The sequence below is a fragment of the Paenibacillus ihbetae genome (assembly GCF_002741055.1).
GTDB classification, from domain to species: domain Bacteria; phylum Bacillota; class Bacilli; order Paenibacillales; family Paenibacillaceae; genus Paenibacillus_AQ; species Paenibacillus_AQ ihbetae.
The window spans coordinates 2,033,874-2,149,216 of the sequence record NZ_CP016809.1 but is presented as its reverse complement, the minus strand read 5'-3'; the positions used below and the strand labels follow the sequence as shown (position 1 = coordinate 2,149,216).

Annotated in this window: 103 protein-coding genes, 1 pseudogene and 1 riboswitch (2 of these 105 cut by a window edge); of the genes and pseudogenes, 76 read left to right on the top strand and 28 right to left on the bottom strand. The window is 49.0% G+C overall.

Going from position 1 to position 115,343, the window contains the following annotated elements; genetic code table 11:
- The 18 genes from BBD41_RS09745 to BBD41_RS09655 all read left to right on the top strand — a co-directional run.
- Positions 1-1,971 carry the 3' portion of a restriction endonuclease-like protein gene (locus BBD41_RS09745; RefSeq protein WP_099477447.1) on the top strand. The gene continues 453 nt to the left of window position 1, outside the view, so the window shows 1,971 of its 2,424 coding nt (coding positions 454-2,424); its start codon lies beyond the left edge, outside the window; it ends in the stop codon at positions 1,969-1,971.
- Between the two features lie 347 nt (positions 1,972-2,318).
- Complete coding sequence (locus BBD41_RS09740) at positions 2,319-8,189, top strand: DUF3320 domain-containing protein (protein ID WP_162292784.1); 5,871 nt, start codon at positions 2,319-2,321, stop codon at positions 8,187-8,189.
- Positions 8,190-8,359: 170 nt separating this feature from the next.
- The gene (locus BBD41_RS29775) at positions 8,360-8,530 is read left to right on the top strand and encodes a hypothetical protein (RefSeq protein WP_157929285.1); all 171 of its coding nucleotides are present in this window, start codon (positions 8,360-8,362) and stop codon (positions 8,528-8,530) included.
- Between the two features lie 259 nt (positions 8,531-8,789).
- Complete coding sequence (locus BBD41_RS09735; protein ID WP_237087050.1) at positions 8,790-9,317, top strand: nuclease-related domain-containing protein; 528 nt, start codon at positions 8,790-8,792, stop codon at positions 9,315-9,317.
- Positions 9,318-10,046: 729 nt separating this feature from the next.
- Positions 10,047-10,394, top strand: a complete 348-nt coding sequence (locus BBD41_RS09720; protein ID WP_099477444.1) for a DUF3221 domain-containing protein — start codon at positions 10,047-10,049, stop codon at positions 10,392-10,394.
- Positions 10,395-11,030: 636 nt separating this feature from the next.
- Positions 11,031-12,521, top strand: coding sequence for a WXG100 family type VII secretion target (locus tag BBD41_RS09715; protein WP_237087049.1), 1,491 nt, complete (start codon positions 11,031-11,033; stop codon positions 12,519-12,521).
- Positions 12,518-13,003, top strand: coding sequence for a hypothetical protein (locus BBD41_RS09710; RefSeq protein WP_099477443.1), 486 nt, complete (start codon positions 12,518-12,520; stop codon positions 13,001-13,003). The genes BBD41_RS09715 and BBD41_RS09710 overlap by 4 nt, the downstream gene beginning before the upstream one ends.
- Positions 13,004-13,036: 33 nt before the next feature.
- On the top strand, positions 13,037-13,402 hold the full coding sequence (locus tag BBD41_RS09705) for a hypothetical protein (protein WP_099477442.1): 366 nt from the start codon (positions 13,037-13,039) through the stop codon (positions 13,400-13,402).
- Positions 13,403-13,558: 156 nt separating this feature from the next.
- Positions 13,559-14,047 (top strand): SitI3 family protein, encoded by a 489-nt coding sequence (locus tag BBD41_RS09700; RefSeq protein ID WP_099477441.1) that lies wholly within the window; start codon positions 13,559-13,561, stop codon positions 14,045-14,047.
- Positions 14,048-14,198: 151 nt separating this feature from the next.
- Positions 14,199-14,525, top strand: coding sequence for a ribonuclease toxin immunity protein CdiI (gene cdiI / locus BBD41_RS09695; protein ID WP_099477440.1), 327 nt, complete (start codon positions 14,199-14,201; stop codon positions 14,523-14,525).
- A gap of 486 nt (positions 14,526-15,011) precedes the next feature.
- Positions 15,012-15,494, top strand: coding sequence for a hypothetical protein (locus BBD41_RS09690; protein WP_099477439.1), 483 nt, complete (start codon positions 15,012-15,014; stop codon positions 15,492-15,494).
- Between the two features lie 133 nt (positions 15,495-15,627).
- Positions 15,628-15,972: a hypothetical protein gene (locus tag BBD41_RS09685; RefSeq protein WP_099477438.1), complete on the top strand. Its 345-nt coding sequence runs from the start codon at positions 15,628-15,630 to the stop codon at positions 15,970-15,972.
- 143 nt (positions 15,973-16,115) lie between these two features.
- Positions 16,116-16,331: a hypothetical protein gene (locus BBD41_RS09680; RefSeq protein ID WP_099477437.1), complete on the top strand. Its 216-nt coding sequence runs from the start codon at positions 16,116-16,118 to the stop codon at positions 16,329-16,331.
- Positions 16,332-16,505: 174 nt separating this feature from the next.
- Positions 16,506-17,213, top strand: a complete 708-nt coding sequence (locus BBD41_RS30255) for a hypothetical protein (protein ID WP_237087048.1) — start codon at positions 16,506-16,508, stop codon at positions 17,211-17,213.
- A gap of 107 nt (positions 17,214-17,320) precedes the next feature.
- Positions 17,321-17,863, top strand: a complete 543-nt coding sequence (locus tag BBD41_RS09670) for a type 1 periplasmic-binding domain-containing protein (protein WP_099477436.1) — start codon at positions 17,321-17,323, stop codon at positions 17,861-17,863.
- Between the two features lie 545 nt (positions 17,864-18,408).
- Positions 18,409-19,011 (top strand): pentapeptide repeat-containing protein, encoded by a 603-nt coding sequence (locus BBD41_RS09665; RefSeq protein WP_099477435.1) that lies wholly within the window; start codon positions 18,409-18,411, stop codon positions 19,009-19,011.
- 209 nt (positions 19,012-19,220) lie between these two features.
- Positions 19,221-19,790 carry an RNA polymerase sigma factor gene (locus BBD41_RS09660; protein WP_167392966.1) on the top strand — a complete coding sequence of 190 codons (570 nt, stop codon included), beginning with the start codon at positions 19,221-19,223 and terminating at the stop codon, positions 19,788-19,790.
- Positions 19,790-20,938 (top strand): hypothetical protein, encoded by a 1,149-nt coding sequence (locus BBD41_RS09655; RefSeq protein WP_099477433.1) that lies wholly within the window; start codon positions 19,790-19,792, stop codon positions 20,936-20,938. The genes BBD41_RS09660 and BBD41_RS09655 overlap by 1 nt, the downstream gene beginning before the upstream one ends.
- Before the next feature lie 266 nt (positions 20,939-21,204).
- Here BBD41_RS09655 and BBD41_RS09650 read toward each other — a convergent pair whose 3' ends face one another.
- The 3 genes from BBD41_RS09650 to BBD41_RS09640 form a co-directional block, all read right to left on the bottom strand.
- On the bottom strand, positions 21,205-21,867 hold the full coding sequence (locus BBD41_RS09650; protein WP_099477432.1) for a hypothetical protein: 663 nt from the start codon (positions 21,865-21,867) through the stop codon (positions 21,205-21,207).
- Between the two features lie 428 nt (positions 21,868-22,295).
- Positions 22,296-23,903 carry a response regulator transcription factor gene (locus BBD41_RS09645; RefSeq protein WP_099477431.1) on the bottom strand — a complete coding sequence of 536 codons (1,608 nt, stop codon included), beginning with the start codon at positions 23,901-23,903 and terminating at the stop codon, positions 22,296-22,298.
- Complete coding sequence (locus tag BBD41_RS09640) at positions 23,896-25,686, bottom strand: sensor histidine kinase (protein ID WP_099477430.1); 1,791 nt, start codon at positions 25,684-25,686, stop codon at positions 23,896-23,898. The genes BBD41_RS09645 and BBD41_RS09640 overlap by 8 nt, the downstream gene beginning before the upstream one ends.
- 213 nt (positions 25,687-25,899) lie before the next feature.
- On the opposite strand from BBD41_RS09640, the gene BBD41_RS09635 reads away from it, so the two are divergent.
- The 4 genes from BBD41_RS09635 (at position 25,900) to uidA (ending at position 30,863) form a co-directional block, all read left to right on the top strand.
- On the top strand, positions 25,900-26,787 hold the full coding sequence (locus BBD41_RS09635; protein ID WP_223260640.1) for a carbohydrate ABC transporter permease: 888 nt from the start codon (positions 25,900-25,902) through the stop codon (positions 26,785-26,787).
- Between the two features lie 13 nt (positions 26,788-26,800).
- Positions 26,801-27,631, top strand: a complete 831-nt coding sequence (locus tag BBD41_RS09630) for a carbohydrate ABC transporter permease (protein WP_099477429.1) — start codon at positions 26,801-26,803, stop codon at positions 27,629-27,631.
- A gap of 77 nt (positions 27,632-27,708) precedes the next feature.
- Positions 27,709-29,052, top strand: a complete 1,344-nt coding sequence (locus BBD41_RS09625) for an ABC transporter substrate-binding protein (protein ID WP_099477428.1) — start codon at positions 27,709-27,711, stop codon at positions 29,050-29,052.
- Between the two features lie 11 nt (positions 29,053-29,063).
- A complete protein-coding gene (gene uidA / locus BBD41_RS09620) occupies positions 29,064-30,863 on the top strand; it encodes a beta-glucuronidase (protein WP_099477427.1) in 1,800 nt (599 codons plus the stop codon).
- 187 nt (positions 30,864-31,050) lie between these two features.
- Here uidA and BBD41_RS09615 read toward each other — a convergent pair whose 3' ends face one another.
- From BBD41_RS09615 to ssuC, 6 genes are all read right to left on the bottom strand, one after another.
- Positions 31,051-32,037 (bottom strand): ABC transporter substrate-binding protein, encoded by a 987-nt coding sequence (locus BBD41_RS09615; RefSeq protein ID WP_099477426.1) that lies wholly within the window; start codon positions 32,035-32,037, stop codon positions 31,051-31,053.
- Positions 32,038-32,064: 27 nt separating this feature from the next.
- A complete protein-coding gene (locus BBD41_RS09610) occupies positions 32,065-33,207 on the bottom strand; it encodes an LLM class flavin-dependent oxidoreductase (protein ID WP_099477425.1) in 1,143 nt (380 codons plus the stop codon).
- A gap of 1 nt (position 33,208) precedes the next feature.
- Positions 33,209-34,108, bottom strand: coding sequence for an aliphatic sulfonate ABC transporter substrate-binding protein (locus BBD41_RS09605; RefSeq protein WP_099477424.1), 900 nt, complete (start codon positions 34,106-34,108; stop codon positions 33,209-33,211).
- Positions 34,105-35,121 (bottom strand): ABC transporter substrate-binding protein, encoded by a 1,017-nt coding sequence (locus tag BBD41_RS09600; RefSeq protein WP_099477423.1) that lies wholly within the window; start codon positions 35,119-35,121, stop codon positions 34,105-34,107. Before BBD41_RS09600 ends, BBD41_RS09605 begins: the two co-directional genes overlap by 4 nt.
- A 230-nt stretch (positions 35,122-35,351) precedes the next feature.
- Positions 35,352-36,149: an ATP-binding cassette domain-containing protein gene (locus BBD41_RS09595; RefSeq protein ID WP_099477422.1), complete on the bottom strand. Its 798-nt coding sequence runs from the start codon at positions 36,147-36,149 to the stop codon at positions 35,352-35,354.
- Between the two features lie 13 nt (positions 36,150-36,162).
- Positions 36,163-36,942 carry an aliphatic sulfonate ABC transporter permease SsuC gene (gene ssuC, locus BBD41_RS09590; protein ID WP_099477421.1) on the bottom strand — a complete coding sequence of 260 codons (780 nt, stop codon included), beginning with the start codon at positions 36,940-36,942 and terminating at the stop codon, positions 36,163-36,165.
- Between the two features lie 285 nt (positions 36,943-37,227).
- Here ssuC and BBD41_RS09585 point away from each other — a divergent pair, with 285 nt between their 5' ends.
- The 7 genes and pseudogenes from BBD41_RS09585 (at position 37,228) to BBD41_RS09555 (ending at position 41,593) form a co-directional block, all read left to right on the top strand.
- On the top strand, positions 37,228-37,710 hold the full coding sequence (locus tag BBD41_RS09585) for a hypothetical protein (RefSeq protein ID WP_237087047.1): 483 nt from the start codon (positions 37,228-37,230) through the stop codon (positions 37,708-37,710).
- A 158-nt stretch (positions 37,711-37,868) separates the two neighbouring features.
- A complete protein-coding gene (locus BBD41_RS09580) occupies positions 37,869-38,600 on the top strand; it encodes an SMI1/KNR4 family protein (RefSeq protein ID WP_099477420.1) in 732 nt (243 codons plus the stop codon).
- 150 nt (positions 38,601-38,750) lie between these two features.
- The gene (locus BBD41_RS09575; RefSeq protein ID WP_099477419.1) at positions 38,751-38,939 is read left to right on the top strand and encodes a WXG100 family type VII secretion target; all 189 of its coding nucleotides are present in this window, start codon (positions 38,751-38,753) and stop codon (positions 38,937-38,939) included.
- A 599-nt stretch (positions 38,940-39,538) separates the two neighbouring features.
- Positions 39,539-39,916: pseudogene (locus BBD41_RS09570) on the top strand (polymorphic toxin type 50 domain-containing protein); the annotation flags it as partial.
- A 16-nt stretch (positions 39,917-39,932) separates the two neighbouring features.
- On the top strand, positions 39,933-40,271 hold the full coding sequence (locus tag BBD41_RS09565) for a hypothetical protein (RefSeq protein WP_077569604.1): 339 nt from the start codon (positions 39,933-39,935) through the stop codon (positions 40,269-40,271).
- A 417-nt stretch (positions 40,272-40,688) separates the two neighbouring features.
- Entirely contained in the window at positions 40,689-41,024 is a 336-nt protein-coding gene (locus BBD41_RS09560; RefSeq protein WP_099477418.1) for a hypothetical protein, read from the top strand.
- A gap of 95 nt (positions 41,025-41,119) precedes the next feature.
- Positions 41,120-41,593, top strand: a complete 474-nt coding sequence (locus BBD41_RS09555; protein WP_099477417.1) for a hypothetical protein — start codon at positions 41,120-41,122, stop codon at positions 41,591-41,593.
- A gap of 402 nt (positions 41,594-41,995) precedes the next feature.
- Here the strand turns inward: BBD41_RS09555 and BBD41_RS30250 are convergent, their stop codons facing one another.
- Positions 41,996-42,109, bottom strand: coding sequence for a putative holin-like toxin (locus BBD41_RS30250; RefSeq protein ID WP_237087095.1), 114 nt, complete (start codon positions 42,107-42,109; stop codon positions 41,996-41,998).
- A gap of 53 nt (positions 42,110-42,162) precedes the next feature.
- Between BBD41_RS30250 and BBD41_RS09550 the strand changes: the two genes are divergently transcribed.
- From BBD41_RS09550 to BBD41_RS09540, 3 genes are all read left to right on the top strand, one after another.
- Positions 42,163-42,522, top strand: a complete 360-nt coding sequence (locus BBD41_RS09550) for a hypothetical protein (RefSeq protein ID WP_099477416.1) — start codon at positions 42,163-42,165, stop codon at positions 42,520-42,522.
- Between the two features lie 351 nt (positions 42,523-42,873).
- On the top strand, positions 42,874-43,419 hold the full coding sequence (locus tag BBD41_RS09545) for a C40 family peptidase (protein WP_077569600.1): 546 nt from the start codon (positions 42,874-42,876) through the stop codon (positions 43,417-43,419).
- Between the two features lie 351 nt (positions 43,420-43,770).
- A complete protein-coding gene (locus BBD41_RS09540; RefSeq protein ID WP_099477415.1) occupies positions 43,771-44,196 on the top strand; it encodes a DUF6157 family protein in 426 nt (141 codons plus the stop codon).
- Positions 44,197-44,370: 174 nt separating this feature from the next.
- Here the strand turns inward: BBD41_RS09540 and BBD41_RS09535 are convergent, their stop codons facing one another.
- Positions 44,371-45,240 carry an alpha/beta fold hydrolase gene (locus tag BBD41_RS09535; protein ID WP_099477414.1) on the bottom strand — a complete coding sequence of 290 codons (870 nt, stop codon included), beginning with the start codon at positions 45,238-45,240 and terminating at the stop codon, positions 44,371-44,373.
- 150 nt (positions 45,241-45,390) lie between these two features.
- Between BBD41_RS09535 and BBD41_RS09530 the strand changes: the two genes are divergently transcribed.
- From BBD41_RS09530 to BBD41_RS09520, 3 genes are all read left to right on the top strand, one after another.
- Entirely contained in the window at positions 45,391-46,092 is a 702-nt protein-coding gene (locus BBD41_RS09530) for a MerR family DNA-binding transcriptional regulator (RefSeq protein ID WP_099477413.1), read from the top strand.
- 92 nt (positions 46,093-46,184) lie between these two features.
- Positions 46,185-46,592: an MmcQ/YjbR family DNA-binding protein gene (locus BBD41_RS09525; RefSeq protein WP_206098296.1), complete on the top strand. Its 408-nt coding sequence runs from the start codon at positions 46,185-46,187 to the stop codon at positions 46,590-46,592.
- A 209-nt stretch (positions 46,593-46,801) separates the two neighbouring features.
- Positions 46,802-47,347: a hypothetical protein gene (locus BBD41_RS09520; RefSeq protein WP_099480542.1), complete on the top strand. Its 546-nt coding sequence runs from the start codon at positions 46,802-46,804 to the stop codon at positions 47,345-47,347.
- A 260-nt stretch (positions 47,348-47,607) separates the two neighbouring features.
- Here the strand turns inward: BBD41_RS09520 and BBD41_RS09515 are convergent, their stop codons facing one another.
- Positions 47,608-48,960: a uracil-xanthine permease family protein gene (locus tag BBD41_RS09515; RefSeq protein WP_099477412.1), complete on the bottom strand. Its 1,353-nt coding sequence runs from the start codon at positions 48,958-48,960 to the stop codon at positions 47,608-47,610.
- Between the two features lie 43 nt (positions 48,961-49,003).
- The gene (gene guaD / locus BBD41_RS09510) at positions 49,004-50,368 is read right to left on the bottom strand and encodes a guanine deaminase (RefSeq protein WP_099477411.1); all 1,365 of its coding nucleotides are present in this window, start codon (positions 50,366-50,368) and stop codon (positions 49,004-49,006) included.
- Positions 50,369-50,591: 223 nt separating this feature from the next.
- On the opposite strand from guaD, the gene BBD41_RS09505 reads away from it, so the two are divergent.
- Both BBD41_RS09505 and BBD41_RS09500 read left to right on the top strand, forming a co-directional pair.
- Positions 50,592-51,101, top strand: a complete 510-nt coding sequence (locus BBD41_RS09505) for a DUF4241 domain-containing protein (protein ID WP_099477410.1) — start codon at positions 50,592-50,594, stop codon at positions 51,099-51,101.
- Between the two features lie 95 nt (positions 51,102-51,196).
- Positions 51,197-51,790 carry a GNAT family N-acetyltransferase gene (locus BBD41_RS09500; RefSeq protein ID WP_099477409.1) on the top strand — a complete coding sequence of 198 codons (594 nt, stop codon included), beginning with the start codon at positions 51,197-51,199 and terminating at the stop codon, positions 51,788-51,790.
- Positions 51,791-51,953: 163 nt separating this feature from the next.
- Here the strand turns inward: BBD41_RS09500 and BBD41_RS09495 are convergent, their stop codons facing one another.
- Entirely contained in the window at positions 51,954-52,874 is a 921-nt protein-coding gene (locus tag BBD41_RS09495) for a copper amine oxidase N-terminal domain-containing protein (protein ID WP_099477408.1), read from the bottom strand.
- Positions 52,875-53,184: 310 nt separating this feature from the next.
- On the opposite strand from BBD41_RS09495, the gene BBD41_RS09490 reads away from it, so the two are divergent.
- Positions 53,185-55,419 carry a LuxR family transcriptional regulator gene (locus tag BBD41_RS09490; protein ID WP_237087046.1) on the top strand — a complete coding sequence of 745 codons (2,235 nt, stop codon included), beginning with the start codon at positions 53,185-53,187 and terminating at the stop codon, positions 55,417-55,419.
- Here the strand turns inward: BBD41_RS09490 and BBD41_RS30635 are convergent.
- Positions 55,345-55,593, bottom strand: a complete 249-nt coding sequence (locus BBD41_RS30635) for a cytochrome P450 (protein WP_125461238.1) — start codon at positions 55,591-55,593, stop codon at positions 55,345-55,347. The two genes, BBD41_RS09490 and BBD41_RS30635, sit on opposite strands and share 75 nt — an antisense overlap.
- A 765-nt stretch (positions 55,594-56,358) precedes the next feature.
- On the opposite strand from BBD41_RS30635, the gene BBD41_RS09480 reads away from it, so the two are divergent.
- The 4 genes from BBD41_RS09480 to BBD41_RS09470 all read left to right on the top strand — a co-directional run bounded on the left by BBD41_RS09480 (position 56,359) and on the right by BBD41_RS09470 (position 58,598).
- A complete protein-coding gene (locus BBD41_RS09480) occupies positions 56,359-57,237 on the top strand; it encodes an alpha/beta fold hydrolase (protein WP_157929284.1) in 879 nt (292 codons plus the stop codon).
- A 124-nt stretch (positions 57,238-57,361) separates the two neighbouring features.
- Positions 57,362-57,634 carry a GNAT family N-acetyltransferase gene (locus BBD41_RS30630; protein WP_418304244.1) on the top strand — a complete coding sequence of 91 codons (273 nt, stop codon included), beginning with the start codon at positions 57,362-57,364 and terminating at the stop codon, positions 57,632-57,634.
- Complete coding sequence (locus BBD41_RS09475) at positions 57,616-58,182, top strand: GNAT family N-acetyltransferase (RefSeq protein ID WP_099477406.1); 567 nt, start codon at positions 57,616-57,618, stop codon at positions 58,180-58,182. The genes BBD41_RS30630 and BBD41_RS09475 overlap by 19 nt, the downstream gene beginning before the upstream one ends.
- A complete protein-coding gene (locus BBD41_RS09470) occupies positions 58,179-58,598 on the top strand; it encodes a GNAT family N-acetyltransferase (protein ID WP_099477405.1) in 420 nt (139 codons plus the stop codon). The genes BBD41_RS09475 and BBD41_RS09470 overlap by 4 nt, the downstream gene beginning before the upstream one ends.
- Positions 58,599-59,124: 526 nt before the next feature.
- Here the strand turns inward: BBD41_RS09470 and BBD41_RS09465 are convergent.
- Together BBD41_RS09465 and BBD41_RS09460 are read right to left on the bottom strand one after the other, a co-directional pair.
- Entirely contained in the window at positions 59,125-60,267 is a 1,143-nt protein-coding gene (locus tag BBD41_RS09465) for an ATP-grasp domain-containing protein (RefSeq protein WP_099477404.1), read from the bottom strand.
- Positions 60,261-61,097, bottom strand: coding sequence for a hypothetical protein (locus BBD41_RS09460; protein WP_099477403.1), 837 nt, complete (start codon positions 61,095-61,097; stop codon positions 60,261-60,263). Before BBD41_RS09460 ends, BBD41_RS09465 begins: the two co-directional genes overlap by 7 nt.
- Positions 61,098-61,300: 203 nt before the next feature.
- A riboswitch (cyclic di-GMP riboswitch) is annotated at positions 61,301-61,387 on the bottom strand.
- Between the two features lie 554 nt (positions 61,388-61,941).
- Here BBD41_RS09460 and BBD41_RS09455 point away from each other — a divergent pair.
- The 5 genes from BBD41_RS09455 to BBD41_RS09435 all read left to right on the top strand — a co-directional run bounded on the left by BBD41_RS09455 (position 61,942) and on the right by BBD41_RS09435 (position 70,899).
- Entirely contained in the window at positions 61,942-62,898 is a 957-nt protein-coding gene (locus BBD41_RS09455; protein WP_099477402.1) for a VOC family protein, read from the top strand.
- Between the two features lie 84 nt (positions 62,899-62,982).
- Complete coding sequence (locus BBD41_RS09450; RefSeq protein WP_237087044.1) at positions 62,983-63,912, top strand: FAD-dependent oxidoreductase; 930 nt, start codon at positions 62,983-62,985, stop codon at positions 63,910-63,912.
- A gap of 190 nt (positions 63,913-64,102) precedes the next feature.
- A complete protein-coding gene (locus BBD41_RS09445) occupies positions 64,103-64,909 on the top strand; it encodes a sigma factor-like helix-turn-helix DNA-binding protein (protein WP_237087043.1) in 807 nt (268 codons plus the stop codon).
- A gap of 375 nt (positions 64,910-65,284) precedes the next feature.
- Complete coding sequence (locus tag BBD41_RS09440) at positions 65,285-68,638, top strand: S-layer homology domain-containing protein (RefSeq protein WP_099477401.1); 3,354 nt, start codon at positions 65,285-65,287, stop codon at positions 68,636-68,638.
- A gap of 173 nt (positions 68,639-68,811) precedes the next feature.
- Positions 68,812-70,899 (top strand): bacterio-opsin activator, encoded by a 2,088-nt coding sequence (locus tag BBD41_RS09435; RefSeq protein ID WP_099477400.1) that lies wholly within the window; start codon positions 68,812-68,814, stop codon positions 70,897-70,899.
- A 265-nt stretch (positions 70,900-71,164) separates the two neighbouring features.
- Here the strand turns inward: BBD41_RS09435 and BBD41_RS09430 are convergent, their stop codons facing one another.
- Positions 71,165-71,722 carry a hypothetical protein gene (locus tag BBD41_RS09430; RefSeq protein WP_099477399.1) on the bottom strand — a complete coding sequence of 186 codons (558 nt, stop codon included), beginning with the start codon at positions 71,720-71,722 and terminating at the stop codon, positions 71,165-71,167.
- Positions 71,723-71,904: 182 nt separating this feature from the next.
- Between BBD41_RS09430 and BBD41_RS09425 the strand changes: the two genes are divergently transcribed.
- Together BBD41_RS09425 and BBD41_RS09420 are read left to right on the top strand one after the other, a co-directional pair.
- On the top strand, positions 71,905-72,498 hold the full coding sequence (locus tag BBD41_RS09425) for a TetR/AcrR family transcriptional regulator (protein ID WP_099477398.1): 594 nt from the start codon (positions 71,905-71,907) through the stop codon (positions 72,496-72,498).
- A gap of 220 nt (positions 72,499-72,718) precedes the next feature.
- Positions 72,719-73,576, top strand: a complete 858-nt coding sequence (locus BBD41_RS09420) for a hypothetical protein (protein WP_099477397.1) — start codon at positions 72,719-72,721, stop codon at positions 73,574-73,576.
- 49 nt (positions 73,577-73,625) lie between these two features.
- Here the strand turns inward: BBD41_RS09420 and BBD41_RS09415 are convergent, their stop codons facing one another.
- The 5 genes from BBD41_RS09415 to BBD41_RS09395 all read right to left on the bottom strand — a co-directional run bounded on the left by BBD41_RS09415 (position 73,626) and on the right by BBD41_RS09395 (position 80,051).
- Positions 73,626-74,414: a response regulator transcription factor gene (locus BBD41_RS09415; protein ID WP_077569573.1), complete on the bottom strand. Its 789-nt coding sequence runs from the start codon at positions 74,412-74,414 to the stop codon at positions 73,626-73,628.
- Positions 74,407-76,107, bottom strand: a complete 1,701-nt coding sequence (locus BBD41_RS09410) for a sensor histidine kinase (protein WP_099477396.1) — start codon at positions 76,105-76,107, stop codon at positions 74,407-74,409. The genes BBD41_RS09415 and BBD41_RS09410 overlap by 8 nt, the downstream gene beginning before the upstream one ends.
- Before the next feature lie 134 nt (positions 76,108-76,241).
- Positions 76,242-77,897, bottom strand: a complete 1,656-nt coding sequence (locus BBD41_RS09405; RefSeq protein ID WP_099477395.1) for an ABC transporter permease — start codon at positions 77,895-77,897, stop codon at positions 76,242-76,244.
- Entirely contained in the window at positions 77,894-79,006 is a 1,113-nt protein-coding gene (locus BBD41_RS09400; protein ID WP_099477394.1) for an ABC transporter ATP-binding protein, read from the bottom strand. Before BBD41_RS09400 ends, BBD41_RS09405 begins: the two co-directional genes overlap by 4 nt.
- 22 nt (positions 79,007-79,028) lie before the next feature.
- A complete protein-coding gene (locus BBD41_RS09395) occupies positions 79,029-80,051 on the bottom strand; it encodes an ABC transporter substrate-binding protein (protein WP_099477393.1) in 1,023 nt (340 codons plus the stop codon).
- A 246-nt stretch (positions 80,052-80,297) separates the two neighbouring features.
- Here BBD41_RS09395 and BBD41_RS09390 point away from each other — a divergent pair, with 246 nt between their 5' ends.
- From BBD41_RS09390 to BBD41_RS09340, 10 genes are all read left to right on the top strand, one after another.
- Entirely contained in the window at positions 80,298-80,525 is a 228-nt protein-coding gene (locus BBD41_RS09390) for a hypothetical protein (RefSeq protein ID WP_077569569.1), read from the top strand.
- Positions 80,526-80,787: 262 nt separating this feature from the next.
- Complete coding sequence (locus BBD41_RS09385) at positions 80,788-81,162, top strand: BlaI/MecI/CopY family transcriptional regulator (RefSeq protein WP_099477392.1); 375 nt, start codon at positions 80,788-80,790, stop codon at positions 81,160-81,162.
- A gap of 8 nt (positions 81,163-81,170) precedes the next feature.
- Complete coding sequence (locus BBD41_RS09380; RefSeq protein WP_099477391.1) at positions 81,171-82,694, top strand: M56 family metallopeptidase; 1,524 nt, start codon at positions 81,171-81,173, stop codon at positions 82,692-82,694.
- 271 nt (positions 82,695-82,965) lie between these two features.
- Entirely contained in the window at positions 82,966-83,841 is an 876-nt protein-coding gene (locus BBD41_RS09375) for a radical SAM/SPASM domain-containing protein (protein WP_099477390.1), read from the top strand.
- Between the two features lie 582 nt (positions 83,842-84,423).
- Positions 84,424-85,902 carry a DEAD/DEAH box helicase gene (locus BBD41_RS09370; protein ID WP_237087042.1) on the top strand — a complete coding sequence of 493 codons (1,479 nt, stop codon included), beginning with the start codon at positions 84,424-84,426 and terminating at the stop codon, positions 85,900-85,902.
- A 920-nt stretch (positions 85,903-86,822) separates the two neighbouring features.
- Positions 86,823-87,260 carry an NUDIX hydrolase gene (locus tag BBD41_RS09365; RefSeq protein ID WP_099477389.1) on the top strand — a complete coding sequence of 146 codons (438 nt, stop codon included), beginning with the start codon at positions 86,823-86,825 and terminating at the stop codon, positions 87,258-87,260.
- 548 nt (positions 87,261-87,808) lie between these two features.
- Positions 87,809-88,483, top strand: a complete 675-nt coding sequence (locus tag BBD41_RS09355) for a uracil-DNA glycosylase (RefSeq protein ID WP_099477388.1) — start codon at positions 87,809-87,811, stop codon at positions 88,481-88,483.
- Between the two features lie 49 nt (positions 88,484-88,532).
- A complete protein-coding gene (locus BBD41_RS09350) occupies positions 88,533-89,081 on the top strand; it encodes a delta-aminolevulinic acid dehydratase (protein ID WP_099477387.1) in 549 nt (182 codons plus the stop codon).
- Between the two features lie 161 nt (positions 89,082-89,242).
- Positions 89,243-89,803 carry a sugar O-acetyltransferase gene (locus BBD41_RS09345; protein WP_099477386.1) on the top strand — a complete coding sequence of 187 codons (561 nt, stop codon included), beginning with the start codon at positions 89,243-89,245 and terminating at the stop codon, positions 89,801-89,803.
- A gap of 188 nt (positions 89,804-89,991) precedes the next feature.
- Positions 89,992-90,648 carry a hypothetical protein gene (locus tag BBD41_RS09340; RefSeq protein ID WP_157929282.1) on the top strand — a complete coding sequence of 219 codons (657 nt, stop codon included), beginning with the start codon at positions 89,992-89,994 and terminating at the stop codon, positions 90,646-90,648.
- A 23-nt stretch (positions 90,649-90,671) separates the two neighbouring features.
- Here the strand turns inward: BBD41_RS09340 and BBD41_RS09335 are convergent, their stop codons facing one another.
- The 3 genes from BBD41_RS09335 to BBD41_RS09325 all read right to left on the bottom strand — a co-directional run bounded on the left by BBD41_RS09335 (position 90,672) and on the right by BBD41_RS09325 (position 93,217).
- Positions 90,672-90,944 carry a hypothetical protein gene (locus BBD41_RS09335; protein ID WP_099477384.1) on the bottom strand — a complete coding sequence of 91 codons (273 nt, stop codon included), beginning with the start codon at positions 90,942-90,944 and terminating at the stop codon, positions 90,672-90,674.
- Between the two features lie 148 nt (positions 90,945-91,092).
- Positions 91,093-91,923, bottom strand: coding sequence for a WYL domain-containing protein (locus BBD41_RS09330; protein WP_077569557.1), 831 nt, complete (start codon positions 91,921-91,923; stop codon positions 91,093-91,095).
- Entirely contained in the window at positions 91,910-93,217 is a 1,308-nt protein-coding gene (locus BBD41_RS09325) for a WYL domain-containing protein (protein WP_099477383.1), read from the bottom strand. The genes BBD41_RS09330 and BBD41_RS09325 overlap by 14 nt, the downstream gene beginning before the upstream one ends.
- Positions 93,218-93,940: 723 nt before the next feature.
- On the opposite strand from BBD41_RS09325, the gene BBD41_RS09320 reads away from it, so the two are divergent.
- Genes BBD41_RS09320 through BBD41_RS09310 form a run of 3 tightly spaced genes read left to right on the top strand, consistent with a single transcriptional unit; the run spans position 93,941 to position 97,620 of the window.
- Entirely contained in the window at positions 93,941-94,759 is an 819-nt protein-coding gene (locus tag BBD41_RS09320; protein ID WP_099477382.1) for a nucleotidyltransferase domain-containing protein, read from the top strand.
- The gene (locus BBD41_RS09315) at positions 94,743-96,338 is read left to right on the top strand and encodes a limonene hydroxylase (RefSeq protein ID WP_099477381.1); all 1,596 of its coding nucleotides are present in this window, start codon (positions 94,743-94,745) and stop codon (positions 96,336-96,338) included. Before BBD41_RS09320 ends, BBD41_RS09315 begins: the two co-directional genes overlap by 17 nt.
- 55 nt (positions 96,339-96,393) lie before the next feature.
- Positions 96,394-97,620, top strand: coding sequence for an RtcB family protein (locus BBD41_RS09310; RefSeq protein WP_099477380.1), 1,227 nt, complete (start codon positions 96,394-96,396; stop codon positions 97,618-97,620).
- 364 nt (positions 97,621-97,984) lie between these two features.
- Here the strand turns inward: BBD41_RS09310 and BBD41_RS09305 are convergent, their stop codons facing one another.
- Positions 97,985-98,716, bottom strand: a complete 732-nt coding sequence (locus BBD41_RS09305) for a class I SAM-dependent methyltransferase (protein ID WP_099477379.1) — start codon at positions 98,714-98,716, stop codon at positions 97,985-97,987.
- A gap of 239 nt (positions 98,717-98,955) precedes the next feature.
- Here BBD41_RS09305 and BBD41_RS09300 point away from each other — a divergent pair, with 239 nt between their 5' ends.
- Positions 98,956-99,201: a PepSY domain-containing protein gene (locus BBD41_RS09300; protein WP_099477378.1), complete on the top strand. Its 246-nt coding sequence runs from the start codon at positions 98,956-98,958 to the stop codon at positions 99,199-99,201.
- Between the two features lie 106 nt (positions 99,202-99,307).
- On the opposite strand, the gene BBD41_RS09295 is transcribed toward BBD41_RS09300, so the two are convergent.
- Positions 99,308-100,537: an MFS transporter gene (locus tag BBD41_RS09295; protein WP_099477377.1), complete on the bottom strand. Its 1,230-nt coding sequence runs from the start codon at positions 100,535-100,537 to the stop codon at positions 99,308-99,310.
- A gap of 316 nt (positions 100,538-100,853) precedes the next feature.
- Here BBD41_RS09295 and BBD41_RS09290 point away from each other — a divergent pair, with 316 nt between their 5' ends.
- The 13 genes from BBD41_RS09290 to BBD41_RS09225 all read left to right on the top strand — a co-directional run.
- Positions 100,854-101,042, top strand: coding sequence for a hypothetical protein (locus tag BBD41_RS09290; protein ID WP_099477376.1), 189 nt, complete (start codon positions 100,854-100,856; stop codon positions 101,040-101,042).
- A 363-nt stretch (positions 101,043-101,405) separates the two neighbouring features.
- Positions 101,406-102,011, top strand: coding sequence for a DUF2087 domain-containing protein (locus tag BBD41_RS09285; protein ID WP_077569550.1), 606 nt, complete (start codon positions 101,406-101,408; stop codon positions 102,009-102,011).
- Positions 102,012-102,256: 245 nt separating this feature from the next.
- Complete coding sequence (locus BBD41_RS09280; RefSeq protein WP_077569549.1) at positions 102,257-102,520, top strand: B-box zinc finger protein; 264 nt, start codon at positions 102,257-102,259, stop codon at positions 102,518-102,520.
- A gap of 45 nt (positions 102,521-102,565) precedes the next feature.
- Positions 102,566-103,354, top strand: a complete 789-nt coding sequence (locus tag BBD41_RS09275; RefSeq protein WP_099477375.1) for a prolipoprotein diacylglyceryl transferase — start codon at positions 102,566-102,568, stop codon at positions 103,352-103,354.
- A 23-nt stretch (positions 103,355-103,377) separates the two neighbouring features.
- Positions 103,378-104,793, top strand: coding sequence for a radical SAM protein (locus tag BBD41_RS09270; protein ID WP_077569547.1), 1,416 nt, complete (start codon positions 103,378-103,380; stop codon positions 104,791-104,793).
- Positions 104,794-104,798: 5 nt separating this feature from the next.
- Positions 104,799-105,911 carry an SGNH/GDSL hydrolase family protein gene (locus BBD41_RS09265; protein ID WP_099477374.1) on the top strand — a complete coding sequence of 371 codons (1,113 nt, stop codon included), beginning with the start codon at positions 104,799-104,801 and terminating at the stop codon, positions 105,909-105,911.
- 585 nt (positions 105,912-106,496) lie between these two features.
- Complete coding sequence (locus BBD41_RS09255; RefSeq protein WP_099477372.1) at positions 106,497-107,552, top strand: LacI family DNA-binding transcriptional regulator; 1,056 nt, start codon at positions 106,497-106,499, stop codon at positions 107,550-107,552.
- A gap of 1 nt (position 107,553) precedes the next feature.
- The gene (locus BBD41_RS09250; protein ID WP_237087041.1) at positions 107,554-109,425 is read left to right on the top strand and encodes a sensor histidine kinase; all 1,872 of its coding nucleotides are present in this window, start codon (positions 107,554-107,556) and stop codon (positions 109,423-109,425) included.
- Positions 109,426-109,427: 2 nt separating this feature from the next.
- Entirely contained in the window at positions 109,428-110,942 is a 1,515-nt protein-coding gene (locus BBD41_RS09245; protein WP_099477370.1) for a response regulator, read from the top strand.
- A gap of 113 nt (positions 110,943-111,055) precedes the next feature.
- Positions 111,056-111,940, top strand: a complete 885-nt coding sequence (locus BBD41_RS09240) for a carbohydrate ABC transporter permease (RefSeq protein ID WP_099477369.1) — start codon at positions 111,056-111,058, stop codon at positions 111,938-111,940.
- A complete protein-coding gene (locus BBD41_RS09235; RefSeq protein ID WP_099477368.1) occupies positions 111,937-112,767 on the top strand; it encodes a carbohydrate ABC transporter permease in 831 nt (276 codons plus the stop codon). Before BBD41_RS09240 ends, BBD41_RS09235 begins: the two co-directional genes overlap by 4 nt.
- A gap of 287 nt (positions 112,768-113,054) precedes the next feature.
- Positions 113,055-114,041, top strand: coding sequence for a glycoside hydrolase family 113 (locus BBD41_RS09230; RefSeq protein WP_099477367.1), 987 nt, complete (start codon positions 113,055-113,057; stop codon positions 114,039-114,041).
- A 292-nt stretch (positions 114,042-114,333) separates the two neighbouring features.
- On the top strand, positions 114,334-115,343 hold the 5' portion of the coding sequence (locus BBD41_RS09225; RefSeq protein WP_099477366.1) for an ABC transporter substrate-binding protein. Its footprint extends 301 nt past the window's final position; only the first 1,010 of its 1,311 coding nucleotides appear in the window; its start codon is at positions 114,334-114,336; its stop codon lies beyond the right edge, outside the window.

The following is a 115,343-nucleotide window of genomic DNA, read 5'->3' as shown; positions in this document are numbered from 1 at the left end:
CAGGCTATTTTTCAACTTCAACTAGAGATTTTCCCGTCGAAAATAGATTATAAAGAGGATTATCAAGCGATCCTTAGCGACGTGAACCGGCAGATTTATAATTTGTCATTCGATTTCCTTCGTAAAACGTATCATCTCACCGGTTTAAAGGAAACGAAGAACCAGAGTCTGACGGAGTTTTTTGCGATTTTACAGCATGTGTTTGAACAGCTTGTCCAGGCCGTTGAACGAATACAAACTTCGCCTAACTATAAGTTGGTGAAAGAGATGCGAAAGGTCGAGGCAGCTAGAGTCAAGAAGAGTGGTAAAGAAAACATAGCTTACCTGACGAAACACCCGCATTTACTTCGGCAGGATGACCGGATCGGGTTTGTACCGATTAACGAGCATTCTTTGTATCCTAGTCATGCTTTGGAGACGAAAAGGCGAATCCAATATGATACTATGGAGAACCGTTTTGTGCGGTGGGTGCTTGAACGCATATCAAGCAAATTAAAAGAATTGAAGCTCAGACTATCAGGAAAATCTCGTTTGCAAGATCCACTCCTCATAAAGCGAATAGGGTCCATGCAGAACCAACTACAGCGATTGCTAAGTCTTGACTTTCTGAATGTTGGTGGGATGAAGCAGCTATCAGTGTCCCTAGTATTGCAGATGGCACCTGGATATCGGGAAGTATACCGGAATTATCTGATGCTTATGAAAGGACTATCCATCCAAAGCGATTTGTTCCGGCTCTCGATGAAGGACTTAGCCCAGCTGTACGAGTATTGGTGCTTCTTGAAAATCCATGATCTTCTCAGCCAGAAATACGAGCTTCTTAAGCAAGATATTATCAAGGTGCAGCGCACGGGGATTTTTGTGACATTGGACAAGTCGGCCAAAGCCAAAATGGTGTATCGCAACCCGAGTAACGGGGAAGTCTTTACGCTTTATTACAACTCACTTCCGAAAGGTGATCGGAGCGCTACGCTAGGTCAGAAGCCGGATAATGTGCTTACACTGAAGAAGAACGAGGCTGCAGTGGAGTATAAGTATATATTCGATGCCAAGTATCGGCTAAATCCGGCATACGAGGGCACTCCTTATAATGAGAGATATAACCAGCCAGGTCCCGAGGAAGAGGATATCAACACGATGCATCGGTACCGGGACGCGATTGTGTATGCTGAAGGGCAAGGACAAGAGTATGAGCGGAGCATGTTTGGCGCATATGTGCTATTTCCGTATCATGATGAAGATAAATTTCAGGAGCATCGTTTCTATAAAAGCATAGAGCTCGTTAATGTGGGGGCTTTTCCATTTCTACCGAACTCGACCGATCTGATGGAGGCCTTCTTAGATGAGATCATTAGAGACAGTCCGGAAAAAGCATACGAACGCTCCACAAGACCACGAGGCACGAAGAACTACTACCAAGATAAGTTGGCTGGCAAAAACATACTTGTCGGCTCGTTAAGGGAGCCTTCCCAGCTGGAGCAGGCACTCAAACTGAACTTTTATCATATGCCGCTAGAGAACGTGACAGATCACAAGATTCTTACGCAGATTGAATACATCGCTCTGTATCAGTCGAAGGGAAAATTCGCCTCTACGGGAGAGACGGGGATCCATTGGTACGGACGTGTTGTGGATTGGAAGGTTCTGCGCCGCAAAGAAATTACCGAACGTCCGGCAAGACGCGGCTCTGAAGAGAAGTTATATGTCAAATTTATAATCGATAAATGGATCAAACGGGATAAACCGATTGTTTCCGGCGGGAGAGGTATCTATACCGCTTTGTATACATCGAAGTACATGTTTGACCGGGCTTTGGAAATTGCGGAACTGAAACTTGAGACGGAAGAGGACCTGATAAAGTGGCGCGAACAGAGACGTATAGGTACGGTCAAGGTGGAGCTGGATCATGATCAAGTGGATTTAGCGAAGCGGGTGTTGGGGATACACGGCTCGGATGGACTTTATGGATAAACCTTGCATTACTATATTTAAAAAGTTGTGTATATGAATGGGATCTTTGTTAAGCCATTTTTTGGAGAGGGAGAGCCAAGGAGGGCTTGAATTTTTGACGATAAGTATGCTAAGTGAAGGTTTACTAGAATAGAGCAAGAACGCAACGGGTAAATCCCATTCATGAAGGGTACAATAAATTTACGATCCTCCAAGATGATTCGTCCTTTACGAATCATCTTTTATTTTCTCGTGTTTTCATGTCGAATAAAGCAGATACACCCATTATTTAGTGTTATTATAGAACTAATTGGCAATCGCTGTAGGTCTACAGGACTGAGAAACAAGAATTATAGGAGGATATGGAAGTGGAGAGCAGAATATCATGCGAATGGTTGTATAGCGAAACCGTGAACTACGCTATGCAGCAGAACCATGTTCCTGTTATGAAGAGCATCATCTTAACGAATACAACGGGTGAAGATATCAAGGGAATCACGGTGAAGCTAGAATCTGAGCCGCAATTTGCATATGAATGGAAGAAGGATTTTGACATGCTTCCAGCAGGGCAATCCTTGGATATAGGTACGATTGATTTACATATGTCGACCTCATTTTTGGGGGATTTGTCGGAACGCATATCAGGTACACTGACATTGACGGTATGGCAGAATGACACCGAATTGTTCAAGCAACGCGGATCGATTTCCGTCCTTGCCTTTGATGAATGGAGCGGGCTTGCCGTATTGCCTGAGATGACCGCTGCTTTTGTCACGCCGAATCATCATCATGTGGCCGAGATTATACGGGAAGCGGGCACCATTCTGGAGCAATGGTCGGGAAGCCCTTCGTTTACAGCTTATCAGAGTAAGGATCCCAACCGGGTACGTATGCAGGCCGCTGCAATCTACTCGGCTTTGCAGAATCGCGAGATTTCCTACTGTGTAGCTCCTCCTAGTTTTGAGTTGATCGGTCAGCGTATTCGTCTTCCTGAGACTATCTTCACGCATGGCCTGGGAAATTGTCTGGATCTTTCCATGCTCTATGCTGCTTGTATGGAGGCGGTGGGTCTACATCCCCTGATCATTTTCACGAAAGGGCATGCGTTTGCCGGAGTCTGGCTTGTAGAGGAGACGTTCTCGGAGACCGTTCAAGATGATATATCGTTATTAACGAAAAGGCTCGCAGCGGGAATAAATGAAATCTGCGTGGTGGAGTCTACGGCTATGGTCAAAGGGGATCATATTCCATTTGATCAAGCGGCTATGCTAGCCGAGGACCATCTGAGAGATCCCGATTCATTCGATGGCTTGGTCGATATTCGAAGAGCACGCGCAGCAGCCATACGGCCGTTACCACTGCGCACGAAGGCGACAAATGGATGGGTCATTGAGGAGACTCGTGAGACGAAGATCCATGAAAGTGCTGCTCCGGAACTTCTGGAAGTGCTGGAAAAACCATTGGAAGTTGATTCGTTGCAGCCTACAACAAGGCAAAAGCAATGGGAGCGTAAGCTGCTAGATTTGACGCTTCGTAATTCACTGCTCAATTTTCGCTTAACCAAATCGAGCATTCCGGTCATTTCTGCCCAGTTGGGAGATTTAGAAGATGCGCTGGCTGACGGCGATGAATTTCAACTGTTGGCTAGGCCCAGTGACTGGGAGGATAACGGGCGAAACGCCAGCTTGTATCAAAGTGTGAATGCCAGTCACCCACTCGTTAAATTGTTGCAGGAAGAATTCGTCCGGAGACGACTGAGAGCCGATTTGAATACTCAAGACCTAGAGAAAAGAATTGTACATATTTATCGGTCTGCCCGAACTTCATTGGAGGAGAATGGGGCTAACACGCTTTTTCTTGCTTTGGGTCTCTTGAAATGGTATGAATCACCGGTTAGCGAACTTCCTCGATATGCGCCGATTGTGCTGATTCCTGTAGATATTTTGCGAAAATCTTCACGACAAGGATATGTCATTCGGGCGAGGGATGAAGAACCGCAGATTAATATTACACTGCTGGAGATGCTCAGGCAGGATTTCGGTATCGGCATCGATGGCCTGGATCCGCTTCCGAGGGATGAGAAAGGCATTGCCTTGAAACAGATCTTTAACGTTATTCGACATGCATTAATTCAAGTATCCCGCTTTGACATCGAGGAAACGGCTAATCTCGGATTGTTTTCGTTCGGGCAATTTGTAATGTGGAATGACATTCGCACGAGAGCGGATCAATTGGCGGAGAATCAAGTGGTGGCAAGTCTTATTCAGGGGCAATTACAGCTACAGGAATCTGTGGAAGTGAAGCCCGAGCCGCTCGATGAAGAGCATCCGGCTCACTCGTTGATTCCGGTCAGTGCGGATTCTTCACAATTGTCGGCCATTCGCGCGGCGCTTAAGGGGCAAAGCTTTGTGCTGCACGGCCCTCCAGGAACCGGGAAGTCCCAGACCATTACGAATATGATTGCTAGTGCTCTGGCCAATGGGAAAAAAGTGCTGTTCGTAGCGGAGAAGATGGCAGCACTGTCCGTTGTTCAGCGAAGATTAGAACAAATCGGCTTGGGCCCTTTTTGCCTGGAACTTCACTCCAACAAAAGCACAAAGCGAGCAGTACTTGACCAATTAAGCAATGCGATTGATGTGCAGCGGATACAGTCTGGCGAGTCGTGGAAAAGACAAGCAGATCGCTTGTTCCAGTTGAGAGAGACGTTAAACGGTTATGTAAAAGCCCTTCATCGAAAACATGCTTTTGGCTTATCTTTATTTGAAGCGATATCGGAGTATGAGAGGGCGGGTGAAGCACCGGATGTCGTTACGTTCAATGACAAGGCGATTGAAGGACTGGTCCCGGATACCTTGGTTGCATGGAATGACACGGTTGCTCAATTAATCGCAGCCGGGGCTGCCCTTGGCAATCCGGGCACGCACCCTTGGGCGGACTCTAAGGTTACATCCTATACACAGGAGCTGAAGGCAAACGCAGAAGTATTAATAAAGGGCTACATCGTAGAGCTTGAGGGACGTCAGAAAGCGATGAATGAAGCGATGAAGCATTTCAAGCTTGGAGCTCTTCCGATGACTCAAGACAAAATCTCCATACTTGCACAGTTGTGTGAGCTGGCTAGCCGTGTACCGGATATTAAACCTGCTCTCATGCAAGAGACCAATCTTGAAGAATCGGTTGAAAGGCTAAAGGCCGCAGCACTTCAGGGCAAACGCCGAGACCAGATTAGAGATCGGGTTGCCAAACTATTCACTGCAGAGACTCAGCGTCTAGATGCCCAAATGATGTTATCTACTTGGGATAGCTTGGAGCTAAAATGGTTCCTTCCGAAATGGGCCGGGCAAAATCGCATTTTAAATATGCTGAAGAAAATGACGGTTCCCGGTCAAGGGATAGCCAAGCAGGATGTCAGATCTCACTTGCTGGATATCATTTCCCTGCAGGAAGAGGAACAGAAGTTAAGTCGAGCAAGGGACGAATCCGCTCCATTCCTTGGTTCCTCGCTGATCTGGGATGACGAAGGCAAGTGGGACGACATCATGGAGACTTGCGAGTGGCTGAATCGATTGCATGCAGCGTTAACAGCTTGGTTTGAAACTACTACTGATGCCCATCACGCAAGAACACAGATTGCGGAATTTATGGTTGAGCTTCGTGGGAATGCTGCGCTGAATCAATCGATACAGTCTGTACTCCGCAGTCATGAACAAGTGAAGCATCAGGAAAAGGAGCTCCGCGATCTATTGCAGATTGACTTTGAGCGCATGGCGCATCAGTCTCAGGATTTGGACTGGCACGATGATCTCCTGGAAAAAGCAAATGGATGGATATCTCATCTAGATGTATTGAGAGATTGGTGTACGTGGCGAAGAGTGCGATCGCAGGCGGAGGAGCAAGGACTTCTCCCTCTTGTCATTCCATACGAAGAAGGGCGTCTATCTAATGACCAGTTGAAGGATGCTTTTGAACGTGGACTCTATAAAAAAATAGCGAATTACATCATTGCGCGTGATGAGCAATTCGTGTCATTCTCCGGCAATGTATTTGAAGAGACCCTACTTCGCTTCAAAGAAGCCGACGAGGAATATACGAGACTAACCCAACAAGAAATTGTGGCGAGGCTTTCTTCGAGAGTCCCTCAAATGTCGCAGGAAGCATCGCAAAGCTCGGAAGCCGGCATTCTTCAGCGGGCGATTCGCAGCGGCGGGAGAAATATGTCAATTCGCAAACTGTTTGAACAGATTCCGAATTTGCTGCCGCGATTAGTGCCCTGCATGTTGATGAGTCCGATTTCTGTAGCACAGTACCTCGATCCTGAACGGTCCCCATTCGATATGGTGATATTTGACGAAGCCTCTCAGGTGCCTACGGCACAAGCGGTTGGGGCACTGGCAAGGGGACAACAGTCTGTCATCGTAGGTGATCCGAAACAGCTGCCACCAACGAGCTTCTTTTCGAAGAGCCGTCAGGAAACGGAGGAAGAGGAACCGGCGCTGCAAGACATGGAGAGCATATTGGATGATTGTTTGGCGCTTGGAATGCCGGAGCGACATCTGACCTGGCATTATCGTAGTCGGCATGAAAGCCTGATCGCTTTCAGTAACGCTCATTACTACGAAAATAAGTTAATGACTTTCCCATCTCCGGATGAACCCGTTTCAAGTGTGAAATGGTGCCCTGTCGAAGGATATTATGATCGGGGACGTACGAAACAGAATCGAGCGGAAGGTGAGGCTGTCGTTGCTGAGATTATCCGCCGCATTAAGGATCCGGTCTTGCGTCAACAGAGCTTAGGGGTCGTCACGTTTAGCTCCATTCAGCAAACCTTGATTGAGGATATGCTTGAAGAAGTACTGAAGCAAGAACCGGAAGTGGAAATGCTCATGATGCAAATGCCGGAACCTCTATTCATCAAAAACCTTGAGAATGTTCAAGGGGATGAACGGGACGTTATTTTGTTCTCAGTGGGATATGGGCCTGATGCAAACGGTAAGGTCAGCCTGAATTTTGGACCGTTAAACCGGCAGGGAGGTTGGAGACGGTTAAATGTTGCCGTATCAAGAGCTAGGTACGAAATGCTGGTATTCTCAACACTGCATGCCCATCACCTGAATGCGAGCAGGATCAGCAGCGAAGGTGTACTAGGCCTAAAAGCGTTCCTTGAGTATGCGGAAAAAGGAAAACGGATCCTGCCTGCAAGCGAGGCGTCATCTCAAGCGCTTCAGGTTTCGCATGTTCACCGAAGTCTGGCCGCTGAGTTGAAGAAGCGCGGATACCAAGCAGATCTATATGTCGGGGCATCGGGATATCGCATTGATTTAGCGGTATTGGACCCTGAGTCCGATCATTATGCATTAGGGATTCTCCTTGACGGACCGATGTATCAAAATGCCGATTCTGCACGGGATCGTAATATTTTGCGGGAAGAAGTCCTTAAGCAGCTTGGCTGGAATTTGTTGAGGGTGTGGAGTCCGGATTGGTGGGACAATAGAGAAGGCGTAATGGACCGTATTGTGGAAGCTGTTAAGCGAGGAAGAGAGGTCAAGAAGCTACGGGTTCAGTCCCAAGCTGAAGCAGCAGTGACTCATGAACAAGTGACATTTGAACGTTCACAGAATCCTCCGGTAAGAAAGGATAAGGATCATCTTGTTCAACCTGCACAGCCCCAGAAACCGAAAGAGATGCAGCCTTACCATGTCTGCGTTCTGGATGCTGTTTCGTTAGGGGCGGATTGGTTCCATTCCCCAGAATCGACGGAGCTCCTTTTGGGTCAAATCCGAAAGGTCATTCAAGAAGAGGGACCTATTAGCCGGAGTTTACTTACAAAACGCATTTTACAGGCATGGGGCATTACCAGACTTGGGGCACGATTGGATCAGAGGTTTACAGAGTTGTTGATGAAGATACAACCTGCACATACGGAAGTGAACGGAATGACCTTCTTCTGGCCAGAGGGAATAAAACCATCCGAGTATGGCATTTACAGGGTAGCCACAGATGACGCTCAGCGGCGAATGGCCGAGGATTTACCGCCGGAAGAAGTAGCGGTTGCCGTGAAATCCATTCTGTCTTCTCAAATTAGTCTTCCTTATGATGAGCTAACGAAACAAGTGGTTAAGGCGCTCGGATACGCTAGATCCGGCAGTGCTCTGGAGAAGTCGATTAAATCGGGGATTCAAAGAGCTATAGAGCTGGGCTTCGCTTATGAAGATGAAAACCAGCGGGTGGTTGTGAAGTAATTAAACCAAGTTATTCTCTATGTTACCATAAGGCTAATCAAAGGCTGCTCAACGAGCAGTCTTTTTTTTTGACCGATTTTTGGGTTCCGAACTTACGTTTGCTGGCATTCCGTTGTCACCACTATTCTTTAAACTATGGATAAATGAGGAATTAGTGATGGAGGAATCCCATGAAACCAAGAAACCGTGCAATGCATTTGGAGATTAAACAAGTCATTGACAAGTTAGGTTTAACGAGTGATAAAGTCTCAAAGTTTTATAATGAAATGAAGGAGAAGTATAGGGAAGAGGAGCAAAAATCTGATGAAAGCTGCGATCCCGATCCACATAAAGAGGATTAAACCAATAACGATTTGGTTGTCATTCGGATTAGTAGTAGGCCATTAGTAATGGTGATTAAATAATGAACTTACATCTGGAATGGTTCTATAGAAGGAATTCATCGATTTCTGGCGAATGGATGTATATGTTGACGAGGACCGTCGGATTGATACTTTTGAAAACGATAAGAGGAGTTTGAAATTGTAAAAGAAATCGACCACGCTAGCAAATCGCTTGAAGACCCTTATTCACTACATCATATAAGAACGGAGCTCCAATATGCTAAAGAAATTAATGTCGATGTTCAAATCGAATACTCCCGATAAGAAGCCTACCCAACCCAGTAAAAACAGTAAAACTAAAACATCCAGCAGCAAACCTAAACCTAAAGTTCAGCCAACGCGAATCGGAGAGCTAGGAGAGCATAAGATTAACATTCAGCTAGACCAGCTTCCTAAGGGGTGTAAATACGTAAGTGATCTCATGGTGGCTAATCCGAAATCCCGTACAGGGTATTCGCAGATCGATCACGTGGTCATTACCCCACAAGGACTCTTTGTGATTGAGACAAAAAACTATAACGGAGAAATAAAGGGGACCAGAGACAATAAGTCCTGGACAGTGAGCAACCGGTTTAAAATGTACAACCCGTTTATGCAGAATTATGGTCATATTCAAGCGATTAAAAGCTTACTACCCGATTATCAAGAGAATCGATATATATCACTCGTCTCCTTCACGATGCGTTGCCGATTTAGCGTGGACCCTGAATTGAGAAAAATCCACTCGGATGAGCTCATCGTGTAACGATGTTGAACTATCCGAATATATTCAGCGTAAAATGAACCGAATTCAAGCCGAGAAGACGGGACCTGTTCTAACAGAGTCGGATATTCAGAAGATCTATCAAACTCTGAAAGAAGCCAATATCACTGATCCGAAGATTCGGGCTGAGCATGTGGATAAGGCGGGGAGTATGGGGAAGGCGAAAAAATAGTAATAAACCAATTGCCGCTGGACCACTTAAGGAAGTGGAGAGCGGCAATTTTAATCAGGAAGTTAAACTTAAATGTAGACAACTAACTTAATAAACGGGTTGCATAAACACCTTATCCACATATTTATAAAAATTGAATAATCCTTGAGAGCCATAAGGAGCAATGATTTCATTACCATCAAGCTCTATGTACCTCTGGCCAGTAATTGATAATTCCTGCTTGATTGGATTGATTTTCTGCAAGTCCCCGACGGTTGTAAAGGAATAACCCCAAATGTTTAAATCAAAATCAATTATTGAGTCGCCAGCTGTGACGATTAATTCACTAATGCCATCTTGATCAATATCATGGAGAGCGGCTTGTAATTTATAACGCTTTCGATAAAGTCTTTAATATTTCCTTTTCAATTTCCTCTATGGTATATTCACCATGAATACCCTTCATGTTCAAGGGGGTAAAACCATTAATATCCTCTACTAAAGAATTTGCTGATTTTTTTTGTATAGTAAGAACCTTCATTATGTAAGGGAGGTATGAAATGAAAAAATACAAATGGATAATGATAATATGTTGTTTCATAGTTCTCCTATTAAGCGCTTGTAAAAACTTCGATTCACGATACCAGCAATTGCAAGGGGGGGTAAAAGAAATTGACCACAAAAATAATAAAATACTAGTAATTGCTGGACTTGAAGAGGAGGATATTAAGAAAGATACTCAGGTTGTAATTGAATCAATGGACTATACCGAAGTATATTGGGTGAGTAATATCGATCCTTCTAATTTTACAGTTGGCGAGAAAATTATAGTTTATTATGAAACGGCGGAAACATCTTATCCTGGTAAAATCACTTCCAAAAAATACGAAAAATTAGTTGAAAATTAAGTATGCTCAAAAAGTGGAATGCCTGATTGTAAGACGACAAGAACATACTCGCTTAATAGCCGCGGAGCTTGCGGCTTTTTGTGTTTTAACGGAAAAAAACAAGAACATATATGGTTAACCGTAATCTCCGGATATTGGCGATAGCAGTCATTACTGTGACAAGTATATAAGCGAACTTCTCCATTTTGTTGTGAAAATACAGATCTGATGAATCTGATCAAGAGAGCAGATGAACTTCTTCTCCTAATATCCAGCCTGCTAGAATTGCCTTACCAATCATACCACTCCGTTTTTAAAATATAAGACCTAAAGACAAGGACAAATAATTCTTTTCTAACATTTTCAGGGTAAGCAAGGGCGAGAAAATGAAGGATAAATTAACCCATCTATTCGCCCCTTTTTTACGGTATATCATGTTCCGTGACTCCCTACATCCTCCCACCAATAATAATGGTCATATTACTGAAAACCTCGCTCGTAATAAAGTCCCGTATCTAACTGAGAAAAAGATCCTAGTTTTAAGTGACATAGCAAGGCCCTCGGAACCTTTTCCATATAATTCAAGTGGAGTAAAATATTTAAGTTAGCTATGATCGGAAATCGGGTTCAATCCGAAAGCAAGATGGAGAGGTTGTTATGAGTAGAATTTTGGTCACACCGGAGATGTTGCTGCGCGTTGCAGAGCAATGCTCCAGGGCACATGAACAGCTGGAAGCAATGATACACATGCTGAATCAGAACATTCATATGCTGGAGTCTGCCTGGGAAGGTACGACGAGATCTCGTTTTTACGCGGATTTTCAGCAGGCGCATCGGGAGATGACGCAGACTACGGAGCATATCCATCGGACAAGCCTGGAGCTGAGAGGGATTGCCCAACGGTTTAAGTCAGCAGATGAACGGGGACAACCGATCCAAGTTGCTGGGCATGTGCTGGGAGCATCCCCTTTGATGAGGGGAGCCGCAGGCTATAGGGCCGTAGAGGATATGGGGAGAAAAGCGGAGGAAGCCTGGAATTCGGTGCAGCAGGAAGCCGGGAAGGCATGGGACACCGTGAAGCAAGAAGCAGGGGAACTATGGGAGGGCGTAAAGATCGGGGCTGCCCAGTTAGGGAACTCGCTAAAGGATACGGGGATATCCTTGTACGAAGATCCGCTTGGAACCGGGAAAGAGATGCTCTATAATGCAACCATCGGGACGGTCGAGGAGATTTGGAACACTGGGATATGGGCCGGCCGAATGCTTTTTAGCAATGATTACCGTGACAAAGTCGTGGAAGACACCATGCAAGAAGTCGAATCAGCAGGAGGCTGGTCCAATTATTTAGGGCAGGCGGCAGCTTTGATCGTTGGGGAGGTTATTCTCAACCGTGCTGGAATCAGGGGGGGAGGCCCGCTGAATAATAAGCATAGTGATCTTGGTGGCGGTAATAGTGGCGGTAGTGGTGCCGGTAGTGGAAGCGGTAGTGGAAGCGGTAGTGGAAGCGGTAGCGGTGGCGGTAGTGGAAGCGGTAGCGGTGGCGGTAGTACTAGTGGTGGCGGTAATGGCAGCGGTAGCGGTGGCGGTGATGATAGCGGCGATCGTGACGGTGATGATGATGGTGATGGTAATAAGTCGGGGGATGAGGGTTCGGGAAATGCAAAGATTAGAACTGAAGGGAATAAATCCATATATACTAATGAATTTGGTAATGATATATCATGGAATAATCAAGGGCCTAAAGATATAGATGCTATTATCGAAAAAAATTTAAAGAGTACAAAAGTTGGTGATGCATTAGAAGGGGAAGTAGCACAAGCAGTAAAGGAAATGGGTAGATTGCACGGAACAGGAGTAGAACTGAAAATGTCGAACAAAACAAAGGCGGGTGATATAGACGTATTAACTGATGCTCATATTATTGAAGTTAAGAAATCTTTAAGTGCATTGGATGAAAAACAAATTGATAAGCTGACTGATCCCTTAAATGAAAAGTATTTTAATTATGATAATAGAGAGATTATATACTTTATTGAAGATACCACAATCAAGAATAAGACACAGGCTAACTTAGTAAAAATTTTGGAGGAGAAAGGGATAAAAATCATAAGTTCACTTGATGAATTAAGAGAGGTTTTGATAAGGTGAGTTCAATTATCATTTTGAAAAATATGGAGAACTACTCTCCTGAGCAGACTATTAGTCATTTTATTAAAGCAGCTGAAAGAGCTAAGATGTATTGTTTTTATATAACAACTAAATTGGATAAAGATGGTTATTTTTATTCAGCTGAAGGTACATTATCAGAAGTAGACGAAATTACGTTTCAACATATCGAAGATGAGGAGAATATTCGATACTTTACGTTTAATATAAACAGAGCTAGAGAAGATTTGTACGATAGCTTCACTTGGTTGACTGAAGACAAAAATTATTTCTGGGCAGCAGATATTGAAAATATTAATCATGAGTATGAATTTATTTTTAGGTTTGTAATAGAGTACTTTAAGGAAAATAGTGAGGATTATTTATGGTTCGATGATGCCGATTGGTATTATACTGCTGCTGATATATTAAAATTAAGTCAAATGCCCTATAACCCTGAGTGGTGCTGTAAAAAAATAGTGTGAAGCAACTCATATCCAATAAGGTGGCGAATGACTTTGAAGAGACCTTGGAAGACCATAGCATTCGGTTTTATTGGCATGGTTTTTCTTGTCGTAATGTTCGCAGGTGCCTATATCAATAATATCGGATTCCATAACTTAAAGCTCATGTACACGTTGAGTACTACGGAGAAATTAATAGTTTCAATGGATAGAGTGGGGCATTATCTGGCAAGAGAGGATCGTTCCGTTGAGCTTCTAAAAGAGCGAATAGGCAGTAAAGGATGGAGCTATGTCGAGCAAGAAGGCTCTAATTATTTTTTTGAAAAGGGAAATGAAGAAGCGATCGTTACCATACAGCAATGGAATCATAAATTTGTCATTTATCAGGTTAAAGATAACGTCATCAATATAGCGGACTAGTAAGCAGCTAGGGCAAACACCCTCATTATTGTTATTTGAAATGGTGGGAATTAGTTTAATTAATACTTTATCAATTTTAAACGATTCGCAGATTGGCCGATTAATGGACTTAAAGGATTAATAGCAATTGATTTACCACAATATAGGAGTGCTCAAGTGGCTATTGAATATTCTCTCAAAACAGAACAAAAAATATCTGAATCCTGTTTATTACAAGAACTAGCTTCAATGGGGTATAAAAATATTGATGTAATAGACATTCCAAAAGGAATTAAAATTAGTCAATTTGAGAAATCACTGGGTCTGTCTGTTTACTTAACCGAGTCTGGCGAATATCCGTATAACGCCTATGACACTCAGTTTTTGAGCAGTGAGTTTGTATATGAAAGTACATTGAGTATTCGCTTTATAAACAATTTATACAATAATGAATCCTTTAAGTTTGCTTTATCTCTAGTGTTCAATTTGATGAAAAACAATAATTCAAATGCTTTATTTTTATCAAATGGTGATAATGAATTATCTTTCTTTACTAAAGGACATGTATATTTGGATAATTCATCACATGTCTGGGATAATGGTTATTTTACTGAAATTCTTAAGGGATATAGATATAGTAATTTTGATCGAAAATTTATAGATTAGAGAAGGCACTGCCTGGTGACGAATGAACCCATCATTCAACGAATAACACATTTAACTCAAGTAATTTTTATCTGACTTTTGATTATAAGGATTAAAAGGAGAGAAAGAACTGTATAGAATACTTACAGAAAAAGACGAAATTGACAAACTGGTGGAATCTTATTTCTGGGTTATTGATTTCCCAAGGGCTTTGGAGTATTTTTGGGATATTGAGAGGCGTGGCTATGGAACGGGTCCACTAGAGGTACAATTTTCATCTTATCATGAGCCAGAAGAGGAGTATTACATTGGGGATAAGAAAGTGTGCTTTATAGGAGAGCCCCCAGCTTCCGACGAAAATGTAATGGCAATAATTGAGTATGATGAATTTTATAACTACATAATTATTTTTAGTGCAAAACATCTTGACGAGCACCCTGAAGATAAAAATAAGATTAATACTTCATTAGAGAAAATAAAAAACAGATTAGGTATATAACTTGAATAAAGATCGCAAAAACCTGCCAAGCCACAATGCGAGCTATCCGTCCGTATTGTGGTTTTCTTATAACCGTATACCCGCTCCCATCCAGTGCCGAATTAGTCGGGCGGCTGAACCACATCAAAAAGATATCGATTCCCTTTGTAACCTGATACAGATAACGGTTTTCCAAGCCCGTCGTCGAAACTGTTTTTTTGGTTTGTTGAGCCTGTTCATCTGCTTCAATTATCCTTAAAAAAGATGGTCAACCTGCCGGGTGATTTAGATGTTGTTACTAAGAATGCAATAATTGAAGTTAAGGCGTCAATTAAAGCTGTTGAGGTGCAGAACAATTTTTGAAGATGGCTAAGCAAAACCATTCGGATTTTTTTAAATCCTGGGAACACAGAAATATAATTCTCTATATTGACAAGCCGTTGGCTAACTTAAGAGGTGTAACCATTGTTAATTCATGGGATGATTTACAGGAGGCACTAAGATAGAATGGGAACCACTGCTTTTATTTTGACAGATCGTGAAAAATATACGCCGGAAAAGTTCTTGGCGGATACAATTGTAGCAACCTTTCATTCGGATGCTAAACTTATATTTGAGAATTATAAAAATTACGAAGAGGGACGATTCTCATTTACAACATTGAATATACTTGACCATTCCTATAATAGCGAAGAGAATAACTACCAATTTATTTTGTATGTAAAGGCTAGAGAGAATTCTAGTATCCTTTTCAGTGATTATGATGATCTTGGGTTGAATTCAGACCGCGAATTATTTCGGATAGGGACTATTGAAGAGGTTTATGGAGCAGAGAAGGTTATTTTTCGTTTTATCTATGAATATCTTAAGATTAACCCGGACGATTACTTTTGGGTAGCAGATTATGATTGGGTCTACAGTTGGGAAGACATGCAAAGATTAAAATCGTTATCTTATGATCCTGATTGGTGTTATAAGAATCCTAAATAAGAAGACGGGACGGGTAACTCTGCTCAATTGGCTTCTCAAACGTTCAGGCAAGTAAAGTAAAGGTTTCGGGCCTGACTATAAACCGTTACCTGGTGATAAGACTACTATTATTCAAAAATAAGAGGGAGTTCGGATGGAGAAAATCTCCACGGAAAAGCTCATGGAGCTATATGTAGACACAATTGCTAAATGTGGAACATATCTACTGAACGAGGATGATGTAGTAATCGAGTACAATATTTTTGAAGAATTTGATACGGGAAATACTTCTTTTTTGCACGCCGATAATTTGCAAAAGCTTTACGATGCAGGATTAATTAATAACGAGATGGTGTACAAAAGTTCTACTTTAAGAAACATGGTGCTAGAATTGCAGCAAGGCGATGAATGGGATGTGAATGCAGTTAGGAATTCACTCAAATGGAGGAGAGTACTTCAATTGGCTGATGAAATTAAGGGGTTAATTGGTGGCTATTAAAAGATACACCTATTTCGAAAATATTTTGACCGCCTAGCACCACGCATCGCCCGTTAATCGAAGTTGAACATTACCAGCAATGAGTGGCTTCTTGCTCCTAATGGACTTGATTTATTAAATTTTGAGAATAATGGAGGGAAGGAATGAGTGATAATAAAATAAGCATACTGTCTGAAAAGTTCGAGAATGAAAAAACTGGTGAACAAGTCGAAGGAATAACGATTATGATAGATGGCAAATTAAAAAATATGTTAGACATAATCATTGAAAAAGAGCGCGGATACAATAACTATACAGAGGTAATTAAAGATATAGTATTTGCTGGCATAAATCAATTTGTCGAAAAGCACAAGAGATAGAACCCCGCTTAGGCACTGTACCTCTTTTTGTGAAACCTTGATAGGCTACGTGCCTTTCAAGGTTTTTTCATTGGTGGGGGGCGAATGATGTCATCATTCAACCAATAACAGAATGGATGGAGGTATGCCTTTCAGAGATTGTTCTACATTGGAATTCAGACACAGAGTTATTTGATGTTAACCCGTCTAAAAATGCGCATGATAAAGCTAATGTTACAGCTCCAAATCCGGGGCCGCCCAGTTAAAGAACTCGTACAAGGATACGGGGATATCCTTGTACGAATATCCCTTGGAACCGGGAAAGAGATGCTCTATAATGCAACCATCGGGACGGTCGAGGATATTTGGGACACAGCGGTATGGGCCAGCCGAATGGTTTTTAGTAACGAGTACCGCGAAAAAGTTGCCGAAGACGTAAAGGTCGAAGTCGATTCAGCAGGCGGTTGGTCCAATTATTTGGGGCAGGGGGCAGCTTTGATCCTTGGGGAGGTTATTCTCAACCGTGCTGGAATTAGGGGGAGAGGCCCGCTGAATAATAAGCATAATGATCTTGGTGGTGGTAATGGTGGCGGTAGTGGTAGTGGCAGCGGTAATGGAAGTGGCGAGCATGGCGGTGATGGTGAAGACGGTGATGGTAATAAGTCGGGGGATGAAGGGACGGGTAAAGTTGAGCTAAGTTTGGGTAACATTAAACACTTCTGGAAAGGACATTCTTTCGAGTCATTCAGCAAGCAAATTCCTTATTTGTTGAAAGTAAAATCAAGAGAAGCAGTGGAACAACAATTATCCAATGTTAGTTTCTTTAATAAGAATTTAAGCAAGGATCAAGTTGTCTCTCAAGTTGAAAGAGCTTCGAATGAAGCGGTAGCGAAGGGACTATAATAGATGGAGAATTGATAACAGTTGCATTCGATAACGGCTTATTTCAGAGTGCATGGGGATCGCATAAATATAAAATATCAGATTTTGGTTACTAGGGGGTGTAGTCTTTGTTTAAAATTAATTTCAGATTTGTAGACGAAGATATTCAGCAGTTTAGGAAAATAAACTCTGAACAATTTGATAAGGACTTTGGTGGTGATATATCTGGACAAATTGAATTAATTTTCGATGATCGTTCAGTTGGGTTTTATCATGACGAAGTTCCTTTTGGAAATGAATTGATATTTCATTGGTTCTGTAGGTTGAATGAAGTTCTTGAGATTCTTGAAAGCAGCGATAGTTCTCATTATATTGCTATGAATATAATGGGAAGTGATCAATGGATTGAAATTGTTAATGAGGGGAGACTGCGAGTTAGTTTAATTAATAGTCCCGGTATGACAGAAATACAGGACTTTATTATCAAAACACCTCTTCTACATACTGACACCAAGGAGTGGGGAGATATACTTATAGACCATGCGGAGTTTAAAAATGAAATCAAGAATAGCACATTAAAACTGTTGCAACAAATAAATGATTTGAACAGCGATTTGCTTAGGTCGAATAAATTAAGAAGAATACAGGAGTTTCGTAGGTACTACACATAAGGCTACCCAATCACGAATGACCCCATCATTCAACCAATAACACATCTAGCTCATGTAACCCATGTAATGCCTGTATAAAGATTTTTTTATTTCTGCTATACGCAATATCGGTACCGTCACCTTCGAGTGAATACTGGGGTGTACTAGAGGACGGAACAAATCAAGGTGTAAAACATTTTGCCACTAGGAAGTACCACAATTTGAGAACTGGCCAAGCCACAATGCGAGCTATCCGTCTGTATTGTGGTTTTCTTATACACTTCCCTTGTGTCGGTTTATTGATACTTCTTCAGGTTTAAAGTGGGACGTAAAAAGCTTTGAATCATACCCAAGTGGTGACAATGGAGTTCTATAACCAATCCCCAAAAGGGTGCCTTTACTATCAAACAAGGTATGATAAAGCTACAAAAAGAATTTGATAATGGGAACAACGTAATTATTGACACTAGAAAAATGGAGCCTGAGCATGTTGAACAACTCAAGAAAGCAATTGATGAAGAAGGAGTAGCAGATAAAATAATATGGTATCCTTAAGGGGTGGGAAAATGGAAGGAAATCTTAATAGGAAGTTTGATTTGCATAAAAAGTGGGTTGAGACAATTGGTAAAGAAGGCGAAATGTTAAAGTTAGATGAAGTGGACTTAAGAAGTTTTGATTTATCCGATATATTGCTTGAACAAGCATATTTAATAGAGTGTACTTTTGACGATCTCAGATTGGAAAATATTGATTTTCACACATCATTATTAGCCTCGTCAACATTTAAAAATGCATATTTAGACAAATGTGATTTTTATAAATCAGATCTCAGATATACGGATTTTTCCAACTGCTTCATTAATAACAGTAGATTTAGTAAAAGTGATTGTTGGGAAGCAATTTTTAGAAATGCATATTTAGTAGATTGTAATTTGATTAATGTATCGTTTTACTTAACGGATTTTAGTTGGGCAAGACTAGAAAATATAGATATAAGTGTAGCGACATTTGAAGAAACATTATTAAACGGAGTAACTTTGAAAAATATTATGGGTATAGAAGAAGCTCATATTAAAAGTATTAATATTGGTACGTTGGAGAAACCAATTTTGTTGAAATCAGATGATGCAAAGAAATGGATGTTAGAAAAATGTGAAGTAAGTGGCTAAGAGGATTGGCTACCAGTGCCGATTGAAAAGGGTACCAATGTTAAATCACTTGATAGGCTTCGTACCTTTCAAGGTAAAGTTGAAATAATAAGCGTCAGGATAGATGAGTAAATGAACTCATTCGTCCAGGCTGCTTTTTTTTTATTTCCTGAATATTTCGTGCGAATGGAACCGCACTATGAAATTTGTAGTCTTATTGTTTGAGGTGAATGAATTTGGATGTAGATTTGAATTATTTGCAGTATACAACCGAGATGGACGAGCTGTCCTTAGAAGTAGTGATGGATCAGTATGGAACAGACGTATGGAATTATGCTTATTTTTTAACAAAGGATACGGAGATGGCCGATGATATTTCGCAGGAGGTATTCATCAAATGCTACAAGAGTATCGGGAGTTTTAAAGGGAGAAGTACACTGAAAACTTGGCTTCTTACCATCACTAGAAACACGACATTTACATACCGTAGGTCGCGTTATTTTCGTTCCAGGAGCTTTGTTGAATTACTTCGTAGGCAAGATACACAGACGTTAATGGATCAACGTGCAAAAGCTGCTTCAGCAGAGAGTGAGTACGTATCCCGTGAACATGTTAATGAAATATGGGATGTCATTATGCAGCTGCCTGACAAGCTTCGCGAAGTGCTGGTTCTCGATTTAAAGTTCGAGATGTCCGTTGCAGAGATGAGTGAAATGATAGGAATCCCAGGTGGAACCGTGAAATCGAGGCTATCTAGGGCTAGAACCAAAGTGCAGGCAATGCTGAGGGGGTTGGAGTGATGAATGAAACAAGACCACAGTGGTATGAAAAGGCCAAACAAGGACCTTTTGAGGATAAAAGGTTTACAGCTAATCATAAGCAAGCAGTCATGATGAAAATCGAAGAGAGCAAATCATCTTCTAGCAGGTTTAAAGATAGAGGCGGTAACCGCAAAAGAGTGTACTGGGGATACACTGCAGCAGCGCTATTAGTTTTGGTGGCAGCCGGTTGGTTATGGAATTCAGAAGTATTCAACACGAATCCAACATACCAGGCTCAGAGTATACTGACAGAGGACCCTCCAGCTGGGGTGACTAATGAGGTCTGGAACACAGCCAGATCGGCGATGAGTGATATGGTAGGTAAAGAAATGAAGTTTGAACGTAGTGAGAAGCTGGACAATAACCAAATGCTCTTGAAGTTTCGCGGCGAAGGCGATGATTTCGCAGATTTATGGATAGACACTGCTTCAAACGAAGTGGTGAGGGCTATTTCCACTGCGAACTTGCCCAAAGCATCTGCAGCTTCAATGGATGATAAAGCTAAGAATGAATTGAAAAAGCTCGGTTATAAAGGGCAATTTGATTACTCAGTAGAACGCCATGTCATGTACAATCTGGATAACAATACGCAGGATACGGTTCTTATATCACTTAAGAGTGAGGATGCGAAAGTGGATTTTTCCAATGGCGAAATGGAGTCCGTGTGGTTATCAAACAGTATGGATGATGTACCATTAGAAGTGGAACAAGCAGCGAGTGCTGCACTCCAAAAGCTTCGCGGTACAGAAGAGATTCCTCCATTAACGAAATCGTTCCAAACTAATTATATTCGCCTGGGTCATCATGTACTTGAACTGCATTATGGTGAGGATGCTATTGTCTATTACGAGCTCAATCAACAAGAAATCACTCAAGTTAGTGATTGGTCTTTGAATGGAACAGCTAAGAGCAGCATTCAAGTGAAGGAGCAAAATACGGTTAAGGACGCGGTTGCTCCTTTAATTTACAATATTTTTGGGGTCGATATTACGAGTTACCAAGAGACTGTTGACAAGAAAAATCCAGGTAGTTACCTGTTTGAGAAGGAGGGCGAGCCTTCGATCGAGGTGGCTTACAACGCCAATAAATATGTTTATAGCATCATTAAACATATTTATGAAGATTGAAAGTAAATAGGTTGAGCGTTCAATAGGCGATAAAAAAGACAAGTTGTTGCCCTTGTTGGGACAGCAGCTTGTCTTTATTATTTTTGCCAGGTCTTTTGGCTTGACTGTTTTTTTGAAAATTATGAGGCGAACGAGTCACGGAATGGAAGGGAATATAAGTCGACTGGAACCTTCAGTACGGAAACCAGAAAAAAGGACACCAAGTCCTAAGCAGACCTCGTGCCCTCAAATCAACGGATTCATATTTTCCGTTATACTTCTTGTTATTATTTCACGAATGTATCCGGCAGCTTCAGGGAAACGACAGCATCGTCAGTCTCCTGCAGCCCCGAATCACTTAGAAATTGCTCGCGGAGCTCTTTTTTATTCTTACCTAATGCATACTTCACGCTAATATCAACGACATTGCCATGTGAACGAAATGCGGGGAATTGGTCCAACGAAAAAACAACCGCATTCGCTTGATAAGTCTTCGAATCATCAGCTCTGCAAGGCGATTTGGAATCATCCGGGCATAGGTTTACGGTAATGGGACGGTGCCGCGGATTGTGCTTGGCTGTTTCCCCATTGATGGAGCCGTCGATGTACTGGATGCTGATTTCCCGATCCTTCCTCGTATTCTCGACCGCAGAAACGACATACAGCCGATCCGGAACGGCTTGATTATTCTGGTTGACGGCATCTCTCACCAAGAAAACGTATTGGTAGCGGATGCTGATATTGTCTTCGATCTCCGAGATTTCGGTCAAAGGTTCCGTGTTCACGGATCCAGCGGATTTGATCCCTTCCAACTCATAGATTGCGCTTAATATTGATTCGGGGTCCGTGTTCTGCGGGACAGTTTGTTTGACGGACGTGCTGCAGCCGGTAAAAAGGGCAGCGAAGGCCATGAAGATGGCTAGGATATATCGGTTCTTTTTGCGAATCACGCCTTTCCCAATCCTCCTTACAACGGCATGTACAACATGGTTAATATATGAAGCTATCAAAACTAAGTTAATGGAATTCATGGCATAATGCAAGCTAGGGCAGTACATAGGGAGGGGTGAAGGTGAAGACGGATCAAAGATCCTTAATGGCTGCGTGAAAAGTTACCTTTAACCGAAAGCCGAATCCAGAACTTGAAGATCCATCACCACTTTCTGCATTGACGGTCCGATGTATTGTTGAACATGAAAAAAAGGACACCAAGTCCTAAGCAGACCTCGTGCTCCCAGATAAATTGGTTTTTGATGCTCGCAACATGACCCTTGATAGTGGATCGGTTGAACTTCATAAGAAAAACAGGAGATCATCTCTCGCAAACAGAGGCAGGTCTCCTGTTTTTCTTCATGACAACTTTCAGTAAGCTGATGCCTTATATTGATCGCCGGTATTCGCTCGGCGACATCCCGGCGTAATTCCGGAATAGCTTAATAAAATAGCTCGTATGCTCATATCCGAGCTGCTCGGAAATTTCCGCAACGTTTAAATCGGACTGGTTCAGCAACTCCTGGGCTCTTTCCATTTTCGTGCGGGTGACGAATTCGACGAAGGTTTCTCCAGTTTCCTGCTTGAAAATACGGCTGAAATGAGACGGGTTCAGATTCAAGCGATGCGCCATTTCCTCCATCGCGATTTTTTCGCCCATATGGAGGCGGACGTATCGCTGCGCCTCGGCAATTTCTCGGCGTACAACGGTTTGTTCCCGAAGCGACTCGATTTCGACGGATTTTTGTTCGAGAAATCCCTGGAGCCATTCCAGCAAATGGTCCAGCGTTTCGATCGAGACGATTTTCCGCTGCAGCCTTTCGGTGTTGAAGTTTGTGACGAAGTTTTGCATGACGGTGTACTTGAGCTGGAGTTCCATTGTCATTTTGAGCACCCAGCATTTTACCGCCTCCACCGGATAGACCCTGCTTTCTATCAAATCTTTCCATTCTCTGACGGCAAGCGAGATCCGGGTCTTGTCCCCAGCAAGAATGCAATCTTTCAAATCCTGCAGGGCTTTGGAATAATGCAGGAAAATATCCTCTTCCGAGGTCTTCAGAGGCAGCATTTTCGCATAAACGCGCTCGCCCGTATAGAAACGAAACGTTGCGGCATCAAGCAATTTCTGAATCTCTTTTTTCAATTGGAGCAATTCGCGGCTCACTTCCCCGCGGATAAACGAGATGCCGATGCGCAGATGTTGAAACATCTGTTGTTGGACGCGTTGCAGTTCGCCCTGAACGTCCTCATGAAGATTCCGTGTCAACATATGCGGGAAGGGGAACAGCAACAGGTATTGGCGTTCGTTCAGGACAAACAGGAAGCTTCCGTTAACACGGACTAGTTCCTGCAAGGCGTTATGGATCACAAACTGCATGTTGACGGCTCCGCCAAACCGGACTTCCAATTCGGCGGCTCTATCCGGCAGGGCCAGGACTGGCAGATAAGGGACGCCGTCCTGGAGAAGGATGCCGGAATTTCGAAATTCGTTCGCCCATTCAGCTTCGCTCCAGACCGGTTGTTCAAGAAACTTGCGGATCAATCCGGATCGAATGGCGGATAGATGTTGTTGGACTTTCTTTTGGAGCTGATTCCGGTCATGTTCCAAGTCATTTTCCTTGGTCAATTGGTTCGTCAACCGGCCCAGCACGGAAACGACCTGGTCAATCCGAAGACTCTCCTTTAAAATATATTCGCTCACGTTAAGTTTTACGGCCATCTGCGCGTAGTGAAAATCTTCGTGACAAGACAAGATGACCGTCTTCAGCCGAGGGTTGGCAGCGCGCGCTTTTTCGATTAATTCCAGTCCGTCCATAACGGGCATTCCGATATCCGTGACGAGAATGTCCGGACGGTGAATTTGGCAAGCTTCCCATGCTTCGCCGCCGTCGGAACAAACGGCCGCCAAATTCAGACCCAGCGTCGTCCAGGGAATGCCGGCACTCAAATAATCCAATACCGTATAATGATCGTCGGCGACAAGAACTTTAAACATGATGATCATCCTCCCCTGTATTCTCGATCGGTAACAGCAGCTCCACGGTCGTGCGCCGCCCGTACTCGCTTTGAATATTCATTTCAAACCGCTCCCCGTACAACAATTTCAAACGGCTAAAGACATTGAACAGGCCGATACCGGCAGGAGAGATCCGTTCGCCCAGGTTCTTCTGCTCGATGATATCCTCCTTTTGATAGCTAAGCCGCTTCTTTAATTCCTCAAGCGTCTCCGGATTCATGCCCAAGCCGTTATCCTCAACCGTGATGATAAATGAGGCGCCGGCGGTTTGCGCTCGGATCGAAATCATCCCGCCACTCTTCGAAAAGCCGTGTTTATATGCATTCTCGATAATCGGCTGCAAGATAAAGCGGGGAACGGTAGCGGCAAACGGGTCCGCTTGGATATGCCAATGAATCTCGATCGGAAATCGCGTAGTTAATTTCATTAAGTCCGTATATTGTTTGGCTGTTTCCATTTCGGCATAAAACGTAACGGATTCATCCTGCCTAAGGCTTGTCCGAAGCAACGAGGATAGCGACTCGACGGTGACAGCGTTTTCATCATCGCCTTTCATCAACAATTTTAAACGGATCGAGTTCAATACGTTAAATAGGAAATGCGGATGAACTTGCGCCTGCAGCATCGCCATTTCAGCCTGCCGTTTCAACTCCTGCTCCATCTTCACCTGCGTCAAGATTTGCTGGATACGATCGAGCATAAAGTCGAACGAACGGCCGAGCCGGCCGATTTCATCAGGTCCGCGAATGTTGGAACGCACGCTTAGATCCCCGGATTCCACTTTCTTGGCAGCTTCCCCGAGCGCCAGAACCGGCCTGGTGAATCGCCTTAACAAATAGGTAAGAGCAAGCAAAAAACCGATCGCGAACATCGCTTGCAGAAATAGCATCGTTTTAGAAATCCCGTTCAATTTTCCCGTAAGCTGTTCGTAAGGAGCCACGCTTACAAGCTTCCATCCCGAAAAACGAAGTGGGAGCGAAAGAAATAATTGATTTTCCTCGCCTACCTGAATAATCTCCGGCGAAGCTGAAATAGGATGCGGCAGTACGTTCTCGAACCGGTCTCCGATCCAATCGGCATGGCGATTCGATAGGATGCGATTGTTTTCGTCCAGCAAATACACGTCCTCTTCCATATCGGCAAAGAGCTCCCGAATGCTGTTTTCCGTGCGACTGACCACGAGGTAGGCAAAGGGCGGTTTATTCACGGTCTCGGTCAATGCCCGCGCTGTCATATAAACATATTTCTGTTCAGGATACAGCGGTGGCAAGTAGTTTTCCAGTCCGCCTAAAAATAACGTCTCGTAAGGTGTCAAGCGTTCCGCCCTCGAAAACCAATCCTGCCGGAAAAAGCGCTGCGGCTGAAAGTCGTAGAACGAGTAGTCGGAATATGCCCGGCCGTCTTCTGTCAGTAAGGTCAGGCGCAGGTCCTGCTTCTCGCCGGCGACCTGCTCCAATCGGGTCGTTAGCTGCCTCGCGGCGACAGGACTTTCTTTCGCCTCTTCCAATAATGTTTTAATTTCCGGATCCAATTGGACGAAGTTCGATATGGACACCATTTCTTCCAGGATCGCTTCCACTTGGGATTGCACAATCATGAGCGATTGCTCCGCTTTTCCGAGCGTGTGCTCGCGAATGATGATTTTGGAGTATACGCCGGTGGTGTAAAGCATGCCGATGGCAGGCAGTACGAGGCAAGCAATGGAAGTAACAATCAGTTTTTTTCGCAGGGACACATGCTTGAAGTTCAGTCGGATGCGCATTCGTTGTCCATCACCTCAGCCACAATGAATCGATTACTTTTGCGTTATAAGCAAATATTAATGCATTCTGTGGACGGATTCATTCAACATTTTTTTCTATGCGGGAAAAAATATCGCAAAAATCTTTTTCGATTAGAAAAAATCGTTTCATGTGCGCCGGATACACCGGTGTCTATAATGATAAAAAATAGAGATTAACAAAGAGGTGATGAGGTGATCCGAAGACGAACGTTCTACGAGACTGTTACCGGCTATTTGTTTATTTTGCCGATGCTGGTCTTGACAATGACCTTGGTCGTCATCCCGATTGTGCTGTCGGGGGTGATCAGCTTTACGGACTGGAATTTCATTGCGGGCATGGGGGGGCTGAACATCGTCGGATGGGACAACTACATGGAGTTGTTTCGGGACGAAGCGTTTCACCGCTCCTTGCGAAATAACACCGTGTTGATCGCGGTCGTTCCGGTGTCCATGTTTATTGCGATGGTGCTCGCGGCACTGATTAACAAGGGGACGTACTTCAAGAGCTTTTTCAAAGTCATCTATTTTATGCCGTTTATTTCTAGTATTGTCGCAATCGCTTTGCTTTGGAGGGTGCTGTTCCATCCGAACAGCGGACCGATTAACGGCTTTTTACGGTCGATCGGTATCGATCACCCACCGATGTGGCTGGCGGATCCGAACTACGCGCTGATGGCCGTCATGATCATCATGATCTGGACTTCGCTAGGGTTTAACATGATCATTTATTTGGCCGGACTGCAAGGCATTCCGAAGGATCTTTATGAGGCGGCCGAAGTGGACGGAGCTTCGCCGATACGCCAGTTTTTCAAAATTACGCTGCCTATGCTGTCGCCGACAACCTTTTTCCTGTTGATTACGGGGGTTGTAGGATCTTTCAAGGTTTTTGATCTGATTATGGTGCTAACGAACGGAGGGCCGGCCGGTTCGACATCCGTTATTGTTTTCTATCTGTATGAAGAGGCTTTCGTTAATCTGGAATCCGGGTATGCATCCGCCATGGGGATTGTTCTGTTGATACTGATACTGTTCATCACCTTGATCCAATGGGTAGGACAGAAGAAGTGGGTAAATTACTAGGAGGCCGTTAAACATGAAATCCATTCGACTGAACCGGGTCATCATTACGGCCCTGATGGGCATCGCAGGGATCTTCTTTATCCTGCCGTTTCTGTGGATGTTGTCGGCATCGTTCAAGCCAGAGCTTGAGGTGATGACTTATCCGATTCAATGGATCCCGAGTACGTGGAAAATCATTGAAAATTACAGCCAGGTATGGCTGGGGAGCATCCCGTTCGGGCTTTATTATCTGAACAGCATCAAGGTGACTTTACTGACGACTGCATTATCCTTGGTCATCTCCGCCATGGCGGCTTACGGCTTTTCCAAGGTTCATTTCAAAGGACGGGATGCGGTCTTTATACTGGTATTAGCTACGTACATGATTCCGCATCAAGCCATTCTTGTTCCGCAATTCATTATGTTTCGCTGGCTCGGATTGTTTGACAATCACATGAGCCTCGTGTTGCTGGGCGCTTCGGGGGTGTTGGGCACGTTTTTGCTGCGCCAGTTTTTCATGGGGGTTCATAACGAGATTATCGAATCCGCAAGAATCGACGGCGCGAACCACTGGAGGATCTTTTTCCGGATCGGGCTGCCGCTGGTCAAACCCGCGCTTTCGACCTACATGATTCTCCGTTTCATTTGGACCTGGAACGACTACCAGAACCCGCTGATCTTCCTGCGCACAGATTCACTGTTCACGCTGCAGCTCGGCATTCGTAAATTTGCCGATTTTAACGGCGAATTTTATTCGCTCATGATGGCGGGAGCCGTATCCGCAATCCTGCCGCTGCTGATTATTTTCATTATAGGCCAAAAACAAGTCATTGAAGGGGTGGCATCAGGAAGCGTCAAAGGATAATCGATCTAACAGTAGTTCAAACCGTCATCGTCTGGTTTTTTGGAACGCTTATTATCATATACCAAGGGGGAATTCACATGTTCAAAAGAAATTGGAAGCGCTTTTTCGCTGCTGCGGCCATTCTTTCGCTCATCGTTTCCGGATGTGCTTCAGGTTCGGGGGAAAGCCAGGGGGCCGGTTCGAACGGCAGCGCAGCGGACGGTACAGTGACCATCAAACTGCATACCTGGTATCCGAAGAAGACCGACAACTGGGATGTTGCCATCGCGGAATTTGAAAAAAAACATCCCAATATCAAAGTGGAATACGTATCCGCGGAAGACAACAATTCCAACGAATATTACAAGAAGCTCGATCTCGCCGCGGCCTCCGGCGAAGCGCTGGACGTCGTAATGTTCAGCAACATGAATTACCTCAGCCAGCGTATGGAACTCGGCATGCTGGAACCGATCGACGGCTATCTGGAGCAAGAAGGCGCAGTCCTTGCTGACGAGTATACCGTAGATACCAGGATTGGGGGGAAAACTTACGGGTTGCCGGGAAAATCGGTTCTCCCCTTGGTGTTCATCAATGAAAACCATCTCAAAGAGGCGGGGCTTGAACTTCCGAAGGATTGGACGTGGGACGAATATATGCAGTATGCCAAGGCGATGACAAAAACCGACGCCGGCAAGACAAGATACGGAACTTATTTCCATAGTTGGTCCACGCAAGCATACTTTGTTCAGAATATGAATCAAGCTGCCGGAGCGAACTTGACCACGGACGACGGAGCGGCAGCCAACGCGGATACGCCGAGTGTTCGCAAGTCGTTGGAGCTTCGGCTGCAAGGGGAGAAGGAGGGCTTTGTGACGCCGTATTCGGAAGTCGTCAGCCAGAAATTGAACTACCGCCCCCAATATTTCAATCAGGAAACGAGCATGATTTCAATGGGCTCATTCCTGGTTCCGGAAACCGGAGGAACGGATCAAGTGCCGGCGACATTCAAAACGGTATTCGCTCCCCTTCCGAAGGTGAATAAGGAAGATCCGGTTTCGGGCAATGTCAGCGGCGATGTGCTGGGGATCTATAGCAAATCGAAGCATAAAGAAGAAGCGTACACGTTCATCCGTTGGTATACGACAGAGGGAATCGCCCTTCAAGGGAAGTACTTTCCTTCCTGGAAGAAGGTGAATATGGACGACGTCGTCGATAACATCATCGCCGGCACGAAAACCCCGGAAATGATCGACAAGGAATCATTGCTCTACGTGCTTGAACATACGAAACAAACGACGGCGGCGGTCGCGGTGCCGTTCCATGCGGAGCTGGAGAAAGTGTTCGTCGAAGAATTCGACGCGATGATGCTGTCGGGCCAGGATCTTGATACAACCGTAAAAAACGCACAGCAACGCATTCAAAAAATCATCGATTCCAAGTAGGAGGGAAGCTTATGCTTTATCCAATTGTGACCGCCTCCCGGACCGTCATCGATTTAAACGGAATATGGAATTTTAAACTGGATTCCGGCAATGGATTCGCCGAGAAATGGCAGGAACGTCCGCTAGCGGATACGATCCCGATGGCGGTACCTTCCTCATACAATGATGTGGGGGTTAGCGCAGAAATTCGCAATCATGTCGGTTGGGTGTGGTACGAACGGGATTTCATCGTTCCAAGCGCGCTTTCCTCAGAGCGAATCGTTCTCCGATTCGGATCGGCCACGCATAAGGCGAAGGTGTACGTCAACGGCCGCTTGGCGGCCGGGCACACGGGCGGGTTTACGCCGTTCGAGACCGAAATCAACGAATGGTTAACCGAAGGGAAAAACCGGCTTACCGTTGCGGTCTGTAACGTGCTGGATGAATCAACGCTGCCCGTCGGCAACTATTCAGAGCAGGAGGTTGAAGGACTCGGCAAAATCATTCGCAATCGACCGAATTTTGATTTCTTTAATTATGCGGGACTTCACCGGCCGGTCAAAATCTATACGACGCCTTGGGTCTACATTCGGGATGTCGAGATCGTATCCGGCGTGCAGTCTGATGGATCCGCCTTGGTGAATTATTCGGTGGCTGCAAGCGGCACGGTGGAGACAAGGGTCAGCATCCTCGATGAGGACGGCATCGTTGTCGCGAGTGGAGAAGGCGCGGAAGGCAAATTAATGATCACGGAAGCGAAGCTCTGGGAGCCGCTGAACGCTTACTTGTACAGGGTGAAAATCGAGCTGCTGCAACAGGGCGAGACGATCGACGAATACGAGCAGCCCTTCGGGATCCGAACGGTGGAAGTGAAAGAAGGAAAGTTTCTCATCAACGGAAAACCGTTCTACTTTAAAGGATTCGGCAAGCACGAGGATTCCCCGATTCACGGCAGAGGATTCAACGAGGCGGCCAACGTGATGGATTTTCAATTGATGAAATGGATCGGTGCCAATTCGTTCCGGACGTCCCATTATCCGTACTCGGAAGAGCTCATGCGGCTAGCCGATCGGGAAGGCTTTGTCGTCATCGACGAGGTGGCGGCTGTCGGCTTGCATTTGAACTTTATGGCGATTCACGCAAACGGCCCGAAACGGAATACGTGGAAGGAAATCAATACCCGCGAGGCACATCGGGAGGCCATTCGTGAATTGGTTGCGAGGGATAAAAACCATGCCTGCGTCGTGATGTGGTCAATCGCCAACGAGCCGGCAACGGCGGAGGACGGGGCGTATGAGTACTTTGAACCGCTGTTCCGGCTGACGAAGGAATGCGATCCGCAGCAGCGTCCCGTCACGGTAGTAACCTTGCAGGAAGGCAGCCCCGAGGATTGCAAGGTATCGGATCTGGCGGATGTCCTGTGCTTAAACCGCTACTACGGTTGGTATGTGGAAGGCGGGGAGTGGGAGTTGGCTCAGGCCAAGCTCCGCCGCGAATTCGAAGGCTGGAACAAACGCTGTCCGGACAAACCGATCATCATGACGGAATACGGCGCGGATACGATCGCTGGATTCCACGATGTCGATCCCGTCATGTTCACTGAGGAGTTCCAGGTTAAGTTTTTGCAGGCGAATCACGAAATTTTTGACGCATGCGGAAATTTCGTCGGGGAACACGTCTGGAACTTCGCCGACTTCCATACTAGTCAAAATATCATTCGGGTTCAGGGAAACAAGAAAGGGGTTTTTACTCGCGATCGCAAACCGAAAGCCGCTGCACACGAGTTGAAAAAGCGGTGGCATTCGATACCCGATTTTGGGTACAAGCTTTAAATTTTCCTGTCCGCAATGATAAGGAAGCGGCTTTAAATGGAAAGGCAAGGAGCTTAGTCTCCTTGCCTTTTTCAATATTAAACGTGACCAGGGTCATACTGCCCTACCGCCAAATGAAGTTCCTCTTGTTTTAGTTTACCGAACAATGCCTGACGCTCACACTCCTCTCAGCTTACCTCAGACAGCTTCACTTCAACGTCCTTACATCCACCGTATTGGACAGAACATCCACTTCATTCGGAATAATCCCTTTCTCAAACATATAATCGGCGATCGCTTGCCAACGTTGGCGGACGGTGTCATCAATCGGGTCAAACGGGTATAAAGAGCCTTCCAGCTGCTGACGCGCGACGGGTTCGGAGATGCCTTGGATGTCCTGAATTAATTGGACGGTGTGATCGACGTCGCCCGATAGAAGCGCGGACTCTTCATTCAAGCCTTCGAACACTTCATGGACGAGCTCCGGATGCTCCTTCAGGAAGCCGTTTCGCACAATATACACCGTATCGTTCTCGGATTCGATGTCGCCTGCGGAAATGACCAGCTCTGCACCGAAGTCGACGAGCGCCACGGCCGTAAAAGAACCCCATGTCGCCCAAGCATCAACTTGCCCGCTCTCAAAGGCGGGGCCTGCTTCCGTTGGCGGAAGATAGACGATCTCGACTTCGCTCGCATTGAGTCCACCTTTCTCTAATGCTTTATATAGTAAGTATTCGCCTGTGCCGCCGCGGTTGACGGCGATTCTTTTGCCCCGGAGGTCGGAAGGGCCCTTAATGCCGGCTTCTGGCTTGGCCACAATACCTTGATTATCTTCATCGCCAGGCTGCTTCGTAAAAATCGTAAATTCCGAGGAGCCTCCGACAAGGGCGCTGATGGCTGCCGTAATCGAGCCGATCGTGATATCGATCGAACCGGCGTTTAACGCCTCGATCGCCGGCGACATGGCGGCGAAACCGCCGGTTTTTTCAATGCTCGCTCCGGCTGCTTCAAGCCTTTTATACAGGGGCCCGCCTTCCTCGGATAAACTTAATGGCTGGGCACTGCGCAGGATGCCAAGACGAACGGGGACGGCTTCATCCTTGGCACTGGCTTGTTTCGCTTGGCCGGCTTTACCGCAAGCTGATAACGTAACTAACAGAAATACTAATAGTAGATGTAAGCTTATTTTTCGCATAGGACACTTCCCTTTTTGCCGGATCGTTTAGTGAATGTTATGAGCCCAAGTGAAGGCCTTCTCCTGTTCTTCTAGCTTCGGCGTCGTTACGGCCTGACGGTTAACGCGCAGATGGGGCAGGATGGATTCTCCTACACGGTAAGCTTCTTCAAGCAGCGGAACACCGGAGAAAATAAACGTTGAAATGCCCGCATCCTGATACTCTCTTAAACGCGCCAGAACGGTTGCCGGACTGCCAACGATCGTGGTACCCGGACCTGGTCGTACCAGACTCATCCCGGCCCATAAATCCGGATAAATTTCGAGCTCCCGCGCGTCTTTCGGAATTTGGCCGTTGTGATTGCGAAGCATGCGCTGCTGCCCCACCGAATCGCTGTTTCGAAGAATGGATTGCATATGCTCCACGGTCTGCGGATCCATCGTCTTGAGCAACCGGTCCGCTTCTTGCCAAGCTTCCTCATCCGTATCGCGCACGATCAGATACAGCCGGATGCCATACCGCATCGTACGACCTTGCTCAGCAGCTAAAGCTTGAAGATCTTGAATCTTCTCGGCGACCTGCGGAGGCGTTTCACCCCAGCTCAGGTACGTGTCGATGTGCTTGGCGGCCGTGAGGTGTGCCGCTTGCGACGATCCGCCGAACCACAGGGGCGGCGTTGGCTTCTGCGTGGAAGAGAGCTGCAAGGCTTTGCCTTCGGCGGTAATATACTTGCCATGGAAATCCAGGTGTTCTCCGGCCACGGCTTGCTTCCATACCTGAATCCATTCATCCGTATAGGCATAACGTTCATCATGCCCAAGCGTTGATCCATAAGCGCGCATCTGCGACGTGTTCCCGTTCACGATATTTAATAGGACGCGTCCTCCGGAGAAATCATCGAAGGTTTGCGTCATTTTCGCGGCGAGCACGGGGGAGATCAGCGGCGGATGGACAGCGATAAGAAAACGCATATTGCTCGTGCTGGAGATCAGGGAGGAGCCCAGCACCCACGTATCATGCGGGCCCGTTGCCAGCAAGGCGCCGGTAAACCCCAATTGGTCGACAGCCGAGGCAATCTGCCTTAGGTAAGGCAAATCGATTTTGCGCGCGCCCTCCGTTGACCAAGGACTGCGGCCATCCGGCGCGGTTAAATACCAATACACCTCAACATTCTCGTTGTATGCAGCCATGCTATTCTCCTCCAATTTCTACGGGTACGGGCAGAACGGCATCGGAAACGGCAATGCTCTTAGGCAAAATATGCTGCCTTGCTAACAGATCGGCAACCCGCTGCTGTTCGCTTATAAACTCCTTGGTAATCGGCTGCAGCCCCCAAGGTCTCCGCTGAAGCGCGGCTTCCCATGAATCCGCGGATGGCCAATCGGGCAGGTCCCGGGCAAACAGCTCTGCCGCTTCGCGCGTGTTGTCTTGAATCCATTGATCTGCTTGCTGCAGCGCTTCAACGACAGCCTTAAGCAGCTGCGGCTGATTCGTCGCAAAACCCCGGCTGGCAAACCATACGGAACGGTGGGAGATATGGGATTCAAGCGGCACCAGCGTGCGAACGAGACCTTTGTTATGCAGCTCCGTCAGCTGCGGGTCGTTGCCGACCCAAGCCTCCACTTCGCCGGCCAGCAGTGCTTTTGCCCCCTTATTGCCTATATCCGCACGAGCGACATCATCATATAGAAGGCCTGCCTTATCGAGCGCGGTTGCGAGAAAACTCGTATGCCAGGACCCTTCGGACAGCGCAATGCGCAAGCCTTTCAAATCGGCAACGGATTGCACCGGCGATTCCTTGCGCACCACTAAGGCGCCGCTGGCTGTACGGGGATTCGATACCGCAACGTACACAATATCGATTCCCGATGCCTGCGCGGTTAACGGCGGGGTAGACCCTGTACCTCCAAAGTCGATTTCGCCGGAAGCGATCCGCAGCGGCGTCCTTGCTCCGTCGGTGTAATCAACCCAGGCAACGGATGCGTTGTGGTCTTTAAGAAGCTCTTCCAAAAAGCCCAAGCGGCGCAATACGAATAACGAATGATTATTAGGATGAACGCCGATGGTTACGTCTGCTTTCGTTTGAGTCATGTGAGGGACACTCCTTTGGCAATGTTTTGTTCAGCTGCGGCTAACGGTTCGGGCAGAATCCAGTCCCATACATTCACGGGATTCGGGAGGAAACCATGCTCGAACAGGAACCTGCTCTGGGCATCAAGCGCCGTTAAATAGTCTTCACGCAGTGCGGGTCGAAGGGAAATATTGCGATAAGCGGAGGCAACATATTCGGAGGAAGCGCCGGTTTCCTTCGTAACGACACGAATGAAATCCTCGGGATGATCTTTGGACCAATCGGCGGCGCGAAGCAGAGAAGTGAGAATCTGCTCCACGACATGCTCCTGCTCCGTTAAGGCCGTATCGACCGTCACGGTTCGGGGCACGCCATTGTTGACTCGCACCAGCGGATCCGGATGGAACCCGAGCTCGATCACTTCCTTTAGCCCGACCGTACGGGCGACCTCCAGTCCGGTAGCTCCTTTGACAAAAACAGCATCGATCTCACGCCGCTGCAGCGCCTCGATTTCGGTATTCCAGGAATCCCTTCTTCCTTCACGAATTGCTTCAAGATGGGTGATGTTGACGTCATCCAGCGTAAGATTCGCCAGCGAGAGCGCATTATGAAACCCGCGAAGCGCTTGGGCCGCTCGAAAATCGATCTCCAAATACCGATGACGAGGAATCCCGATTCGTCTTCCGCGCAGATCGCCAGGCTCCTGAAGATCCGAGTCGGGAAGGGTAAGAATGGCTTGATATTCATCGACCCAGCTTAGTCCGATCAGCCGCGTATCACTCCCGGTTGAGCGTGCCCATAAAGCCGGAATGTTGCCGCCTTCCCGCACGAGGAATGGCAAGGTGTGATTAAAATGCGCATCCGGCAAAGCTTGACGGGTGTCTCGCGTTAGCTCCGCTGCCGTACATCCGGACTTTCCAAGCTCCTGATCAAGAAGCCCGAGGTCAAGGGCCAAACTGGCTGCTGTCGGAACAGGGCAGCGGGTAATCCTAATTTCTTTTACGATTTCTTGCGGACTATCGATGTGGGGCATGGTTTCTACAGCTCCTTTCTTTTTCTAGATATCAGAACGTATAAGCTTCGGAGAATCTGCTGCCTGATATCGCAAGAAAAACTACCGCTAAACGCGGTCTGTCTTCTTTGAAAGTACGTTGATAGACGTTTTTCTTACGGTTTCACATCCGGTCAAACGCTCGCTTGTGATCCACCTCCTTCAAGAAATGGTTATGGAATTCCCCTCCCGAGCAGGATGGCGTTAGACACCTATGAACCTTTCTTTAAGGGATAGGGGAGGCTTTCTGTTTCATGACGGCTTGCCACTTCGGTTATGCCCAAGACCCGTTTCAGGATGTGATCGATGAATGCGGCCACTTCGGCATTTCCCCGTTGACGGGGGCGGGGGAAAGGGACGGCTCGATCCATCGCGATCCGGCCCTCCTCAATGAGGACTACGCGATCGGCCAAGACGACAGCCTCTTCGACATCGTGCGTAATCAGGACGGTCGTAAATGGCTGCTGCTGCCACAGCGATTCGATTAATTGCTGCATTTCAATGCGGGTCAATGCATCCAGCGCGCCTAAAGGCTCATCGAGCAGCAATAGTTTGGGCTGGCTGGCGAGCGCTCTGGCTAAGGCGACGCGCTGCCTCTGACCGCCGGAGAGCACGGACGGCCAATCATTGGCCCGGGCACCGAGCCCAACCTGTTCTAAAGCGGCTTCGGCTTTATGGCGGTCTTCTTTTCGAAGTCCGATCGCTACATTATCGATGACCTTATTCCAGGGCAGCAGCCTGGCGTCTTGAAACATCATCCGGGTCTCGGCATGCACATGGTGAACCGGATGGTCATTGATCCATATGCCTCCCGACGTGGCGGGCTCCAATCCGGCGATCACGCGCAAAAGCGTGCTTTTCCCGTAGCCGCTTCGCCCGATGATGGCTATGAACTCTCCCGGCTTCACGTCCAGCTCAATGCCTCGAAGTACAGGCTGTTCGCCAAAGCTTTTCTGTAATTGGGTTATACGAAGATGCACACCGTGGGTAGAGGATTTCAGGGTCGACACATCCTTTCAGAGCTTAGTTGTGATAATTCGGGTTCCAGCGTAAGAACCGCCTCTCTAAGAGCTTGGCGATAGAATCGGCCAGCTTTCCAAATAAGGCATACAGCACAATGGTCAGCAGAATGATATCGGTTTGCATGTATTCTCTTGCATTCATAGCCAGAAAGCCGATGCCCGAATTCGTAGCAATCGTCTCGGATACGATGAGGGTGAGCCACATGATGCCTAAAGCGTAGCGGAGTCCGACCAGAATGGAAGGCAGGGCACCAGGCAGAACGACTTTCCAGAAGAGCGAAGCGGTGCGCAGCCCGTATACGCTGCCCATTTCGATCAATCCGTTGTCCACGGAGCGGATGCCGTGCAGGGTATTGATGTAGACCGGGAATAACACGCCGATCGCGACCAGAAATATTTTCGATTCCTCGCCAATGCCAAACCATAGAACGACTAGGGGAATCATCGCCAGATGAGGAACATTGCGTATCATTTGAATCGTCGTATCTAACAATTTTTCAGCGATGGAGGATAGGCCGTTGATAAAACCCAGTACAAGACCGATTCCCCCGCCGATTAAGAAACCTATGAACGCTCTTTGAAAGCTGATGGAGATGTGTTCGATTAACTTTCCTGATAACAGCAAATCTCTGAAAGAAAATAAAACGTCTTGAGGCAGGGGGAGGATTTTCCTCGATATCACGTCAAGATTGGATAATATGGCCCACACAACGATTAGTAAGATGGGGAGGACCCAAGGCAAACATTTTCCGATGAACGGATTGGACATGAGCTTTCTCATCGCTTCTACTCACCTGGCCTTTAAAAATAGGATCAAAAATAAAAGGCCACAACGCCAGCACAATATCTGCTGAGGCTGTGACCTCCATTTGAATGGTCGGTATCATTTAATGTTTAATAATTCCTATAAGTTTAATATGGATTTGATTATACTTCCGGATATTGGTTTCGTCAACCGGGAATATGCGAGTCCGTGGAAGAGGTTATGTTAAAATATGGTGTAATGCAAATTCCCTCTTACGGAAAATACGTACTTGAGTGAAGATGGTATGTAGGAGTGTTTTATATGAACAAAAAAATAGTCTTGTTGTATCTTCTTCTTGTTACGTTGCTCATAACCTCCTGTTCGCCGAAAAACCAGGATCGAATAGAAGAAGAATCCGGCACGTTGGAGATGATAAATATTTATTTGTACCGTAACGATTTCCATCGCGTTCAGCCTGAGCTGATCAACGTACAAAGTGATCCGGATGTGCTGAAGACCGCTGCACAATGGGCACAGCGAGGAGAGTCTGAACCGTTGCCTGAAACCCAAGAAATAGAGCAAATGTATGTCTTTCAGTACCAATTTCGTAACGGAGATACCATCCAAAATGTCTATTATATGTACGTGACGGACACGAGTAATAAGCAGTACATGAAGGAATTTGAAGGGAGTCTTAGAAAGGATACCGACAAATTTGATGCTTCCGAAAAAGAACGCATACTGCATTTAATCGGACTTGAAGGCTGGAAAAAGGTTTCGGCTTCAGAGTTAATAAATTCGTGATTCTATATGACATGAAATGGGGCCGGACAAGAGAGTCTATTGTTGTGCTGAACATTGAATGAACAAAATGAAATGAATAGGCGTATCAGTGTTCTCTAGGAGAACTCGTAAAAGCTTGTTTAAACGAACCATATACGTCGAGGAGGTTGACTCAATTAATGAATGCGACAATCGAAGGACTTCTCCGTGTATTAGGGGAGCACCATAAAGAGACCCACGGCATTCCGGAAGCGGACATCCAGGTCAAGGAACAGAGCCTTGGCTTTCCGTTGCCGGTGGTCTTGCGGGATTACTATAAGATTGTGGGACGTTCCCCATATATCACCCAAGGGTGCAATAACCAATATGAACCGCTCCCGCTGGAGGATGTGTTCATTCCAGATGAAACGTTTTTTACGACAGACAAAGGATTTCTGGTCTTCTATCAAGTGGCGGAATCCGTAATATATTGCGGCATTCGACTTCAGGATTTGGAGCAGGAAGATCCACCGGTCTATTTGTGCGCGTGGAACTTACCCGACTGGCAGCTGGAAAACCGGTCACTTCAACATTTTCTCGTTGGCAAGGCACTTGTTCAGCTGGGCGTCGAGGATCGGCTGCCGTATTGGGCCATTTTCGATGAGAGCATGTGGGGCTTGTCCGACTATTGCAGCAGTATGCAATTGGAGCGGAAGCATGAGATTGATGAGGGGTCAGAGCTGAATGCATGGAAAATCTACGTAAAGGATGATGTGCTGATTGTGTTCGAGCTCGTATCCGAAGAGGAAACGGATGACGTGTTGGCTGTGTACCTGGCGTCTTTCGAGCGAGCCAGTTTGGGGAAGCTGTTGAGCGGGATGGGGAGAGCGGCCAACTTGCCTGCATATCGGACTAATCTGCCAGAACAGTGATTACTATTGTGTAGTAAGTTGCAGATTTGGCAGTTCTGATAGGCACTTTCGACTGAGTCAATCTGTATTTAAAAGAGGACCTTGCAACCTTTTCCAGTTATTTGAAGTAGGGTAGAGTGACTATCTAGCAAATGATGAAGAGGTTGAATTATGTCCAAAATCCTTGTGCCTCCTGAGGTGCTGCTGGCGGTATCAGAGCAGTTCAATCGAGCCTCCAATCAGTTGGAGGCGAATTCAAACACGCCGAACCAACACATTCAGATGCTGGCGTCATGTTGGGACGGCACCACGTGCTCGCGTTTTTATTATGAATTTTCCAGCAGGCGTATCGCGACATGAAATTGACGATTGAGCATATGCAGGTGACTTCTCAGGAATTAAAAAAAATTGCTTATAAATTCATGCAGGTCGACAATGAGCAGGGAAACTTAGACCCTAGGTGCGCATCTCCACAGACCCTGAACTCTTTGGGGATGAGCAATGTCCACTATGAAAAGGCCATCAAGGAAAAATCGTTTGGAGACCATGTCAATGAACTGGGAATGGAATTTAAAGCATTCGGCGTGGGAGTTCAGGCAGCTGCCGCCGAGATGTGGGACTCAGCTAAAGATACGGCGAACGCCTTGATCGAGGAACCGGTCGAGACTGGGAAGCAGATGGCATACAATGCTACGATCGGGACCGCGGAGGAGATTGTAAAGACAACGATTTGGGGTGCCAAAATGGCACTTGATATCGGTGACACCCGCGAGAAATTCGGCGAGGAGGTCCAAGCGGAGCAAGAACTAATCAATGAGATGGGCACATCGACCTACCTGGGTCAGCAGGCTGCCATGATTTTCGGCGGCTTTGCCTTGAAACGACTTGGTGTCAAGGATACGCCTAACCTCAAGAAAGATCCTGGTGGCGATGGGGGTAAGGGTGGAGCGGGGACTGGTAATACTGTACCTTCTTATGGAAAGAATTCAGTACCAATAGGACCTTACCGAGAAGTAAATGGATTCCCAGTTAAAGTAAAACCAGGTGCTCAGGAGAAACATATTCCTAATACTCCAAATTACAAACAAGAGATAGCAAATGGAAAAAACAAGAGTATCTTCTATGGGGATAATAAAGCGGCACAAGAATTGCTTGATGAGTTTGCAGGCAAAGGTCAATTACTACCAAAAGGTAATAAAGAAAGAGTAGATTTTGGTAAACCAATTGGAAAATACTATGATAGTGATACTGGTGAGTATCTTGAAACTACTAGAGGAATAATTCATTACGGAAAAGACGGAGCGCATATAGTGCCATCAGAACCATTAAAGGAGTAAAAAGAGGAGGATACACATGGAATATGACCCTTTAATAAAAGTGTTAAAAAAGTATAAAGATAGTGAATTGATAATAGAGTGGGATAGTGGATTAAGGATTATTGGTGAACCAGACACACTTTTTGAAACAGACAATGGGCTAGATGACGATGATGTGAATTATGCTGAATATTATGCAGTTACATTTCAAGTAAATGATATTTTAGTGCATCCTACTAGTGAGGAAAATAGTTTATATAATTGGTTAATACAAAAGAAAGGTACATTAATTGAAATTTCACTTTATGATGATCCGCCGGATGCAGTTTTTTTATCGGATGGACAAAATGTATGGAAAAGGGATAGTCAAAAATAAAAGCGTTACTTTAAAAAGATACCTTGATTGGCTTCGTGCCTCTCAAGGTATCTTATTTGTTGGGACTACCTAGTGACGGGTGAACCCCACACTTAACCAATAGCATATATAACCCATATAATACCGGTGTTAATTCTTCATTTCGGTTGGCGCACATCAAATGCTTTAATTTTATAACCTATACATCACTATTCCGTTACATCAAACAGGTTGATTATGGTCAGATACACTTTCTTGAACTGGGGTTCCTAGGGCGAGGACTTGCTGCCCGCCGAGCGTAATGCTCAGGTCGCGCAAATTACGAGGCGTATATTGCAAGTATGAATAATGCTGAACTTATTACAATCATAACTAGACTTAGATAATTTAGATGAAGTAACTACTGCTTTAACAGAACTTTCTATAAGAGAAAAGGAAGTGGCATTACCTTATTGCCTTAAAATACTCGAAGAAGATTTGGGAGATGAGTTTCTTCAAGCTGTTGCATTTAATTTACTTTATGAAGGTGATCATGAAAAAGCAAAAGAGATTATTACCAGAAAATTAACCAATGCATCTACAGTACTGATTGGAGCAATCATGGATAATTTATCAACCGATAGTTTACAACCTTTTGGAGAGTCACTTTCAACTGAGTTTCTCAATGCGATTTTAGAAAGATATTTAGACTTAAGTGATGCCGACAAGGAACGTATCCATGATAACTACGAATGGTTCAAAGTATCTTTTGAGAAAAAACTAAGTATTATGTAGCTTACGGTGGGGGCTACCTAGTGCTGTATGATGACGGTTAGTCTTGCATTGTGGTTGACGGTAAAATCACTAGGATATTTGGGGGATAGATTTGCATGGATTTCGAATTGTTTTTAGAATCTAATTTAAGTTGCAAATCATTGGCAGAAGTTATTGAACAATTTATAATCAACTTTTTGAATGAAAAGGTATCGATCCAGAAAGATGAAGAAGAAATAGTTATCGGAACTGAATACTTTTCATTGGCTCTTGAACTTGAGGATATCTCAGATATAAATTTTGTTAGAACCCACTATGACTTAGATGTTAATATTTGCATCAGAGTTCAGTTATTTGGAAACACCTTTGATCAGGGAATAACATCTTTGTTTAAAGTTATCGGGAAGTTATTAAAACAATGTGGTGGGAATCTGTTGTTTTTAGAAAATGGTTCGGATCAGCTGCTTAGAAAAGAGAATAGTCAGTTAATTGTCAATAGTGATTTGGATCAATACCAGATAAAGTACTTAACCCCAAGTTTACTAAGTTTACTTGATCATTCTTATATCGAAAGAAAGTTAAAGAAATAAAGTGCTTCATTGGATTTTTATTGGGGCTGCCCAGTGCCGAATGAGCCCTACATTTAACTATAACGCATATAACCCATATGTATAATGACTGATGCCCGTCGCGCATCACACACTGCGGGAGATAAGGAAGCCAAGCAAAATCAACTTTTATGCAAATGCTCGTCCCCCTTTAGAAGAGATCTTGAGGGGGGGATGGGTGCCTATCATAGACAAACTTTTTGTTATTTTGGAAATCTTGAACTTTTCTGTAGTAACAATACCAGGTAATATTATGGTGAAATATGTATATAATAACGTGGAGTGAGGATGCAGCTAACATCCTCACTCCTAACAACAGCCGCTTCTAAGGGCGGTAGGCAGTTAGAGGGACTAGAAATAGGTCGTTATCCCATCCACGGGCGGCTATTTCTTTTTGGTTTGGTTGAATGCTAAGACAATCGTTACGACAAGCCCGATAAGCGTGACAAGTAGCGAACCGAACTGGATCATTAATGTCAGAGATTCCCTTTCATAAATACGGTATAATTTACTTCCTATGTTTTACAGAAATAATGGAAATGGGGTAGAAAATGAAAAAACTAAAATCCATTAAGTTTTCAATAACATTTTTTCTTATTCTTATTATGTGTTCGGCATGCCTGAGCACTAAGGAAGAAGGGGCAAGTGGAGCTATTTTATTAGATGAATTAACAAGCTTATCTGAAAAGGGTGTATCACTGAATTGGGATGATTTCAACAAATACTCTTTTGAGGATATCGGTTCAGGAGTATATATAAGAAAGTATCAAATCGAAGGAGGGCACGAGTTATTTATTACAGGTAAAAGCCTAAAGAGTCTTCCTGAGAAAATTTATATTATCAATAAAAATGGTAAGGAAGTATCTCTTACTCAGGATGGTTTGAGGGAGTTTTTTGCAAACGATTTGTAAGATGACAAGATGACAAGAAAATATATTTTTATAGCCGCATGATAGCGGCTTTTTTATTTTTAAGATACAGGATCTTGTCAACTGCTGTTTAGAATTGCGGTCACGAAGTTCATTCCACATGACCCGGATGTTTTATCAGATCGTAATGAATTTTCTCGATGAGATAAATTAGTGACTCCTATCTTTCGAATAGGCCAATTCATTGGTGAATGAATCCATTTTTTAGAGAGCATATTTGCATATAAACGAATAACCAAACCTTTTGTTTGTATTTGAATAATCTGTAGCATTGCAAAAAAGGTACATGTCACCATTTGTTGATCTATTGTTGAATCTGGAGGGGAGGAACTTATGGCACAGCCAAAAAAAATAAATACGCATGAAAAAATTATTATTGCTGGAATGAAACATATGAGTAAACCATACAGGTTGGGGGCTGAGCCGTTTCAAACCAAAGAGTTCGATTGCAGCTCATTTGTACAATATCTTTATAGTCAAGTTGACGGGATTCTTCCTCGTACTTCCAGGCAGCAGAGCCTGATCGGTAAAAAAATAAAGAAAGAAAATATTCGAAGAGGGGATCTGTTGTTTTTCACCAGTCGGGCCCGTCATTCAAAAAAGGGCATTGAAAGGATAGCCCACGTCGCTATTTTTATAGGAAAGGGCAAAATGATACACTCATGTAAAATGGGTGGTGTCGTTATATCGAAATTATCAGATGTCATCAATAAAAATGATAACAAACGCTGGGATGATTATTATTTATTCGCGAAACGAATATCCAAAGATGAATTGCAAGATCTAATCACAAAACCGCAGGAAGACTCTAGTTCCAATATTAAAAGTCTACACAATAAACCCAAAATTCTGAAATGTAATAAATCAGGGGGAACATGAAATAAATCAGAAAGAGCCTTATATTTTCGAATTCCGATCTGCAAAAAAACCGTCAGAGCTAATGATACTACCAGCCCTTGCTCAGACTCTAAGGTGGGTACCATGCTGCGGCTCAAACCAGAAACCACAGCCTCGAAACTGTGGTTTCTGGTGTTTCCTCTTTAAATAACCGTATAGAAGATAACGGGTCGAAAGAGCTTCAACATTACACCATCTTGATATCGTTCGAATCTTGCTCTATCTTGCCTGAATATAACTGACCGATTCTGTCAGGAATAAAGGGTTATAATAGATGTTAGAAAATTCGATGTGTGATGAGCGAAGCTATACATCGGTTCAGGAGGAACGAAGATGGAATGGAATTACTATGATACGTTTATTACCGTTGCCCCGGATTGCCCCGCAGAGACCGGAACGAAGCCTCCGGACAAGAAAAGCGGAAAAACCAAGCCGGGCATCGAGTTTGAGTTGCTTGAGAATCATCCTTATGTCTATACCCAGGAGGAGCTTCTGTTCGAAGTGCATATCCGGCACAAGAACATTCCGGAGGCGGAGCTGGCCGAGAGAAGGGAGCAGATTCGAGAAGAGTTTTTTAGGAAGCCGCAACCATGCTTGAGAGCATCCATGCTCCCGAAAAAATACGGGTGGGGTCTCCATTTCAACGCGAAGGGGCAAATCGCGATCGTTCCGGTAGAATCTCCGGACTACCATCGCTTCGTGGAAGGGGCCAACGGGAAGGTAAAGCTGCTCGCCGCCATGAGGAACAAGAAGAAATGATTCGGGACAGCGGCCACGACGATGTCTAGGGGACTTTTGTTGCTCTGGATTTGATGATAGCGAGCTTCCAAAGCGGTCAACATCTTGGAAAATGGAATGATACATATAAGAGGCAGCCGATGGAACTCGATCGGCTGCCCTCTTGTTTTTTTAAATCATCAACAATTTGTTTAACTACTTCAAATGTTTAATGAACCAAGCCTTTATCAATGGCAGAACCGTTGCAGGTTGCATGGCTTTGGTGTGATCCATATCCTTTCCTTTTAGGATTTCTATATCCCATCCGAGCTGTTCTAATTCTTGTTTATTGTTTTGAAGTATACCGATAATATCAACTATGACATTGCCGAAGTTCTCTCCATAAACGATAGTGTCTTTTTCCCCGGCAAACGCCAATCTCGGAATAGCTAATTTATGTTGAATTTCCCGATCATCAAATTCCATTAAATGTTCGTACATTGTAACAAACTGTTTAGTTTGATTCGTGTCGATTTTTACTTGTATGTTATCCCAATCGACCTTTTCTGGACTGATTTGGCTCTGTTCATCAACAACGGAAGCATTTTGATTACTTAAAGCTTGTTTATACGTTTTATTTGTCACAACCATCATTTCTTTATACGGACCATCTATTGGCGGAAAGCCACCCATGATTAAGCATTCTAGTCTGTCTGTCCGAATAGCTAATTGTAATCCAACCAAAGCCAACCAAGAGTAACCATAATAGCTAAACTTCTTAACGTTCATTTCATTAGCAATGGTTAGCAGATCTTGTACTATGCTTTCAGGTGTGAGATTCTCCGGATTCGGATGTTGTAAACGGTGTCCTTCGTAGTCGAAGTGTAAAATCCGGAACTTGTCCATAAGTCCCTCAACCAAATGCTTTCCTAATTCGGGGTCTACTCCCCACAGCTTTAAGTGTTCGGCTTCCTGTCCATAAACAGATTCTTTAGCAACCGGAAGCATGATTGTGGGAGAGTTTGCATTGCCTACTAAACCAACTTTTAGCTCTGATCCATCCGTAAGTTTTATGTTCTTTTCCATTTATATCACTCCTAAACGGTTCATATGACCATCATATAACATTCATGCAATCTTTCGGTTTTCTATTTCCCGCCCTTTATATATTGGGGGTTTATTGGAAAATATGTTATTGTAGCACTTGAAGGTCTTACTTTAAAAAGGAGATAATCGATGGAGACATATACCCCTAAACAAATTGCAAAGACCTTGAATGTTAGCACCACAACTTTGCGAAGATATGAAGAACTAGATCTCATTCCTGCCGTACCGAGAACAAAAAGTAATCACCGTTTCTATACATCGCTACACTTCCAAGCTTTTACTACGATTAGAGCCTTGTTGAAAGGATATGACATCCCTATTGTTTACGAAGTCATGAGACTGAGTAAAAATGCACGATATGAAGAAGCCCTTTGGTTAGTTAATGAACAGCAATATCATATTCAAGTGGAGAAGCAGCGAGTCGAAGAAATCCTTACGATGATCCAAAATGCCGATTTTACCAAATATAAAAATGTAAAACTAAAAGAATATATGAGTATTGGAGAGGCTGCCCAAATAGCGGGCGTAAATACTTCAGCTATCCGGCATTGGGAACATGAGGGATTAATCCATTCAGAAAGAAATAAAGAAAACGGTTATAGAATGTTCTCCATATCTCAACTTCGTAAAATCCTTGTCATAAGCAGCTTGAGGAAAACCGTTTATTATATTGAAAATATGAAGAGTTTATTGAATAATTTGGACACCCAAAACTATGATAAAGTCGAACGTTCCTTTCAGTTGGCTTTGCAAAATTTAAATAATCAACTCGTGCTGCAATTGAAAGGAATCGCAGAATTGATAAAATATATAAGCTTTTGCCAAAGGTAAACGATATCTGTGTTCGATTGTTTGTCATTTCATTTGAATTATTATACAATTAGGACAATATTTTGGAATTATGAGTTGAGGAAGACGTGATCATGGTATTTCATACCTATACGATAGGGAGGCGAAAACGATTGGGGCCGTCCGACCATCTTCATATGGTTCGAAATCTTGCTCTATCCTTGCCGTCCGTGGAAGAGGGGACCTCTTACGGAACCCCTGCATATCGCATCAAAGGAAAGCTATTGGCGCGTCTGCATGAAGATGGAGTTACCCTCGTACTAAGAATGGACTACGAAACTCGGGACTTCTTGACGCAGTTCGATCCCGATGTCTATTACATCACGGATCATTACCGCAACGCTCCGTATGTGCTTGTGCGCCTTTCGGCCGTCGACCCGAAGGAACTGCTGGAGCATCTCGAACGAGCGTGGAGATCCTGTGCACCAAAGAAGCTTCTGGATGGGTACAGCCCTAGTTGGAGGTTCGGAACGGAATCTTAGTGCTGCGTGTTGCAAAAGCGTTTAGCCAGCGCCTTAAATTTGCCATTACAGAGACATCACGGTGAATGATCCGTCTCGCAAGTCCGCCGAGTGGAAGACGTTCTTTAGCAGTCCAAACTGTCTTTCAGTCGTGGACTGCTTTTTTTGATGCTACGCCCAGCATGGGCCGAGGATAGAACCAGGAATTAGAAATGGGGTTCGGAATAAAAGTGGAAAAGAGAAGATTTTTATTAACATTTGGTCGGAATTTAGACCATAGCAATATCGACTACTTGGTCCAGAGCCGACTGTTTAAGTATAAGGGGAGGATTCAGGAGGATTATTTCAATCCCGTTCTTAAAAGAGGCGCTGAGTTGATTTTGAACTACCAGATTATCGATACGAATTTTAATCGTGTGTCAATGAAGTATTATTTGGATGATTTTCATTTAACGGAAACGCAGAAGAATGGGTTTATGCTCTCCTTGCAAAAATTGAAGGGTACGCATGTCTGGTGTGATCCGAAAGCTCAAGGACATGCCTTTTGCGAAGTGAATGGGATTAAGTACAGTTTTCATGTTTATCGGTCACTTCAAGGACAAGAATTTCGCTTCCCGGAATATTACAATGACAGCACGGCTGATGCTACGATTCAGAGCCAACTGCATAAGCTCCCAGAGGAAGAACAATATTTACAGTTTCCTGCAGATATGAATCCAGAGGAACAAGATGAAATTACGATTACATGGATACAAAGACTAATTGAAATGAAATAGACAGGTCTGCGCTTATGTTGCAGGGTCTTATTTTCTTTTTGAATTGCCCAGCCCCATATGCCGAAGTATAAAACATCTGCAATCACCTAATAAATAGCAAGCATCTTCTAAGCTCCTTGACTTTGTGTGTAACGAAGTGTCATATCCCTTTACTATAAAAAAACACCCCCAAAGTCTGCGATGAACGCAGTCTCTTTGGGGGCAGCCTTGTTTAGCCTTCATATAATCCGCTCGTTGTGCTTCGCATTACAACTTACTTCTTATTTAGCGCTCGGCAGTAACTTGTTCAACACAATTGCTGCAAGGGAAGCAGCCAGAATTGGGGAGCCCAGTAGATACTGCACGAACGTAGGAAGCGTATATAAGAAATCTTTAGGAATGAGCACTAGCGCCAACGTCAGAATCATCGGGATGGCGATAATGTACATTTCCTTTTCACGAATGGTTACGTTCTTCACGACCTGGATTCCGTTAATCGAGATGATGCCGCAGACGATCGCGAATACGCCGCCGATGACAGCTGTAGGAATCGAGGAGATCAGCGCAGCCAATTTACCGGAGCAGCCGAACAGGACGAACCATCCGCCTACCGCAAGGAAGACCCGGCGACTGGCTACGCCCGTGATGGAAATAATGCCTGCGTTGGTGGAATAGCCGGTAACCGGCGTTGAACCGAGCACGGAAGCGATCAGACAGCTAATCCCTTCGCCAATAACCCCGCGGTTAATGTTCTTATCCGTTAACGGTTTATCAATGACGTTGCTGATGGCAAACCATGTCCCTGTCGTTTCCGCCAACAGCACGAGATAAATGATGACCATGGTGATGATCGCCGAGAGATCAAATGAGAAGCCAAAGTCCTTAAACGGCAGCTGCGGCATGCTGAACCACTTGGCGCTTGCAACTGGGCTGAAATCCAGGACACCCATAAAGTTGGCCGAGAAGCATCCGATGATTAATGCGATCATGACGGATGTAACTCGGAAAATTGCCCCTTTCGCTCGGAACAACGAACCGAGGGCCACGAATAGAAGGAGTGCAGCGGCTGAGATCAGCGCCAGCAGCACGTTCTGATTGATGGCAGCGTCCGTGGCGCCATAGATATTGTCGCGGATGGCAACCGGCAGTAACGATAGACCGACAATGAAAATAATCGTGCCCCCTACAATCGGCGGGATGAAGGATTTCACGATTTTATTGAAGATTCCCGTATATCCCAAGATCACCACGAGAACCGCACCGACCAAGCTGGCACCCAGCACGGAGCCCCAGCCCGTCTCCCCGCCGCCGCTGGCGGCATAAATGGCGACAATCGCGCCGAGCGGAACATAGGAAGGACCCTGCGCCATCGGCAGCTTCATGCAGAAGTATGTCTGCACGATCGTGGCTAGCCCGGCCGCGATAAACGTGGATTGAATTAATGCGCTGGACTGATTGGGCGCTAAGCCGATTAACATGGCAATCAGGAACGGAACGACATAGACGTCCATCGCGACGACATGCTGCAAACCGAGAATGGCGGATTTCCCGAAGGAAATTTTACCGTCGGGCGGAACCGTTAATTGCTGTGAATTCGTTTGTGCGTCATTTTGCTTGTCTGCTTGTGTTTTCACTCCGATGGACACCTCGAATGTTTAGTTTAATTGGTATATAGGCTTAACGCGAATGAACCTTGTCCCCTTGCACCCACACCTCGCGGATATGCTCAGGTCTTGCCAGATACATGATTTTCTGAAAAATATCGTGCATATCCTCATGCTCATCGAAAATCGGCAGCTTGGCGGATGGAATGCTCGTATCGATCACCTGCACATCCCATGCATAGCCTTCCTGGATACGACCGATCGGCAAGCTCAGACTATCCCCGCCTCCGGCGGTTGCCAGATAGAATGCCTGGTGGATCGTAATGCGCGAATCGGGTACGCCGCGATCTTCAGCAGGGAGGGAAGGGTTAACGCCATCCTCCAGCATCCGCGAAGAAATGACTGCTTGTCGAATATTATCGAAAAGGCTTGGCGAGAAGCCGCCGGAGATATCCGAGCCTAGGCCGATCTCGACATTTTTGGCATGGAAACGGGCGACCGGGATGACGCTATTGGCGAAATACGCGTTGGATATCGGACAATGGGCAATCGCGGTGCCGGTGTCCGCAAATAACTCCACATCCTGATCCTCCAGAAAATTGCAATGCGCCATAACGGATTTATCCCGCAGCAGGCCAAAATCATGCAACGCAAAGGCATCGTTCTTGTCGAATCGATTCTTGACATATCCATGCGCCCAATCGCTTTCGCTGCAGTGGGATTGGACATAGGTGTCATATTTGGCAGCCAGCTCGCCTAAGCCTTTCAGCCCCTCATCGGTGCAGCTTGGAATGAATCGTGGAGTGACGACGGGATAGACGCCTTGTTTTGTAGTCTTGGCTAATTCCTGTACAGCGATAATAAATTCTTCCGTATCCGCAAGTGCGGTGGATGTGTCCTTATCGCGGTAGTATTCCGGATTCTGCTCGGGATCGTCCATGACGACTTTGCCAACCAGTCCGCGCTGGCCTTTGCTTGCACAGATTTGGGCTAACAGCAAGCTGGCTTCCTTATGCACCGTTGCAAAATAAAGAGCCGTTGTCGTTCCGTTGGCCAGTAAGGTGCTGACCACGTCATCGTAAACCTTGCGCGCAAATTCAAGATCGGAAAATTTCGATTCCAGCGGGAAGGTGTACGTATTTAACCAGTCGTAGAGCGGGATGTCCAATGCGGTTCCGGACTGGGCCCACTGCGGCGCATGCACATGCAAGTCGACAAAACCAGGCAAGAAATACTGCCCCGCCTCTAACCGATGAAACTTGTCCGTACCTTGATAGGCATCCAGCAAGGACGCGTAATCAGCGTCCTCGGGGGCGACGATTCGCTCAATCATGCCGTCGGCATTGATGCAGTACAGATGGTCCCGTAATACTTGAATTTCTGTGGGCGATTTGCTTGAAAAAGACGTGCCTTGAAATAATTGCATATATTTACTCATGGATACCGCCTTAATGTTCGTTTTTTGGAATTTGTTTGTTATTATAGACCTTCAAAAAGGATTCGTCCATACCCCAAAGGCGAATAGATGTAGACATATGTCGAATCTTTGCGATTGTAGTACGCCTGTTCTGATGGATAACCATCCTGGTGTCTCATTAAACATTCCTCTGCACCCATGATAGAATAGATGTAAATCCAAGCGGTTATGGGAGGTATCCTCATTGATCATTCAACTGGGTAATTTCGAAGTAACTTCCGGACAATTGGTAGTTGCGGATCCGTGTTACGAATTAGATACGAGCATCGTCATTATGGGGGTAGTGGAGCCTGCATTGAACGGAACGTGGGTCTCGGAAGTGGAGAAGGCGGAGATCCCCGACTGGGGTGAAGCCAACGCCAGGCTGACGGCATACCATCGATCCGTTGCGGAACAAGGGGCCTTTCTGGAGTGGATCAAGTGTCCTTTCGTGGCGGGGGTGGACAGCGGACAGGCTGGGATTTTTGATATTCACAAATACCGGATTCCGGATGCGAAAGAAGTATCAGAGAGCACGGATACGGCATGGTATTATGCCTGCTGTGATATCACCGAAAGCGGGGAAGAGGCGGGGGTTCTCGAGGGAGGCGTTGTCTCGCGTACCGGCATAGGCGACGGGGCGTACGGCGTATATAAGGCGGTTAATGCAGAGGATCAGGTGGTAGGCGTGAAGATTGTTTTTATCAAAAGCTAGGACACATCCGCACCGCAAGGACTAACGTATCGTAAGCCGGTACATGATTTCCCACATGGCTTTAGGCAGCGTGACGGTCAAATTATTTTTAAAGGGTGATTCCTATAGAAGCTATACGCATTAAACCGATTCATAGGTTCACGGATGAAGAACAACATGAACTTGGGGAGTGCGGATATTCCTCAAACGCCAAGTACAAGGTGACAAAAATTGAAAATGAAGAAAGAACCACGATCGACATTCAATTAGTAGAGCTTGAAGCACCGTATCATAAAGAATATACAGATAGTGAAGACGATTTGGAGCTTTACAGCAAGATCGCTCCCATGGGATATTCACTAGGAGCATACATAGGTACTCGATTAATCGGGGTTGTCATCGCTGAGGAAATAAAGTGGAATAATACCGTTTTGATTTGGCATTTCCAAGTCTCGGAAGACTATAGAAGAATGCATGTTGGCAAACAATTGATCGATGAATTAGTTCGTCTTGCAGAAGGAAACGGAATACGAGCAATAAACCTGGAAACGCAAAACACGAACGTAAATGCTATAAGATTTTACAGAAAATGTGGATTTGAAATTGAAGGCATTGATTTATCCTATTACACCAATGATGATGTTGTAGATGGGGAAGTGGCCATATTTATGAAAAGAAAAATCGGGCAAATCGGGCAAGCGTTCAAGTAAATGCGGAGCAAGGCCTCTCCCCAACTTGGCGAGAGCACCCCATAGAGTGAGCATCAGAAACATACGTGAGTGATAATGGAACTGCACCCCTATTGTTAGACAGAACTAACAACGGAGGTGCAGCTTTTTTTATGACTACATTTCGTTTGGAGACGAAGCTGGCCTATTCTTCGGGAATGTCCACGATAATATAATTTTCTTTCATTTGATTTTGCTCAAGTTCCTGATCTTTATAGGTGACCTTATTCCAGTTTTGGTTGTTAATAAGGCTATAGCCCGTAGCCCCGATATGAGGCATCCAACGGAAGCTTGCAAAGGTTGTATCCTTAAATGACGGAAGTGTTCCAGCTTCATCTGTCAACATGCGATTAATAAAATAAAGGTCGTTTGCCGTGCCTGGTTTATCACCTAGGAGGCCCTGCCATTTCAGATAAGCGATATGGTTAGAAATTTTATAGTAACTAACGACGTTATTATTTACTTCGATGAACTGGCCTGATTCCCGTTCAGGAAAATAATATTGAAGACTTAACGTATCCAATGTCGGCTCAAATTCTTTCGGTAGTTGGGAAACCTTTGGCAAATTTATCGCTGCATTTCTTGCAGTATGAAGCTCGTCGCTTTTATAATCCTTGGTCAGTTTTGAACTTGCTTTTGTAATGAATGCGGTTTGGGTCGACTGATTCCAGGTTACGGAGCTGCTCATTGCTTCTGTAACAAAGCGCAAAGGAATCATGGTTTTGCCTTTATAGATGAACGGCGCGGAGCTAAGTTTTACGGGTTTACTATTCTTTTGTGCAGTTGTTTTATTGATCGTGAGGATTAAATGAGTCTCTTTTCCTTGGACGGTTACTTGCTTTGTCTTATTGTTCCACTTAAACGTTAAATCGTCTAGAGTCTTGGCTCCCGTTAAGGTAATAAATACTTGGTTGTTTTTTAAAAGTATATCTTCAGAGGATAGACTTGTGTTGTTGATGATTACATGTGGTTCCTGTTTTGAAGCTGCTGAAGATATGTTGTGGTTTGGGACAATTAGAGCCGCAGCGCATAGCAGGGCGATTGAAATTCGCGATATTTTTTTCATGATTTCCCTCCAAAATATGGTGTTCATCCTTTTTGACGTAAAAAAAGATGGAAAGTTGCAAGGACTTTATTCATTGAAGGTCGCTCGCTTTGGGCTGGGTCCTCTAAACCACATCACTAGAAGTGATATGTTTGATTCCTCCCAGACTTCATCCTCCAGTTCTGATTCGGGTAGCCGATGAAGCTGGAAGGGCTGCGGAAGAACTGGAAATGACTACATGCAAAAATAATTAAGGAAATGTCTGTCATATATGAGGCATTTGTAATGGAACAATCCCCACTCCTGATAGAAGGATTATGTCTGGGCGGTCTTGCCCGATGAACTTGAGGCTTTGAACCGGGAGCAGAAAGAAGATCACCACGATGCTGCTTATCTGTCACCCCGACTTACTTTTGGCGTAAGCCTTATACGCCTCAATTCCCAGTTTTTACATGAAATGTATGGTATAATATTACGTACCAAAGCGCCGTCGAGTGCGCCTTGTGATCTGGCAAAGAAAGCGATTGGTGATAGTTTGTTAAAGAATCAAGCTAACAGCCTGATTGACCTCGAGCTCCAATTCATTGTTGGCCGCGAGCAGGAGCTTATGGCATTTGAGAGCAAGCTTGCACAAATAAAACTGGATCAGGAGCCGGGATTGTTTCATGTATATGGTACCGCCGGCGTGGGAAAAAGTACATTTCTACGTTTATGCCGACAAAAAGCACAGCAATATGGTGCCGTTTATCTTCAATTGGACAGCCGTGATTTTGTCCATTCTGAGAAAGGAATTGGTGCTGCGCTTCTTTCACAGATCGGCTTTACAGGAGAGAGTGAATATGATCCGATACAGCGCTTTTGCGAACATCTTGCGCAGCAATCAGGTGAACGTGTGATCGTGCTGGCGATCGATACCTATGAAGAAATGCAAGATATGGAGAACTGGCTTCGCGACCGCTTTATTCCCACAGCTCCTTCAGGGCTGCTTTTGCTGTCGGCGGGACGGTATCCTCTTCGCGGAAGCTGGTTGTGGTCCCCGGTCTGGCGTGAGCGCCTCCACCAATTGCCGCTTCAGCAGCTTAATCGAAAGGACTGCCTCAACTATCTTAATTTGTGCGGAATCACGGACGAGCTTCAAATCGAACAAATTTGGCGCAGGACAAACGGCCATCCGCTTGCGCTTTCGTTAGCTGCAGCTGCTAACAATCTCGCAGAAAGTTTAGTGTCTTTCGAAGGCGGTGACTGGTTTGAGCAGTTAGCTGCTTTGTGGCTTCAGGAAGTACGAGATCGGGAACTTATCTATTTTATTGAATCGGCATCCATTATGCGGGTATTTGATCAAGAGAGGCTCTCCGCAGTCATGAAGCAGGATGTGCCCAGCTATTTTTTTGACCGACTGATTGCATTGTCATTTGTCAGACGCACCGAGCGTGGGTGGCAGCTGCATGATTTGATGCGCAAATCAATGAATGTCCGTTTGAAGGAAAGGATGCCTAAGCGGTATCGGGAGCTGACAACAAGGTGTGCAGAATATTATGCGAAGGCTATTCTACAGAGCAAAGATCGAAGCGACATCGAATGGGAGGTTAGCGAATTACTCTCTTATGTGGATATTGACGTTCTGCGCGCCTTATCTTATGAGGACGATTACAGTTATTACTGGGAAGCTGTGACGGAAACAACACTTCGGGATGCTATTGCTTATGCGAAGTGGAGGGAAACCAGCACGCAGCCTGTTTCAGGATATGAGGTTGATCCGGAGACAGGTGCTAGATTCCGAATTGAGTATTCAAGAGAGATGGTCCGTTACAATGCGGCTCCGCTCGATCTGGAAGCTCTTTATGGGCTGGAGCCGTTGTCGATCAAGCTCCTGCGGGGCCCGAATGATCAAGCTTGCGGTTTGGCGATTTGCATACCCATCCATGCCGGGACATTGGCGTGGCTTGAAAAGGATCCCCTTAGCAGCCCCTATTTAAGTACGCTTACAGAAACGGAACGAGACATGCTGGCTGCTCCTCGAGAGCAGCCGGCCGGATGGTTTATTCGTTCGCTCGATTTTGCCGACATCCTTAATCCACAAGCTCGAACGGCCGGCATTCGACTCATTTATTCGTACTTGTGCAGAGGAGGGCTTACCATCTGTACGCCCTATGACAGTGAAATCGGCCGCAAATCCTATACCGCATTTGGATTTCTCCCTGTGGAAGGGGCATCGCATCGCAATCACGACGGGCGAACACTCACACCGACCTATGCCCTCGATACGCGGAACGGGAAGCTTGTTGCTTTCTTAACACAGCTATTTAGGCGGTCAGGAATAGAACTCGATATAAGTGGCTGCCTCCCGGAGGTTCCGCCACGATACGAGCCGAACTTAATCGGGATCCTCAGTGAACGGGAGTATGAAGTCGCTAAGGAAGTGGCAGCTGGTTATTCCAATGCTGAAGTCGCTACAAGGCTACTCATTAGCGAATCCACGGTAAAGAAACATTTAAAGTCCATTTTTATGAAGCTGGACATTCACAATCGAACACAACTGACGGCCAAGCTGATTGCCAAACCGTGATTGAAGTAGTGCCCCGAACGGGGAATTGGCCGTCGTCGGAATGGTATTGACATCATCACGGTCAAACCGTTCCGTCTTATACTTTTCCGGCTCATCATAAAGCCTTCTGCTCATATGCAGCGGATATGGGCTGATTATGAACCTTTCGCCAGGTCGGAGAAATAACCGACGCATACATCCTTCGCAGCTGTTTGTGATGTAACCTGCCAGCTTGGGACCAAACGCCCCCCCGTATCAAGTTGAACGTAATTCTGGCAGCTTATCCGTCAGATTTACCGTTATTTCTTTCCCCACCCTCAATAAGTTACAGCATGCTGCTTGCCATTTTGACGGCATACCCTGCTTTTCACAGCTAAGCCAGTACCCGAAAGTCTACCTTTTGCTTGGAAAGAATACCCGAAAGGACAATACTATCCTTACTCTTACCTAGTTATGATAACTATGTACGAGGAAAGGAGGCCCCATATTCGTTGGGAATTCCGTATTCGGAGAAAGGACAGCAGCCGTACATTTTCGAGGTCATGATTCATGATGACCGGGCCACTGTTTCTTGTCGGCTGTACCTATTCCGTTTCTTAAATGAGCTGCATGAAGTCGCTCAGCGGAACGGATACTCACTCGGATCGGATAGTGAAATCTTCATCACCCATCATGATCCCAATCATATGAGCGAACTTGCCGCTTTCAAGCGCGAACATCCTTCAATAGAAACCAGATACCAGGCAGGCGTTCATGAAGCTCACTAATCGGTACATAAATGATTAAGTCTTATAAAGGAGTACGTTATATGAATCCTGAAATCCGAAGCGGTATGAATGATCCGCAGAAGCTACAGGCTAGCTTTAGAAGAGAAAGTCGGTTATTTTGATTGGCAGTATTCTAAATGTTAATTAAGGTGGCTGCATGCTCACGAATCTGACAGTAAAGGAGCGTCTCAACTTGAACGTCAAGGCGTATGATACAGGTGAGATAATGTTGAGTTATATGGAAGGCGGAGACCCGTCAGCGCGCCCGCTGCTATTACTTCATGGCGGATCTTCGAGGTGGCAGAGCTTTTCCAGCCTTATACCTGACTTAATCGGGAAATTTCATCTTTATGCTCTCGACTTGAGGGGACACGGTCGTTCCGGACGTGCTTCTTCCCCTTTGGGCTATCGTATGGAGGACTATCTTTCCGATGTGATTAATTTAATCCGTTATATCATTAAAGAGCCTCCGGTCATCTTTGGGCATTCCCTCGGTGGCATGATCGCCTTGATGGCTGGGGCTTCGTACCCGGCATCCGTGAACTCAATTGTTGTAGGCGACGCTCCTCTATCATCCGATGTGCTTAAAGTGCATACCGATCGTCAGCGGGAAATGACGGAGCGATGGCGGCAAGTTGCGGAGAACGGTACGATTAACGATATTATCTTCGAGCTTCAACATATGCACATATCATCACCAGAACAAAAAGAACCTGTCCCTGCAAAAGACGTATTTGGTGAAAACCATCCCTGGTTTGAATTTATGGCGATCAGCTTGAGTCAGAACGATCCTAAGATGTTGTTTTCGATTAACTATCATTTTGATGAGATATACCAAGCCTACTCGGGCATTGATCTGGCTGCGATCGAGTGTCCGGTTTTATTTCTTCAGGCTGATCCGGAGCAGGGCGGACTTCTATCCGATAAGGATGTGAAAAAGGCTGCTGAACTGGTTAGACATTCCCAAGTTGTCCGATTAAACGGCATTGGGCATGCGCTTCATATGCAGGATAAAGATCTGGTTAGCAAAGCCATTCAAGAGTTCATCAGACAAATGGATCACAGTTTTTAAAGTTAGACAGCGGTAATTTGTTTATGTTAGAGAGGAAGAATAAAAATCAAATCATCGCTTTTGAGGAAAGGTTCTATGACTTGTCCAAATTTGGTATCGGGCTGTACGCGATACCCATACATTTTTGTCGGCTGCTGACTTTGCATTCTACTATGAGCTTGTTCAGAAGGGAGCATTAAACGCTTCAGAGATTTGCGTTGAAGTAAGCGATTATGGAGAACCAAGAGGGCTTATCGGTTTGGAAGGCTTTAAAATTGTCATGTTATTTGTCGATCCTGATGAATTCGGTCAGGGGATCGGCACCAGCCTCATCCGGCATGCCGAGGCGTTGAAAGGCAGCGTTCTACAGGTTGATGTGAACGAGCAGAACGAACTTAAATGGGAGGAAATCCCCTAATGATATCTCTAGAAACGAGAAGGTTGCTGCTTCGGTCGTACGAGTGGAAGCATCTTCAAGCGTTACATAAAATTCTGTCCGATCCGGTAACGATGAAATTTTGGCCAGCGCCTTTTTCAATCGAGCAAACTCGGGAATGGATAGGGGGAAGCATGGAATTATACACGAGCGGATTCGGTCGGCTTGGCATATTTCGAAAGGACAACGGCTTCCTTATAGGGGATGCCGGACTTCGGGTCGTGAATATTGACGGCAGACAAGAAAATGACTTGGGATATATCATTAAAGCAAAGTATTGGGGACAAGGTTACGGTAAAGAAGCGGCTGCAGCCGTGTTTAATTATGGATTGCATACACTGAAACTGCAAAGAATTTGCGCCAATATGCCGGTGGACCATTTCGGTTCGATTAAAGTGGCAGCCCGTCTCGGAATGGTCTTGAAAAGAGAGTTTTTAAACCAGAGAAACCGTAATATTCGAACCTATTTATATATTTATGATGTTCTTGCTAACAAGCGAAGTGAAGGTTACGCGGAGGATCAAGAATGATTCAAATCAGGAGAGTCATGGAAGAAAAGAGTTCAGTTCTTGAGATGATTAGGGAAGAGCTGTATGGCTTTAATAAGATGAACATCACATCAGCTGAATATGAAGCGTTGAATTTCATAGTAAGATCCAAAACTGGGGAATTGATTGCCGGTTTGCTTAGTAATCGATTCGGAGAAGCTGTATCGTTAGAAATTTTATGGGTACATGAAGAATATAGACTCCAGGGTATCGGAAACAAGCTGCTTAGGGAACTGGAGAGAGTCGCCAAAGAATCGGGTGCCAAAAGAATTCATTTGGACACGCACGAGTTTCAAGCACCCGAGTTTTACATTAAGAATGGGTATGTGATCTTTGGTGTTCTTGAACATGTGCCTTTGACAGGCATTACGAGATATTATATGAAAAAAGAGTTATAAACCGTCTGTACCGAAGTTCTGACCTCGTTCCCAGTCACACTCTTCTGGGATTTGTGGTCATTTCTTATGTATGCCGCTTTAGTAGAAACAACAAATCCGCAGGTAGTTGTAACAGCCCGTACGCTTCCACATCATAATGCTTCACATCCATTCTGAAGAAGAATGGGTTTAGACTGAAAGGTGTAATATTGGATAGCAAGGACGGCGAAGTTTGGGAATGGGTATGGGCCAGCACAGATTGCTAAGTCCATCATCTATCAGATGGATCGATCCGATAAACTACTTAGTAGCTTAGTAGAAAATTTAGAAGACGGCTTAAATACGGGGCTTTTATTGGCATAAAATAGTCCCCCTATACTGATATTAGTCCTGGGGATATAAAAAGACGACTGTCTCAAAAGAGTCTTAGCTAACGACCTTTTGGGACAGCCTCTCATAACACGATGGATACGTTAGTTCAACGCTTCCAGTTTAAGTGGACGCATCCTGTCCAAATTTCAAATTTGTGACATTAAGGTAATCCTATCTAAGGCGACCGCAGGCTCAGCAGCCGGGGAATTTCCTCCCGCGATGGCACTCGCGTGAAGGCGATGCCAAGGAAGGGCGACTTCTCCCGATCTGCTGCAACAAAGCCGACGCGATTCGGCCCGACCGCAGCTAGAAAATCTGCGGTTTGCGCCATGCGGTCGGTGCCTGGTGCCGCGATGCCGACTACCAGCGCATAGATATCGTCGTCTCCCATGCAAAGGGCCGGCCAGTCTGGCCCCGTGTCCGTGAAGAAGCACAGGTACGGATTGTGGCCAAAGGCATGGAACGCGAGATCCGAGAAACCGATCTGTCCGAAGCGCAGGGGATTCAGTTCGATTGGCACCAGTACGCCGTCGCTGCGCAGCCGGGCTTCGAGGTGGAACGCGAACCGGCGTGCCCCAGGGCCGAGGCGTGCGCCGATCCGGTTCAGCAGCTCAGTGGCGGGCGGGAGCAGTGCTCGCATGATGGGGCGAGAAGTGAAATAGACGACATCCGCCACATCGCCCGGCGTGTCGAAGGGATGCTCGTAGATGCCGGTGATCACCGCCTCGCCATCCCCATTCCAGAAACCATCGCAGGCGAACTCGGTTCCCTCGACATAATCCTCGACCAGGAACAGCGTGTCGGACACGACATCAGTGCCGACACGAGCCGACGCGCGGGCGATCTCGTCCAGAGACTGCTCGACAGCCTCCGCCCAGGCGTCAGCCGAAGCGACCACCCGGACGCCGATCGAGTTGGTGCCGATACTTGGCTTCAGCACCACCGAACGGTCGGATGGTGGTCGGAACGTGCAGAGTTCGTCAGGACGCAACGCAACGCAACGGAATGCGGGAGTGAGATCGGACGTCAGCCGACGGAAGGCTGCCTTGTCCTTGCATAGGCCCGCAAGATGCTTGTGCGCGGGTGAGGCAAGGCGCATGATGGCAGCGTAGCTCGGCTCCCAGCCATAGAAGACGGGGGTGTCGTGCCGGGCGGCCTCATCTGGGCCCGCTGGTACCCGGTCTCCAAGGGCGGCCACGACGTCGTCGAAGGCCGGCTCGGCACAGATCCGGACCGGGACTTGCGTAAGCGCGTCGTGGAGGACGGGCGAAAGCGCGGGGCCGGAGAGCAGGCAGCGCACCGGCTCGTACGTCAGCACCACAGCCTCAGCGGCTTGCCCGGCTGGTATCCGATGAAGGCCTGGACGCTGATCCGGATGCCGCCGGAGAAGCTGCTGACCGCATGCGGCTTGCGCGTGTTGATCAACACCAGCTCACACTCCTGGGGATGGATGACAACCGGCTTCGGCAAGTCGGTGCGCGGGATGGTGCCGTCGGGGAGCCGCTCAATGTCGGCATACGACAAGGTCGGGACATTCCAGCTCTCGAGCGTGCCGCCGACCGGAGGCATCTTCAGGTAGATATTCGCGCTGAGCTGCTGGTCGAGCGGGCAGATCGACGCAGGCAGGCAGTCGACATGCGGCTTCTCTTCGAGAATATGCGAATCGTCGGGCGGCATGATGCGCACCATGCCGGCGAACATTTTCCGGCCCTCGAAGGCGGCGATCGTGGCGCCATCCATCCAGGCCTCATCCAGATCGAGTCGCAGCCGGTCGATCGGCGACAGATTCGGCGCACAGAGATCGCGTAGCCTGCGCAGTCCCGGCAGGGCCGCCTGATAGTAGTTCTCCCGTTCGGCGCTGCCCGCCGGGGTGCCGTAGGTCGAGTTGAACGGGATCCCGACGCGGTAGACCCCATAATATTTCTGCTCCGGCACGCCGTCGATGTAGACCTCGTGTGTATAGGCATCAAGCGACGCCTGGGCGAGAATGAAATCGATTATTTTCTGGGCTGTCTCCGAAGAGACATAATTCGGAATTCGAATCGCTGGCACTTTCTCTTCGATCAGATCGCGAATGCTCTCAGGCGAGAGAGAATGGTGAATGGGAACTTCTTCGTAATTGCTAACCATTGTGTTCGTATCAGACATCACATCATTACCTCCAATTCAATAAATGACAACGTTACTCATATAAGTATGTAATTCTCTTCTAAATCCACGCTTGTACTTCAATCCCCCCTTAAGCGTTATTTATATATCATGGCAACATATCCATATATTTACTTTAATGGACAACACAAATAACCTCCCATCAGGTATTCTAAAAGAATAGACGGAGGCTTCCCGTCGTATTCGGTAACTGGCTGGCATAGTGAACATTCACCTTAGCCCCTGTAGCTTTGCGTCCCCGTTTTTCAGCGGGTTTGCCATTATCGTACGATATATGGAATTGTTGTTTAATGTAAATTTATATGATATTTTGTCGTAATGAAATAGACCTATAGTTATGTTTATAATTAAATGCCTAGTCTTACAGTCCCGATTTTGTAATAAATCTATATTTTTTAGCTATATATGAATTGTATTTATATACTTACTTTCACAGCTGCGAAATACTAGATAACCCTTACGGTGACAAGGGAAATGGGAATGCTCATGCTAAGATATCATCTGAAAGAACACAACGAGAAGTCTGATGAAGAATGACGAGTCTATTGAATAAGATTCGTTTATTTTTGTTGGATGCTGACAAAAGCTTCGGTCAGCAGTCTTTACGTTTCGTACTATAATTTTTGCTGTTGTTTGTCCAACCGGACCCCCGTTGTGCGGGGTTCTTGCATTGCTATTTTGTTGGAAACACGTGGATCTAGAGGTTACGGGCGCATGGATAACGAATTATTCCAAGAACAAAATATACTAGCAGATATGGAGATACACCAAATCTTTTTGAATTACATTGCAGCAAGTACCTATTCCATGAGGAGGGTTGTCCATGAAGACCGAAATTAACAGAATCCATCATGTGGGGCATGTGGTCCATGATATGGAGACGGCGCTGGAGTTGTACCGCAAGCTGGGCTTCGTATGCCGACCGCCTGCCTATCCGACAATGGCTGAACAAGAAGGTGAGAGCCCTAAACCGTTTGGAGCAGCTAATGCCCATATCGACTTTGCCGACAATTTCATTGAGATCGTAACGATTGTGCAGGAGGGAGGGAGAATTCCTGACGATGCGCATTTTATCCCGCTTACGGCACCCCCAGCCGTGCTCCCGCGAATCATCGCCTCTATCAAGCGGACCGTTGCGACGATCACTCGTTGTCTGGACCGCTTTGAGGGAACGCATATCTTGGTCTTCTCCACTTCAGAAGCGGACACTTCTGCGGCTCGACTGGACGCGGGAAGCGTTGGACATGGTGGTGTCAATACGATACAGCGTCCCGTGGAGACCTCAACCGGTACTCAATTGGTTTCGGTACGCTTGTTGGAAATCGAGGACGAGCAAGTATCCGAAGGGCGGTTGGCATTCGCTGAAAATCTTCCATTGGACGCTGGGCTGAAACAGATCCATACGGAACATCCGAATGGGGCAATTGCGTTAGTCGAAGCGATACTGTGTGTGGAGGATAAAGCGTTCGATGCCTATGTGACACGGTATCAGCTTTATTTGGGAACTCCGCCGCAACAAGAGGGGAAGGCGCGTGTCTTTGATCTAGAGGGCGGACGCATTAAGCTCATTCCTGAATCCCATGTAACCGATTTGCTCCCGGGAGAAGCCTTCACGTCTTCACCGGGATTTGCCGGATATGCAGTCAAGGTGCGGGACCTTGCTTATACAAGGCGTCATCTTGAGTCCAATGGATTTCCGGTGGTTGAGACGGCGCGGGGAGATATTTTCATTCCGAGCGCCTCCCTTCTCGGGACGGCTCTCATTTTCACGCAAAGATAAGCATCCATATTTTTTTTTCGATCCCTGTCACACTCCGCATCCTTTGCCCGTCATACAGGTAAAAATCGAAGGGAATGATGAACGATGCAACAGTATGATGTGGTCGTTGTTGGCGGAGGGATTGCGGGGTTGGCCGCTGCAATTTATGCAGCGAAAGCAGGGAAGCAAACGCTCATCATTGAAAAACAGGATCGGTTAGGCGGCCGGGCCATGTCCATGAAGAAAAGAGGTGCTTACTTCAATCTGGGCGGGCATGCCTTGTATAAGGGGGATGCTTACGCGACTTTCATGGAGTTGGGACTTAACGTACAGGGAGCGGAGCCCTCGATTGACGGTTACGGGGTGTGGAAGGGGAAATTGAACGTTTTGCCCACGGATATGAAATCTTTATTCACGACCCCGCTCTTGTCTTGGAAGGGGAAGCTGGAGCTTGCTGCCTGGCTGGGGAAACTCGGGAAAATGGATACTCATCCCTATGATCGCATCAGTATTCGCGAATGGGTCGAATCGAATCTGCGGGATCCGATGGTGCGTAATATTTTTTATTCTTTGCTGCGGACGGCAAGTTATGTGGTAGGGCCGGATTTGCCGGCAGCAGGCCCTGCATTGAAGCAGCTGCAAAATGCTCTTCAAGGGGTGTTGTATCTGGATCGGGGCTGGGGCGAACTGGTCGAAGAATTAAGAAAAAAGGCATCCGATCTCGGCGTGCGTTTTGTAACGAACAGCCTGGTTACGTCCATCGATGTCCAGGATGGCAGCGTGCGTCACGTGCTGTGCAAGGATGGAGCGAAGATCGGCGCACACCATGTCGTTCTCGCCACACCGCCTTCTGTAGCCCACCAGCTGGTGCCTTGTTCAGAAAAAACCTCCCTTCATACCTGGAAAGAACAAGCGATCGAAATCACGGCAGCCTGCCTGGATGTTGCATTGAGACGCCTCCCGAAACCCAAACAACAATTTGTATACGGCATCGATCAGACGGTCTTTCTTAGTAATCAATCGCGCGCTGCCTAGCTAAGCGACGACGGTGCGCAAGTCATATCCGTTCTGAAATACCAAGGGAAAGAGACCGACCCAGATAAGGATTTGCGCGAGCTTGAAGGGATGCTGGATGTGGTGCAGCCGGGGTGGCGGGAAGAGCTGGTTGTCAAACAATACCTGCCGAAAATGACGGTTTCGCATGATTTTATGCATGTGAACGGACGTGTTAATCCCGGACCGGCCGTTCCAAGAGGCCTTCCTGAGTTATGAAAGACTTCAGGATGCGGATGCCATTCGAAATGAACGGGCGTATTTATACAAAATCGTGACGAATCGGTGTCTGGACCTTTTACGCTCATCCGTCAAAAAGTTATACGTCGGCCCCTGGCTCCCGGAGCCCCTCATCGAGAAGGGGGCTTCGGATGGCGCATCAGTTGGCGATCCTTCCGACACATATTTGCGCTCAGAGTCGATTTCCACGGCCTACCTATTGCTGCTGCAGCAGCTGAATGCGATGGAACGGGCGGTGTTTCTCCTGCGCGAGATTTTCCAGTATTCGTTTGAGGAAATTGCCGATATGGTCGGGAAGAGCAACGCGAACTGCCGGCAAATTTTCCATCGCGCCAAGAAGAGCATCCATTTCGATCCGGACCAGCATCCGTCGGTATCGACGGCGGAGAAGCATATCAAGGATTTCGTGGCATCGCTATTGCAGGGAGATACGACTAGACTGCTAGAGCTGGTTAGCGAAGATGTGGTTTTCTACTCGGATGGCGGAGGCAAAGTCAAAGCGGCGCAAGTGCCTGTGGTTGGATTTGAGCTCGTGCTGAAATTCCATCAATTCCTGATCAAAACGTATGCAGGCCGATTTACGTACTCTTTCCTCATGGTGAACGGACTCCCGGGGATCCGATTCCTGCTGGATGAAACCGTCCAATACGTGTATTCCTTCGCTTACCGCGATCATAAAATTCATGCGATCTATACCGTCGCGAATCCGGATAAGTTAAGGCATCTGCCTCTCGGATGAATTCCGCTTTTTAATCCAGCGTGCTTTTAGACAGTTTCCGCTAAGCAATACGATCGTTCTACCGAGCAACAACGGCCGTCAACCAGATGATCGGCAGTCATTTGATTGATGATGACGAGAAAATGAGCGAGTGTAACGGTCCGTGTAAAGGCGACGGCTTTATAAAAATGATTAGCCGAGCGATCATAGGGCGTCCCCCTGACAGTCGCTTGGTTTTTTCGTTTGATTCACATGTCCCCGAACTTGAAACAAAAATGAGACAGTTCTTGATCGACAAATGGTTTACACTGATTGGAGATGTTCATATTGATCAGGTCACGGCGTGTATTGATGATTTATTGATGACTGTGCTGATGTCAAAGGAGAAACGGGTTTATGAAAAAAATGTCCATCATGCTGGCGGTACTGCTCATTTTTTCGGCGGTGCTTACTCCCTTGGCTTCCGCTGCGTCTGGGGTTCGGGCCGGAAACGCCTCGATTCCGTCCGAAGCGGACGGCTGGGTGTGGGTCGGGACCGCAGAGGAACTGGCCTATATCAATCGGAATCAAGCGGCTTATCTGGATCGGAATATCCGATTGACCGGCGACATCGATATGACCGGATACGATTGGGTGCCCTTCGCCGATGAAGCGACCGTCTTCAGCGGCATTTTCGACGGAAGGGGATACCGGATCAAAGGCCTCACCATCGACGGCGGGACTTTAGAGTATGTCGGCTTCTTCGGCCGTGTATCAGGAGCTATTCGTAATCTGAACGTAACGGTTCACGTGAACGGTGGCAGCTATGCCGGCGGATTGGTGGGTCATCTGATCGGCGGCAGCATCATCAACTCGCATTCGCAGGGCTCTGTTACGGCCGGAGATACGGGTTACGTGAGTGCAGCAGGCGGGTTGGCCGGGGCGGCCAATGGCGATTCGAGCATTCTCCGCTCATCTTCATCCGCTGCCGTGAAGAGCGGCGATGCCTCCAATCAGTATGCCGGAGGGCTTGTCGGATCCCAAGGTAGAGGCTCCATCAGGGACTCTTATGCCACCGGAACAGTCACGAATACAGGGGGAGGCCACTATTATTATGGCGGCGGTTTTGCCGGACATTTGATATACGGAACCATTGCCAACAGCTATTCTTCGACTGCCGTCATGCAATCCGGAAGCGTTATCTATTACACCGCGGGCGGTTTTATCGGAACCATGGCGGTTGCCACGATCAACGCCTCGTATTATGATATTGCGGCATCGTCCTTAACTACTGGCGTGGGGAGTGGGGATATCATTGGCTCGCCTCATCTCACGGGCCTTACGACCAGTGACATGAAGGCAGCTTCCAACTATCACGGCTGGGACTTCACCGATCTTTGGGCCCTGGATGCTGGCATCAATAGCGGCTATCCATATTTGCGCCCCGCCATCTTGACGACCGATCTTCCGCGTGCAGTCAAGGACGTCCCCTATTCGAGTGCGATGGACGCTTTCGATGGCTCAAGAGGCGGGCTGACATGGATTGCCTCCGGGCTTCCGGATGGCCTATCAATGACAGCCTACGGCATGATCGAAGGCAGTCCTAAGGAGAGCGGCACATTTACGGTTGCGGTTTCGGTAACCGATGCGGGCCAGAGCAAGGTCAGCACAGTGTTGACCCTGCACGTGGATGAATCTGCTCCGGATATCGACGGATTTGTCGTTAGTCCAGGCAGCGCGAACGGGTCGACAAGCGTGACGGCAGTCCCGAGCGATCCCGGCCACACGTTTGCTTATCTGCTCGGGCCAGATGCGGGCGTGCGTCCCTTAAGGGGGGGAGCGCTGCCCGGCGAAGCGGTTTTGTACTCGCTAGGCACGGACATTATGGATCCGATCCGGGGGCAATTTCTTCAGGTATTTGAAGTGGATGAACAAAAGCATATCGAGGCATGGAGCAGCGTCCAGGTGGAAGCGGCTCATATTCAAGACCAGGTCCGGGTTACGGGAGTGACGCTGGATCAGACGGAGCTGCCCCTTACGGCAGGAGGGGCTTTACAGAAGCTGACAGCCGTCCTTACGCCGGTAAATGCGACGAACCCGGCGGTCGTATGGGCCTCCAGTGATCCAGCCGTCGCGGCGGTGAACCAGAGCGGCGAGGTGACGCCGATCGCTGAAGGTACGGCGTTCATTACGGTGACAACGGTCGACGGCGGGTACACGGCTGCCGCTACGGTGACGGTGCAGTCCGCTCCTGTGGCTGCAGGGACGGTCATTGGCTCGGTGTACGGCACTGGCAATACGCCGCTGGCGGGTGCGATGGTATCGGCAGGCGGCGTAACGGGTGTCACCTACGGGAATGGGGATTTTACACTGACGAACGTGACTGCAGGCATCCATTCGCTTACGGTGACGGCAGCGGGTTATGGCAGCCATACGACAACCGTGAATGTCTTAGCGGGGGAGACAGCGGATGTAGGACGCATCGATTTGAGCGCTGCCAATCCCCCTGTACAGGAGAACCCTGAACCCGCTGAATCTCCATCCTATGGCTGGGTTCCTGCTCCCGTTCCTGCCCCTACGCCGGATCCAAGGATGACCGTAAGGATCAACGGTCAACACGTCCAGGTGACCATCAAGAACGAGCAGGAGCAGGACGGACGTACCGTTCTACGGCTTATCCCGGGCTCCGAGCTGGTACGGTCGTGGGCTGGTGGCGGGGATGAGATCCTCATTGATATCGACAATAAGGAGCCGGTGGTGAAGGTGGATCTTCCGGCGGAAGCGCTGCAGGATCTCCTTGCGGCGAGACCGAACGCCGTCATTCGAATTGGGGTGAACGGCGCAAGCAGCAGCGTCCCGCTGCTTGTTCTAAGTGACCTTCGGAATCGAGCGAATGTAACGATCGTCATAGCCACAATGGCCGAGACTGCAAGCCGCGAGCTGGAGGAGGAATTGTCCCGTCAGGGATATGACATGCTGGCGGAACCGGCGAGCTTTGATGTGTACGGCGATGGTGGCGAAAGAATTGAAGCCGAGGGCACGTACATGGAGCGGACATTCTCAATGAACGCTGCGGCGGCCCCCGACCGTTCCACGGTCATCCGGGTGGATGATGCTGGGAAGCTGCACTATGTCCCGTCCGTATTCGAAAGGGGGACGGCGACTTTGTACAGCGCGCATAACGGCATATATACTGCGGTACGCTCAAACCGAACCTTCGAGGATATCCGGGGACATTGGGGGCAAAACGATATCGAGCGGATGGCGAACAAGCTGATCGTGAACGGCTCGGCCGACGGCATGTTTGACCCTAACCGTACGGTGACCCGCGCCGAGTTCGCAGCGATGCTCGTCCGTGCGCTCGAACTGGCCGAGAAGCCGCAGCGTGCTTCCTACGCCGATGTGGCGCCGAACGAAGCGTGGTACGCCGGTGCGGTTGGAGCGGCATCCGCGGCCGGCTTGATAGAAGGCTATGCCGACGGTTCGTTCCGACCGGACGCAGAGATCACGCGGGAGCAGGCAGCGGTTATGCTGGGCAGAGCGGTCCGATACGCCGGCGGGCTTCCGCCGCAGGACGCTTCGGGGTTAGAACGCTTCTCGGATCATGCCCGGGTATCCGGCTGGGCCAAGGGGCCGGCTGCCGACCTGCTGGCCGCAGGCTTGATCGAAGGCGTCGGAAATGATGCGTTCGCTCCGCAGGGGTTTACCACGCGCGCCCAGAGCGCCGTGCTCTTATGCCGTATGCTCCACTACTTGAATTTCATCAACTAATCGCAGCCGCATGGCTCACGCGTGCATTCCGCCAGGAATGTGCGCTTTTTTTTTGCGATTCTTCCGTTATCATGCCTGTCCGAGTCTCGAATCATAGTATAGTATACAAATAGAAGGTTGATAGGTTAGCGGATTTCGGCTTGCGGGAAGCGGATGGGGTGAGGATATAACGAATGGAGAACATGGCAAGGCATCGCATCATCGGTTTTGATCGGGAAATGAAGAGCTTCACGGATTGGCTGGCGGACGCCGAGGCGAAGACATCCATCTTTTCGATATCAGGGATTGGGGGCATTGGCAAAACAACACTGCTGCTTCAAATGGCTAGCACGGCAAGGCAGGTCTCCGTACGTTCTCTTTGGCTGGACGGACGAGGCGGCTTAGCGACCTCGGGCGCTTTTCTGGCGGGCCTGGAGATGAGTCTGGCAACCGAATACGGAAGAACCCGGGATCGGGACACGGCGCTGCTGCCGTACATCGCTTCGGAACTGTCCCTCCAGCCTACCGTCCTGCTCATGGACAATTGCGAGGAGATCGAAGGGCTGGAAGGCTGGCTGTTCTCCAGCTTCCTTCCGGAATTGAAGACCGCCCGCGTGTTGTTCGTTTGTGCCTCGCGCAACGGACTGCCGCTGTGGCAGACGAATCCGGAATGGAAGTCCCAATTACGAAGGTTCCCCCTGCGGCTGTTTACACGAGAAGAGGTCTACGATTATTTAGGTAGCAGCGGATTGTCTGCGAAATTGCAAAGGGAGATTGCCGAGAAGACGGACGGCCACCCGTTGTCGCTCGCCTTGACCGTAGATATGCTGCTTTCCGAATCTGCGGATGAGTGGGATGTATGGCGAGAAGTTCCGGCAGTGTTGAGTGCCGAATTTTTGCGGGAAGCCGCCTCTCCCAGCCTTTACCGCGCGCTGACGGCCTTGTCGCTCCTGCCGGCAGCCAATGAGGCGCTGCTGAACCGTTTGTTGGACAAGCCCTTGGAAGGGGCGGACTACTACCAGCTGACGGCACTTTCATTTGTTCGGGATACGCTCGACGGAATATCGCTGCATCAGGTCGTCGCTCGAATCCTACGGGAGGATTTCGCGCGCAGAACCCCCGAGCAATTCGAAGCGGTTCGCCATCAGGCGTTCGTCCTGCTGGCGGAGCGGTTTCATTCGGTCGATCAACGGATGCAGATGCGCCTGAGTGCCCACATCTTGGAGCTGTACCGCGAATTCTTGCCCTCGGCCCATGCTTACGCCAATTTCTCGTCAAGCCTGAAGCCCGGCGAGCAGAAGCCGTTCGAGCAGGAGGATCTGCCGGATTTGCAGCGTTTGATGAAGGCGTCGATTCTCGGTTCCGACTGGCAGTCCGAGCTGGTCGATCCTGACAATTACCCGGCTTTGCTGGACGAGATTGCAGATCAATTTCCTGAGGGGATCTTTGTTGTAAGGGATGAGAAAGGGGGGCCGCTGGCGTTCTGCGCAGGCCTGTGGCTCCATGCCTTGAGCATGCCCTTGCTGGAACGATACGCGCCTGGGTGCAGGCAGATGCTGGGGGAGGAGGCTTCTTCGCTGCATCAGCTTCCTCCGGAGGCGGCTGATACGATATTCGTCCTGTTGTCCGCAGTCAATTCCGAACATTCCTTATATCGTCCTGAAGAGCTGGGGGCCTTGCTGATGCAGCAGTGGCTGGTCCATATGACCAGAGGGCTGCGGGGAATTCTGGCGGCAGCGGACCCGCAGCTGAATGCCTTATTATCGGTGCTAGGCTTTCAAGCGTGCGGGAAAGTGACGGGATTCGCGGGCATTGAATTGACGACATGGGAGCTTGATTTTCGGCACACGGCCTTTGATCAGTGGATTCAGCGGATCATTCGGCAGACGGAGACAGCAGCTGTTCCATCCGCGCATCCGCGGGAGAATGGCCATCGCCCATCCATAGAAAGAAGTGAAATGAAGGAAATGCTGGAGCGGCTGTTTGCGCTGGACAAGCTGGAAGAACTCCCTGTCATGCGGCGTTTCCGTTGGAGCGGACTGCAGGTGAGGACAATCATCCAGGAGATTCTGGCCGACGCACGTCAAGCGGGGCCGCTGACGGCAATGGAGAAGGAAATCTTAATTGCAGGTTATCTGCGCAAGGACCGGAATAAAAGCGAGCTCGCAGCATCCTTTCATATGAGCAGAGCGACCTTTTACCGTCATATGCGTTTGGCCGAACAGCATCTGGCTTATGTGCTGGGCGATAGGCTGAGGCAGGCGGGAGGGGCTTCGTTATGAACGAAAAAAGAAGTAACCCGCCACAGGTTGATCGGCCTGAATGAGACGGGTTACTGTCTTGTGAAACACGGAGTGGGGCAATCCCACTACACATGCTGTATAGGGGAGCAGTCCTGGCCGACTGCTCCTTATTCTAAATTTATCATAGCATTTCCCAAGTTATACACCTTCTTAAGTTGAGAAACTTCTTAATGACAAAGCAGGATGTGTTGGGCTACCGGTTCTTGCCCCTCCTCAAGTACTCCAATCCATCATTCAACTCCCTTCACCGGCAGGGTTTCCCTCCCCCATAATGATCGACCGCAAAGCCGAACAATACCTTGATCACGAACAACATGCCAATAATCAGCATATAAGGCGTGATTCCAGGCAGCATGGGCATGCAGCCCAGGCCGGCGGCCATCAGCAAGCTCGCTGCGAATAATTGCGTGTGCTTCCTGATTAAGGCATTCACGATAAATGCTCCGATCACCGTATAAGCCCATATGCCGAAGGCATAGCCCGTGTCGGTATTCAGTAGAAAAGCGATCAGGACGATATGGACATGGACCGCAATGAATACGATTCGATTGGCGGCCCGTGCAGCATAGAAATTGCTGGTGGAGGCCGTAAAATTCGCAATGCAGCCGGCAAACACGTCGAAGATCAACAATAAGGCCAGGGTGCTGCGCCATGCCGGCAAATGCCCGGTCATTTCCGGGAATCGGTAATATAACGCAGCCGTCAGCATGCCCCCAAACAGCAGGATGGTCAGAATGGCTCCTACCGACTGCTTTTCTCCAAATACATCGTGCAAATAAGAAGGCATTCGCAGCTGTTTCATTTCGCTTCACTCCCATCATAATTGGAACAACCCATACACTTATTTTAAAAATTATGTAGTAAATTCGATGTTTCACTCTAAAACAATTATATCGACACGAATCCGATGCTTCAATATGTTTTGTAGTATTTTTATTGTTTCGGTCTAAAACTTTGGTTACACTACATATGAGGTGAAGGCTGATGAACGGCTACGAACGACGGAAGCAGAAGAAAATGGAGCAGATTTTCGAGGCAGCGATTGAATTATTTTTCAAACACGGCTTTCAGAAGGTCAACGTTAATGAAATCGCGCAGAAAGCAAAGGTCTCTCCGGCAACGATCTATAATTACTTCGGTACGAAGGAGCAGCTTTATGCCGATTCCTTGATCCATTGGATGGACAAGCAGATGGTGCAGTATGAGGCTATTCTGGATTCGGGGCGGACTTTTCCCGAGAAGACGAAGGAAATCATGCTGCTGGAGGCGCGTAATCTGAACATTTTAGGCGAGGAATTTCCGAAAGTCCCGTCCTCCGAATTAAGTGGGCTGATGGATACAATGGACCGCTACAGCGAGGAGAAAATCGTCGGCTTTTTCAAAAGGTTTATCGCGCTCGGCAAGCAGGAGGGATATATTCGGGAGGAACGATCAGAAGAGATGCTGGTGCGTTACTTCACGATGTTCCAGAATGAACTGCGTCGGCATTGGGAATCAGCGAATCAAGAGCGGATGACCTGGAGCATGGATCAATGGATGGAATTGTTTTTCTACGGGGCGGCTGGACGGGAAAACTAACCTAAAAAGGCTCATTCTAACTTGAACATGAGTTAGAAATGAGCCTTTTGCACGTTAAATCCGTGAAAAAAGGATAATAAAGGCGTCGTCTTTTCTTTCCTTTCCCTCATCAAAGCCATCATCCTGCGACGCAGAAGGAGATTCTTTAATCATTTATAGAGGAATAACCCCCATATAATCGAATAACTCTAGAAACTCTAAAGGGAAGAGAGGGATACTGATGAACATGCAGACACTAGCGGAGAAACTAAGTGCCGGCGCGTTTGATGATATTCTAAAACGTGACTTTTCGCGGGACATGATTTCTGAATTAGAACGGATGAACGCGGTCCAATTGGAAAATAAATTGAAAGACACCTTAGCAGTACCGATCGATATATCGAAGCCGAGGGTATTCGAGTATCTTCAATTGTATTATTCAGCATCTTGGCACAATCTCTTCATGGAGCTGAATCTCCCCCGTGCTTTAAGCCTTTTGGAGGTTGGTTCAGGTGATATTGTTTACATTCCAAAGGCTTTAGACGCTTATTCCAACAACATGGGCACCTATGTGACTGCCAATCTTAACAGGGAGCTGACCCGAAGCTTTCAGGACAAAACGCAAGGAATGGCAATCAACGTACAGGTGATTGAGGACGATGCCGCAAATATCGGTTTATATTATCCGGAGTCCTCCTTTGACGTTGTCGCTTTCCATCACGCAATTAACGATATCATCCAGACCATTATCGCCGACCGTGAGGGCATTGATACGGTAAATCAAGATTGGTGGACGATCGAACCTTTAATGCTGCAAGCTGTCATGGATTATCACCGAAAAGGCATGTTGAAGGATGCAGCATACGATGCGTTTATCCAAATCATGGACACAAGCCATAAGCAGTTAAAGAGCGGAGGGTACATGATCTTTGATAACATTACGTATGCCGGATATGACGAAATAGGTTATTCCTCCGAATTTCACAGCAGCTATATAGAGCTGGCTAGAAGCTGGATTAGCGAAGCAAACCTAGGTATGGAAGAGATTGAAATCGATTCGTATGATAACCGATGGTGGATGGTATTGAGAAAAATGTAATTCGATTATCCCGGGAACCACCCGCCGCGCCACAAGGCATTCTCTCATCCTACGATTGCTTCTTCTCGAAATACTCCTGATACTGGCTCGGCGTGACGTGGGCGTACTTTTTGAAGATGCTGATAAAATATTTGTAGTCGCTAAATCCGATGTCCTGAGCGATGGTGTATACTTTGTTATCGCCTGACTTCAGTAAATCGATCGATTTCTGAATGCGGTAGCGATTGAGAAAATCATTGAAGGTATAGCTTGTCTCGGCCTTGAATTTCTGGTTCAGGTAGTAGGCGCTCAAACCTAGCTCTTCCACGAGATCGTGAATGCTGATTTTCTTGGCATAGTTCTCTTGGACATAGGCGATCATCTTGGACACATACTTCGAGGTTTTGGTTTCCTTCTCCAAAAATTTGCTGCTAATAATCTCTTCCTTTTCCTGCGGATGCTTCGAGATCACTTCATATTTGCGGAGCAGGTCCACTTTAGACTTGGCCGATTCCAGGGCTTCAACCAGCTGCTCGTCCTCGAGCGGCTTCACCAGAAACTCAGTCACCCCTAACTGGAGTGCCTGCTTCGCAAGGTGGAATTCATTATAGCCGGAGATAATGATGCTGCTGAACGTATGCTGCTTGAGGCCTTCGCGAATCATCGAGATCCCGTCCATGATCGGCATGGTAATGTCGGTGATGACGATATCCGGCTTCAACTCGCAGATCTTCTCGTAGCCATCCTGTCCGTTCAGCCCTTCCTCCATGACGATGCAATCGTATTGAACCCAGTCGATGCTGAACCGTATCCCCCTGCGAATCATATCCTCATCTTCGACCAGCAGAACTTTAAACATGATATCCACTCCATTCGTAAGGAATCGTAAGTGCCACACAGGTGCCTCTTCCTTCCGCGCTGTCAATTTGGATGCCGGATTCCTCGCCATAAAGAAGCACTAAACGGCGATGAACATTGTACAGCCCGATATGCTGCGTCGTATTCGTCTGACTCTGCAGAATGTGGTTCACTTCCTGCAGCCGCTGCGCACTCATGCCTTGTCCATTGTCGCGCACCTCCAATAGGAGCTTGCCGGTGGAGGTGTATATGTTAATTTCGATCAGCACCTTGCTCTGATTTTCATAGCCATATTTGATAGCGTTTTCGATTATCGGCTGCAGCAGCAGCTTGGGGACGTATACATCCAGGGTTTCCTCTGCGACGTTAACCCGATATTCCAGCCGGTCGTTGAACCGGATTTGCTGCAGCTTCAGGTAATCGCGCACATAATTCATGTCATTCTTCAGCTGGACGCTGCGGTCAGGCCCGATGCTGTACCTTAGCAGCCGGGATAGAATCAGCACGATCTCCTGGGCTTGATTCGCGTCAATCTTAATGGCATAGCGCAGCGTTTCCAGAACATTGAAAATAAAATGCGGATGGAACTGCGATTGCAGCTGCTTCACCTCGATAATCGTGCGGAGCTCCGACAGCTCTTTATTTTTCTCGATCAACTCTTTCAACCGATCCAGCATCACATTATACTCATTACCGAGAATTTGAAACTCGTCGTTGGTCTGAATGTCGACATAGCCATTGAAATTACCTTCGCGCAGCTGTTCCAAGGCATGGATTAATTTATCGATCGATTCGGAGTTGCGCGCCGACATTTTATTCGCCAGAAACTCGATCAACACCCACAACAGCAGGCCGGCAGCAAGGACAAATAACGATACCGTAAAGTAGGTATATTGCTCCGATTTGTAGGAATTCAGCGTAACGACCTGAATCGGCGTGCCGGGGATTCGCTTGGCATACATGTAGTATTTGCCTTCGTTCAGCAGTACGTGTCCACTGCCATCGAGCTTGGGGCTGAATTTATTCAAGCCGCCTTTGGTCACATTGCTCGTCGTGGCTATGATGGTGTTATGCTCATCGGTGATCATGGCAATCTCATTATTTTGCTTGAAAATCACCTTCTGCATATCGGCTTCGTACAGCTGATAAATGATATAGCCGATCGTCTCGTTGTCCTTCACGATGGCTTGGCCAAACGTATAGCTCGTATCGCGGTCATGCGAATAACGGAAGCTGTTCATTTCCGTCAGCGTGTCGCCGGGCCGCTGGTCGATCCGATGAATGAGGTTGCCGAAGGCGAAATTGGAATACAGCACGTCGGGCGGGGCGGAGCTGGCCAGAAAGACCCCGTCGGTATTGACGATATGAAAAATGCTCTTGACCTTCTGCCGATTGTTGAAATCATAAAATTCGGAATATACCTGCTCGCTGCCCAGATGGGAGCTTACATAATGGATTACGGTAGGAGAAGCGGCCATCCGCTGAATCTCCTCCTCATACTGCTGGTATACGCCCGATATGGTCTGGCTGATGGATTGGGCGGCTTCGGTCGTCTTTTGGGTCAGGTTCATTCTGCCATTCACGATCGTAAACGCCAGAAACAATACGATTAAGATGGAGAACGGGATCATCGCATAGATGCGAAATAAATGACGGGTTGATTCCTTGAAGTTACGATAAGTGATATGCTTCATGCTGCCCTCCACCTGCGGTTTGCTGTCAAAACCTATTATACTGACTCGGAGCAACCGCAGATAATCCAAATAAATCCAAGCCGCTCCTTCAGACTGCAGGTGCCGACTTGGATGTATTCTGTGTTCTAATGATTTTACATGGAAACTTCCTTCTGTCCGGAGAGCTTCAGGAAGACGAGCAGGGATACCACCGTAATGACGGTCAGAATCGTGGACAGCGCTGCCGCCACTCCGTAGTTCCCGCGGACGACCTCGGTATAGATGGCCACCGTTACGGTCTTGGTCTTGCCCGTATACAGAATGATGGACGTGCTTAACTCGGTAATGATGGTAATCCAGCTCAGGATCGCGCCGGACACCACGCCGGCCAGCATCATCGGGAGCGTAATCTTGAAGAATGTCTTCATCTGGGAAGCTCCCAGACTGATGGCTGCTTCCTCGATCCCGTCGTTAATCTGATGCAGGATGGCTGCGCTGGATCGGATCGTATACGGCAGGCGCCGGATGACAAAGGAGATGATCATAATGACGGCCGTTCCGCTCAAGGCCAGCGGCTTATTGTTGAACGTGATCAGCAGCGCGATCCCGAGAATGGAGCCGGGAACGATATACGGGAACATCGTGAAGATATCCAGCGTGTTGGTTAGCGCATTCTTTCTGCGAACGGTTACGTAGGCGATCAGAATCGCGAGCAGGATGATGACGATCAGCGACACGATGGCCAGGAAGAACGTGTTCAGAATGACACCGCCAATATTACTGAAGGCATCCTGGTAGCTTTGGAGCGAGAACCCTTTAACGAACACTCTGCCGTTGGATTTCAGGAACGAAGTATAGATGACATAGAGCTGCGGCAGCAGCGCGATTAACGTGTACAGATAGATAACGGCATGGGCAGCGATATTGCCGATGCCCTTCTTCTTCTTGGCTTCGATCGGATGCAGTGCGCTCATCGTAAAGGATTTGCGATTGGCTACGAATTTTTGCAGCAGGAAGATCGTAGTGGCGAACAGAACGACAATGACACTGATCGCTGCCGCAAAGCCGTCGTCGCCGCCGACCTCGCTGATGAACTCGTTAAAAATCAGCACGGGCACAGTCTTGTAGCCCTCGCCGATCAGCATCGGCGTACCGAAGTCGGCAAGCGCGCGCATGAAGACGAGCAGGCCCCCTGCCAGCAAGGTTGGGGTAATGAGCGGGAGGAGCACTTTGCGCATTTTGCTTAAGCCCTTATAGCCCATGCTTTCCGCAGCTTCCATCAGCGATTGGTCCATATTCTTCAGCGCGCCCGATACATACATGAAGATCAGCGGGACCATCTGCAAGGTCAAGACCACCAAAATCCCCGTAAACCCGTAGATATCCGGCATTTGGATTCCGAATGTGCTGCTCACGAATTTGGTAATGACGCCGCTTCTTCCCAGCAGCAGGATCCAGGAGTAAGCTCCGATAAAGGGAGCCGACATTGACGAGATCAGAATCAATACCCGAATGGCCGAGCTGCCTTTAATCTTCACCGTTGCCATAATGTAGGCCAGCGGCGTAGCGATAATCGCGGCAAGCAGGGTTACGCTGACGGTGACTTTGACGCTGTTGAACAGGGCATTTAAATAGTAGGGCTTGCTGAAAAATTTCGTGAAATAAGCCAGCGAGAAATCACCGGTCGCGCCGTTGTACACACTCTTAAACAGCATCGTAAACAAAGGCAGGGCCAGAAACAGGATGTAGAACACAAAGATCAGTAACGAAATGTTGGTCCAGACATCAAATCGTTTGCGCGTCTCTCTCATAGCCGGGCGCCCCTTGTATAGTTCAGCTCGCCTGCCGCATCATAGACATTAATCTTCTCTTTTTTGACCTTGAGATAGATGACTTGACCAGGCTCGAGGATCTGCGATGCTTTCGATTCCTGGGTGATCTCTACGCGTTGACCGGACGCCAAGTCCACAAAATAATGGGTGTTCTGCCCCAGAAAAACGCTGTGTACGATCGTTGCTTTCATGCCGGTCTGATCCTCGGTCAGGATGAACTCTTCGGGCCTAACCGAAATTTGGACATTTAGCTTATTAGCTGCGGCATCGGCCTTCGGAACCTCGATGTTAGACAGCTCTTCCGCATAGCCCGAGCCGAGCTGCAAGGCATAGCTGCCGCCTGCCGCCTTCGTTATACTTCCTGCAAGAATGTTGGTGCGGCCGATAAAGGTCGCAACGAATACGTTCGCAGGACGCTGGTAAATCTCCTGAGGTGTTCCGAGATGCTGAATGACGCCGGATTGCATGACCGCAATGCGGTCGGATACCGCCATGGCCTCCTCCTGATCATGCGTGACGTAGACGGTGGTAATTCCGACTTCTCTTTGAATGTCTTTAATCGCGTTACGCATGTCGACCCGAAGCTTGGCGTCGAGGTTGGAGAGAGGCTCGTCCATCAGCAGGACATCCGGCCGGATCACGATCGCTCTGGCTAGCGCTACACGCTGCTGCTGGCCGCCCGACAGGTTCTTGGGCATGCGGTCCTTGTAGGGCTCGATCTGGACGACCTTCAAGATGTCGTCGACCTTGGCGTTAATCTCGGCCTTGGATAATTTCCGATTCTCCAGTCCAAACGCAATGTTTCCTTTGACGGTCAAGTGGGGGAAGATCGCGTAGCTTTGAAATACCATCCCGATATTTCGCTTGCCCGGCTCCACCTGGTTAATGACACGCTCGTTAAAGTGAATCGTTCCGCCTTCAATGCTGTTAAAGCCGGCGATCATGCGCAGCAGCGTAGTCTTGCCGCATCCCGAAGGCCCGAGCAGGGTGAAGAATTCACCCTGCTTGATCTCCAGGGACAGCTCGGGAATGACGGTCGTGTCGCCGTATTTTTTGACTAAGTCTTGAATGGTTATGGTCACGCTCATGGTTGTCACCTGATTCTATAATTTATTTAACGCTAGTGAACAAATCGACATAGCGCTCAACGATTTCGGATTTATGCTCACTTACATAGTCTGTGTCTTCCTCAATCATGTAGATCTCTTCATAAGGCTTCATGTGGTCGCCGAGCTTCGTATCCTGGCGAAGCGGACGGTTCGTTAATTGGGTGCCGAATGCATCTTGTGCTTCTTTAGAGAGAATGAAGTCGATGAACTTCTTGGCATTGTCCATATGCGGAGCGTCTTTGACAATCGCCGAGCCTGCGTCGAGGAACACCGCGCCTTCTTTCGGATACACGATTTCGACCGGGGCCCCGTTCTTCACATAGGTGCTGGAAGGGTCCTCGTAGGTCAGGCCGACGACATATTCACCGTCTGCCACGCTTTTGTGCACCGCGCCGGAGCCGCTGGCGATTTTGCCGTCGAGGTTCTCGATCAGCTGGGCTACATAGCTCCAGCCTTGTTCGCTCTCATAATCGCCGCCCATCGCCTTCAGCATATTGGTTAGCTGGGCGAAAGCGGAGCTGGAGCTTGCCGGGTCGGCGGAAGCGATCTTCCCTTTGAGCTGCGGGTTCAGCAAATCCGCATAGCCTTCGATTTTGATGTCCCCGATGAGGTTTTTGTTGACCAGCAGCACGCTGCCATCCGAGATATAAGGAGTGGCGAAGCCTGTTTTATTGCGGTGGCCATCGATCAAATTTTTGTCTTCGGGCGAGACGTAAGGCTCCCACAGCGCGGCATTTTCACGGAAGCCGGCCATCGAACCGCCGAACATCACATCAGCGTAAGGGTTTTGCTTTTCCGACTGTAAGCGTTTAATAATTTCGCCCGTACCGGCCGTGACAAGCTCAACCGTAATCCCGGTTTCCTTCTCGAACATCGGAATGATCGTTTTGATGATCTCCTCGCTATTCGGGCTGTAGATGACGAGCTTATTCGACGAACCGGAGTCAGACTCGCCGCTGGCGCAACCGCTTAGCGCTCCTATAATGAGCACGCAGGTTAATAGTAAAATCGACAGCTTTTTCATGGTTGATCCCCCTTGAACATAGTTCATTTCGTAATTGCATGTTCATTGTAGCAGGGATGATAACGTTTACATAATCCCATAATCCGCAAACATCGTCTAAAATACGCAACCTATTTTGGAGTGGAGAGGAGTCCGGGCAGGAACAATTGTAAGAATTCTTTCTCCACGGTTAGGGCAAGATAGGCTTTGGAACGGGTCTGGCAAGAAAGGCTGTTCCTGTCACCATTTTCGAGGGAGTGAGCTATGATGGCTAACAAAAACGATCGTAATTCAAAGGTTGATTCTGACCGCGACACAACCAAGATGGATGTTAACGCTGGAGAAGCTTTAGGCACCGCTGGCGGAGGCGTTGCAGGTGCTGTTGTAGGCTCCGTTCTAGGTCCAATCGGCACCATTGCGGGTGGTATCGCTGGTGCAGCATTGGGGAACAAAGCAGGCGAGGCCGCAGAAGACAACGATAAAGAATCCAAGTAACAGGCGTTAAACCTAGGATATCTGTACAAGTAAAATAAGAGGACCTGAAGGAGAAATTCGGTGCTCTCGATCATTTAAGCTTATTGTAGAAGAACCGCGCTTCCGCGCGGTTCTTTAATTTTACGTATAAATTCGATAAAGCCCGTGAATACATACTCCCTTCGCTTGACATATCACTACATGATGTAGTAGGTTATAATCACTACACAGTGTAGTGATTAAACTCGTTATGGACGCATAACGACGTAAAGAGGTGTTCACCGTGAACCAGGTTCAAAAATTATCGGATACTGAGATGGAGCTCATGGAGGTGATTTGGGAGTGTACTCCGCCTGTCACATCCACGGAATTGCTCGCGCTGTTTGCCGAGAGAGGGAAGGAATGGAAGGCGCAGACCATTTCCACCTTCTTATCGCGCTTGGTGGATAAAGGGGCACTAACGGCTGCGAGGCATGGACGGACGAATAAATATACGCCTCGCATTTCGCCTGAAGATTATAAGCTCATGGAAACGCAGCACGTCCTGGACGGATTATATCAAGGCTCGGTTAAAAATCTAATTTCAGCTTTGTATGACGGGGATAAGCTTTCAGATGAAGATATCGCAGAGCTGAAGCAATGGTTCTCGGAAAAATAGGGGGCATGATGAATACAATTCTCCAAATGCTGTTTACCCTTACCGTTGCTGGAAGTGCCGTCGTAGCCTGCATACTATTGCTGCGGACCGTATCCGCCAATGTCTTTCCTGCAAAGTGGCGCTATGGAATGAGCAAAATGGCGGTAGGCTTTTATCTTGTACCCGTAGCCCTTGGCATTCAGTGGATCTCGCCGTTGTTTACATTTCATGCAACAGCAACCGCTCCCACCGCGAACGAGCTGCCTTCAACTGTGCAGCACGTGCTGCTTGGTCCGTATTCAGGAATTCATCTGAAGCCGCTTGTACCGGAACTGACCCTGTCAGCAACCGCAGCCGTTGTACTTATTGTTTTATGGGCACTCGGCGCTATAGCTTTTGCTGCATGGCAGATGTATTGTTATCGCAGATTTTTAATGAAACTAGAACCAACCCGTACGATCGCTCCGGAAAGCAGCGAAGCAGCCAAACAGCTCGCTTTCATCAAGAAGGCCCTTGGCGTGAAAAGCAGCGTCAGGCTTGCATACAGCTCCATCGTTCGGAGTCCCGTTCTCGTCGGCCTATGGAGACCAACCATTTATCTCCCTATAGAGAATACCGTCAACCTGGACATGGTGATTCGTCATGAAGTGGTCCATCTGAAACGGAAGGATTTATGGATCAAAGCGTTCACGCTCGGAGCAAGCGCCTTGCACTGGTTTAATCCCTTGGTGCACATCCTTCGCAAGGATATTCATCTTTGGAGCGAGCTCTCCTGTGATGAAGAAGTCGTAAAAGAGATGTCCCATGCCCAGCGAAAACGCTATGGGGAGACGATCTTAAGCGTCATGGCAGGATCAAGGAACCTGCCCGTGCAATTTTGTGCCTCCTTATCCGGCGACGGCAAACAATTGAAAAGGAGATTGATGATGATGCTTAATGTAAAGAAGCCTAAAAAGAAAACAGTGTATCTCACAATAACAGCATTGTTTTTGGTGGGTGCAATTAGCACATCCGCAGCGGCATGGGCATCTGGCAATTCGCCCAAAGTCGTTGAAAATGAGGGAAGTCAGGCGGAAGCTAAACCCAAAGAGGCGGCCCCTAGATTAGTGCCTTCTGATGCCGGAGTTGGCAATGAAGGGAACCAAGTTGTAACTTATCCCAAAGAAGCTGCCCCTGCCCCTATAGAAGTCGTCGTTGAGAATAAAGGAAATCAAGTCGTAACTCATCCCAAAGAAGCGGCCCCTATGGCGGTCATTGTCGAGAATAGAGGAAGCGATGTTGTAGCACCTCCAACAGAGGCAGCCCCCGTGGAAGCGGTCGTTGAGATTGAAAGGAACCATGTTGTAGCACCTCCAACAGAAGCTGCCCCTGCGGAAGCTGGCGTTCATAATGAAGGAGACCAGGTTGTAATCCAGCCCAAAGTAGCAGCTCCTTCGGAGGTGGTCGTAAGTGAAGGCAACCAAGTTGTAGCTCCTTCAACAGAAGCTCGACCTGTCGAGGAGAACTATAAGCTGCAGCCGAACGAGGTCCCTCGGGAAATTCCGTCACGCTAAGATTCATGACACTTGAAGAGCTTGCTGAGTATGATGGTGATAAGTATGAATTCAAACATAAACGATGAACGTTAAATTAAAGCAAAAATGAGAGAAGAGGGGGCTCCCTCTTCTTTCGCTTTATACAGAATGGCACCAGATTAATATTTACAGCTGCAGCTGTAGGTGTAGCTGTAAATGCCAGCCTATGGTACGATGTGGATGATTGATAGCTAGCAAACTAGCAGATCGTGATCATGCGATCATAGACATCTGGATAGGGGATAAGATCTTGAAGAAATTTAAGAAGGTTTACATAGAAATTACGAGTATTTGCAATCTGGCCTGCACGTTCTGCCCGCCTACGGAGCGAAAGGCCAACTTTATTAAAGTGGAGGACTTTGCGAGAAGATTGGACGAGATCAAGCCGCATACGAGTTACATTTATCTGCATGTGAAGGGGGAGCCCCTGCTTCATCCGAAGATCGATCAGCTGCTGGATGTTAGCCATGAAAAAGGGTTCAAGGTCAACATCACGACCAACGGTACGCTGATCGCGAAGAACCGGCACAAGCTGCTGGGCAAGCCGGCCTTAAGGCAGATGAACTTCTCGCTCCACAGCTTTGACGGCCATGTCGGCTCCACGGACCGTGAGGGATATTTGCGGGACATTCTCTCTTTCGTACGGGATGCTAAGGAGCATAATGTGATCTTCTCCTTCCGTTTGTGGAATTTGACGCAGGACAACCAAACGAATCTGGAGAAGCAGCGAAACCGCCAGACGCTTGAAATTCTGGAGAAGGAATTTAATCTCGACTACCGCATCGAGGAAAAGGTGGAGCCCGGCGGTGGAGTGAAGGTGGCCGAGAACGTCTACCTGAACCAGGACTACGAATTCCAATGGCCAAGCCTGTCGGCACCTGAGGATGACGGCAAAGGCTTCTGTCATGCGCTTCGCACCCAGGCCGCCATTCTCGTTGACGGGACGGTCGTGCCGTGCTGTCTGGACGGGGAAGGCGTCATTAATTTGGGTAATATCCACCGAACGTCGTTCTCGGATATCGTTGACGGAGAGCGGGCCAATAACCTCGTGGATGGATTTTCGCGCCGGGAAGCCGTCGAGGAGCTGTGCCGAAAATGCGGGTATCGACAGAGATTTGGGGCGTAATCTGATTGCATATAAAAGCCATTGATCGTGTAGTATACAGAATTATGAATTTGGAAATCCCGTTTCCTTAGCGGAGGGAGAAATGTGAATAGCAAACGAGATCTTGACCAAGAAAGCCTTGAAGAAAAACTAAGGTCATCAAACAGGATGCTTCACTACTCTAGTAGCGATCCTCGTTATACTCCTTATTTTTTTCTTGAAAAAGTAATCCTGAACCAGGTTATGAGTTCCCACTTGACCTAAGCATCCCTTTAGCCCCCTTGCTGCCGGTATTCAAAGGCATCCTTGATTTGAAGGGCATTATCGGAAAGGCCAAGGCCTTGGGTTACAAGTGGGTCGTTGTTGAGCAGACCGCTCAAGATCGATGGCTATGAAAGTGTCAAGATTTCGCTTGACCATGTAAAAGCAATGCTGGAGGATCATTAAGGTTAGGTAAAAGCTATATCAACAATTCGGGGAATCGCCAACAGCATAGCCGGACTTCAAGAGGCGGAGATAAATTCCGCTTCTTTTTTTATGCCGATCTGTGGTATCGTTATGTGTTAGACTTAAATTTCAGGTATTCACCATAAAGGAGATCCCATGACATTTCAAGATTTAAATATATCCCCGATCATTCTCAAGGCGCTGGCCAAGGAGAATTACAAGACGCCGACGCCTATTCAGGCTCAGGCCATCCCGGCTGTGTTAGCCGGCAGAGATTTGCTGGGCTGTGCCCAAACCGGGACAGGGAAGACCGCTGCTTTTTCGGTACCGATGATCCAGCTGTTAAACGAACACCCTCCTAAACCAGGTATGGGACGCCGCATTCGCGCGCTGGTGTTGTCGCCGACTCGCGAGCTTGCCCTGCAAATTTCGGATAATGTCAAAGCTTATAGCCAGTTTACGAAGCTGCGTTCGACCGCAATTGTTGGTGGCGTTTCGCAAAAAACGCAGGAGCGGGCCCTTCAGCAAGGAGCGGACATTCTCATCGCCACCCCGGGCAGGCTTATCGATCTCATAAATCAGAGGCACGTCGATCTGCAGCATGTGGAGATTTTGGTGCTGGATGAAGCTGACCGTATGCTGGATATGGGCTTTATACATGACGTGAAGCGGATCATCGCCAAAATGCCGAGCAAAAAACAAACGCTCTTCTTCTCGGCAACGATGCCTTCAGAAATCACCCAGCTGGTCAAAACACTACTGCATAATCCCGTGAAAGTAGAGATTACCCCGGTTTCCTCTACGGCCGAGCGTATCGTGCAATCCGTGTACCTGCTGGAAACGGGGAGTAAGCAGAAGCAATTGAACGAGCTGCTGAAGGATCCATCGATTGCCTCCGCATTGGTCTTTACCCGTACGAAGCGCGGAGCTGACCGGGTTGCGCGCGGTCTGAACAAGGTGAATATTACGGCTCAGGCCATTCACGGCGACAAATCGCAAACCAGCCGTCAGAACGCACTTAATAATTTCAAAAGCGGTGAGACGCGGGTATTGGTGGCAACGGATATCGCCGCGCGAGGCATTGATATCGACGAGCTGTCACATGTCATTAACTTCAACCTCCCGAATATCCCCGAAACGTATGTTCACCGGATTGGCCGAACAGGGCGCGCGGGGCTGAGTGGAACGGCAATTTCGTTCTGTGAAGTGGACGAGGTACCTTTGCTCCGGGATATTGAGAAGTTAATCGGAAAGTCCATTCCGGAAGTGAAGGATCATGCCTATCCGATGTCCGGCTCATTAAGAGCCGCCAAGGTAGACCAATCCCCGAAATCGGGCTCGGCCAAGCCCGGCCAAGCTAAGTCGGCAGCAGTCAGACCTGCTAAACCGAAAGCCGATACCACTCGCAAGCCAAAGACCGACAAGGCTCGTAAACCGAAATCAGACGCGGCTCGCGATTCAAGCGCGAATTCGCCACGTAAGCCGAAAGCGGAAGCCGTTAATAATCCGTATTTAGAGATGGCACGTAAACTGAAGTCGGAAGCTGCTCTGAACCCTAAGGATGGCCAAGCCCGTAAGCGCAAGTCCGATTCAAAAAGGGAAGCAAGACGGGCAGATCCTCGTATGAAGAAATAACGTATGAGGGATGATTTTATAGGCGACAGCCACCCGGGCATACTCCAAACTACGCATCGTGCGCACGATGTATACGGGCATTCTGGCATTTCTGACAATCCCCCTAATAGAAAGCACCCTGTCTCACTTGTTGGGACTGACCCCCGTTTGTGAGACAGGGATCCAAACGCCTTGCAAGTTTAAGCAGCCAGTCGCCGTAAATTAATCGGTGACTGGTTATTTAGTTTCGTTTGAATGGGCGACTAACGAGGATGCATCTAACAATTTTGGAACAATAGCAATATTCCAGCGTATATACAGGAAATGATGCGGGATGTAGTGGGAAAGGCAATGAGCAAGGACAAACGGTCGTACTGGGGATTAGGCTATGGGCTTTTCATACGCGTCATTTTGGGTTGGATTATGGATAATTTTATATCTGGCATTTCGATCGGGATCGTGTTCGGATATCATTATCGAACAATTTCATGTAGTTTCCCACCTTCGACAATCCAATTCGTAGTTCCCGCTACAAATGAATTGGCTTCATTGTCATAAGTTATTTATTTCATCCCTTCGGCTCCGATTCGTTATATTTGGAATAAGTAGAAATCCAATTCCGGACTTATTATAGTAGATTCTGGAAAGTTGATACAATGTATTTCTTTTATGAAAGATTAGTAATCTTTTGATTAGCTGACGAACTTACATAAGGTCCTTTACCGGGAAGCTTGCTTGAAAAAATGCCTCGAAAGCTTTTTGCATATTGCGAATGATAAAAGTCGGCCTGGGCTGCCCCCTGCAAACCGATTTGGAACATGGACCAGCAAGTCTAAACGCAAATTTATAGCTGCCGTGCAGACGTGAATTCTCCAATGTCTGCTTCCGTTCCACTAACAGGAAAATCATGTTAAAGTTATGAAGAAGAGGAGGGCGATTCGATGTTCATCGTCAACGTGGAAGGTGCCGTATGCAGGGACGGGCAATGGCTCCTGATTACTCGCAGCATGAAGGAGGAGCATGCCGGGGGAACTCTCTCGCTTGTAGGAGGCAAAGTCGATGCCGAAGGGCATTCGCAGGAGATTCTTGAGCGAACGGTAAGGCGCGAATTGTTCGAAGAGGTCGGAATCCGGGTTAAAGATGAGGCTGCGTTCGTATACAGCTCTTCCTTTGTAACTGATGATGGCAGTCATGTCATTAACGTGGTTTTCATGTGTGAATACGATGAAGGAACGGCTTATTGCAAAAGTCCGGACGAGGTCGAAGCGGTCCATTGGCTGGATTACGAGGCGATTATGAATCACCCGCAAGCGCCGCCTTGGACGAAAGAGAGCATTAGGAGAGCAGCGTTGATAAAGGAGAACAGCTGTTCATTGTGAAAGTTCGTTAACGAATGATAGAGTATGCCTGGCAAAGGGGGTCATCCTTTGGCGGTGCTTCAGGATATGCGTGAGCCGGGGACATGGGTTGAATTCATCTTCATATCCCGTATACCTGGTGAAGATGAGGGGTGTCGGCTTCAGTTCAAATTTTGCAAGGCGGGGCAGCTTGTATATGACCTGGAGTTTGGCTGGACCAATATAACGATCAGGAACTATATCAAGGTTACTTCACACTTTCCCGTTGAACCCCTGCACAGCATGCCTTCGAAAGGATTGTTCATGTCGTTCGAAAAACATCTATATCAGCTGGACTGGGAGGAGACAGGATCAGAAGGTTGCTACAGGTTAAGATTTTTAGGATCGGACCAGGATTTTACGCTAGCCGTCCATGAGGAGTCCGTAAGAAGCTTTGGCATGGCATTCAGTAAGGAATGGGAACATGCACCTTCAACTGTTCTATAAAGCGCATACGACATTTTCAAAAATGGATAATTTAGGACAAGCCCCTTACCCAACATCCATTGTTTTAACCGAGGTGATACACAGTGGCGATTCTGAGAAATGACTGGGCCGACTATTTGGCACCGGAGTTTGAGAAGCCGTACTATATGAAACTGCGCAAATTTCTTGCGGAAGAGTATAGGACGAGACGGATTTATCCGGATATGTACGATATTTTTAACGCATTGCATTATACGTCGTTTGCCGATACGAAGGTGGTCATTCTGGGGCAGGACCCTTATCACGGGCCGGGGCAGGCCCATGGGCTGAGCTTCTCGGTCAAACCGGGCGTGACGCCGCCGCCGTCGCTGCAGAACATTTTTCAGGAGCTGCACGATGATCTGAACTGCGATATTCCGAACAACGGTTATCTTGTTCCTTGGGCCAAGCAAGGAGTGCTGCTGCTGAACACGGTGCTGACGGTTCGAGCCCGCACGCCCAATTCGCACAAGGAGATGGGATGGGAGACCTTCACGGATCAGGTGATCCAGACGCTGAATCGGAAGGAGGAGCCGGTCGTCTTCCTGCTGTGGGGGAGCCATGCCCAGCGGAAGGCGGAGCTGATTACGAACCCGAAACATCATCTGATCCGGTCACCGCATCCGAGCCCGTATTCGGCAATGCGCGGTTTTTTCGGAAGCCGTCCGTTCTCCCGGGCTAACCGCTTCTTGCGTGAGGCGAGTCTGCCGGAGATCGATTGGCAGATTCCCAATATATAAGGGCTCTGCGCTCCAAAATATCGTTAGGTTAACAGGAGGAATGGAGAAAATGAGTAAGCCTGTCATGCAGGTCGCGCTGGTATGCGGACCGGATAGTGATATGGAGGCCCAGGCCGTGCGAGCGGCATTGGAGTGTTTCGGGGTACGTGTCTTTACCTACTGGATCGGCAGGCCGAATGACCTGATCGACGTCTTGTCCGGCGATGATTTATATGAAGGCACCGATATGATTCTGCTGAGCTTTCACGGGGATGAAGGCCGTCTAATCATGCCGGAGCTCGGTGATGACGTGTATGAGCCGAACGAACCGAGAGGCGATTTCGGGCCGGACGAGATCCGGCGATTTGCGAGGCTGGACGGAAAGACGGTGATCGCGAATGGCTGCACGCTGGGAGATCCGGCGCTGGCCGAAGCGTTCCTTGCCCGGGGCTGTAAAATGTTCATCGGACCGGATGACTATCCGGACGGCAACGATGCGCTGATGTTTGTGCTGCGGCTGTTCTATGAGATCATTCAGCAGGGCCGGGATGTGAAGGAAGCTTTCAAGATGACCGTACCTATGAGCAGCGAGCTGTCCATGTACCGTTTGTATGAATGAAACGATGCATGTAGTAAGACAGATAGACTATAGAAAATGCTAATTGCCATCTCCTAGCTGTTCCGCAGGAAAGTCCTTGGAGATCCGCCGTACAACCGTAATACATAAGAAAGTCGCCGGTGATGGTAGTACATGATATGAGAGAGGATTGGGAGTACCACATGAAAACAGAAAAGCAAAAAATGCTCGATGGAGAGCTATACAAGGCTTGGGACCCTGAATTGGTGCGTGAGCAGGCCTATGCCAGACGGATGACGCGCATGTATAACCAAACCACCGAAGCCGACGAGGAACTGCGGGTGCGGATTCTTAAAGAGCTGCTGGGATCGACCGGGAATAACCTGAAGATGGAGCCGAGCATCCGATTTGATTATGGCTACAACATTCATGTCGGTGAAAATTTTTTCGCCAACTTTGACTGCACCATTCTGGATGTATGCGAGGTACGGATTGGCGATAACTGTATGTTCGGACCTGGCGTTCACATCTACACGGCTACGCATCCGGTGGATCCGTATGAACGGATCAAGGGACCGGAATACGGGAAGCCGGTTATGATCGGCAACAATGTATGGGTTGGCGGACGCGCCGTCATTAATCCGGGTGTTACGATTGGCAATAATGTGGTTATCGCATCAGGAGCCGTGGTGACCAAAGATGTTCCGGACAACATGATTGTCGGCGGCAATCCTGCGAAGGTGATTAAAGAAATTCACATATAAAAGAGACGAATATAGAATCAGCAGCCGATCAGATTTGCCTCTGTGTTGTCACTTCTCGGTGAAATAAGTGGGGAGGGATGATGTTGCCTGTGAAAAGGAAGCTGGGTTTCGTCCTATTGATGATCTTTTCGCTGTTTATGATCCACCCGGCTGAGGCGGCCGTAGATCCCGTCGAGGATATTCGGGAAATGGTGACCCCGGAGTTTATGACTTACACATCAGGCTCTTTACGTCCGGTTAAAGATGATTATGGAATCACCGACACAGAGGATGTCCAGCTTGGTGAAGGGCACCCTTACTACATCGTCTCATCCGAATTTCTTAAGTCTTCGAGTGCGGATGGGGAGCACACAAGCGATGATATTTTTGAACACGGCGGGTATTTATTTGTTATGGAGGAGAACGGCAAACCGGTAGGGAACGTAGACGTTACCAAAGAAAATGGGGCTTGGAGCGTCTTTAAGCTTTCGAGTGGAACCGGCCCGGTTGAGGCAATTATCGATGCCCGCCAACAATCCGCAGCCGCTCCGGATACCAAGCTGATCTACGATCAAGCCCTTGGTCTGTTGGGGATTAGTCAAAACGAGAAGTATGTACAAACAGCAGGTGAACCTAAGCTGAGCAGTGCACAGGAAATCGACATCCAATCGCTTGGAAATCAATTGATTCAGCACTATCAAGAAAGTCGGAAGCTCCCTCCTGGTTCAGCGGGGGGAAGACTGTTTCCATCTGATTCTACGAATGTACATGGGAAATATTATACCGTGGGAGCTGTTATATTTGCCGGATTCGCCATCATCGGAGCCGCAATCATGCTGCTTAGGAAAAGAAGATCCAAACTTTAAAATAGGAGAGCAATGGATTGGTGTTACTGAACAATATCATTGAAAAAGCTTCGAATGTCCTCCAGCTCCTGAGTTTCCAGCACCACTTCCTTATCGTTTGTTACGATGATCGCAGGAAATCGGTCGAGGCCGATTGTGTCCGCGATCTCTTGGTTTGTCGGGGTCTCGAGATCATACACCTGTATGCCTTGAATTACTTTCAGGAGCTCATCGCTGGAGTTCATGAATTCAAGGAGCTTCATGTCGAGGCCCGAGTAGGTTTCATAGACTAAGTGGATTTTATATTGATCTTTCAATCGGATGATAGAAAATCCAGCACATCCTGCTTGCTGGTCCCTGAGCAGCCAATGGCCATAACCAACAACAGCATCGCGAAAATCTTACCCAATACATTAACGAAACATCTTATGCTCCTCATGCATTCACCTCACTTACACAATTTCCCTATCCCTTCGGCACTTTTTCCTTACTGGCCGGGACGATGCCGTACCGTTCCAGCGCCTTCGTGGATGACTCCAGCATCCGCCGCCGCAAATAGGCTCCCTCCCGGATGCGCACCCGCCGGCCGAGAAAGCGCAGCTTGGATAGCAGATATTCCTGCTCGTCACCGGGCACCGATAGACGGACACTGTAGGTATCCTGTTCCTCGTCGTACGTTACCTCCTTATCGAAGCAGGAGAGGGCGTACAGAATTCGGGACAGTTCCCCGTTATACCGGGGGACGACGTCAATGACGGCTTCCGTCCGCCTTGCATCAAGCAGTCGTGGAAGCCTCTCAAGGATACGGTCCGCATCGGATTCGGCGATCGGCTCCTCGGACACCGACAGGATGCTGTACAGCCGGGTGCGGAGCAGCGAGCGGTTCTTCCGGTGATACCAGAGCAGGTACCACTCCTGCTTGACCATGGAGAACTCCAGCTTATATGGCAGTCCGGGCTGGTCCGCATGGGTACGCCCGCCCTTGATCGCGTAGGAGATGTTGATCGCGCGCTTGCGCATGATCGCTCGGCGCAATGGCCGCAGCAGCGGGTGGACGACCGGTTTGCCGGCGGCCTTCGCTTTTTCCAGCAGATGCTCCGGGGTTTCCATTCCCGCATCGGGTTCCAGGATCGCCCGCAGCTTCTCCAGCGTGGCAGGGGAGAAGGCATCCGCTGCAGCCGGATGGTCCAGCATCGTTTTCAGCCAGCTTCGCTCCTGCGAGGTCACCATGAACGTACCCGAGTCTTCGAGACGGGATAGGATCTGGTAGTTGAATATTTTTTCAAACGGATTCATAGGCGGCCTGGATCTCCTTCCATTCGTCGATCATTTCCTGGCGGAGCGTCAGCGGCTCCAGAATTTCGCAGGCAGAGCCGAAGCTCCGCAGCCAAGGCTTGATTTCGGTTGTTCCGTTCACGGTAATTTCGTATATGAAGGAGACTTCGTCTTCTTCGATGATCTCCCCCCATTGTCCTTGCAGCAGTACGCGTTCCTTCACGAAGCTCGGCCCGGAGACCCCGGGGTGGAAAAATCGGGCCCGAACCTCCACCGGACGGCCGGTATCGATCAGCCAGCTGTGCCGGATGCGTTCCTCCAGCTCCTGCATTTTTGCCTCGAACCAAGCCTCGTCAACCGCCGCGTCCTCCTCAATTTGAGTCATGCCCTCCATCCGGTATTTGCGAATGCCTTCCCGGCCGTTGGCGAGCAGATACCATCTGCCGTACTGATGGTCGTAAACGACCTTCAACGGAAGCACCTTCTCCCATCTGCCCTTGGACTCTCGCTCAAACAACGGGTTTGTATTTTTCGACGCATAGCTGAGCTCGGTTTTCGGCGAAAAGTACAGAAAGCGTACCTTGAGCCGGTTGCGGATCGCCTTAAGGAGGGTGAACAGATGCGCTTCGTCTAAGATGCGGGAATGATAGTGATACTTGTATAAAAAGGTTTCGGTAAACGGCATCGCTTCACTTCGCTGCAGCTGCTTTTTAAGCCCGTCGCGGAGCAGATAGCCCGGCACGGACGGGACCTGCGTATTCGCCATGATATCAACGAAGTCGTAGAGGTCCAGGAGCTCCTCTTCGGACAGCTCATGGACGAGCTCGCTGCGGATCCGGTACCGGTAAGGCCGGGGACCGGGCTCCCTGCAAATGACGCCGACCTCCTCCAGATATTTCAGATCGGAGCGGACCGTTTTTTCATCTGGGTAGGGAGCTCCATCCGGGGTTCCGCCGCAGCAGGCGTCCAGCAGCTCCGAGACGGTTAAGGCCTCATCGCGCATGGCGCTGAGAAGCAGAGAAATCCGGAGTCCTTCGGATTCCTTGACCGACTTGGCGCGGAACAGGAACAGCAGCACCGGATCGGCCGATTCATAATAGCTGAACCGGAGGGCATCAGCCAGCTCGGCGCCCTGCTCCATGGGCAGCTGCTGGTGCACGGTGCTGACGATGTCCTTTAGCTTTCGGATGGTTTTATCAAAGGTATGTACGGAAATGCCGAGCCGGTCGGCGAACTGCTGCCGGCTGTAAGCGCCGCTCGTCAATGCAAGCATGCGCAGAAACTGGATCTCCTTATCAAAGCTTTCCTTGGCCATGGTCAACCTCCGTTCGTTAAGCAGGCTATCTGTCTATTGTATCAGGGGTTGAAATGCAGTGAAACGGAAAACTTTAATCCCGGATTTGCCGCTTCGTAATACTTTTGCCATGTTCAACGTCCCGGGAATGCGCGAAGATAGAGGCAACAGAAGCACCGTGCACCGAAAAGGGACCTGCGGAGCGCGAGCGAGCGCGGCCGAGGCAAACAAGTCCCCAAAAGGGACTTGTGGAGCGAGATGTACTACGTGAGTTACTCTCAAACCTGCTTCAACGGAGCAGGCGGAATCAGGTCGGAAAAGCGTTAGCGTTCTCCTTTGTCCTCTAATTTTAACGACAGTGAAGATCAATCCAAAAAATTAGAGGACAACAGAGATTGGAGACATGATCCGCAAGCGGAGTGTTGACAGACGAACAGAGGTACTGATCCGCATGCGGAGTGCAGACGGACGAACAGGGGTACTGATCCGTAAGCGGAGTGCTGACAGACGAACAGAGGTACTGATCCGCATGCGGAGTGCAGACAGACGAACAGGGGTACTGATCCGCAAGCGGAGTGCTGACAGACGAACAGAGGTACTTATCCGCATGCAGAGTGTTGACAGACGAACAGAGGTAGTGATCCGCATGCGGAGTGCTGACAAACGGTGCTGATCCACAGATCCGGCCTGCTGCATCCGGAGCGATTGGGCCGCTCCAATAGAACGTCAAAGGGGGAATTCAACATGTCGCAGATCAAGCAATCGATCCTCGAAGAACTGAAGCGCATTGAACGGGAGGAGGGCATCCGGATTCTATATGCGTGCGAGTCGGGCAGCCGGGCGTGGGGCTTTCCTTCCCGGGACAGCGATTATGACGTGCGTTTTCTATATATCCGGCCGGTGGAGTGGTACTTATCCATATTCGACAAGCGGGACGTGATTGAACGACCGATCAGCGATCAGCTGGACATCAACGGGTGGGATTTGAAAAAAGCGCTCCGCCTCTTCCGCAAATCAAACCCGCCGCTGCTCGAATGGCTGCAGTCGCCTATCCTGTATGTGGAACGCTGCTCGGCGGCCTCGCGGATCCGGGAGCTCGCGTCGCAGATGTTCTCGCCTAGAGCGTGCATGCATCATTACTTGCATATGGCCAGGGGAAATTACCGGACCTATCTCCAGGGCGATACCGTCAAGATCAAAAAATATTTCTACGTGCTTCGTCCGATCCTGGCTTGCGAGTGGATCGAGAAGCATGGCGAGATGCCGCCTATGGAGTTCCAGCAGCTGGCGGGTGCACTAATACCCGAAGGGAGCGGGCTGAAGACGGCCGTTCAAGAGCTGCTCGCCCGCAAAATCGCCGGGGATGAAATGAAAGATGAGCCGAAGATTAACGTAATCAACGAATATGTTGAGACCCAATTAGCCGTATACGAACGGATCGCGAAGGACATGCGAACGGCCGAAGGGGAAGATGGCGGCATGGACGCGAAGCTTGACCATCTGTTCCGGTCGGTAGTATATGAAGTATGGGAGAAGGATGAGTGGGATGGTTATTTTGTTTAATCAAGCGAAACGGATGCCTTGGGAAGGGAAGACCTCTATATACGACTATATTCGACGGCAGGGGGAGACGGTGGATGGCACCCTGCCGGATGATGAGGAATTCTGGGCAGGAAGCCGAATGCGCTGGGTGGCCGGAGGATTGGACGGCGCGCTTGGGCATCATGCGTCACCAGCTGGAGCTTCCGAGGAGGTCCGGGAGCTGATCCGCCTGCTGGTGAAGCTGACGAGAAAGCCTGGGACGCTGAAGCGCAAGGCTGTATACGAACAGCTGATGAAGCTGGATATCGGCGGCAGCATTGATGCCCTGTTGGAGGAGATCCGGCAAGCTCCCGGCATCGAGCCGGAGGCGCTGTTTTACGAAGCGAAATGGTTTGCGGAATGCGGGACGCACCGAAATGTCGTCAAATTCGGCATGGCCGTGCTCGGGTTGTTCCGAAACGAAGCGGCGAAGGACCTGCTCCTGACCTTGGGAAGACATGAAGAATTTACACTGTATGCCGCCGTAGCGATCATGAACGGGATGGAAAACAGCAATGACGTGTTGTTTGAATTGGCCCAGACGGTCCATGGCTGGGGAAAAATCCATACAGTCGAACGGCTGCAGCCGGATACACCGGAAATTCGGGCGTGGCTGCTGCGTTATGGCTGCCCTAACAGCATCATGGATGAATACCTGGCTTGCATTTGCGCACGGAACGGCGAGCTTCATGGAGCGCTCTCGGCAAGCAGCGTCGATGACGAGCTGTTTGAAGGCGCGACCGATATCATTCAGGCGCTGCTCCATGGCGGACCCGCCGAGGATATCGACGATTACGAGTTCGCTGCGCATGCCGTAACGGACTACGTACGACTCGCTGAGGAGCAGGGGCGGACGGCGAAGCATTTGACGGTCATTCTGAAGCTTCGTGAATATCTGGACGCTTCGGATGAAGGCTGGGTGCAGCGGTTAACCGCGGGATGGACCGAGGAGCGGAGACAAGCTGCTGCCGACGCTTGCGAGCGCATCCTATCGAAACCGATGTGGCAAGAAGTTGTCATGGAAGCGGTCAAGACCGGAAGTCCCGCGGAGCAATGGTACGGGGTGTCCGCTGCCCGCAGGCTGGGCGTTGATATCTGGCAGGAGCTATTTGCTCAGCTTACGGCGAACCCGCTGCTCGATTCGCACTATTTGGAGCTGATGAAATCGAATGATTCCATGCGAATCCGGGAGCTTGTCGATTTCGCCGAGCAGCGACTGCCGCTCGCGGAAATTGCCTCGGGCCCTGGCGAGGAGATGGGGTTCGGCGAGGAATTTGCGGCACACCGATGCCTTAGCAGCATCCTTCAGAACCTGGACCGTCATGAAGGGATCGGCCTTGAGCTGATCGCGGCCGGCCTAAACAGCCCTGTGGTGAATAACCGGCATATGGCGCTTACTGCGCTTGAGGCATGGAAGGCAGCTTCTTGGAAAAAACGGCTGGCCGAAGTGCTGGTTCATGTGTTGGCGGTAGACCCGGATGAATCGGTCCGGGAACGCATCCGCTCCCTTTTGGCCAAGAACGGAATTTCAAACGAACAGGCAGCGCAGGGAGAAACGTAAGTAAGTTGTTAGCACAGAAGGATTTCATTTTTTAAGATACTGGAGTGAACGGAAAATGGGATATCAAAACATCGACGGTGTTCGGGTGTGGGGAAAGCCGGATGAAAGCGCGGTGGCCCAAGCGCGCAGATGCGCTGAAACCGGCAATGTCATCCGGACCTTGCTAATGGCCGACCATCATAAAGGGTACAGTCAGCCGATCGGAGGCGTCGTTGTATACGACGGCCAGATCTCACCCTCCGGCGTAGGCTACGATATTGCCTGCGGGAACAAGGCGGTACGGACGAACCTGCATGCGAAGGACATCAAGCCGGTGCTGGGTCGCATAATGGACGACATCGCGCGCAGCATTTCCTTCGGAATCGGGCGCGTCAACAACACGCGGGTCGATCATGAGCTGTTTGATGATCCGGATTGGGACGTGTACCGCTCGATCGGGAAGCAGGAGCACGATAAGCTGCTGGTGCTGGCCCGAAGCCAGTTAGGCACGGTCGGCAGCGGCAATCATTTCGTCGATCTGTTTGAGGAGCAGGAGACGGGACGGCTGTGGGTCGCCAATCATTTCGGCAGCCGGGGCTTTGGCCATAAAACGGCGAGCGGCTTCCTCAATTTAAGCGCCGGACGCGATTTTCTGGCAAATGCCCCGGGGGAATCGATGGACCAACCGCCGGTGCTGTTCGACCTGGACAGCGAGCTTGGCGATATGTATTATCGGGCGATGAAGCTTGCGGGCCGTTACGCCTATGCCGGACGGGATTACGTCATCGGGCAGGTGCTGTCGATACTCGGGGCTGAAGCCGACTTCGAGGTGCATAATCATCATAATTATGCTTGGAAGGAGACGCATGAGGGGAGAGAAGCCATTGTCGTGCGGAAAGGAGCCACGCCGTCGGCGCCGGGGCAGACCGGGTTTATCGGCGGCAGCATGGGTGATATATCCGTGATCGTTCGGGGCAGGGATTCGGAGGAAAACCGGGACGCTTGCTTCAGCACCGTACATGGGGCAGGACGCATCATGAGCCGGACGCAGGCGGCCGGCCGAATGAACTGGAAGACCCGGACCCGCAGCGGCGGCCAAATCTCGACAGCACAAATGCTTGCGGCCGTTAAGGAATTTGGCGTGGAGCTGCGCGGCGCCGGTACTGACGAGAGCCCGTTTGTGTACCGCAAGCTCCAGGACGTTCTGGATGCGCACGCCGGGACGATTGAGGTACTGCATGTGCTGAAGCCGATCGGCGTCTGCATGGCGGGTGCGAATGAATTCGATCCGTACAAGGATTAACGCGTATACTGGCATCATCGGACTTACATTGATTACATTGGATTACATTGCTTTGCATTATCTTTGCATTGCTTTACTTTGCTTTGGATTACATTGCATAATATTGCATTGTATCGTATTGCTTGTATCGTATTGCTTGTATCGCATTTCATTGTATCGTATTGTATTGCATTGATATGAATTAAAATGAAATGAATGAATTGAGTTGAATTATAACGGCCGTTTCCTGGAATATCACCAAGAAAACGGCCGTTACTATTTCACGGATTGTCATAGGACGAACGAAGTCCTGAGTCGTTCATTGGAACGCATTTTGATTGAACACTACTGCCAGGCTTTTCGTGGTCATCAACGCAATGAAGCCCTACCCCTTCTTAACCCCCTCCAAGAACAAAAACAGCGGAATCCGCCGCCGGCGTTCATACGTCTCTTCGGTCAGGAAGTGCTCGCGAACCGGCTTCGATTCGCGAAGGGACGCCACGCGAAAGCCTGCTTCCGTAAGTGCCGTAAAATAATCCTCCACCGTGCGATGATATTTATGGACCGTCCCCCCAAGCCACTGCTGCTCCCGGTACCCCTCGATGAAGTAGTTATCCACGACCCAATTCGTTCGCATCCCGGACGGCTGAAGAGTAGAGGTAATGACCGGATGCTCGACGGAGAAGATGAATCTTCCACCGGGCCTAAGTGTCTGATGAATGCCTCGAAAGAGGCCCGCGATATCCTGAAGATAATGAATGGCGAGTCTGGAGATAACCACATCATAGGCATCCGGAGGATACGCATAGTCCTCCATCCTCATATGCTGAACGGTCCCGTTGTTAAGGCCGGTTAGATTGCTCTCCGAAGCCTCCGCCATTTTGCGGGAACCCTCGATTCCCATATAAGCTGCACAACCTTTTTTCAACAATTCCACGCCAAATCCGGCATCCCCGCACCCCAAATCCAGGATATGACGATCCGAACAATCCCCCAGCAGCTCCATAATGACGGGCTTCTCTAAGGTATCGTTAGCATTCTCTTGCCATTGCCGGCGCTGCATATACTTCTCGAAATTCGCGTCGTTGTCATAAAAATCAGTTCCGTTATCGCGCATCAGGTACCTCCCCTTAATAATGCCCTAAATCCTGCCAACGTGTACTTTATCATATAAGCGAAGCTGGAAGCTATGGAAACAGAGAGAGGTACGATTCATAGTGCTAATTTACCGTGCCGTGCTGCAAGGGATCCTCAAGGAAAAATGAACTGACAGCCGATGCATGAGCGGCGCACCAACACCCATTACTTTTCATATGGTACAGGAGCGGATCTTATGATGAAGGGAGTTATTGATTGATGTATGGAAACTACTACCATGCTCCAGGACCTACGACCAGGCAGAGAATTTCAATGCAGCAAGCCCAAGAAATTGCACTGGCCCGTGTTCCGGGTCAAATTGTGCATGTCGATATGGAGCTGGAGCACGGCGTGTTGGTATATGAAATATTTATCCTGACATCCGGGAACCGGCTGTTCGAAGTCGAGGTCCTCGCGAAATCGGGGAGAATCTTGAAGATTGAGGAAGAAGACGACGAAGATTAAGCGCGTATCTGGTTATACAACAACAAAGAACCGAGTGAGACGCGGCAAATCCATCGTTTCGCTCGGTTTTTTTGCAGGAGGGGTAGTTTCCTTGGCTTCACGGCAATCAGACATCGCGAGATGACCTTGAGCCATGACGAAGTAGCGGGAGAATCATCACGAAACCGGCGAGAAAACACACGCCAGCTAATCCATATACTGCAGTTAACGACATCGCTTGCTTCAACAGGCCTGAGCATCCCATTGCGATCAGCATCGCCCCGGTCATGAGCGGCGTACGGATGCCGGTGACCCTGCCGATGTAGGCTTGTTCCGTCTGCTGCATGACCAAGGCGTTGTTCCCGATAAAAATAGCCGGTTGAAGCAGCGCGATGAGGAATTGCGAGAGCATCGTCGCCCAGAGGACCGAGGACAGACCCAGCATAAGAATGCCAGCGCCGTTCACAATCAAGCCCGTCATAAGCAAGCGTCCGGGAGCGATTCGGGATGCGAGCATAAAGGTTACGATCCCGCCCGTAATTTCGCCTATTCCGTAAGGTATGGTGATCCACTGCAAATGCTGGGCGGACAAGCCTAAGCGTTCGGTTACGAGAAACACGCCAAGCGGGGAGATCACTCCCACACCAAGACCTACAACCGTGAAGCAGAGGCTTAGCCGCAGCAGGTCTTTTCTGATCCAAACATACCGAATGCCTTCGGCCATATCGTGAAGAATGGAAGGGGCTGCCGTTGCTGTGTCCCTGAATACCGTCTGGTCTCGATCTTTGGGTACTAGCAGCAAGGCCTGCGCAGACAGCACGAACATTCCGCTCGTAAGCAAGAGGGCAACCGACATCCCCCATTGCTGATATACCCACGTACCCAGAATCGGGCCGATGATCATGAAGAGAGAAAACAGCGTCTGCAGCAGCGACATTCCAATCGACGCATCCTCCTCCCGCACATGGGTTTTGAACAGCTTCATGCCGGAGGGCTGGGCGAACTGCGACAGGATGGAAGAGCATAAGGTTGCGAAGAATACAGCACTCCATGAGCCGGATTCCAGCATTAGAAAGACAACTATGACGGAGCAAGCGCTGAGGATCTCACACCAGACGATGGTTGCTTTGGGACGCCAACGGTCTGCGAATACACCTCCAATGAATGAAAATAGAAAAATCGGTCCATATTCCGCGACGGAAATCATGGAGATGGCAAAGGCATCCCCGTCCGTCATGTTCATGACATACAGCAGAACCGCGAAATTCCGGATCCATATGCCGAGCTGGGAGCATACATTCGATATCAAGATTGCACGGACAAAGCCGTTTTGAAGCATACGGATCGAGCTTGGCATGGTATTATTCCTCCTTACAGAATCATTGCTGGAACCTATATTGCGGTCTCCTGTAAGGTAAGAGTCAATGGTCAATCATTATTCCTGAGGCAGGTGAGGCTCGAACCTCAATGCGATGTATGTAAAAAAGGTTTTAGAGGCGTTTATTCCCTATATTTTGAAGTAGGGCGGTCTATATAATGGAGTTGAACATGCATACCGGCTTGTATTCCCAAGATGACGCTTCGTATAACCGGGTGGAATCGCAGCAGAGGAAGCTGCTCGTGTACAGGTTCGAAAGAACAATAGAGAGATATGCATAAAGGAGATATGAAACATGGCTAAAACGAAACGGGGCCGTGCCCTGTGGAACACGCCTTCCCGGGGCCGCAGCACATGTCCGGTATGCAGCACGAAGCGCATCAAGCTGCTCTATACCGCGAACAAATCGGACGGCACGGCGCTGAAGGTATGCAAGCGATGCCAGAACGCCGACCCGGCCAGGGTGGACGCTGCCGTAATCTAGAAGTTTGAAGACAGGCTCTTAGCTAGCGGTTAGAGTCGCCTTTTGAAGAGGCAATCGTTGAAAAGGCCGCCCTGAAAAGACTAACTTGAAAAGCCCGCTCCTTATTTTAGAAGGAATCGGGCTTTTTCATTTGTTCGGTTCATAAGCAGTTATGGGGAGGGGGCAAACTGTTAGATGAAGATTTTGGCTGATGTTGAGGCAACCTGCTTTCTCATAAATGAGTCGCACTGGACTGCAGGTTTGTTACATATTTCCTAAAAATTTCGTATGAGATTTACTTTTCCGCACTATTCGTTTAATATTTAATTAGATGAATATTAAATTAGATGGTGATTAAACGGACCGATTGGAGGGACCCGGACAATGCAACTGGACAAGGTGGTCAATTATCATAAAGCGCTTGCGGATCCAACGCGTATTAAAATTCTCATCCTGCTCGCCGAAGGGGAATTGAACGGTCAGGTCCTGGCGGAGAAGATCGGCGTTACGCCGGCAACGATTACGCATCATGCCGCCAAGCTGCGGGAAGCGAGCCTCATTAAAGAGCGCCGGGACAAGAATACGATTTATTTTTCACTCAATCATTATTTCATTAAGAACAGCGCGTCGGCAACGGAGAATCTGATCTATCAGCGCGTGAGCCCGGAGCGCACAGCCGAACGCAACCTGGATGCGGATCAGCAGCTGCGGGAATCGGTGATTAAGAACTTCTTCACGCAAGACGGGAGGCTGAAGAGCATTCCGGCCCAGCTGAAGAAGAAGCTTATCGTGCTGACGCATATCGTATCCATGCTGGAAAATGGACGAAAGTACAGCGAGAAGGAGATCAACGAGTTCATTTCCGGATTCCATGAGGACTTTGCGACGATCCGCCGGGAATTCATCATGCACCACTTCATGTACCGGGACAATGGCGCGTACGAGCTGAACCCGAGGGAGATGTGGGCCCGGTGGGAGGACTTAAAGTGATTTAAAGTAAAACAGCGTCGCAGCCTGCAGCACCATAGCATTCCATGCAGGGAATCCGTTGTGATATAAGACAAATGAAGAATGGATGGCAAGCCCCCGGACCCTTTCGTATGCTGGTCCGGGGGCTTGCTTTCCTTATGCCCGTCGGCATTCAAGGCAGCTCCAGATATCGAACCGTAGCCAACCGGCCCGGGAGAGGGTACAATAAGGAAATACAAGGATAGAATTCCAAGTGAGGTGAAAGGATGGACGTTTACCGCTGCATGAACCATCCGGAAGCGCCGGCCATCGGTCAATGCAGGCGCTGCGGGAAACCGATATGTAACGATTGCTATAACCTGGACAACGGCTGCTGCCGCTACCGCTGCGGCGAAATCGGCTACGCTCCGCATACGCCGCACCGGCCCAAGAGCGCGTTTTGGAGCGTCATTGTGTCCCTGCTTGCCATTCTCGGCGGATTGGCGGTGCTGCTGCTCGCGATTTGCGGCGCCATGCTGTTTTCCTATTAGAGCCATGAATTATATGTTTAAGTTTGTAAATCAAGGAGTGGGCAGATGGAATTTCCCGTTTATATATACCTAGGTTCCTGGCGGATTCATCCGCATGTGCTGTTTGAAGCACTCGCCTACTTTATTGGCTTTCGCGTCTATTTGTGGACCCGGCGGCCCAGCGGCATGACCAAGCTGATGAGCCTGCAGATTTTGGCTGGAACGATCGCGGGCGCGGCCATAGGCTCCAAGCTGCTGTTTTGGCTGGAGGATCCGGCCGCCACTTGGGAGCAGCTGAGCCAGTTCCATTTGCTGTGGGGCGGGAAAACGATTGTGGGAGGTCTCTTAGGGGGCCTGATCGGGGTGGAGCTGACGAAGCGCTGGGTGGGCTGGAAGCATTCCACCGGGGATGATTTCGTATACCCGCTTATCCTGGGCATGGGGCTGGGCCGGGTCGGCTGCTTTCTGACCGGTCTCGACGACCATACGTACGGCACGGCGACGTCCTGGGTGACGGGCGTGGATTTCGGCGATGGCGTCCTTCGCCATCCGACTCAGCTGTACGAGATTGTTTTCCTGATCATCCTGGCACTGCTGCTCATCCCGCTGTACCGCCAGAGCCGCAGCCACTCCCCCGGTGAAGGTTATGTATCGGGCCGGATGTTCCAATGGTTCATGGCCGGGTACCTGCTGTTCCGTTTAGGGATCGAATGGATCAAGCCGACGCCGCACCCCTACCTGGGGCTGAACAATATCCAGCTGGCCTGCATTGCCGGCCTGATTTACTACGCCTGGCTCATCGGCGGCAAGAGCAAGCTTCGCCGGTCGATCCCGGAGTCCCATCTTCCAAGCTGATCAAGATAAAGGAGCGTTACATTATGCCGAATCGGCCTTATCTGTATCATGAACTGACGAATAGCATTTGCACGACCTGTTACCGTAAAGTCGAAGCCAAGATCATTGAGGAGAACGGCAAGATCTATATGGTCAAGCGCTGCCTTGTTCACGGCCCTGAGAAAGTGCTGATCTCAACAGAGGTTGATTATTACCACCAGACGCGGAAGTTTATTAAACCCTCCGAAATGCCGCTGAAGTGGAACACGCCGATTCGTTACGGCTGTCCTTACGACTGCGGTTTATGCCCCGATCATGAGCAGCACAGCTGCTTGACCCTCCTCGAGATTACGGACCACTGCAATTTGCAGTGCCCGATCTGCTTCGCGGAATCATCGCCGCACCGTACCTCCTACCGTTCGCTTGAACAGATCGAGTTCATGCTCGACCGGATCGTTGAGAATGAAGGCGAGCCCGATATCGTGCAGATCAGCGGCGGGGAACCGACGACGCACCCGAATTTCTTCGAAATCCTGGATATGTGCAAGAGCCGACCTATCAAACACATTATGGTGAACACCAACGGCATCCGTATTGCTCAAGATGCCGAGTTTGCCCGGCGGCTGTCGGAATATATGCCCGGATTCGAGATTTATTTGCAGTTCGACAGCTTTGAAGCCCATGTATTGAAGGAGCTGAGAGGAGCTGATCTCAGACGCATCCGCCAGCAGGCCATCGATCGCTTGAATGAATTCAACATCTCCACTACGCTCGTGGTAACGCTGAAGAAAGGGCTCAATGACGGCGAAATCGGCGACATTATCCAGTATGGGATCAAGCAGCGGGCTGTGCGCGGCGTGACGATTCAGCCGATTCAGGCTGCCGGCCGCCTGGAGGGCTATGATCCGTCGACGGACCGGCTTACGGTAAGCGAAGTGCGCAGAATGATCATCGATCAGTCCGGAGTGTTCCAAGAGGCGGATATTCTGCCGGTGCCTTGCCACCCGGACTGCCTGGCGATGGGCTACGCGCTCAAGCTGGGCGGGGAGGTGCTGCCTCTGACAGGGATGATCGATCCGAATATTCTGCTTGAGGGCGACAGCAATACGATCGTATTTGAGCAGGATCCGGTCATCCGCGGCAAAATGTTCGAGCTGCTCTCTACCGGGCATTCCCCGCAGTCTTCGGCGCTGTCCTTGAAGAGCCTGCTTTGCTGCCTTCCTTTGGCGGCCGTGCCGGAGCAGATTACTTATGATAACGTGTTCCGCGTCATTATCATGCAGTTCCTCGATGCCCATAACTTCGATGTCCGCTCGGTCAAAAAATCATGCGTGCACATCGTCCATCCCGACGGGCGGATGATCCCGTTCGATACCTACAATCTGTTCTATCGGGACGATAAGGAAGAGCTGCTGAAGGAACGCAAAGAAGAGCTGGTCACCGCCTGGGACAGGGGGTAAGCCGCGTGGGAAGTGATAGCGAGAAGCTTACATCCAGCCCTCTGCATCAATTGGACCGCAATATGAGCATCGACGGCCCGCTCCCGGACGGCCTGCAGTGGCACTCTCCGCTGGAGGAGCCGTTTCACGTAGCCGGATTCGGCTGGTTTCCGGCTGAGCGACTGTACCGGAGATTGCCGGCAGTGCCGGACGTACCGGTCCGCCCGGAAGTGGATGCCTTGGCGAACTGCACCTCAGGCGGCCAGATCCGGTTCCGAACGGATTCGCGCACCGTATCGGTGCGCGTCCGCTTAACGTCAGGCTCCGGCATGTACCATATGCCGCCGACGGGAGAGTGCGGCATGGATGCTTATATCGGAGGCCCGGGGCGCTGGCTCCATGCGGGAACGGCAAGCTTCAAGGCCGGTCAGGATGAATACGAGAGCAGCCTGTTCACCTGCGCGGACGCCGAGGAGCGCTCCTTTATGCTGAACATGCCTTTATATCAGGGAGTACGGGAGCTGTGGATCGGACTGGAACCAGGTGCGAAGGTGTGGGGGCCGGAGCCGTACGAGTCAAGCAAAAGGGTGATCCTGTACGGCACTTCCATCACCCAGGGCGGGTGTGCGTCGAGGCCCGGCATGTCCTATACCAATATTCTTAGCAGGCATATCCATCTGGAGTTTATAAACCTTGGCTTCTCCGGCAATGGAAGAGGCGAGCCGGAGCTGGCAATGCTTGCCTCGCAGATTTCGGATCCTGCATGCTTCGTTATCGATTATGAAGCGAACTGCGGAGGTACGGAGGAGTACAGGCGAACCTTGCCGATTTTCATTGAGACCTACCGGGAAGCGCATCCGGATGTGCCGATCATTCTCGTATCGCGGATTCCGCATGGAGCGGAGTCCTTCAAGCCGGAGATCCGGGAAGGGCGGCTCGCCAGGCTGAAGTTCCAGTCGGAGCTTGTCGCGAAGCGGAATAAGGCCGGGGACCGGCATATTGTGTTCGTGGACGGGTCGAATCTGCTCGGCGACGACCCGGGCGAGGCGATGGTGGACGGCGTTCATCCGACGGATCTGGGCTTTCAGCGGATCGCAGACGGTCTGCTGCCGGTCATCCGGCAAGCGATAAGCCGATAAAGCAAGCATCGGACCGGCAATGGCCGATCCGTTCAATAAATTACCGCTGAATAGCGGCTGGGAACAAGACGGCACGGGAATCATTCCTGTGCCGTTTTTTATTTTGCTAAGCTCCACACAGGCCTCGCTTGTAGACTCTACCGCTGCTCCTCTGCGCAAGCACCACTGCAGGTTCTCACTTTAAGCACCATGGCAGAGTCCTCGATTGTAGGTCGACCACAAATCCTTCACTGTAAGCTCGACCGCTTCTCCTTTGCGGAAGGGCCGCCGCGCGTTCTCCGCATTAATCTCCAACCCAGATCCTCCATCGCAGATCCTCCATCGCAGATCCTCCATCGCAGATCCTCCATCGCAGATCCTCCATCGCAGATCCTCCATCGCAGATCCTCCATCGCAATCACCACTATAGGATCTCCGTTTAAACCTCAACGCATGTCACTAGCCGCAAGCTCGACCGCACGTTCACCACCGCAGGTTATCTACCACAAAGCAGAGGATAAAATCGGGATTGTTTTCCTAATTATTGTAATGTTATGATAACAACAAACTAACATATCGACGATAGATAAAGGAGGTGCTGTTTACATGGCAGGCAAAGTAACGATGCAGCAAATTGCCGATCATCTCGGCCTTTCAAAGTTCGCGGTTTCTAAAGCGCTTTCAGGTAAGCCCGGCGTCAGCCTGGAAACGCGGGAGCGCATTGTGAGCGTGGCGACGCAGCTCGGGTATTTCGCGAACAAAGCGCCAAAAAACGGAAGCCGGAAGAGCGAGGCGGCGGGCAGCCAGACAGCTGCGCGCGAAACCGTCATCGTGCTCGTCCCGAACGTCCGCTATCAGACCCGCGACTCGATGTATTGGGGGCGCATCATCGACGGGATAACGATCGAGCTTGAGCGCAGAGATATGGGGATGGTGATCGTGACCGACCAGTTCAAGGACAGCTTCGCCAATCTCATCAATCCCGCCGGCGTCAAGGGCATCATCGGCGTGGGCTTCATCTCGTCGCAGCTGCTGCTTGAAATCCGCAGCCTCGGCATTCCGTTCGTGCTCATTGACCATGAAGACCCGCTGATCCCGTCGGATGCGCTGTTCATGAATAATGTGGAATGTATTCGCAGGGCAGCCAGCTACCTGATCGGCTGCGGCCACCGGAAGCTGCAGTTCGTCGGCAACATCCGCTTCTCGAGAAGCTTCGCGGACCGCTATCAGGGATATCGGGCCATTCTGGAAGAGCATGGGATACCGCTGGGCCAGAACGAGGAGCTGCTTCGTCTTGAGGGCGAGAACCGATCCGAGTTGACCGAGGCGCTGGAAGGAATTTTAGGGAGGATGGATGAGCTGCCGACAGCCTTCGTATGCGCGAACGACTCCATTGCCATTTGCGTCATGACCGTACTCGGAAGAATGGATGTAGCGGTACCGGAACAATGCTCGGTTACCGGCTTCGATAACATCGAGGATGCGGTGTGCTCGTCCCCGTCGTTAAGCACGATCCATGTGCATAAGGAGGCGCTCGGCCAGCGGGCGGTGGAGAGCTTGCTAAGACGCGTGGAGCAGCCGGACAGCCCGCTGGAGAAAATACTGCTGGCCGGGGATTTCGTCATCCGGAATTCGACAGCTTATGCAAGGAAGGTTGACTGATGTGACAGGCTTCCGCCGTATTGCGCAGCTATGGAGAGAGCGGCCGGCCGGCCGGCTGGACCGCAAGCTGTCTGTCGTATTTTTATTTCTGATTATGCTGCCGATGGGGCTCATTACGTATTTTGCGGCGGAGCGTTATACGGCTTCGATCGAAAAGAATACCGTGGCCTACGTCTCCCAGCTGTCGAGCAAGATGATGGGCAAGCTGGACGATTACGTGAATGACATGATGAAGATTTCCATCATCCCTTCGTATTTGAATGAAATTCAATCAGGGCTGGACATGTCGAACCGGTATTACGAAGAGGGGGGGCCCTCTATGGCAGAGGACCGCCCGAACGAGAGCGAGGTCAAGCTGCAGATTACGCGGAAGGTCGAGCGCAGCATTTATTTCATGAACAATATCAAGGAAGGCACCAGCAATGTATATCTGTTCGATCTTTACGGCAACCCGTATTTCGTGGTCAAAAGCGGCGGCAGCCGCTCGAATCTGCAGCAGTATTACGAGGGCTGGAGGAAGCTCGCCACGGCGGCGAACGGCCGGCCCGTGCTGGTCAGCACGCAGGAGATTGCGGTTCCTGCCGGAAGCAAGCAGTATATGTTCACGGTCGTCCGCGACATCATCGACAAGTCATATCACTCCATCGGGACGATTGCGGTCGATGCAAACATCGGCGTGATCGAGAATATCGTGACCGACCTTGAGGATACGACCCGCGGAAAGACCTTTATTTTGGATGATAACGGAACCGTCATCTACGACAGCGAGAAAAAATACTTGGCGCGCAGCATGAACGAGCATGCGGCACTGGCACAGGTTACCGGAAGGGAGGGGAGCTTCCGCATGACGATTGAGGGCGAGTCCCAGCTCGTCGTGTACAACAAATCCGAGAAGACGGGATGGCTGATCCTGATAACGGTACCGGAGCAGCCGCTGATGAAGGAGGCTTTCGATACCCGCCGGATCACCATTGCCGCCGCCGTAGGCGTCACCGGATTTGCGCTCATGATCTCGCTCGTCCTTATCTATGCACTGATGCGGCCGCTGAGATCCATTGTCCAGCATATGAAGCAGGTGCAGACCGGCAACCTGGATGTCGTATTTCCGGTCCGCAGGCGGGATGAAGCGGGTTTGATCGGGATTTCCTTCAACCGCATGATGGCCCGGATCAAGCAGCTGATCGACGATATCTACGCGATGGAGGCGCGGAAGAAGGAAGCTCAGCTGGAGAGCCTGCAGCACCAGATCAACCCGCATTTTATTTACAATACGCTTGAGACGATCCGGATGACGGCCGTGCTTCATGATGATGCTGAGGTGGGGGAGATGGTCCAGCTGCTGGGGCAGCAGCTGCGGTACAGCATTCACGCCGGCAGCGAAATCGTCGAAGCGAGGCAGGAGTGGGCACATATTAAAGCCTATATCGAGCTGCTGAATTACCGATATGGAGATCGTTTCGTGCTTTCGCTGCCGGAAGAGGAAGCCGTTCACTCTATCCGGGTCATGAAGCTGCTGTTCCAGCCCATCATTGAGAACGCCGTCAATCATGGCTTCGATGAAACGAAAGCCGTCCTGCATCTGACGATTACCCATGAACGCGAGGGGAATCATCATATCTTCACCGTAGCGGATGACGGCCTAGGTATGCCGCCGGCAGCTCTTTCGAGGCTGCGCCGAGCGTTGGAGGAGGAGCAGCCGCAGGCCGCGGAAGGGCGGGGAATCGGTCTGCGCAACGTTCACGAACGCCTGCAGCTGCGATATGGCAGAGCTTACGGGCTTGCCGTTCAGAGCGAGGAGGAGCTCGGAACGACGGTCCGCATTACGATTCCAAGTGACGATACAGAGCAATATTTAAAAACAGGAGTTGGTTGAGGATGCTTACGATAGCTGTGGTGGATGACGAGGAGCGAATTCGGCTGGGGCTGGGCAAGCTGATTCGGGACGCGGGCGAGCCCTACCGTGTCGTGGGGACGTTCGCTAGCGGCCAGGAGCTGCTCGACCGAATGCATGAGCTGCAGCCGGACCTTGTCATTACCGATGTCAAAATGCCGCAGATGGACGGCCTCCAGCTGATGGCCCGCGTGCGGGAGCTCGCGAGCGGCACGAAAATCGCCGTGCTGAGCGGATATAACGATTTTGAGTACGCCCGGACGGCCATGCGCCAGGGCGCCGTGGAATATTTGCTGAAGCCGGTCAACATCAAGGAGCTGCATCAGCTGCTTGCCAACGTGCTTGAGATGGTGCAGAAGGAGCGAAGCGAACGAAGACTCGAATCGGATGATCTGGTGAGCTTCCTGCTGGGTCCGGGTGAGAACAGGGTGCCGGAGCATCTCTTCGAAGAGGTGTGCGCAAGACTGGACCGCCAGCCCTTGTTCCGGGGCTATTATGCCATACTGCTGCTTCAGGCTTCCTCGGAGGTGACGCCGGCCGCGCTGGAGCGTCTGACGACCGAGTGGGGGGAGGAGCGACGAATCGTGGGCTGCATCGACGGCCGAAGGGCCGTGATCCTGCCGGTGAGGCCCATCGAGCATGCCGGCATAGCCAGGGAACGCTCGGTGATGCTGCTGCAGCAGCTGCCTGCCGGAACCGCAGCCAAAGCAGGCATCAGCGGCGTATTCTCCGGCAGCCAGTGGCTGCCGCAAGCCTACGAGGAAGCGCTGCGCTCGCTGGAGCAGGCGTGGTACAGCCGGGAGCGGCGCGTATGCGGGGCCCAGGGAGACGGGCATGGGGCGCGGAGGAAGCCGGAGGAGCGCTACCGCCTGGTGCGGCTGCTGGACAAGCAGCTGTTTCCGGCTCTGCACGGGGGCGATTATGCCCGACTGCCGGATTTGGCCGGCGCCTGGCTGGATGAGGTTGCACCGTTGGCAGCCGGGTGGGCGGAGCTTAAAGAAGCGTGCGCAGCGATCGCGGCCCATGGCTCGGAGGAGCTGGAGCACCGCGGGATCTCCAAGGATGAGGTGCAATGGCCCCATGATCCGGGGCGGTTCGAGGATTGGCGGGCTTTTGCCGCTGCGCTGAAGGCCGCGATAGAGAAGCTGGTGGGTCATCTGGAGCAGATGAAGAGCGAGCACCGTGCCGTTGAAACGGTCAAAGCTTATATCCAGCAGCATTTTACCGAAGAGCTCGAGCTTCAGCATTTGGCCGATCTCGTTTATTTAACGCCAAGCTATTTAAGCAAGCTGTTCAAGACCGAGACGGGAGAAACGATCACGGATTATATCATCAGCGAGCGGATCGCACTGGCGAAGCGGCTGCTGAAGGAGGATCGCGGCCTGAAGACGTATAAGGTCGGTGAACAGGTAGGTTACCCCGACCCGGCTTATTTTACGAAGGTGTTCAAGAAGATGACGGGGAAAACGCCGAAGGAATACCGGGACTTTGTTAGGTGATTGTTATCTAAAATGAGGACAATAAAACGAAACCGAATCTATTATTTTTCAGCATGCTGTCTTTTATAATTATGAAATCGGTACCATTTCAAGCAGAAAGCGAGGAAGGGAGCTTGTTCAATTTCAGTTATAAAACACAGCGCTATCTTATTCTGTTCGGGTTCCTCATCATTCCCGTTATCCTGTCTCTGACCTTCTCGTATTATCCGGCGATTTCCCTGCTGTATTACAGCTTGACGGATTGGACCGGCCTCGGCTGGGATATGAATTTCATCGGACTGGATAATTATGTGGAAATATTTACGAAGCCTGAAGTGTTCAGTACGTTGAAGAACAATCTGTACTATTTGGGCGGCGGCCTGGTGCAGGTCGTCTTTGCCCTGTATTTCGCGGTCATTCTGACCGGGAAGCTGAAGGGGAGAAACGGCTTTCGCGTGGCTCTGTTTCTGCCGTATGTGCTGCACAGCGTCGCGACGGTAATCATGTTCAAGAACGTGTACCACATGGAATACGGCTCGCTGAACACGCTCCTTGGCGCGCTCGGGCTGGATTCTTGGCAGCAGAGCTGGCTCGGCGACAAGCGGATCGTGAATTTCGCGCTGGCATTCATCTCCATGTGGAAATACATGGGGCTGAACATGGTGATCTTCATCGGTGCGCTGCAGTCCATTCCAGGCGATCTTTATGAGGCCGCTTCCATCGATGGCGCGTCGGGCTGGCAGAAGTTCCGCTACATTACCCTGCCAAGCATCCGCGGCGTACTGGAGCTGATGCTTATCCTGACTCTGACAGGCGCGCTTGAGGCATTCGATATTCCGTTTGTCATGATGCTGGGCGCGAACGATACGTCAACCTTTGTCATCCATACGGTGAATACGGCGTTTAAGTACCAGAACTTCGGCCTGGCCTCGGCCATGGCGGTCGTGCTGCTCATCATGGTGCTGCTGTTTATCGTCATTCAGCGGAAGCTGTTGTTTAGAGAGGGGAGAAGCGAATGAAGCGGGAACGATCCATCGCAATGACGATTTTTAATTATTATACGCTGGCGGTTGCGCTGTTCGTTGTCTTCTTCCCGATCTACTCGATCGCGGTGGGAGCCTTCAAGACCCAGGTGGAGTATTATCAATCGGGTCTTGCGCTGCCGGACAATTTCTTCAACCTGGAAAACTTCAAGCGGGTGATCGACATCGGCGATCTGGGCCTTGGCTTCCGCAATATTTTGATCATTCTGGCCATTTCCGTGGCAGGGAACATCGTGCTTGGAACGATGGTTGCCTATGCGGTGGGACGCTTTGATTTCAAGCTGAAGAAGGCGATCATGGGCATGTACCTTGTGGCGCAGGTTATCCCGATGGTCACGACCCAGGTGGCAACGTTCAGCGTGATCCAAAGCCTGGGCGCCTACAATACGATGCTTGCGCCGATTCTGCTCTATTTGGGCGCGGACGTGCTCCAGATCGTCATTTATCTTCAATTCGTCAACAGCATTCCTAAGGATCTTGACGAGAGTGCCATGATCGAGGGAGCATCCCTGTTCAAAATCTATCGCTCCATCATCTTCCCGCTGCTTGCACCGGCTACGGCCACACTGATCATTCTGAAGAGCATTTCGATATATAACGATTTCTACACGCCGTATCTGTACATGCCGAAGCAGGATCTGAAGGTGGTATCCACCGCGATCTATTCGTTCATCGGTCCGAACGCGGCGCAGCTGAATGTCATTTCAGCGGGGATACTGATCATCTTTATTCCGACGGTGGTGCTCTTCTTGTTCATGCAGCGGTATATTTTTGCAGGCGTGACGAACGGGGCGGTCAAGTAATTAGGGGGACGCTGACGGTGACGGATCAAAAAGGGCTCGGAGGGCGCGATGTGACGGATAGGTGCACAGGGTTCGACGGGCCGATGTGACGTATAGGTATAGGGTTCGACGGGCTCGTTAGGCTAACGCAAAGTCCCCAACAGGCCCGCAGGCTAACGCTAAGGTTCCCAACAAGCCAACCGCTGTCCAAAGCGAGGAAAAGCAGCCCGCTGTTATCGGCCTATGCCCTGCTTGCCGGAGCCTGGTAAAGAGATCAATACAACATAACGGAGAGTGAGAGTGCCAATATGAATACAAACAAAGTTTGGCCGGAATATGTTAATGGCATGACATGGGGGTGGACCGGCATCCGGGGCACCTGGAGCGGACCCGAAGCGGAGTTCTCCATGGAGCGCATGGCGGAGATGAACGTGAACTGGACGGCGCTTGCGCTTTCCGCCGTGCAAGCAACGCCGCAGTCGACGGAGATTCCGTTTCGCGAGGAGCCGACGGTGACGGATGACGAGGTCAGATGGGCGATCCGCAAGGCGAAGCAGCTTGGCCTGAAGGTGTGCTTGAAGCCGGTCGTCAACGTTGGCAACGGTACGTGGCGGGCGCATATCAGCTTCTTCGATGAAGAGGTGCCCGGCGAGCCAAGCTGGGCGGAATGGTTCCGTTCCTACGGGGAGTTCATCCGCCACTATGCTGTGATCGCCGAAGAAGAGGGCTGCGAAATGCTGTGCATCGGCTGCGAGATGGTACAGGCCGATAAGCGCGAGGCCGAATGGCGGAGCCTGATTGCGGATGTCCGGTTGGTATATGGAGGCTTGATTACCTATAATTGCGATAAGTACCAGGAGGATCGCCTGACCTGGTGGGATGCGGTCGATATCATCTCGTCGAGCGGCTATTATCCGATCGATCAATGGGAGGCGCAGCTGAACCGAATCGAAGGCACGGTGAAAAAGTGGAACAAGCCATTCTTCTTCATGGAAGCCGGATGCCCGAGCCGCGAAGGCTCCGCGGCCCGGCCGAATGACTGGTCGCTGCCGGGCGGGCCGTCCGAGGCGGAGCAGGAGCGGTACTATGAAGCGATGTTCGCTGCATGCGCGCAGCGGGACTGGATGCAGGGATATATGCTGTGGGACTGGCCGGCCCGGCTGTACGACGCACAGGAGGCTTCGGAGAACGACGATTATTGCATGTACGGCAAACGCGCAGCCGAAACGGTGCGGCGCTTTTATGCAAGCGGCTCCCATGCATTGGAAGCCGGCGAGAGTTCCGACGCGCGATAACACATATGTTTTAAATAGGTTTATTGCTTTGTGAAGTGAACCGCATCGCATGCAGCTTTCGGCGCATGCGGTGCGGTATTTGCTTGAGAAGAGGCATTGGCGTCGGCCATCGACCGACTCCGACCTAACAAAAAAATCATAGGTTAGCATAATTTATGACAATAAAAACAAATGCACTTCATTTGTTTTGTTCCTGTTAGCTATTAATATTTGAGTTGTAAGCGATAACAATATCGGCATTCCCGGTATGGGACACGCCGGATCATTTCAAAGTACAGGGGGAAGACGACAAATGAAGAACAGACTGACGATGCTGCTGCTTCTGTTATTCACCGTATCATCCATATTGGCCGCCTGCGGAGGAAACAAAGCGAACGATGCGGGCACGACGCCTGGTGCGAGCACGGGCAGCGAAACGGCCGGCACCGAGGGAGAGACCGAGCTTGGCGGCAAGCTGAAGGTGCTGACGCACCGTACGGATCTTGTGAACGACGGAACGCTCGATAAGTACGAGGAGGCTTTTAAAGCCAAGTACCCGAAGGCCGAAATCGAATTCGAAGGCTTGACGAACTACGCCCAGGATATCCAGGTTCGCTTGACGACCGGAGAAGCCGGTGACGTGCTCATGATTCCGACCGGCCTTGCAACCTCGGAGTACCCGAAATATTTTGAACCGCTGCCGGATGCGATGTTCGAAAACGTGTATTTCGCGGACAATACGCTGTTCGAAGGCAAGCGTTACGGGATTTCGACCGGTGTTAATACGCAAGGGATCGTGTATAACAAAAAAGCGTTCGAGGCTGCAGGAATCGACAAGGTTCCTGGGACGCTGGATGAGCTTTATGCCGCGGCCGAGAAGCTGAAGGCTGCCGATATCATTCCGCTCTACATGAACTTCGGCGCTCAGTGGACGATGGGCAACTGGGCCGACAACTCGGCATGGTATGTGGCAGGCGATCCGCAGTACCACTCGAAGCTGGTATCGGAGGAAGCTCCGTTCCAGGTTGATAATGCATGGGGCACGCTGGCCCAGATTGCACGTACCTTCGTGCAGAAGGAGTGGGTAGAGAAGGATCTGTACACGAATAACTGGGAGATTTCGAAGGGGGAAATGGCTGCGGGCAAAGCCGGGATGTATTTCCTTGGCAACTGGGTCATTCCGCAGGTGATCGGCGCAGGCGCCGCTTCGGAGGACATTGGCTTCTTCCCGCTCCCTTACGACAACAGCGGCAAGTATAATGCACCGCTCGGTTCGGACTACTTCGTTGCAGTCAGCAAGGACAGCCAGAACAAGGAGCTGGC

Bases quoted from the DNA above. Each gene is read 5' to 3' on its own strand.
- BBD41_RS29775 (WP_157929285.1), top strand. From the start codon at position 8,360: ATGAAACCAAGAAACCGTGCAATGCATTTGGAGATTAAACAAGTCATT.
- BBD41_RS09735 (WP_237087050.1), top strand. From the start codon at position 8,790: ATGCTAAAGAAATTAATGTCGATGTTCAAATCGAATACTCCCGATAAG.
- BBD41_RS09720 (WP_099477444.1), top strand. From the start codon at position 10,047: ATGAAAAAATACAAATGGATAATGATAATATGTTGTTTCATAGTTCTC.
- BBD41_RS09715 (WP_237087049.1), top strand. From the start codon at position 11,031: ATGAGTAGAATTTTGGTCACACCGGAGATGTTGCTGCGCGTTGCAGAG.
- BBD41_RS09690 (WP_099477439.1), top strand. From the start codon at position 15,012: ATGGGAACCACTGCTTTTATTTTGACAGATCGTGAAAAATATACGCCG.
- BBD41_RS09685 (WP_099477438.1), top strand. From the start codon at position 15,628: ATGGAGAAAATCTCCACGGAAAAGCTCATGGAGCTATATGTAGACACA.
- BBD41_RS09680 (WP_099477437.1), top strand. From the start codon at position 16,116: ATGAGTGATAATAAAATAAGCATACTGTCTGAAAAGTTCGAGAATGAA.
- BBD41_RS30255 (WP_237087048.1), top strand. From the start codon at position 16,506: ATGTTAACCCGTCTAAAAATGCGCATGATAAAGCTAATGTTACAGCTC.
- BBD41_RS09665 (WP_099477435.1), top strand. From the start codon at position 18,409: ATGGAAGGAAATCTTAATAGGAAGTTTGATTTGCATAAAAAGTGGGTT.
- BBD41_RS09660 (WP_167392966.1), top strand. From the start codon at position 19,221: ATGAATTTGGATGTAGATTTGAATTATTTGCAGTATACAACCGAGATG.
- BBD41_RS09655 (WP_099477433.1), top strand. From the start codon at position 19,790: ATGAATGAAACAAGACCACAGTGGTATGAAAAGGCCAAACAAGGACCT.
- BBD41_RS09645 (WP_099477431.1), bottom strand. From the start codon at position 23,903: ATGTTTAAAGTTCTTGTCGCCGACGATCATTATACGGTATTGGATTAT.
- BBD41_RS09640 (WP_099477430.1), bottom strand. From the start codon at position 25,686: ATGCGCATCCGACTGAACTTCAAGCATGTGTCCCTGCGAAAAAAACTG.
- BBD41_RS09630 (WP_099477429.1), top strand. From the start codon at position 26,801: ATGAAATCCATTCGACTGAACCGGGTCATCATTACGGCCCTGATGGGC.
- BBD41_RS09625 (WP_099477428.1), top strand. From the start codon at position 27,709: ATGTTCAAAAGAAATTGGAAGCGCTTTTTCGCTGCTGCGGCCATTCTT.
- uidA (WP_099477427.1), top strand. From the start codon at position 29,064: ATGCTTTATCCAATTGTGACCGCCTCCCGGACCGTCATCGATTTAAAC.
- BBD41_RS09615 (WP_099477426.1), bottom strand. From the start codon at position 32,037: ATGCGAAAAATAAGCTTACATCTACTATTAGTATTTCTGTTAGTTACG.
- BBD41_RS09610 (WP_099477425.1), bottom strand. From the start codon at position 33,207: ATGGCTGCATACAACGAGAATGTTGAGGTGTATTGGTATTTAACCGCG.
- BBD41_RS09605 (WP_099477424.1), bottom strand. From the start codon at position 34,108: ATGACTCAAACGAAAGCAGACGTAACCATCGGCGTTCATCCTAATAAT.
- BBD41_RS09600 (WP_099477423.1), bottom strand. From the start codon at position 35,121: ATGCCCCACATCGATAGTCCGCAAGAAATCGTAAAAGAAATTAGGATT.
- ssuC (WP_099477421.1), bottom strand. From the start codon at position 36,942: ATGAGAAAGCTCATGTCCAATCCGTTCATCGGAAAATGTTTGCCTTGG.
- BBD41_RS09585 (WP_237087047.1), top strand. From the start codon at position 37,228: ATGAACAAAAAAATAGTCTTGTTGTATCTTCTTCTTGTTACGTTGCTC.
- BBD41_RS09580 (WP_099477420.1), top strand. From the start codon at position 37,869: ATGAATGCGACAATCGAAGGACTTCTCCGTGTATTAGGGGAGCACCAT.
- BBD41_RS09575 (WP_099477419.1), top strand. From the start codon at position 38,751: ATGTCCAAAATCCTTGTGCCTCCTGAGGTGCTGCTGGCGGTATCAGAG.
- BBD41_RS09565 (WP_077569604.1), top strand. From the start codon at position 39,933: ATGGAATATGACCCTTTAATAAAAGTGTTAAAAAAGTATAAAGATAGT.
- BBD41_RS09555 (WP_099477417.1), top strand. From the start codon at position 41,120: ATGGATTTCGAATTGTTTTTAGAATCTAATTTAAGTTGCAAATCATTG.
- BBD41_RS09550 (WP_099477416.1), top strand. From the start codon at position 42,163: ATGAAAAAACTAAAATCCATTAAGTTTTCAATAACATTTTTTCTTATT.
- BBD41_RS09545 (WP_077569600.1), top strand. From the start codon at position 42,874: ATGGCACAGCCAAAAAAAATAAATACGCATGAAAAAATTATTATTGCT.
- BBD41_RS09540 (WP_099477415.1), top strand. From the start codon at position 43,771: ATGGAATGGAATTACTATGATACGTTTATTACCGTTGCCCCGGATTGC.
- BBD41_RS09535 (WP_099477414.1), bottom strand. From the start codon at position 45,240: ATGGAAAAGAACATAAAACTTACGGATGGATCAGAGCTAAAAGTTGGT.
- BBD41_RS09530 (WP_099477413.1), top strand. From the start codon at position 45,391: ATGGAGACATATACCCCTAAACAAATTGCAAAGACCTTGAATGTTAGC.
- BBD41_RS09525 (WP_206098296.1), top strand. From the start codon at position 46,185: ATGGTATTTCATACCTATACGATAGGGAGGCGAAAACGATTGGGGCCG.
- guaD (WP_099477411.1), bottom strand. From the start codon at position 50,368: ATGAGTAAATATATGCAATTATTTCAAGGCACGTCTTTTTCAAGCAAA.
- BBD41_RS09495 (WP_099477408.1), bottom strand. From the start codon at position 52,874: ATGAAAAAAATATCGCGAATTTCAATCGCCCTGCTATGCGCTGCGGCT.
- BBD41_RS30635 (WP_125461238.1), bottom strand. From the start codon at position 55,593: ATGCGTCGGTTATTTCTCCGACCTGGCGAAAGGTTCATAATCAGCCCA.
- BBD41_RS09475 (WP_099477406.1), top strand. From the start codon at position 57,616: ATGGGAGGAAATCCCCTAATGATATCTCTAGAAACGAGAAGGTTGCTG.
- BBD41_RS09470 (WP_099477405.1), top strand. From the start codon at position 58,179: ATGATTCAAATCAGGAGAGTCATGGAAGAAAAGAGTTCAGTTCTTGAG.
- BBD41_RS09460 (WP_099477403.1), bottom strand. From the start codon at position 61,097: ATGTCTGATACGAACACAATGGTTAGCAATTACGAAGAAGTTCCCATT.
- BBD41_RS09455 (WP_099477402.1), top strand. From the start codon at position 61,942: ATGAAGACCGAAATTAACAGAATCCATCATGTGGGGCATGTGGTCCAT.
- BBD41_RS09450 (WP_237087044.1), top strand. From the start codon at position 62,983: ATGCAACAGTATGATGTGGTCGTTGTTGGCGGAGGGATTGCGGGGTTG.
- BBD41_RS09440 (WP_099477401.1), top strand. From the start codon at position 65,285: ATGAAAAAAATGTCCATCATGCTGGCGGTACTGCTCATTTTTTCGGCG.
- BBD41_RS09435 (WP_099477400.1), top strand. From the start codon at position 68,812: ATGGAGAACATGGCAAGGCATCGCATCATCGGTTTTGATCGGGAAATG.
- BBD41_RS09430 (WP_099477399.1), bottom strand. From the start codon at position 71,722: ATGAAACAGCTGCGAATGCCTTCTTATTTGCACGATGTATTTGGAGAA.
- BBD41_RS09425 (WP_099477398.1), top strand. From the start codon at position 71,905: ATGAACGGCTACGAACGACGGAAGCAGAAGAAAATGGAGCAGATTTTC.
- BBD41_RS09420 (WP_099477397.1), top strand. From the start codon at position 72,719: ATGAACATGCAGACACTAGCGGAGAAACTAAGTGCCGGCGCGTTTGAT.
- BBD41_RS09415 (WP_077569573.1), bottom strand. From the start codon at position 74,414: ATGTTTAAAGTTCTGCTGGTCGAAGATGAGGATATGATTCGCAGGGGG.
- BBD41_RS09410 (WP_099477396.1), bottom strand. From the start codon at position 76,107: ATGAAGCATATCACTTATCGTAACTTCAAGGAATCAACCCGTCATTTA.
- BBD41_RS09405 (WP_099477395.1), bottom strand. From the start codon at position 77,897: ATGAGAGAGACGCGCAAACGATTTGATGTCTGGACCAACATTTCGTTA.
- BBD41_RS09400 (WP_099477394.1), bottom strand. From the start codon at position 79,006: ATGAGCGTGACCATAACCATTCAAGACTTAGTCAAAAAATACGGCGAC.
- BBD41_RS09395 (WP_099477393.1), bottom strand. From the start codon at position 80,051: ATGAAAAAGCTGTCGATTTTACTATTAACCTGCGTGCTCATTATAGGA.
- BBD41_RS09390 (WP_077569569.1), top strand. From the start codon at position 80,298: ATGGCTAACAAAAACGATCGTAATTCAAAGGTTGATTCTGACCGCGAC.
- BBD41_RS09380 (WP_099477391.1), top strand. From the start codon at position 81,171: ATGAATACAATTCTCCAAATGCTGTTTACCCTTACCGTTGCTGGAAGT.
- BBD41_RS09370 (WP_237087042.1), top strand. From the start codon at position 84,424: ATGACATTTCAAGATTTAAATATATCCCCGATCATTCTCAAGGCGCTG.
- BBD41_RS09365 (WP_099477389.1), top strand. From the start codon at position 86,823: ATGTTCATCGTCAACGTGGAAGGTGCCGTATGCAGGGACGGGCAATGG.
- BBD41_RS09350 (WP_099477387.1), top strand. From the start codon at position 88,533: ATGAGTAAGCCTGTCATGCAGGTCGCGCTGGTATGCGGACCGGATAGT.
- BBD41_RS09345 (WP_099477386.1), top strand. From the start codon at position 89,243: ATGAAAACAGAAAAGCAAAAAATGCTCGATGGAGAGCTATACAAGGCT.
- BBD41_RS09340 (WP_157929282.1), top strand. From the start codon at position 89,992: ATGGTGACCCCGGAGTTTATGACTTACACATCAGGCTCTTTACGTCCG.
- BBD41_RS09330 (WP_077569557.1), bottom strand. From the start codon at position 91,923: ATGAATCCGTTTGAAAAAATATTCAACTACCAGATCCTATCCCGTCTC.
- BBD41_RS09325 (WP_099477383.1), bottom strand. From the start codon at position 93,217: ATGGCCAAGGAAAGCTTTGATAAGGAGATCCAGTTTCTGCGCATGCTT.
- BBD41_RS09320 (WP_099477382.1), top strand. From the start codon at position 93,941: ATGTCGCAGATCAAGCAATCGATCCTCGAAGAACTGAAGCGCATTGAA.
- BBD41_RS09315 (WP_099477381.1), top strand. From the start codon at position 94,743: ATGGTTATTTTGTTTAATCAAGCGAAACGGATGCCTTGGGAAGGGAAG.
- BBD41_RS09310 (WP_099477380.1), top strand. From the start codon at position 96,394: ATGGGATATCAAAACATCGACGGTGTTCGGGTGTGGGGAAAGCCGGAT.
- BBD41_RS09305 (WP_099477379.1), bottom strand. From the start codon at position 98,716: ATGCGCGATAACGGAACTGATTTTTATGACAACGACGCGAATTTCGAG.
- BBD41_RS09300 (WP_099477378.1), top strand. From the start codon at position 98,956: ATGTATGGAAACTACTACCATGCTCCAGGACCTACGACCAGGCAGAGA.
- BBD41_RS09295 (WP_099477377.1), bottom strand. From the start codon at position 100,537: ATGCCAAGCTCGATCCGTATGCTTCAAAACGGCTTTGTCCGTGCAATC.
- BBD41_RS09290 (WP_099477376.1), top strand. From the start codon at position 100,854: ATGGCTAAAACGAAACGGGGCCGTGCCCTGTGGAACACGCCTTCCCGG.
- BBD41_RS09285 (WP_077569550.1), top strand. From the start codon at position 101,406: ATGCAACTGGACAAGGTGGTCAATTATCATAAAGCGCTTGCGGATCCA.
- BBD41_RS09280 (WP_077569549.1), top strand. From the start codon at position 102,257: ATGGACGTTTACCGCTGCATGAACCATCCGGAAGCGCCGGCCATCGGT.
- BBD41_RS09275 (WP_099477375.1), top strand. From the start codon at position 102,566: ATGGAATTTCCCGTTTATATATACCTAGGTTCCTGGCGGATTCATCCG.
- BBD41_RS09270 (WP_077569547.1), top strand. From the start codon at position 103,378: ATGCCGAATCGGCCTTATCTGTATCATGAACTGACGAATAGCATTTGC.
- BBD41_RS09255 (WP_099477372.1), top strand. From the start codon at position 106,497: ATGGCAGGCAAAGTAACGATGCAGCAAATTGCCGATCATCTCGGCCTT.
- BBD41_RS09245 (WP_099477370.1), top strand. From the start codon at position 109,428: ATGCTTACGATAGCTGTGGTGGATGACGAGGAGCGAATTCGGCTGGGG.
- BBD41_RS09235 (WP_099477368.1), top strand. From the start codon at position 111,937: ATGAAGCGGGAACGATCCATCGCAATGACGATTTTTAATTATTATACG.
- BBD41_RS09230 (WP_099477367.1), top strand. From the start codon at position 113,055: ATGAATACAAACAAAGTTTGGCCGGAATATGTTAATGGCATGACATGG.